General features: G+C 56.0%; 115 protein-coding genes (1 of these 115 cut by a window edge). 72 read left to right on the top strand and 43 right to left on the bottom strand.

Annotated features, from left to right (window positions below; translation table 11 throughout):
• Window positions 1-207 (top strand): CTP-dependent riboflavin kinase (locus tag MOV14_RS03375; RefSeq protein ID WP_318537827.1); only part of this gene is annotated, 207 nt, incomplete at its 5' end.
• On the opposite strand, the gene MOV14_RS03370 is transcribed toward MOV14_RS03375, so the two are convergent.
• From MOV14_RS03370 to MOV14_RS03360, 3 genes are read right to left on the bottom strand one after another with little or no spacing between them, the layout of a single operon-like run.
• On the bottom strand, window positions 208-603 hold the full coding sequence (locus MOV14_RS03370) for a hypothetical protein (protein WP_318537826.1): 396 nt from the start codon (window positions 601-603) through the stop codon (window positions 208-210).
• 41 nt (window positions 604-644) lie between these two features.
• Window positions 645-881 carry a MoaD/ThiS family protein gene (locus tag MOV14_RS03365; RefSeq protein WP_318537825.1) on the bottom strand — a complete coding sequence of 79 codons (237 nt, stop codon included), beginning with the start codon at window positions 879-881 and terminating at the stop codon, window positions 645-647.
• A gap of 6 nt (window positions 882-887) precedes the next feature.
• Entirely contained in the window at window positions 888-2,726 is a 1,839-nt protein-coding gene (locus MOV14_RS03360; protein WP_318537824.1) for an aldehyde ferredoxin oxidoreductase family protein, read from the bottom strand.
• A 99-nt stretch (window positions 2,727-2,825) separates the two neighbouring features.
• Here MOV14_RS03360 and MOV14_RS03355 point away from each other — a divergent pair, with 99 nt between their 5' ends.
• The 3 genes from MOV14_RS03355 to MOV14_RS03345 are packed head-to-tail and all read left to right on the top strand — an operon-like array spanning window position 2,826 to window position 6,282.
• Complete coding sequence (locus MOV14_RS03355; protein WP_318537823.1) at window positions 2,826-4,358, top strand: AMP phosphorylase; 1,533 nt, start codon at window positions 2,826-2,828, stop codon at window positions 4,356-4,358.
• 49 nt (window positions 4,359-4,407) lie between these two features.
• On the top strand, window positions 4,408-4,827 hold the full coding sequence (locus MOV14_RS03350; RefSeq protein ID WP_318537822.1) for a DUF2153 domain-containing protein: 420 nt from the start codon (window positions 4,408-4,410) through the stop codon (window positions 4,825-4,827).
• A 24-nt stretch (window positions 4,828-4,851) separates the two neighbouring features.
• The gene (locus MOV14_RS03345; protein WP_318537821.1) at window positions 4,852-6,282 is read left to right on the top strand and encodes a UbiD family decarboxylase; all 1,431 of its coding nucleotides are present in this window, start codon (window positions 4,852-4,854) and stop codon (window positions 6,280-6,282) included.
• Here the strand turns inward: MOV14_RS03345 and MOV14_RS10010 are convergent.
• The gene (locus MOV14_RS10010) at window positions 6,230-6,508 is read right to left on the bottom strand and encodes a transcriptional regulator (RefSeq protein ID WP_442786692.1); all 279 of its coding nucleotides are present in this window, start codon (window positions 6,506-6,508) and stop codon (window positions 6,230-6,232) included. The two genes, MOV14_RS03345 and MOV14_RS10010, sit on opposite strands and share 53 nt — an antisense overlap.
• Window positions 6,509-6,793: 285 nt before the next feature.
• Here MOV14_RS10010 and MOV14_RS03340 point away from each other — a divergent pair, with 285 nt between their 5' ends.
• From MOV14_RS03340 to MOV14_RS03325, 4 genes are all read left to right on the top strand, one after another.
• The gene (locus MOV14_RS03340) at window positions 6,794-6,958 is read left to right on the top strand and encodes a DUF5679 domain-containing protein (RefSeq protein ID WP_318537820.1); all 165 of its coding nucleotides are present in this window, start codon (window positions 6,794-6,796) and stop codon (window positions 6,956-6,958) included.
• A gap of 65 nt (window positions 6,959-7,023) precedes the next feature.
• On the top strand, window positions 7,024-7,521 hold the full coding sequence (locus MOV14_RS03335) for a hypothetical protein (protein ID WP_318537819.1): 498 nt from the start codon (window positions 7,024-7,026) through the stop codon (window positions 7,519-7,521).
• Between the two features lie 2 nt (window positions 7,522-7,523).
• Window positions 7,524-8,507, top strand: a complete 984-nt coding sequence (locus MOV14_RS03330) for an SPFH domain-containing protein (protein ID WP_318537818.1) — start codon at window positions 7,524-7,526, stop codon at window positions 8,505-8,507.
• Window positions 8,508-8,516: 9 nt separating this feature from the next.
• Entirely contained in the window at window positions 8,517-8,846 is a 330-nt protein-coding gene (locus MOV14_RS03325) for a hypothetical protein (protein WP_318537817.1), read from the top strand.
• A gap of 251 nt (window positions 8,847-9,097) precedes the next feature.
• On the opposite strand, the gene MOV14_RS03320 is transcribed toward MOV14_RS03325, so the two are convergent.
• Genes MOV14_RS03320 through glmS form a run of 4 tightly spaced genes read right to left on the bottom strand, consistent with a single transcriptional unit; the run spans window position 9,098 to window position 14,099 of the window.
• A complete protein-coding gene (locus tag MOV14_RS03320) occupies window positions 9,098-9,955 on the bottom strand; it encodes a nicotinamide mononucleotide deamidase-related protein (protein ID WP_318537816.1) in 858 nt (285 codons plus the stop codon).
• A 32-nt stretch (window positions 9,956-9,987) separates the two neighbouring features.
• Complete coding sequence (locus MOV14_RS03315) at window positions 9,988-11,097, bottom strand: glycosyltransferase (RefSeq protein ID WP_318537815.1); 1,110 nt, start codon at window positions 11,095-11,097, stop codon at window positions 9,988-9,990.
• A 2-nt stretch (window positions 11,098-11,099) separates the two neighbouring features.
• Entirely contained in the window at window positions 11,100-12,278 is a 1,179-nt protein-coding gene (locus MOV14_RS03310; protein ID WP_318537814.1) for an NDP-sugar synthase, read from the bottom strand.
• Window positions 12,279-12,281: 3 nt separating this feature from the next.
• Window positions 12,282-14,099, bottom strand: a complete 1,818-nt coding sequence (gene glmS, locus MOV14_RS03305) for a glutamine--fructose-6-phosphate transaminase (isomerizing) (protein ID WP_318537813.1) — start codon at window positions 14,097-14,099, stop codon at window positions 12,282-12,284.
• A 130-nt stretch (window positions 14,100-14,229) separates the two neighbouring features.
• Here glmS and MOV14_RS09950 point away from each other — a divergent pair, with 130 nt between their 5' ends.
• Together MOV14_RS09950 and MOV14_RS03300 are read left to right on the top strand one after the other, a co-directional pair.
• On the top strand, window positions 14,230-14,364 hold the full coding sequence (locus MOV14_RS09950) for a hypothetical protein (RefSeq protein WP_326403751.1): 135 nt from the start codon (window positions 14,230-14,232) through the stop codon (window positions 14,362-14,364).
• Between the two features lie 29 nt (window positions 14,365-14,393).
• A complete protein-coding gene (locus tag MOV14_RS03300; protein WP_318537812.1) occupies window positions 14,394-14,687 on the top strand; it encodes a hypothetical protein in 294 nt (97 codons plus the stop codon).
• Here MOV14_RS03300 and MOV14_RS03295 read toward each other — a convergent pair.
• A complete protein-coding gene (locus MOV14_RS03295) occupies window positions 14,684-15,169 on the bottom strand; it encodes a hypothetical protein (RefSeq protein ID WP_318537811.1) in 486 nt (161 codons plus the stop codon). The genes MOV14_RS03300 and MOV14_RS03295 overlap by 4 nt on opposite strands.
• 221 nt (window positions 15,170-15,390) lie before the next feature.
• Between MOV14_RS03295 and MOV14_RS03290 the strand changes: the two genes are divergently transcribed.
• The 5 genes from MOV14_RS03290 (at window position 15,391) to MOV14_RS03270 (ending at window position 19,845) form a co-directional block, all read left to right on the top strand.
• The gene (locus MOV14_RS03290) at window positions 15,391-16,503 is read left to right on the top strand and encodes a pyridoxal phosphate-dependent aminotransferase (protein ID WP_318537810.1); all 1,113 of its coding nucleotides are present in this window, start codon (window positions 15,391-15,393) and stop codon (window positions 16,501-16,503) included.
• 123 nt (window positions 16,504-16,626) lie between these two features.
• Window positions 16,627-17,130: a Rab family GTPase gene (locus MOV14_RS03285; protein ID WP_318538123.1), complete on the top strand. Its 504-nt coding sequence runs from the start codon at window positions 16,627-16,629 to the stop codon at window positions 17,128-17,130.
• Between the two features lie 4 nt (window positions 17,131-17,134).
• A complete protein-coding gene (locus MOV14_RS03280) occupies window positions 17,135-17,941 on the top strand; it encodes a hypothetical protein (RefSeq protein ID WP_318537809.1) in 807 nt (268 codons plus the stop codon).
• Entirely contained in the window at window positions 17,941-18,774 is an 834-nt protein-coding gene (locus MOV14_RS03275) for a hypothetical protein (protein ID WP_318537808.1), read from the top strand. Before MOV14_RS03280 ends, MOV14_RS03275 begins: the two co-directional genes overlap by 1 nt.
• Before the next feature lie 84 nt (window positions 18,775-18,858).
• A complete protein-coding gene (locus MOV14_RS03270; RefSeq protein ID WP_318537807.1) occupies window positions 18,859-19,845 on the top strand; it encodes a hypothetical protein in 987 nt (328 codons plus the stop codon).
• On the opposite strand, the gene MOV14_RS03265 is transcribed toward MOV14_RS03270, so the two are convergent.
• Window positions 19,837-20,709, bottom strand: coding sequence for an NAD(P)-dependent oxidoreductase (locus MOV14_RS03265; RefSeq protein WP_318537806.1), 873 nt, complete (start codon window positions 20,707-20,709; stop codon window positions 19,837-19,839). The two genes, MOV14_RS03270 and MOV14_RS03265, sit on opposite strands and share 9 nt — an antisense overlap.
• Window positions 20,710-20,776: 67 nt before the next feature.
• Between MOV14_RS03265 and MOV14_RS03260 the strand changes: the two genes are divergently transcribed.
• The 5 genes from MOV14_RS03260 to MOV14_RS03240 are packed head-to-tail and all read left to right on the top strand — an operon-like array spanning window position 20,777 to window position 25,313.
• Window positions 20,777-21,040 (top strand): hypothetical protein, encoded by a 264-nt coding sequence (locus MOV14_RS03260; RefSeq protein ID WP_318537805.1) that lies wholly within the window; start codon window positions 20,777-20,779, stop codon window positions 21,038-21,040.
• Between the two features lie 44 nt (window positions 21,041-21,084).
• On the top strand, window positions 21,085-21,819 hold the full coding sequence (locus tag MOV14_RS03255) for a hypothetical protein (protein WP_318537804.1): 735 nt from the start codon (window positions 21,085-21,087) through the stop codon (window positions 21,817-21,819).
• A 44-nt stretch (window positions 21,820-21,863) separates the two neighbouring features.
• Window positions 21,864-22,931 carry a TIGR04084 family radical SAM/SPASM domain-containing protein gene (locus MOV14_RS03250; RefSeq protein WP_318538122.1) on the top strand — a complete coding sequence of 356 codons (1,068 nt, stop codon included), beginning with the start codon at window positions 21,864-21,866 and terminating at the stop codon, window positions 22,929-22,931.
• Window positions 22,932-22,988: 57 nt separating this feature from the next.
• Entirely contained in the window at window positions 22,989-23,618 is a 630-nt protein-coding gene (locus tag MOV14_RS03245) for a LysE family translocator (RefSeq protein ID WP_318537803.1), read from the top strand.
• A 39-nt stretch (window positions 23,619-23,657) separates the two neighbouring features.
• Window positions 23,658-25,313, top strand: a complete 1,656-nt coding sequence (locus MOV14_RS03240; RefSeq protein WP_318537802.1) for a TIGR04190 family B12-binding domain/radical SAM domain protein — start codon at window positions 23,658-23,660, stop codon at window positions 25,311-25,313.
• A 2-nt stretch (window positions 25,314-25,315) separates the two neighbouring features.
• On the opposite strand, the gene MOV14_RS03235 is transcribed toward MOV14_RS03240, so the two are convergent.
• A complete protein-coding gene (locus MOV14_RS03235) occupies window positions 25,316-26,383 on the bottom strand; it encodes a TrmB family transcriptional regulator (protein WP_318537801.1) in 1,068 nt (355 codons plus the stop codon).
• 53 nt (window positions 26,384-26,436) lie between these two features.
• Window positions 26,437-27,393, bottom strand: a complete 957-nt coding sequence (locus MOV14_RS03230; RefSeq protein ID WP_318537800.1) for a thiamine-phosphate synthase family protein — start codon at window positions 27,391-27,393, stop codon at window positions 26,437-26,439.
• Window positions 27,394-27,577: 184 nt separating this feature from the next.
• Here MOV14_RS03230 and MOV14_RS03225 point away from each other — a divergent pair, with 184 nt between their 5' ends.
• The 3 genes from MOV14_RS03225 to MOV14_RS03215 are packed head-to-tail and all read left to right on the top strand — an operon-like array spanning window position 27,578 to window position 30,469.
• Window positions 27,578-28,159 carry an ECF transporter S component gene (locus MOV14_RS03225; protein ID WP_318537799.1) on the top strand — a complete coding sequence of 194 codons (582 nt, stop codon included), beginning with the start codon at window positions 27,578-27,580 and terminating at the stop codon, window positions 28,157-28,159.
• A complete protein-coding gene (locus MOV14_RS03220) occupies window positions 28,156-29,775 on the top strand; it encodes an ABC transporter ATP-binding protein (protein WP_318537798.1) in 1,620 nt (539 codons plus the stop codon). The genes MOV14_RS03225 and MOV14_RS03220 overlap by 4 nt, the downstream gene beginning before the upstream one ends.
• Window positions 29,741-30,469 (top strand): energy-coupling factor transporter transmembrane component T family protein, encoded by a 729-nt coding sequence (locus tag MOV14_RS03215; RefSeq protein ID WP_318537797.1) that lies wholly within the window; start codon window positions 29,741-29,743, stop codon window positions 30,467-30,469. Before MOV14_RS03220 ends, MOV14_RS03215 begins: the two co-directional genes overlap by 35 nt.
• Here the strand turns inward: MOV14_RS03215 and MOV14_RS03210 are convergent.
• Genes MOV14_RS03210 through MOV14_RS03180 form a run of 7 tightly spaced genes read right to left on the bottom strand, consistent with a single transcriptional unit; the run spans window position 30,461 to window position 35,818 of the window.
• Window positions 30,461-31,216, bottom strand: a complete 756-nt coding sequence (locus MOV14_RS03210; protein WP_318537796.1) for a PH domain-containing protein — start codon at window positions 31,214-31,216, stop codon at window positions 30,461-30,463. The genes MOV14_RS03215 and MOV14_RS03210 overlap by 9 nt on opposite strands.
• Before the next feature lie 25 nt (window positions 31,217-31,241).
• A complete protein-coding gene (locus MOV14_RS03205) occupies window positions 31,242-31,748 on the bottom strand; it encodes an ECF transporter S component (protein WP_318537795.1) in 507 nt (168 codons plus the stop codon).
• A 25-nt stretch (window positions 31,749-31,773) separates the two neighbouring features.
• Window positions 31,774-32,208 carry a hypothetical protein gene (locus tag MOV14_RS03200; RefSeq protein ID WP_318537794.1) on the bottom strand — a complete coding sequence of 145 codons (435 nt, stop codon included), beginning with the start codon at window positions 32,206-32,208 and terminating at the stop codon, window positions 31,774-31,776.
• 4 nt (window positions 32,209-32,212) lie between these two features.
• Window positions 32,213-32,923 carry a purine-nucleoside phosphorylase gene (locus MOV14_RS03195; protein WP_318537793.1) on the bottom strand — a complete coding sequence of 237 codons (711 nt, stop codon included), beginning with the start codon at window positions 32,921-32,923 and terminating at the stop codon, window positions 32,213-32,215.
• Between the two features lie 30 nt (window positions 32,924-32,953).
• Window positions 32,954-33,724 carry an FkbM family methyltransferase gene (locus tag MOV14_RS03190; protein ID WP_318537792.1) on the bottom strand — a complete coding sequence of 257 codons (771 nt, stop codon included), beginning with the start codon at window positions 33,722-33,724 and terminating at the stop codon, window positions 32,954-32,956.
• A 9-nt stretch (window positions 33,725-33,733) separates the two neighbouring features.
• Window positions 33,734-34,453: a purine-nucleoside phosphorylase gene (locus tag MOV14_RS03185; protein ID WP_318537791.1), complete on the bottom strand. Its 720-nt coding sequence runs from the start codon at window positions 34,451-34,453 to the stop codon at window positions 33,734-33,736.
• Between the two features lie 21 nt (window positions 34,454-34,474).
• Window positions 34,475-35,818 (bottom strand): amidohydrolase family protein, encoded by a 1,344-nt coding sequence (locus tag MOV14_RS03180; RefSeq protein WP_318537790.1) that lies wholly within the window; start codon window positions 35,816-35,818, stop codon window positions 34,475-34,477.
• Window positions 35,819-36,296: 478 nt separating this feature from the next.
• On the opposite strand from MOV14_RS03180, the gene MOV14_RS03175 reads away from it, so the two are divergent.
• Complete coding sequence (locus MOV14_RS03175; protein WP_318537789.1) at window positions 36,297-37,055, top strand: hypothetical protein; 759 nt, start codon at window positions 36,297-36,299, stop codon at window positions 37,053-37,055.
• Between the two features lie 114 nt (window positions 37,056-37,169).
• Here MOV14_RS03175 and MOV14_RS03170 read toward each other — a convergent pair whose 3' ends face one another.
• A complete protein-coding gene (locus MOV14_RS03170; protein ID WP_318537788.1) occupies window positions 37,170-37,622 on the bottom strand; it encodes a hypothetical protein in 453 nt (150 codons plus the stop codon).
• 464 nt (window positions 37,623-38,086) lie between these two features.
• Here MOV14_RS03170 and MOV14_RS03165 point away from each other — a divergent pair, with 464 nt between their 5' ends.
• The 3 genes from MOV14_RS03165 to MOV14_RS03155 are packed head-to-tail and all read left to right on the top strand — an operon-like array spanning window position 38,087 to window position 39,757.
• The gene (locus MOV14_RS03165) at window positions 38,087-38,485 is read left to right on the top strand and encodes a hypothetical protein (RefSeq protein ID WP_318537787.1); all 399 of its coding nucleotides are present in this window, start codon (window positions 38,087-38,089) and stop codon (window positions 38,483-38,485) included.
• 35 nt (window positions 38,486-38,520) lie between these two features.
• Window positions 38,521-38,862 (top strand): ArsR/SmtB family transcription factor, encoded by a 342-nt coding sequence (locus MOV14_RS03160; RefSeq protein ID WP_318537786.1) that lies wholly within the window; start codon window positions 38,521-38,523, stop codon window positions 38,860-38,862.
• A 52-nt stretch (window positions 38,863-38,914) separates the two neighbouring features.
• Window positions 38,915-39,757 carry a CPBP family intramembrane glutamic endopeptidase gene (locus MOV14_RS03155; RefSeq protein WP_318537785.1) on the top strand — a complete coding sequence of 281 codons (843 nt, stop codon included), beginning with the start codon at window positions 38,915-38,917 and terminating at the stop codon, window positions 39,755-39,757.
• Here MOV14_RS03155 and MOV14_RS03150 read toward each other — a convergent pair.
• On the bottom strand, window positions 39,750-40,223 hold the full coding sequence (locus tag MOV14_RS03150; protein ID WP_318537784.1) for a hypothetical protein: 474 nt from the start codon (window positions 40,221-40,223) through the stop codon (window positions 39,750-39,752). The two genes, MOV14_RS03155 and MOV14_RS03150, sit on opposite strands and share 8 nt — an antisense overlap.
• A 32-nt stretch (window positions 40,224-40,255) precedes the next feature.
• On the bottom strand, window positions 40,256-41,524 hold the full coding sequence (locus tag MOV14_RS03145) for a Glu/Leu/Phe/Val family dehydrogenase (RefSeq protein ID WP_318537783.1): 1,269 nt from the start codon (window positions 41,522-41,524) through the stop codon (window positions 40,256-40,258).
• 174 nt (window positions 41,525-41,698) lie between these two features.
• On the opposite strand from MOV14_RS03145, the gene MOV14_RS03140 reads away from it, so the two are divergent.
• From MOV14_RS03140 to MOV14_RS03115, 6 genes are all read left to right on the top strand, one after another.
• A complete protein-coding gene (locus MOV14_RS03140; RefSeq protein WP_318537782.1) occupies window positions 41,699-42,049 on the top strand; it encodes a hypothetical protein in 351 nt (116 codons plus the stop codon).
• A gap of 40 nt (window positions 42,050-42,089) precedes the next feature.
• Complete coding sequence (locus MOV14_RS03135; protein WP_318537781.1) at window positions 42,090-43,037, top strand: aldo/keto reductase; 948 nt, start codon at window positions 42,090-42,092, stop codon at window positions 43,035-43,037.
• Between the two features lie 39 nt (window positions 43,038-43,076).
• Complete coding sequence (locus tag MOV14_RS03130) at window positions 43,077-43,391, top strand: hypothetical protein (protein WP_318537780.1); 315 nt, start codon at window positions 43,077-43,079, stop codon at window positions 43,389-43,391.
• Window positions 43,392-43,477: 86 nt separating this feature from the next.
• Window positions 43,478-44,818, top strand: a complete 1,341-nt coding sequence (locus tag MOV14_RS03125; RefSeq protein ID WP_318537779.1) for an APC family permease — start codon at window positions 43,478-43,480, stop codon at window positions 44,816-44,818.
• A gap of 162 nt (window positions 44,819-44,980) precedes the next feature.
• Window positions 44,981-45,337 carry a hypothetical protein gene (locus tag MOV14_RS03120; RefSeq protein ID WP_318537778.1) on the top strand — a complete coding sequence of 119 codons (357 nt, stop codon included), beginning with the start codon at window positions 44,981-44,983 and terminating at the stop codon, window positions 45,335-45,337.
• 14 nt (window positions 45,338-45,351) lie between these two features.
• Entirely contained in the window at window positions 45,352-45,918 is a 567-nt protein-coding gene (locus tag MOV14_RS03115; protein WP_318537777.1) for a hypothetical protein, read from the top strand.
• On the opposite strand, the gene upp is transcribed toward MOV14_RS03115, so the two are convergent.
• Together upp and MOV14_RS03105 are read right to left on the bottom strand one after the other, a co-directional pair.
• A complete protein-coding gene (gene upp / locus MOV14_RS03110) occupies window positions 45,856-46,608 on the bottom strand; it encodes a uracil phosphoribosyltransferase (RefSeq protein WP_318537776.1) in 753 nt (250 codons plus the stop codon). The genes MOV14_RS03115 and upp overlap by 63 nt on opposite strands.
• On the bottom strand, window positions 46,547-47,200 hold the full coding sequence (locus MOV14_RS03105; RefSeq protein ID WP_318537775.1) for a class II aldolase/adducin family protein: 654 nt from the start codon (window positions 47,198-47,200) through the stop codon (window positions 46,547-46,549). Before MOV14_RS03105 ends, upp begins: the two co-directional genes overlap by 62 nt.
• A gap of 127 nt (window positions 47,201-47,327) precedes the next feature.
• On the opposite strand from MOV14_RS03105, the gene MOV14_RS03100 reads away from it, so the two are divergent.
• Entirely contained in the window at window positions 47,328-48,221 is an 894-nt protein-coding gene (locus tag MOV14_RS03100) for a damage-control phosphatase ARMT1 family protein (protein ID WP_318537774.1), read from the top strand.
• A 68-nt stretch (window positions 48,222-48,289) separates the two neighbouring features.
• The gene (locus MOV14_RS03095) at window positions 48,290-49,135 is read left to right on the top strand and encodes a formate dehydrogenase accessory protein FdhE (protein ID WP_318537773.1); all 846 of its coding nucleotides are present in this window, start codon (window positions 48,290-48,292) and stop codon (window positions 49,133-49,135) included.
• A gap of 3 nt (window positions 49,136-49,138) precedes the next feature.
• Here the strand turns inward: MOV14_RS03095 and MOV14_RS03090 are convergent, their stop codons facing one another.
• Window positions 49,139-50,464, bottom strand: coding sequence for a TldD/PmbA family protein (locus MOV14_RS03090; protein ID WP_318538121.1), 1,326 nt, complete (start codon window positions 50,462-50,464; stop codon window positions 49,139-49,141).
• A complete protein-coding gene (locus tag MOV14_RS03085) occupies window positions 50,464-51,855 on the bottom strand; it encodes a TldD/PmbA family protein (protein WP_318537772.1) in 1,392 nt (463 codons plus the stop codon). The genes MOV14_RS03090 and MOV14_RS03085 overlap by 1 nt, the downstream gene beginning before the upstream one ends.
• Window positions 51,856-51,906: 51 nt before the next feature.
• Between MOV14_RS03085 and MOV14_RS03080 the strand changes: the two genes are divergently transcribed.
• Window positions 51,907-52,764 (top strand): protein-tyrosine phosphatase family protein, encoded by an 858-nt coding sequence (locus tag MOV14_RS03080; RefSeq protein WP_318537771.1) that lies wholly within the window; start codon window positions 51,907-51,909, stop codon window positions 52,762-52,764.
• Between the two features lie 194 nt (window positions 52,765-52,958).
• On the top strand, window positions 52,959-54,044 hold the full coding sequence (amrS, locus tag MOV14_RS03075) for an AmmeMemoRadiSam system radical SAM enzyme (protein WP_318537770.1): 1,086 nt from the start codon (window positions 52,959-52,961) through the stop codon (window positions 54,042-54,044).
• Here the strand turns inward: amrS and MOV14_RS03070 are convergent.
• Complete coding sequence (locus MOV14_RS03070) at window positions 54,041-55,045, bottom strand: NAD(P)/FAD-dependent oxidoreductase (protein ID WP_318537769.1); 1,005 nt, start codon at window positions 55,043-55,045, stop codon at window positions 54,041-54,043. The two genes, amrS and MOV14_RS03070, sit on opposite strands and share 4 nt — an antisense overlap.
• Before the next feature lie 81 nt (window positions 55,046-55,126).
• Between MOV14_RS03070 and MOV14_RS03065 the strand changes: the two genes are divergently transcribed.
• Both MOV14_RS03065 and MOV14_RS03060 read left to right on the top strand, forming a co-directional pair.
• Window positions 55,127-56,026 carry an MBL fold metallo-hydrolase gene (locus MOV14_RS03065; RefSeq protein WP_318537768.1) on the top strand — a complete coding sequence of 300 codons (900 nt, stop codon included), beginning with the start codon at window positions 55,127-55,129 and terminating at the stop codon, window positions 56,024-56,026.
• A gap of 12 nt (window positions 56,027-56,038) precedes the next feature.
• Complete coding sequence (locus tag MOV14_RS03060) at window positions 56,039-56,473, top strand: hypothetical protein (RefSeq protein ID WP_318537767.1); 435 nt, start codon at window positions 56,039-56,041, stop codon at window positions 56,471-56,473.
• Here the strand turns inward: MOV14_RS03060 and cyaB are convergent.
• From cyaB to MOV14_RS03045, 3 genes are read right to left on the bottom strand one after another with little or no spacing between them, the layout of a single operon-like run.
• Window positions 56,466-57,020 (bottom strand): class IV adenylate cyclase, encoded by a 555-nt coding sequence (cyaB, locus tag MOV14_RS03055; RefSeq protein WP_318537766.1) that lies wholly within the window; start codon window positions 57,018-57,020, stop codon window positions 56,466-56,468. The two genes, MOV14_RS03060 and cyaB, sit on opposite strands and share 8 nt — an antisense overlap.
• On the bottom strand, window positions 57,017-57,442 hold the full coding sequence (locus tag MOV14_RS03050; RefSeq protein WP_318537765.1) for a hypothetical protein: 426 nt from the start codon (window positions 57,440-57,442) through the stop codon (window positions 57,017-57,019). The genes cyaB and MOV14_RS03050 overlap by 4 nt, the downstream gene beginning before the upstream one ends.
• A complete protein-coding gene (locus tag MOV14_RS03045; RefSeq protein WP_318537764.1) occupies window positions 57,433-57,723 on the bottom strand; it encodes a hypothetical protein in 291 nt (96 codons plus the stop codon). Before MOV14_RS03045 ends, MOV14_RS03050 begins: the two co-directional genes overlap by 10 nt.
• Window positions 57,724-57,863: 140 nt before the next feature.
• On the opposite strand from MOV14_RS03045, the gene MOV14_RS03040 reads away from it, so the two are divergent.
• Entirely contained in the window at window positions 57,864-58,916 is a 1,053-nt protein-coding gene (locus MOV14_RS03040) for a hypothetical protein (protein WP_318537763.1), read from the top strand.
• Between the two features lie 41 nt (window positions 58,917-58,957).
• Window positions 58,958-59,380 (top strand): hypothetical protein, encoded by a 423-nt coding sequence (locus tag MOV14_RS03035; protein WP_318537762.1) that lies wholly within the window; start codon window positions 58,958-58,960, stop codon window positions 59,378-59,380.
• Here the strand turns inward: MOV14_RS03035 and MOV14_RS03030 are convergent.
• Together MOV14_RS03030 and MOV14_RS03025 are read right to left on the bottom strand one after the other, a co-directional pair.
• Entirely contained in the window at window positions 59,370-59,756 is a 387-nt protein-coding gene (locus tag MOV14_RS03030) for a putative metallopeptidase (protein ID WP_318537761.1), read from the bottom strand. The two genes, MOV14_RS03035 and MOV14_RS03030, sit on opposite strands and share 11 nt — an antisense overlap.
• Before the next feature lie 230 nt (window positions 59,757-59,986).
• On the bottom strand, window positions 59,987-60,367 hold the full coding sequence (locus MOV14_RS03025) for a hypothetical protein (RefSeq protein WP_318537760.1): 381 nt from the start codon (window positions 60,365-60,367) through the stop codon (window positions 59,987-59,989).
• A 92-nt stretch (window positions 60,368-60,459) separates the two neighbouring features.
• On the opposite strand from MOV14_RS03025, the gene MOV14_RS03020 reads away from it, so the two are divergent.
• Together MOV14_RS03020 and MOV14_RS03015 are read left to right on the top strand one after the other, a co-directional pair.
• Complete coding sequence (locus MOV14_RS03020) at window positions 60,460-60,714, top strand: hypothetical protein (RefSeq protein WP_318537759.1); 255 nt, start codon at window positions 60,460-60,462, stop codon at window positions 60,712-60,714.
• Window positions 60,702-61,121, top strand: a complete 420-nt coding sequence (locus MOV14_RS03015) for a PIN domain-containing protein (RefSeq protein ID WP_318537758.1) — start codon at window positions 60,702-60,704, stop codon at window positions 61,119-61,121. Before MOV14_RS03020 ends, MOV14_RS03015 begins: the two co-directional genes overlap by 13 nt.
• A gap of 168 nt (window positions 61,122-61,289) precedes the next feature.
• Here the strand turns inward: MOV14_RS03015 and MOV14_RS03010 are convergent, their stop codons facing one another.
• Entirely contained in the window at window positions 61,290-62,498 is a 1,209-nt protein-coding gene (locus MOV14_RS03010) for an aminotransferase class I/II-fold pyridoxal phosphate-dependent enzyme (protein ID WP_318537757.1), read from the bottom strand.
• 114 nt (window positions 62,499-62,612) lie between these two features.
• On the opposite strand from MOV14_RS03010, the gene MOV14_RS03005 reads away from it, so the two are divergent.
• The 4 genes from MOV14_RS03005 (at window position 62,613) to MOV14_RS02990 (ending at window position 65,804) form a co-directional block, all read left to right on the top strand.
• A complete protein-coding gene (locus MOV14_RS03005) occupies window positions 62,613-63,914 on the top strand; it encodes a DsbA family protein (protein WP_318537756.1) in 1,302 nt (433 codons plus the stop codon).
• A gap of 276 nt (window positions 63,915-64,190) precedes the next feature.
• On the top strand, window positions 64,191-64,712 hold the full coding sequence (locus tag MOV14_RS03000; RefSeq protein WP_318537755.1) for an ECF transporter S component: 522 nt from the start codon (window positions 64,191-64,193) through the stop codon (window positions 64,710-64,712).
• A 26-nt stretch (window positions 64,713-64,738) separates the two neighbouring features.
• Window positions 64,739-65,197 carry a DUF4430 domain-containing protein gene (locus MOV14_RS02995; RefSeq protein WP_318537754.1) on the top strand — a complete coding sequence of 153 codons (459 nt, stop codon included), beginning with the start codon at window positions 64,739-64,741 and terminating at the stop codon, window positions 65,195-65,197.
• The gene (locus MOV14_RS02990) at window positions 65,178-65,804 is read left to right on the top strand and encodes a DUF4443 domain-containing protein (protein WP_318537753.1); all 627 of its coding nucleotides are present in this window, start codon (window positions 65,178-65,180) and stop codon (window positions 65,802-65,804) included. The genes MOV14_RS02995 and MOV14_RS02990 overlap by 20 nt, the downstream gene beginning before the upstream one ends.
• Here the strand turns inward: MOV14_RS02990 and MOV14_RS02985 are convergent.
• Window positions 65,744-66,448 (bottom strand): HAD family hydrolase, encoded by a 705-nt coding sequence (locus MOV14_RS02985; RefSeq protein ID WP_318537752.1) that lies wholly within the window; start codon window positions 66,446-66,448, stop codon window positions 65,744-65,746. The genes MOV14_RS02990 and MOV14_RS02985 overlap by 61 nt on opposite strands.
• Window positions 66,449-66,750: 302 nt before the next feature.
• Here MOV14_RS02985 and MOV14_RS02980 point away from each other — a divergent pair, with 302 nt between their 5' ends.
• The 5 genes from MOV14_RS02980 (at window position 66,751) to MOV14_RS02960 (ending at window position 69,586) form a co-directional block, all read left to right on the top strand.
• Window positions 66,751-67,407: a hypothetical protein gene (locus tag MOV14_RS02980; protein WP_318537751.1), complete on the top strand. Its 657-nt coding sequence runs from the start codon at window positions 66,751-66,753 to the stop codon at window positions 67,405-67,407.
• A 79-nt stretch (window positions 67,408-67,486) separates the two neighbouring features.
• Complete coding sequence (locus MOV14_RS02975) at window positions 67,487-67,993, top strand: Lrp/AsnC family transcriptional regulator (RefSeq protein WP_318537750.1); 507 nt, start codon at window positions 67,487-67,489, stop codon at window positions 67,991-67,993.
• A complete protein-coding gene (locus MOV14_RS02970) occupies window positions 67,963-68,382 on the top strand; it encodes a nucleoside 2-deoxyribosyltransferase (protein ID WP_318537749.1) in 420 nt (139 codons plus the stop codon). Before MOV14_RS02975 ends, MOV14_RS02970 begins: the two co-directional genes overlap by 31 nt.
• Window positions 68,383-68,394: 12 nt before the next feature.
• Window positions 68,395-69,168 (top strand): hypothetical protein, encoded by a 774-nt coding sequence (locus tag MOV14_RS02965; protein ID WP_318537748.1) that lies wholly within the window; start codon window positions 68,395-68,397, stop codon window positions 69,166-69,168.
• A gap of 40 nt (window positions 69,169-69,208) precedes the next feature.
• A complete protein-coding gene (locus tag MOV14_RS02960; RefSeq protein ID WP_318537747.1) occupies window positions 69,209-69,586 on the top strand; it encodes a cupin domain-containing protein in 378 nt (125 codons plus the stop codon).
• A 181-nt stretch (window positions 69,587-69,767) separates the two neighbouring features.
• On the opposite strand, the gene MOV14_RS02955 is transcribed toward MOV14_RS02960, so the two are convergent.
• Both MOV14_RS02955 and MOV14_RS02950 read right to left on the bottom strand, forming a co-directional pair.
• The gene (locus tag MOV14_RS02955; protein WP_318537746.1) at window positions 69,768-70,526 is read right to left on the bottom strand and encodes an ABC transporter ATP-binding protein; all 759 of its coding nucleotides are present in this window, start codon (window positions 70,524-70,526) and stop codon (window positions 69,768-69,770) included.
• A 4-nt stretch (window positions 70,527-70,530) separates the two neighbouring features.
• Window positions 70,531-72,042: an ABC transporter permease subunit gene (locus MOV14_RS02950; RefSeq protein WP_318537745.1), complete on the bottom strand. Its 1,512-nt coding sequence runs from the start codon at window positions 72,040-72,042 to the stop codon at window positions 70,531-70,533.
• A gap of 91 nt (window positions 72,043-72,133) precedes the next feature.
• On the opposite strand from MOV14_RS02950, the gene MOV14_RS02945 reads away from it, so the two are divergent.
• Window positions 72,134-72,628, top strand: a complete 495-nt coding sequence (locus MOV14_RS02945) for an AAA-associated domain-containing protein (protein WP_318537744.1) — start codon at window positions 72,134-72,136, stop codon at window positions 72,626-72,628.
• 70 nt (window positions 72,629-72,698) lie between these two features.
• On the opposite strand, the gene MOV14_RS02940 is transcribed toward MOV14_RS02945, so the two are convergent.
• Both MOV14_RS02940 and MOV14_RS02935 read right to left on the bottom strand, forming a co-directional pair.
• The gene (locus MOV14_RS02940; RefSeq protein ID WP_318538120.1) at window positions 72,699-73,202 is read right to left on the bottom strand and encodes a hypothetical protein; all 504 of its coding nucleotides are present in this window, start codon (window positions 73,200-73,202) and stop codon (window positions 72,699-72,701) included.
• Between the two features lie 27 nt (window positions 73,203-73,229).
• Window positions 73,230-73,874, bottom strand: coding sequence for an adenylate kinase family protein (locus tag MOV14_RS02935; protein WP_326403759.1), 645 nt, complete (start codon window positions 73,872-73,874; stop codon window positions 73,230-73,232).
• 126 nt (window positions 73,875-74,000) lie between these two features.
• Between MOV14_RS02935 and MOV14_RS02930 the strand changes: the two genes are divergently transcribed.
• On the top strand, window positions 74,001-75,422 hold the full coding sequence (locus MOV14_RS02930; RefSeq protein WP_318537742.1) for a transglutaminase-like domain-containing protein: 1,422 nt from the start codon (window positions 74,001-74,003) through the stop codon (window positions 75,420-75,422).
• On the opposite strand, the gene MOV14_RS02925 is transcribed toward MOV14_RS02930, so the two are convergent.
• On the bottom strand, window positions 75,406-76,683 hold the full coding sequence (locus MOV14_RS02925; protein WP_318537741.1) for an MFS transporter: 1,278 nt from the start codon (window positions 76,681-76,683) through the stop codon (window positions 75,406-75,408). The two genes, MOV14_RS02930 and MOV14_RS02925, sit on opposite strands and share 17 nt — an antisense overlap.
• On the bottom strand, window positions 76,680-77,579 hold the full coding sequence (locus MOV14_RS02920; RefSeq protein WP_318537740.1) for an alpha/beta hydrolase: 900 nt from the start codon (window positions 77,577-77,579) through the stop codon (window positions 76,680-76,682). Before MOV14_RS02920 ends, MOV14_RS02925 begins: the two co-directional genes overlap by 4 nt.
• Before the next feature lie 171 nt (window positions 77,580-77,750).
• Between MOV14_RS02920 and MOV14_RS02915 the strand changes: the two genes are divergently transcribed.
• The 9 genes from MOV14_RS02915 to MOV14_RS02875 all read left to right on the top strand — a co-directional run bounded on the left by MOV14_RS02915 (window position 77,751) and on the right by MOV14_RS02875 (window position 86,875).
• Window positions 77,751-78,848: a M42 family metallopeptidase gene (locus tag MOV14_RS02915; protein ID WP_318537739.1), complete on the top strand. Its 1,098-nt coding sequence runs from the start codon at window positions 77,751-77,753 to the stop codon at window positions 78,846-78,848.
• A 45-nt stretch (window positions 78,849-78,893) separates the two neighbouring features.
• Complete coding sequence (locus MOV14_RS02910; RefSeq protein ID WP_318537738.1) at window positions 78,894-79,355, top strand: hypothetical protein; 462 nt, start codon at window positions 78,894-78,896, stop codon at window positions 79,353-79,355.
• Window positions 79,356-79,410: 55 nt separating this feature from the next.
• On the top strand, window positions 79,411-80,253 hold the full coding sequence (gene proC / locus MOV14_RS02905) for a pyrroline-5-carboxylate reductase (RefSeq protein ID WP_318537737.1): 843 nt from the start codon (window positions 79,411-79,413) through the stop codon (window positions 80,251-80,253).
• 36 nt (window positions 80,254-80,289) lie between these two features.
• The gene (locus tag MOV14_RS02900) at window positions 80,290-81,138 is read left to right on the top strand and encodes a phosphatase PAP2 family protein (protein ID WP_318537736.1); all 849 of its coding nucleotides are present in this window, start codon (window positions 80,290-80,292) and stop codon (window positions 81,136-81,138) included.
• Window positions 81,139-81,254: 116 nt separating this feature from the next.
• Entirely contained in the window at window positions 81,255-81,581 is a 327-nt protein-coding gene (locus MOV14_RS02895) for a hypothetical protein (RefSeq protein WP_318537735.1), read from the top strand.
• A gap of 33 nt (window positions 81,582-81,614) precedes the next feature.
• Window positions 81,615-82,481 carry a winged helix-turn-helix transcriptional regulator gene (locus MOV14_RS02890; RefSeq protein ID WP_318537734.1) on the top strand — a complete coding sequence of 289 codons (867 nt, stop codon included), beginning with the start codon at window positions 81,615-81,617 and terminating at the stop codon, window positions 82,479-82,481.
• A 39-nt stretch (window positions 82,482-82,520) separates the two neighbouring features.
• On the top strand, window positions 82,521-83,117 hold the full coding sequence (locus MOV14_RS02885; RefSeq protein ID WP_318537733.1) for a hypothetical protein: 597 nt from the start codon (window positions 82,521-82,523) through the stop codon (window positions 83,115-83,117).
• Window positions 83,118-83,174: 57 nt separating this feature from the next.
• Window positions 83,175-84,617, top strand: coding sequence for a hypothetical protein (locus MOV14_RS02880; protein WP_318537732.1), 1,443 nt, complete (start codon window positions 83,175-83,177; stop codon window positions 84,615-84,617).
• A 104-nt stretch (window positions 84,618-84,721) separates the two neighbouring features.
• Window positions 84,722-86,875, top strand: coding sequence for a hypothetical protein (locus MOV14_RS02875; protein WP_318537731.1), 2,154 nt, complete (start codon window positions 84,722-84,724; stop codon window positions 86,873-86,875).
• A 9-nt stretch (window positions 86,876-86,884) separates the two neighbouring features.
• Here MOV14_RS02875 and MOV14_RS02870 read toward each other — a convergent pair whose 3' ends face one another.
• Window positions 86,885-87,958: a mandelate racemase/muconate lactonizing enzyme family protein gene (locus MOV14_RS02870; RefSeq protein WP_318537730.1), complete on the bottom strand. Its 1,074-nt coding sequence runs from the start codon at window positions 87,956-87,958 to the stop codon at window positions 86,885-86,887.
• Window positions 87,959-88,114: 156 nt separating this feature from the next.
• Between MOV14_RS02870 and MOV14_RS02865 the strand changes: the two genes are divergently transcribed.
• The 6 genes from MOV14_RS02865 to MOV14_RS02840 all read left to right on the top strand — a co-directional run bounded on the left by MOV14_RS02865 (window position 88,115) and on the right by MOV14_RS02840 (window position 91,922).
• On the top strand, window positions 88,115-88,342 hold the full coding sequence (locus tag MOV14_RS02865) for a hypothetical protein (RefSeq protein WP_318537729.1): 228 nt from the start codon (window positions 88,115-88,117) through the stop codon (window positions 88,340-88,342).
• A gap of 35 nt (window positions 88,343-88,377) precedes the next feature.
• The gene (locus MOV14_RS02860; RefSeq protein ID WP_318537728.1) at window positions 88,378-88,749 is read left to right on the top strand and encodes a type II toxin-antitoxin system VapC family toxin; all 372 of its coding nucleotides are present in this window, start codon (window positions 88,378-88,380) and stop codon (window positions 88,747-88,749) included.
• A gap of 127 nt (window positions 88,750-88,876) precedes the next feature.
• Window positions 88,877-89,830 carry a hypothetical protein gene (locus MOV14_RS02855; protein WP_318537727.1) on the top strand — a complete coding sequence of 318 codons (954 nt, stop codon included), beginning with the start codon at window positions 88,877-88,879 and terminating at the stop codon, window positions 89,828-89,830.
• A gap of 35 nt (window positions 89,831-89,865) precedes the next feature.
• On the top strand, window positions 89,866-90,612 hold the full coding sequence (locus tag MOV14_RS02850; RefSeq protein WP_318537726.1) for a cyclophilin-like family protein: 747 nt from the start codon (window positions 89,866-89,868) through the stop codon (window positions 90,610-90,612).
• A complete protein-coding gene (locus tag MOV14_RS02845; RefSeq protein WP_318537725.1) occupies window positions 90,609-91,031 on the top strand; it encodes a hypothetical protein in 423 nt (140 codons plus the stop codon). Before MOV14_RS02850 ends, MOV14_RS02845 begins: the two co-directional genes overlap by 4 nt.
• Window positions 91,032-91,037: 6 nt before the next feature.
• Entirely contained in the window at window positions 91,038-91,922 is an 885-nt protein-coding gene (locus MOV14_RS02840) for a hypothetical protein (protein ID WP_318537724.1), read from the top strand.
• Window positions 91,923-91,940: 18 nt separating this feature from the next.
• On the opposite strand, the gene MOV14_RS02835 is transcribed toward MOV14_RS02840, so the two are convergent.
• Window positions 91,941-93,503, bottom strand: a complete 1,563-nt coding sequence (locus tag MOV14_RS02835; RefSeq protein ID WP_318537723.1) for a transposase — start codon at window positions 93,501-93,503, stop codon at window positions 91,941-91,943.
• Window positions 93,504-93,653: 150 nt separating this feature from the next.
• Window positions 93,654-93,818 carry a hypothetical protein gene (locus MOV14_RS02830; RefSeq protein ID WP_318537722.1) on the bottom strand — a complete coding sequence of 55 codons (165 nt, stop codon included), beginning with the start codon at window positions 93,816-93,818 and terminating at the stop codon, window positions 93,654-93,656.
• 374 nt (window positions 93,819-94,192) lie between these two features.
• Here MOV14_RS02830 and MOV14_RS02825 point away from each other — a divergent pair, with 374 nt between their 5' ends.
• The 3 genes from MOV14_RS02825 to MOV14_RS02815 all read left to right on the top strand — a co-directional run.
• Window positions 94,193-94,405, top strand: coding sequence for a hypothetical protein (locus MOV14_RS02825; protein WP_318537721.1), 213 nt, complete (start codon window positions 94,193-94,195; stop codon window positions 94,403-94,405).
• A 152-nt stretch (window positions 94,406-94,557) separates the two neighbouring features.
• Window positions 94,558-95,451 carry a UTP--glucose-1-phosphate uridylyltransferase gene (locus MOV14_RS02820; RefSeq protein WP_318537720.1) on the top strand — a complete coding sequence of 298 codons (894 nt, stop codon included), beginning with the start codon at window positions 94,558-94,560 and terminating at the stop codon, window positions 95,449-95,451.
• A 43-nt stretch (window positions 95,452-95,494) separates the two neighbouring features.
• Window positions 95,495-96,338, top strand: partial view of a hypothetical protein gene (locus MOV14_RS02815; protein ID WP_318537719.1) — the 5' portion only. Its footprint extends 491 nt past the window's final position; the window shows 844 of its 1,335 coding nt (coding positions 1-844); the start codon lies at window positions 95,495-95,497; its stop codon lies off the right edge, out of view.

The following is a 96,338-nucleotide window of genomic DNA, read 5'->3' as shown; positions in this document are numbered from 1 at the left end:
TTACAGGTTGACGGCCGCGATTTCTGTAGCGTGAGGGTTTACAGGGCTACTATAGTCGGCAACAGCATAAGTGTTTACGGCGGCGCCCTGGATATCGAGAAAACGAAGCATGGACCTGAGATTCTGGAGCTCATCGCACCCATTAGATTGCGGGATGAGCTGAGGCTCCGCGACGGCGATGCGGTCGAAGTAGAGATAATGGTCTAGCTAAGCTTTCACCGGCTTTAGTCTGAACACGCAGAGGTTATTTTCCTCGTGCACAACCTGCCCATTCTCCCACACAGGGTAGACCTTCGCTCCTGAAAGGATACGCGTGCCTGACGCAACGTAGAAAGGCAAGGGGCACAGCTTTTTTAGGGGACAGCTCTTCTCTCCCAGCACTTTCACATCGTAGACTTCATCTCTCACCTCAACTTCTCCCTGGAGGCCAATGCTCGCTAAAACAGCGTTTATCGACTCGGTTACTGAGGCGGATTTTTTGCCTTGGAATTTCTCTCGTGCTAACAGCTCTGCGGCAACCGCCACCTGTCCGCTCGTCAAGCTGAGCTTCTCACTGAGCTTCAGGACCACAAGGGCTAAGAGGCCCGAGCAACTCTCTCTCATTACGTTGAAGGGTGATGAGCTGTGTCCTTATTAAGCATATCTCAGCCTCCTCCGATGTGTGGCAGAAGCTTAACAGTGTCGCCGGGCTTTAACCAATAGTCAGGGTTTACCGAAATGTCGTTCACTAAGATTACCAGCCTATCTAGCAGAGGTTTCACTTCATCACAAACTACGTCTCGTAGCCTCACTTTATCAGCGCTAGGAAGTTCGACCTCCTCGAACTCTTTCCCCGACAGCTCCGTCAGAAATCCAAAGTAGTAAACCTTAACCTTACCCATACCTGATCATTGAGTCAGGTCGACCCATTTCCCAAGCTTGTCTCTCACGTCGCTCAAACCCAGCCTCTCGAGCGTCGAAGCCCTTGGAATCCCACGGTGGTCCCAGCCAATGAGGTTGTAATAAGCACCAAGCATCTCATCGTACCGTTGAGCGTCGAGCCTGGCGCCCTTAAATGGTCCTTTAGTCAGGGGCCTGGTGAACCACTTGCTCGGTGGGTAGTCTAGCGCTCTACTCCACCGTTTACCCTCGGCTACGTACTCGCGCACCCAGAAGGCTCTAATAAGGTTGAGTACACGCTCGGAAACGACCATGAAATCCTCGAGCCTCCACTTAAGGCCAGTGGCGGCGTTGAACAGATTGATGTACCAGTCGAGCTCAAGCCCGACCTCAACCCACGGCAACCTGCAGGACACGAGTACCTCGAACAACCCCCCTCTAATCCTCTGAAGCTCGAAAACTCTCTCTGCCTTTGCTCGCGTATACTCGAAGCGCCCGTGAGACACTTCCCACGAGATTACCCAAGCATCCTTGTGGTGCGCGCCTATAGAGCTAACGCCGTACGATAACGCCATAGCCGGTGCTGTGTGGCAGTCGTACGCGGAAACGCTGAGCCCCTTAACGTGAACAGCCAGGTCCTCTCCTCCGATAGTGCGGGAGGCGTGCTCAACGCCCTCAGCGAGGACCTCACCAAGGCCGGGGCGCCTATACACAATGTCCTCGGAGAGGCTCACGAACCGGTCAAAGTCACCCCACTCGACGTTCTCCTTGATCAGCTTCTTCTCGCTCGCTTCGGCGGCGAAGGCAAGGACAGACCCTAGGCCGATTGTGTCGATACCCCACATATCCGCAAGCCTGTTAAGCCGTGCGACCCTCCTGAGGTCTCCCAGCCCGATGTTGGACCCGAGCATCGCCACGTTCTCGTAGTCGAGCTCCGAGACCTCACCTTTGTCGTCGTAAATGTAGTTTCCACACGTCATGTTGCAGTTAGGACAGCCCCTCTGACCAACTTTCATCCTCTCCATAGCGTTGCCGTCTATTTTCTCACTCTCATCGAAAACCCCCTCGTTGAAGTTGTATGTGGGTAAAACGCTGTTCGCCTGAGACCACTGAACAGTCATCATGGTGCCTTGCCTCATCCAAAACGAATATGCCGGTTTCTCCTTAATTTCCGCGTAAGCCCTAGCGGCCAGTCTCCTATACTTGTCCTCGTCGTAGAGCTCTGGAGCTCTTTCGCCTGTAAACACCACTGCCTTCAGGTTCTTACTCCCCATTACAGCGCCGATGCCTGGTCTGCCCCCGCTTCTTCCCTCTTGGGATATTATCGTCGCGAGTTTAACGAGGTTCTCCCCCGCAGGGCCAATAACGAGTATACCTGAGTTTCTCCCATGCCTTTTGACGAGCGAGCGCTCACTAGTGAAAGTGTCTTTCCCCCAAAGGTCGTCCGCAGCGAGGAACTCAACTTTTCCATCAGAGACATGAACGTACGTTGGCTTCTCCGCTTTCCCGGTGATCGCTACAGCGTCGTAACCAGAGTATCTCAGGTAAACGGCGGCCTTGCTACCTATGTTCCCGTCACCGTACCCGTGGGTGAGCGGGCTTTTTGCCGCCACGACAAGCTTACCCGTACTGGGACCGGGTAAGCCGGTCAACGGCCCTGTAGCTATAACAAGGATGTTGTCTGGAGAAAGGGGATCGGTTCCGGGCGCTAGGTGGTCCCAGAGTAGCCTAACAGCGAAGCCCCTTCCACCAATGTACGTCTTAGCAAAGTCTCCATCATACTCTTGGATCTTCACACTCTTTGAAGTGAGGTCAATCCACAGAATCTTACCATTCCACCCCTTCATCTTTACCTCGAAGAAATCGTTACGGTACTTAAAGTTAAAAATTACTCAGAAAAGCTTATATAGAGATAAGGCGAAGGGATAACCCCCCGGTGGTTTTTCGTGGATCTTAAAGTCGTTATCCTCCCTTACGAGAGCGCACACTACACCATTGTCCTAGACCAGTCTGTAGCAAAGAAGCTCGACTTAAGGCCTAACGACAGAGTTCGAGTTGTCTCCAGGTCGCACGAAGTGATAGCTACAGTGACGATCGCTAAGGAGTTCCCCTCAGATTCCATCGGGATATACTTGAACGTCTCCCGGATTCTTCAGGTAAACGAGGGAGAGATCGTGCAGGTTGAGCCCACGGAGCCCCCCAGGTCACTGAATGTCATTCGTAAGAAGCTTGCAAGAGGTAAGATAACTTTCGAGGAGGCCAAGCAGCTGATGCAGGACATAGTTGGCGGCGTTCTCAGTGAGGTTGAGATAGCAGCCTTGGTTACGGCGATACACTTTCAGGGCATGTCGATTGATGAGGCGTACAACCTGACTGTGGCGATGGTTGAGACGGGCCGGCGCCTCTCGCTCAACAGGCCCACGATCCTCGACAAGCACAGCCTAGGCGGAGTTCCAGGTGACAAGACAAGCCTCCTAGTGGTGCCCATAATAGCCTCCCTGGGCTTCACCATCCCGAAAACCTCTTCAAGAGCGATAACCTCGCCTGCTGGAACCGCAGACCGGATGGAGGCTATAGCCCCTGTAAACCTTTCAATAGAGGAGATGACCCGGGTGATAGAGAAGACTAACGGGTGCATTGTTTGGGGCGGAGCCCTCAACCTCGCTCCCGCCGACGACATCATAATCAGAGTGGAGTACCCTCTAGGAATCGACCCGTTCTTCGTACCCTCGATACTGGCGAAAAAGCTGGCTGTAGGGTCGACGCACGTTGTTCTTGATGTCCCAACGGGTAGGGGCACGAAGGCACGGACGCTAGAAGAAGCGCGCAGGATATCCTACGACTTCATCGAGCTCGGCTCCATGCTGGGCATAAAGATTCAGGCTGTTTCAACGTACGCTGAGGAGCCCGTGGGCTACGCTGTGGGGCCTGCTCTGGAGGCCAGAGAAGCGCTACAGGCTTTAAGCTCACTCAAGCCCTTAGACCTTGTGGATAAAGCTGTCAGTCTGGCTGGAACCCTCCTTGAAATGGTTGGAATACAGAACGGCTACGAAATAGCTTTCGAGGCACTTAGGACTGGAAAAGCCGAGAAGAAGTTCAGGCAAATTATAGAGGCGCAGGGAGGGAACCCCGAGGTGAAGCCTGAGGATATACCGCTCGGAGACAAAACTCTTACAATCTACTCGGAGGAGGATGGCTTCGTCTACTTCATTGACAACCCCACTATAGCCCTGGTGGGCAAGATGGCCGGCGCACCGATAGACAAGGGAGCAGGCGTCTTGCTTCACGTGAAAATAGGGGATAGAGTCAAGCCTGGGGATCCTCTGTTCACAGTTTACTCGTACAGCTCTGCGAAGCTCCAAGCCGTTGAAAGACTCCTTGAGACCTCAAAGGCTGTAGGCATAGGTAAGATAGCGGGCAGGAAGATGCTGCTCGAGAAAGTGAGCTTTACACCATCGAGGCCCCTGCTGGAGCGGTGACCTAAGGCACAGCAAGTTTTTATGCCTCAAACCCACCTTAAACGCTAGAGTGGTAAACGTGAGTGACTTCATAAAGCTGTTCGCCAACAATCTCACAAGCTGGGTTGAGGCTCAGAAAACGTTCCTAGATTCAGCGAAGTCGATCGAGCGGGAGCTTGAAAACGCTGACAGACTGGAGCTGATACTTGCAACCCGCGCCGCGTTCGCCCACATGATTAAAACCATAGAAGCTTTTGACAAATGGCTTCAGGATCCATTCATAATTGGACACATGCCGAGGGAGATGCTTCTAGATATCCAGAGGAAAACTTGGGAGATCCTTAAAAGCCTGCTGGAACTCGACATTAAGCACACCTCCGAGTTTCGTGACATGCTTCTCAGTCTGGCCGAGAGTGGCAAGCTGAACCCAATACTCTATGCTCCTAGAGAGGAGTCGAGACGCGAAGACAGGTTCCACATAAGCTACTAGCTAAGCTACTCACGGGTGCAGCTCTTGAGCTTTCCGGATACCGTCAAAGCTCTTAAGGCAGAAGGGTTGCTGGCTGAGGTAGACGCGCCTCTTTCGCCAGACTACGAGATACCGTGGCTTGCCTCAAGGTTGGCAGAGAGTACCGTTAAAGCACTGCTCTTCAGCAATGTACAGGAGAAAAGCTTCCACCTTATAACCAACGTTTACTACGGTAAGGCACAACTAGTGTTTAAAGAGGACGTCGACGGCCTTCGCGAAAGGTTTAGGCGTTGGCTGACCCTATTCGCTCAATTCCCGGCGGACCATGCTTCGAAACTTAGCAAGCTGGCTTCACTGGCGTGGCTAGCAGATGTCCTACCTAGGATACGGGACTCAGCTAAAGGCTTCCTGCAGTCAACCTCCTTTGACCTGGATCTAACAGAGCTCCCTGCGTTGCGGCATCACGTGGGTGAGGAGTTCCCGGTTATAAAGAACCCTGTGGTCGTTTTTCAAGATAGGGAAGCGGGAACCCTAGAGGTGTTCTCGCAGCCAGTCCAGGTTGTGGATGAAAAAACTCTGCTCATTCATATCCCTCACCGTACTAGGGCTTATAGGCTAATCGAGGATGTAGCACGACGTGGGGGCACGCTAAACGTATCGGTGGTTGTAGGTGCACCACCATACCTGCAGCTCGCCGCTGGGATCAACTGGATTCCATGGGTAGACAAGTACATGCTCGCAGGTGAGCTTTCGGGATTACCGCTAGAGCTGATGAGGCTGGACAACGGCATGTACGTGCCCGCTGAGGCGGAAATGATAATCACCGGTGAGCTCGTCCCAGGGGACGTTAGACCGGAGGGGAAAATGCTCTACGAGGATCTGCGACTGTATGGGGGCTCTCCCATGCCCGTCGTGCGCGCTAAGACGTTGCTGTACAAGCCCTCTGCACTTTTCTACACTTCAATAACAAACCCCCTGCTAAGCGATGTGGCGTCGCTCAAGGAAATCGAGGAGAAGCTTCTCCTAGAGTTCATCCAGCAGCACATCCCGAGCGTTATCGGGGTGAAGTATATCGCAAGCGATGCGTACAGGACAATGATCGTCGCCCTGGATGGATCACAGTCAGTTTCCGCGCTCGAGGTTGGCGGCCTTCTCTTCTCAATCAACGTGAACCCCTACCTCGACACAGTCGTGGTTTTGAAGTGCGGAACACGATGCTTAGAAAGCATGAAGGATGACAGCAGAGTGCTAACCTACCTGATCTCGAGTTTACAACACGGAAGCATCCTAGCCGCAAGCGCCACGCCTCTAGATGATGTTCTAAGAAGTGAGAGAAAAACTAGGATCATAGTAGATGCTACGAGCGCAACACTCGAGAACAGCATTAACGACTACATCGAGGGGGTTAAAGATGTTGCTAAGCTCACCGAGTTATACGCGAGACTTTCTCAAGAACTTCGGGATGCGCAGTCCTGATATATTTGCAAATTTCGCACAGAACATCTTCTTTCTTTACCTTACTCTCTAGCAGTAGTTGGGCTATCTCCCTAACCTTGTCTTCGAGCTCTGGGATGCTCGCCGTGGACCAAGCCCCGCGTTGCCGGTTAATGTACCGGCTAATGCTCGATTGGCTAACTCCCAAAGCGCGGGCTATTTGAAGCTGAGTCAAGCCGACCTCCTCATACATGTACTTGACTATCATCCCTCTTACGCTGGGAAGCAGCTTCCTGCTTATGCTTTCACAGGGGGCTTGCACGCCTAACACCTATGTACTGATTGTATGACACCGGCAATAAAAGGATTGTTACAGGGAAAAGGCTTTTGCCACAATAAATTCTCTGTTCAAAATAAGCTACCGACATCTATTGGATAAAGAAATCTCTTTTTACAAATAACGCTGCATTCTGAACCATAAAATAAAATAAGAGATTTTGACCGCGTAAAGAATATATACCTCCCTTTAGACACTACACATGGTGAAAAACCAATGTCACACCAGAAAATAATGGCCTACTGCGTTAAGTGCCGCAAGCAGGTTGAAATGAAGAACCCTCAGCAGGTCACGCTTAAGAACGGCAGGCTTGCCTACAAGGGCACCTGCCCCTACTGCGGCACCACTGTCTACAGGTTTGTAGGCAGAGTTAAGCAGTAAGGAGACGTAGGGATACCATCAAAAATATAACGTAATTTTTTCTCATCTACCCCGTGATGGTTTAGATGAGCAAGGACTTGGCACTCCTCGAGAAGCTTGAGATGCTGATCCCGGGCTTCCGCGGTTACAAGCAGAAAGAGCTTCTTCGAGAGGATGATGCTCTCGTTCGGAGAAAGGTCGCCTCCATCTTGGATGATGCGCGCGTAAAGGTAGAGAGGTTAATTACCGTTATGAGGAAGAAGAACATATCGATAGCTCTGAGGCTCGACGATTTAAGGCTCGAGCTGATGAAAGCCTCTCAGATGGTGAAGCACGCAACGTACGGTTACTCAGGCCTATTTGATCGAGTGAAGATAGGTGAGACGGAGCTTCAGCGCTTACTAGAGTACGACTACAAGCTCGTGTCAGGGGCTTCGAGGATAATGGAGCGCATCCTCGAACTGTCAACGTTGACCGACCCGCAGGAATTCATGGAGAAGCTTAACTCGACAATAGACTTGGTCAGGCAACTGGAAGACGACATCAAAGCACGGGAGGACGTACTCAGGGGTGGGGTGGCTTAGCGGTGTCGAAGGGCTCTCTGCAGGTAATCAGGTGGGTTAACCCTTCTCCAGACGACATAGTATGGAGGTACCCGAACGACGACATCCAGCTAGGGTCAGTAGTCATAGTTGAAGAGCACCAGGTTGCTGTGTTCTTCAGGGATGGGAAAGCCTACGATGTTCTCGGACCCGGGAGGCACGTTCTCTCCACACTTAACATACCGCTACTCTCGAAGGCTTACAACATCATATACCCTGAGACACCCTTCAAGGCGACAGTCATCTTCATCAGCATGAAGCAGTTTCAGGGGAAGTTCGGCGGGCAAACGCAAACTCAAGATCTCGCCCCCCTCAAGTTTTACGGTAGTTTTTGGTTCAGAGTTTCAGACCCGCAACTCTTTGTCGTCGAAGTTGTCGGAGGCCAGAGAGCGTTCGACACGGAGTCCGTCAATAAGTTCCTGAGAGGGTACTTCCTAGAGAACGCTATGGCGTCGCTCAGTAAGTACAAGCTAGCTGAAGTGTTCTCAAATGTGGACAAAGTTACAGCCGAGCTGAAGCTCGACCTCCTCGAGCCTTTCAGGCGCATAGGGCTTGAGCTGATAGACGTGAAAATGGAGGGTTTAGACACCACGCCCGAGTACCGTGACAGGATCTTCTGGATTACACAAACCGGCACTCCAGCGGAGGTTCTGAGGATGGATACTGTAAAAAGTGTTGCGCAGGAGCTTGGGAAATCACCAGGAGCCTCAATTGGGACAGGGATGGTGATAATACCCCCGCTTCTATCCACGCCTACGCCAGCACAAGCTCCAGCAGCTCCAGCTGCACAGGCTCAACCACCCAGCTTTCAAGGCATGCAGTGCCCTAAGTGCGGAACCCTGAACCCGCCGGGAGCGAGGTTCTGCTACAACTGTGGCACTCCACTAACTAAAAAGTGCCCGAAGTGCGGCAACGACGTCCCGCTCAACGCCAGGTTCTGCCCATACTGCGGATACCAGTTCACCTAGGTGTAGCGCGTGCGCCTTCCGCTCCTACTCTCTATAATTCTCTGGGGAGCACTCTTAATAGCGGTGGGGATAGGTGCGATCAGCGGCTACAGCATTTTCTCGTGCATCCTCATAGTGCTAGGGCTATCGATAGCACTCAACGCGTTCACCGCATGGTGCCCCCATTCCAAGTGCCCCAGGAGAGGGTTCCTGCTTCTCTGGGGATTATTTTTCTCCGAGTTAGGTTTAATCTCTGAGGCGTCGAGGCACTACAGCTCCCTGCCTTTCTGGGCAGGCATCTTTATAATTACTCTCGCACTATCAGCGTACGCTATAGACAAAAAGTACTCAATCTTCTAGGCTGTCCACGCCTAGCACACCCATTCCATCACCGCATCCACTGAGGCCTTTTTCACAAGCTCCTACAGCGTGCCGTGTTTGCTACCTCGGCACCTCACCACCTCTTCACGCTGTGCAAAGGGCTCAGCACGCTGCTCTATCCGCGCCAGGAGCTCCGCTATTGTTTGTTAGCTAGATTTTTTCTCCTACTTGCTGAGGAAAAGCGAAAAACGTTGAGGATGCAGGAGTCGGCTTCAGGAGATAAAAGCCTTCTAGGCTGGAGGTGCGATATTTACCTTCACACTACCTCCGAGCCTTTTAGCTTCGGAAACTAGAAAGTTGAAGCACTCTGCTAAATCCCGCTTAGAGGATGCCCCAAACGACGTGAGGTGTATTTCCAAGATAGGCGCGCCTAGCTCCACTCCCTTAGGATGGCTTTTAACGTAAACCCTAGGGTAGCTCCTTACAGCTCTTTTAACAACGGGGGCGAACTCCGACTCGGGTATTCCTTGAACCGTGAACAATGCCTCGAGAAACTCTTCGGCCTTGAATATTCGTTGCAAGATCGGTTTAACGCCGCTCTCAAAGACAGCCTCAACCTCTTTAGGAGGACCCGGTAAGACAAAGATGTGCGTTCCACGAACTCTAACATACACACCTGGAGCCGTCCCCGCAGGGTTTGCGAGAGGGAGAGCCCCAAGTGGTAGGTAAGCCATCTTAACTCTTTCAGGCGTTAGCGGCATCCCCTTCGCCGCGTACTTCTCCTTGATCATCTTCAAGGCTTGCTCGTTGAGGACCAAAGGCCGGTTTAGCGCCCTGGCAAGCCCCTCTACGGTCATGTCGTCGAAGGTGGGTCCCAAGCCACCCGTGGATATAGCCACATGAACCGGCTTGAAGAGGGCGTAACGAAATGCCTCCGCGATGCTCAAAACGTTGTCTCTCACGGTAAGTGCTGTATCGACAACAAAACCCAGCTTTGTCAGTTCCTCAGAAATCCTCTGGGCATTAGTGTTCAGAACTTTTCCGATGAGCAGCTCGTTGCCGATGCTGATGATCAGCGCTCTGTTCTGCTTGTCCAGGGGCTCAGCCTCTAGTCTATTCGTCATCAAGTCAGCCGTCTCCTCCGTCATCACGCTCGTGAAACAAGAGAGAAAGCACCTCATTAAATTTTCCAGCCCTTAACGTCACCTCGCCTTAAGACAAACACTCTTATAAATGCAGCAATCATCATGGACAGCCACAAGGGAGAGTAGAGGAAGAAGTAGAGGGTAAGCCAGCGCAGCTTAACTTCATAGCCTATTTTCCTAGAAAGCGACCACACCGCTAAGCTGTAGACGAGAAAGTACGGTAGCGTGAAAAACACCTGAGGGGGTAGAAAAGCCGCTAAAGTTTCAACAATGTAAACGAATGGGAGCAGAGAAGCAAGCAGGCTGAAAGCAAAATGCCATAGTGTGAGAGATAAAGCGAGGATCCACGGAACATGTGAAAGCAAAATGGCTGGGAGGATCAAAACCCAGGGAAACATGACGAGAACCGCCGCAGCGGACTCAAGAGAGTACTTGGTGCTAGCTTTGGGTAGCACGTGCAAGTATTCTTTAACCCACAGCCAGGCCCCCACAGACCACCTAAGCCTCTGATTAACCCAATCGCGAACGCCAGTGGGAGTTTCCACCATTACAGCTGACTGGTGAAAGTACCTGTAACGCAGACCTAAGAAAAAGCTCCTGAAGCCAATGTCCATGTCCTCTAGAACGGTGTTCTTGAAGCCTCCCAGCTCCTTCAGTGCTGCGCGCCGGAAGGCGAATGCGGCTCCATTCAGCCCGGCGCAGAGCCCCACTCGCCGGTCGAAAATATAGCTGGCCACCCCGAAGGCCAGGTAATCGTAGTACGTTAGTTTCCCTATAAGAGAGTTCCCCCATGCGACCTTCTTAATCTCAACTACGTCGACATTATCCATGAATGATACTAGCTTCTCGAGAAAAAGGGGGTCGTTAATCCGCGTGTCACTGTCCAGAAACAGGACGATCTCCCCCGTTGAAATAGATAGGGCTTCGTTTAGAGCCCTCACCTTTCCTCTTCTAGCCTCGCTCACCAAAAACACGACTCGATCACGGTAAACATCGATGAGCCCGCGTAGATCTTCACCTGGTTCATCGATGCTGACGATGACCTCTTTTAGCAGGTGGTCCCTGTGTTTAGTGAAAAAGTCCAGAATCTCAGACAGGTTTTCTGGGTCCCGGTAAGCTGTGACTATGACGGCCACATCTCGCATCGCTAAATGCCCTCAATCTTGCCCTCCCTGTAGATCTTCACAGCGGGACCCACTACCGATCCAGCCTTGATACGTGCATGAGGGGCTACGAAGACACCTAGCTTCTTCTTTTTACCTATCAGCCCCTGGAGGGGTAGCTCCCGGCTCAGAGTGTAATCGTCGGGGAGCACGCTAAGGACCGTTGTCCGTGGCTCTGCAACGCTCCTGTACCCCATGACGCTGTCTGTGATCAGTGAAAAGCTCCCAACAGTCGCTTGCGGTTGAATGACACTGCGCTTGACCTCGGTGTGAGCGCCTACCACGGCGCGCTCCTCTATAGAGGTGTACTCGCGCACGAACGCCCCTTTTCCGACAAACGCCCCTCTACCCACGTACACGGGTCCTTTAAGAACCGCGTAATGGTCTATCGTGGCTCCCGCATCGACGATGACGCAGCCCTCTAGGATAGCTGTGTGGGATACCCTAGCCGTAGCCGCAATGGACAGGCCGCACTTCCTTTTCGTTAGGCTGTAGAACGCGTTTATGAGGTCCCACGGGTAGTCTACTGCAACCCACTCACCGGTCCAGTAAGCTGCGTAGACTCCGATCTTCTCAATCAGGTAGTTAAGAGCCTCAAAAAACTTTAAACCCCTCTCCAGGAGCGCGAAAAACTCCGATGGAAGAATGAACGCACCGCCAACGACGTAGCTCGTCTCCTTGCCTGACACGCTTTCAACGACCCTCGTGACGAGATTTTCCCTTACGAAAGCCGCTCCGAAAGCTTGAACATCAGGTCTCGGGACAAGAAGAACGCTCGGCCTCTCCTCGCCTCTATGGACCTCGAGGATTCTTCTAAATGCATCCTCCTCAACTATTACGTCACCGTACACCAGCATGAACCATTCATCCCCCTCCAAAGCCTCGGCGGCCGCCAAAAGCGCCCCCTCAATTCCGGGTAATTGCTGAACTCTAACCGAGACGCTGGCGGCGTAGCCGCTCTCATTAACGCTTCTGACTATTTCGCCCATCGGGACATCCTCCGAAGTCACAACAATAGCCTTGTCGCCTGTTGCCCGTAGCGCGCTGGTCAAGGGATACATGAAGAGGGGCTTGCCCATGATGCTCAGAAGCGCCCTTGGATAACCGTCGGTCAGAGGAAGCATGCGGTTAGTCCTTCCACCGGTTAAAACAACCGTCTTCATACCCTACTCCACCGTCACGGTCTTAGCGAGGTTCCGTGGCTTGTCTGGATCAGCCCCCCTCTCGACAGCCGTGTAGTACGCTAGGAGCTGAAGCGGAATAACCGATAAAACAGGCAGGAGGAGCTCATCCCGCGATGGAATAATAACTCTGTCCTCTACTCTCTCAGCGAGCTCGGAGCCTTCCGGCAGAATTCCCACAGTGAAAGCCCCCCTGGCCTTCATTTCCTCCACGTTACCGAGAAGCTTCTTCTCGAGATAACTCTCGATCGACACAAATATCACCGGAAACCCCGGCTCGACTAAAGCTATTGGGCCGTGCTTGCTTTCACCAGCAGGGTATCCCTCGGCGTGCACATAAGCCACCTCTTTCAACTTCAGCGCCCCCTCTAGGGCTATCGGGAGCCCCAGACCCCTGCTCAAATAATATGCGCTACTCTTGACCGACATAAACCTGCCCATCTGCTTAGCCCAACCCTCGTTCTTCATAATCACCTCTGAGGCCAGATCTGGGAGCGCCCTTAAACGCTCGCGAATGCTCCTAATGTCTCCCTCATCGAGCCTACCGCTCCTGCGTGCTACTAGCGATGCCAGCCAAGTGAGGGCTGTAAGCTGCGTAGTGAAGGTTTTTGTGGCTGCAACACCAATTTCCGGTCCAGCCTTCATGTAGACCGCTTGGTCACTTTCTCGTGAAATAACACTCCCGACCACGTTCGTCAGGGAAACAACCCGGCAGCCCCGGGCCTTAAAGGCCCTGAGAGCCATCAGCGTGTCTATAGTCTCCCCGCTTTGAGAAACCGCTAGAAGGACATCTCCTCTGCCGGCTATGTGCGCGTAGGATTCGTACTCGCTGGATATAAAGGGAATTACCCTTCTCCCAGCTAGTTTGGCCGTGAGAAGAGAGAAGAACAAGGAGGCGTGGTAGCTTGTTCCGGCTGCTGTGATGAAGATCGTGTCGCTCCCGTGAAGCAGATCGGCCCCCTTCTCGTAGTCCTCTCCGAACCCAGTCACCGTGTCGTTGATTACGCGTGGTTGCTCGTGGATCTCCTTAAGCATGAAGTGGGGGTAGCCCTCCCGGCGAGCAGACTCAGGGGTCCAGTCGACGGTGAAGACTCTACTGCTAGGGTCCACAACCTCCCCGTTAAGCCGCTCGATGTATACGGTATCCCTTGATATGTAGCCGAGCTCACCGTCAAGAAGTGTGATTACTCTCCTGGTGTACTCTAGGAATGCCGGTATGTCCGAAGCCAGGAAGACTCTCCCGTCACCGATCCCAATCACCAGGGGTGAGTGCTTCCGAGCAAAGTATATCCGGTCGGGTGTGTCTTGGATTAAGACCGCCAGAGCGTAACTGCCCTTGAGCCTCGAGACCGACCTCTTGAAAGCCGAGAAAGGCTCGTAGCCTTGTGAAACGTTTTCCTCTATCAAGTGGGCTACTACCTCGGTGTCCGTCTGGCTCCGGAATACGTGGCCTTTCCTTTCCAGTTCGCTCTTCAGCTCCACGTAGTTCTCGATGATGCCGTTGTGGACCACAGCAATACGACCCTTGCAGTCGACGTGGGGGTGCGCGTTTTCGTCGGTCGGGGGTCCGTGCGTGGCCCACCTCGTGTGGCCTATACCCACACCCCCTTCAAGACACGAGAAGCAGAGCCTAGCGTCAACCTCGTCGATTTTCCCAGCGCCTTTAACCACCCTTATTTTCCCCTCGGATATTGTGGCTACCCCTACGCTGTCGTAACCCCTGTACTCAAGCCTCCGCAGACACTCGCCTAGGACCCGTCCGGCCCTAATCCCGTCGCCGACGATCCCGACGATCCCGCACACAGGTCTCTTCCTAGAAGCGGGTTAATAAGCTGTACGTATAGCAATCTGCATACGGTTGAAGCCCAGCTTATTTTACGGCAAAACATATTGAAGCTCCCTGGATAAGAGTACAAGTGGTGGGTTGGGTCACATGGAGGAAATAACGATGGAGGAGTTCCTGAGCAGGGTTGCAGGGAAGAGGATCCGCGTGAGGCGCGTTGTTGCACCCCCTCCCGGGATTGTGATTGAATCTATGGGAAGCGTTTACCTAGTAAAGGTAAAATAGTCTTTTTTCTGACTTTTTCAATGTTAGTGATGTTTGGTAGAGATGTTAAGGCTCTTGCTAGGAAGCTAATCGTCCACAGGTACGATTACTTCTCCGGGGACAGGCTCAACAGTGAAGGTAGGAAGGTTTTCGAGGAAATGGCGAGAATGCTCGTCTTCGAGCACCCTTACTACAAGAAGCGAGTTAAGGAAGTTAGACGCAGAGGAGACTTTGAGTCCTTCATTAAGCTGGCTGAGCTGATTCTCGGGGAAGCAGAAACGAAGAGCCTGGTCTCAACTACTCTGAACTCTCCGTACGAAGAGCGAGGAGCTTCTGGTGCTTAGCTTGTCATCAAGTCTACTTTGATGATACCTTCGAGGTCGAAGTAGAGGATCCTCGCATCCTTAAAGGAGATGTACTTCGACTGGCCGTCGCTTGCAACCTCGTATGTCAAGAGGATCTTGCACGGGGCCTCAGTGATGCCTCTTCTCTCGATCTCTTCTATGAGCTTTCTAGCTACTCTCCGCCACTCCTCAAGGCTCTTACTGCGGTCAACTCCTTGCTCCTTTACCAGCCTGGACAGCGTCGCGTAGAAGGCTTTCCTGAGGTTGAACATAGCTCCCCTTGAACTGGGGCTAATAGGGGACTGGATCGTGTTTGCAAGCGCACTAACCTCCACCACGTCTAGAAACTGCCTCAGGTTCCGGCCAAGCTGCTCTATATAGGTTCGCATGGCCTCGGGGAATTTTCTCTCCTTAATACCGTCTTCTATGAGCTTAAGCACTAGGTTAACATTACTTACAAGGTCCTCCATGTCAACATCCAATTTAAATCATCACTGCAAAGTTTTTAAACTTTTACTTATTAAATCAGCCCAAAAACGTATGCTTTGTTACGTGGCTAGCGTAAAAGGGCTAAAAAGTGAGACATACAAGAAATAAATTGTAGAAAGCTCAGTCTGTAAATGTGTCGAGCCCAATCCTGCGAGTAAGCTCTTCTGCCAGCCGACTAGGCGCCGAGGAAGCTTTCGTTTACCTGGCGCGTAGTATGGAGCTAAGGCGCAAAGGCGTAGATGTAGTGTCCTTCGGAATCGGGCAGCCAGATTTCCAACCCCCGCCGAACGTTATAGCGTATGCCAAGGAGGCCATGGACGCCGGGTACAACGGCTACGGTCCGAGTCTCGGTATGCCTGAGCTCAGGGAATGTATTGCGGATTTCCTGAACGAGAAGTACGGGTTGGACGTTAAGCCAGACGAGGTTGCAGTTACGGCCGGGGCGAAAGCGGCTGTCTTCATCGGCATGCTGGCCCTTTTGGAGCCGGGCGACGAAGTAATTCTCCCCGATCCCTCGTACCCGCTGTACGAGTCGGTAGCTAACTTTGTTGGCGCAAAAACCAGGTTCGTGAGACTGCACAGCGGGAACAACTACAAAATCCGTTTCGAGGACGTGGAAAAACTGGTATCAAGTAAGACTAGGATGATAGTCATAAACTACCCTGAAAACCCCGTGGGCTCCACGATGGACAGGAAGGATGTCGAGGCGCTGGTGGAGCTTGCCTATGAGAAGAGGTTCGTCGTACTATCGGATGAAATATACGACCACTTTGTCTACGAGGGCTCTCACTACTCGACACTGCAGACCGACCACTGGCGGGAAGTCGTCTACTACGTCAACGGCTTCTCGAAGACTTTCGGGATGACGGGCTGGAGGCTCGGGTACGTCGTTTCAAACAGGGAGCTCATATCTAAGCTCTCCGTTATCGCCAACAACATGTACTCTTGCCCTGTAACCTTCGCCCAGATAGCCGCGGCAAAGGCTCTAAGGGACGGCCTCGAGTGGTTCAAGCCCATACTGGATCAGTACAGGCGTAGGCGCGACCTTATATACAGCAGGCTCCTCTCGATAAGAGGTGTGAAGGTCATAAAACCCGAAGGAGCATTCTACATCTTCCCAGATTTCTCAGAAGTTATACGAGCGAAAGGCGTCAAGAATGAGAGGGAGCTTGCAGACAGGCTGTTAGAGGAAAAGGGAGTCGTAGTACTGCCGGGAACAGCTTTCCCCAAGGAGGCGGGTGTTAACCATCTGAGGTTCTCCTTCGCGGTTAGAGAGGAGGATATAGAGAAGGGCATTGAGAGGATAAAAGCCTGGGTTGCAGAGTGAGCGAAACTTTTCCGAATAACTCGAGAACGAATTTTTATTTTGGTAGCGAAACTTTTCCAAATAATCCAAGAATAAATTTTTATCCCTGGTATTGATTGTTTTCGCAGATGGGGTTTGAACGCCGTGATTAAGATCTCGCTCTGTGGCCCTGGTGGCGTCGGCAAGACAAGCTTGGCTAGGGTCTTCACCGGCAACCCGTTTAACGCGAGCGAGAGGATAACCGTAGGTATACAGCACTTCTTTAGAAAGCTGAGCTTCGACAGCATCGGTGAGGTAAGCGTAGCGATCTGGGATCTTGGGGGAGAGCACCGCTTCCGCTTCCTCGCCCCCGCTTTCCTGAGGGGTGCCAGGGGCGTGGTTTACGTCTACGATATAACTCGGGAGGAGACATTCGCGGAAATAGAAAACTGGCGCAAGATAGCCGAGCAGGTGCTGGGCCCCGTTCCCGCAGTGTTAGTCGGCAACAAGAAGGATCTGGAGGAGTACAGGATAGTTCCGAGGGAATTGGCTGAAGACTACGCGCGAAAACACAACTTCATAGGCTACTACGAGGTATCGGCTAAGCAGCAACTGGGCGTCGAGAAACCGTTCCTAGAGCTCGTTAAGGCCGCTTTAGCAAAGAGGTGAATACATGAGCGAGGTCAGCGCTGTGAGAACAGTCAAAACAAGGTGTCCCAAGTGCGGCGAGGTCTTTCCAGTGACGCTCACCAGCGAGCTGCTCGAGGAGGCGAAGAGCAACCCTCTTGGCCTGGTCGGCGTAGCTGTACCGCACTCGGATCACGTGCTTGTGGCATACTTCGATAGCAACGGGGCTGAGAGGGGTACGAGGGTTTTCGCCGCTCTTCAAGCGCCGGAAAAGGGTCTATACGAGGTCCGCATACCTCTTAGAGACGTCAAAGGGCTACGCAACATCGCAGGCTTCGTGATAGAGTCGAGGAAGCTTAACCTCAGGCTAGTGTACTCGACGCGAAGCATCAGCACTTCCATCAAGGTCTCTGCCCCTGATACCAGCCTCGAAGTGGACTTTCAGCGGGACGTGAGCTACAGCCACGTGCGGGCTTGGCTCGAGCTCTTGGTAGATGTTCTGGAGAACTCCTACTCCACCCTACCGCTAGACTACATAAACACTCTGCGCATCTTCGACGTAATGGTGGAGGAGCAGCCCTTTACCTACGCAAAGCAAGTTTTTTGGCTTGTGGCCAACGCCTCCACGATCACAATAAAGCCTAGGTTGCCCGAGTCTCTCCTGGTGAAGAAGTACAGGCCCACAATCCTCTACGAGAAATACAACGGCAATTTCGTGTCACGCGTGATAGAATCCGGCGGGTTAAAGGTGAGCGACATCCTAGGGTCCGAGGCCCCCCAGGTGCTCTTCTCGTACGCTGAGACTGTTCTATCATTATACAGGCGGGGCGTGATCGACCTGGTGATCGAGTGATGTCTTCAGACGAAGCCGTTTACGACGCTTTAACGCTAATCCTGCCGGAGGCTATCCGCGCCCTCCAGGAAGTCAACCACCCGAAGCTCGAGACCCTTGAAGTTTTAAAGGTGGATCTCCCCTTCTTGGTGGCTACTGCGAATGAAAGGCTGAAAACCACCCCGCTAACCCTAGAGGACCAGCAGCTTCAAGAGCTCTTCAGATACACCGTTACTGCTCTAGTGAAGTCGCACAGGGACGGCGACTGGCGTCCCTACGTTTTTATGAACGAGCTATTCTACGAGGCACTTCCTGTGAAGAGAATAGTCGACTGGATACTTAACACCGCCTCTATTCCCCCCTCACCCGCTGTCGGTGAAGTCAGCAACGTAACACCTCTGGTGCTGGGGAAGACGGCTGACAGGCTTGGCGGGAAGCAGTTTCTCCTGTTAGAAAAGGCAAGTTTCGAAAACTCCCTATTTCGGGAAATAATAGACGAGTACGTCCGTCGCTACTCCATGAACCTGGATATCGTCAACCTCGAGAACGTTCAGGAGGTGAGTAAGCTTAAAGAATCCCTTGACATGCTCTTCGTAGGCCCTATAGGAGGCTGGAAGCTGGGGTGGAGGGGCATGCTGACACTAGCATCCCTTGCTCTGAAGAGGAGAGGGGTGTTCGCAGCCGTCATACCTTTGAACGCGCGCGAGGGGATGAAAACACTCCTAAGTTTGATGGACGTCCCGCCATACCCTGATGTCAAACAGCTCGTCGATGACTTGCAGAGGTGGCGGTTCGCAGGAGTCAGGCTTAGCAAGGATAAGGGTTTCGCAGGGATTGTGGCGGTAAAGAGGTAAGGTTTCATGAATATCCTTTACGTGCCCGAGCCCTTGAGGTCACCTGCCGCTCCCCTTTTCGTGTCCGATGGGGGTTCACCAGCCGTGGCTTTGCTGGACGATGAGCTAAGACCAGTAAAGTGTTACGACTCTGATGGAGCGCAGATTAGGTGCCCTGAGGGCTTCAGCCTAAAATCCGAGGAGGTCATCGTCGTGGGAGGCGCTGCTGGCGAGGTCGCGGCTTCCTACCTTAACGCCCAGTACGTCGACGAGAGAAGAGTAAAACTGAGTAAAGCATACCTTCCCGGAAGGATTAAGACTCTCATCGAAGCTGTTCGAGAAGCTGCAGCGAACTCTGACAAGGAACCGGTAATCCCCGGGTCGATACTTGCTGTCTTACCCGGAAGCTTTCTCCGCAAGCGAAGCTGGGGCGCGGCCCTCATAGCAAAAACCGAGGACTCAAAAACGAGCATAGTGGCCGAGCTTCTCTTCGATCAGAATCTGAGAGTCATAGATGAAAAATCGGTTGACCTTGAGGAGCTTGAGCGCTTCGACTACTGGTGGCAACCCCCCTGGGAGAACCTCTTCGCGCACGGGAAGAACATGCGAAGGTTACTAGAGATTCTCTCCGAGCGCCCCGTTGAGAAGATCCCTCAGCAGGTGCTCTCCGATGGGCATCACTCGCCGCAGTCCCTGATTGAGAGCCTGGCATCGTATATTTCAGGGCGCAAGCTCGAGGTCGTTGGCAGAAGGAGCTTGAAGAAAGTCGTAGTTTACATAGACGAGAGGATTGTAAAACCGTCACAGGGGTACGTGGGAGTAGTCTTGATTAAGAACTCTCAGAGGAGAGTGCACGCCAGGTGGTACTTCGATGAGAAGTTCCGTCTGACAGGCTTCGACAACGTGCCGCCTGAAGCCGTGTCCGGTATAGACGCTGAGATAGCCATCGGTAGGGTTCCTCGCGAAGTGCAGGCACGCCTGCCCGAGGCTCTAGCCGCCTTTCTCGTAAGGATTGCTCTGCTCACACCTGTGAGGATAGTCGATTACTTGGCGGTAAAGGCGCACAGGTGGTACGAGATCGCCCTACTTTGAGGCCAGCTTATATCCCCTCAGGAACTTATAGATTCGAGTGTAATCCTCCTCCCCTAACCCCCCGCTGTTAGAGGCGAGTAAAAGCGCTTGAGCCATGGCGGCTATGTGAGGTAGCGCGAACCCTTTTTCGGCTCCAGATTGAACCGCGTAGTTCATGTCTTTAGCCGCGAGGCTCATCTTAAAGCTCACGGGGTATGTCTCCGACAAGAGCCTACTCCCGTACCTTTCCACTATAGGCTTAATCCACAAGTCCCCAGCTATTTCGAAGAGCTTTTGAGGGTGAACTCTCCAAGCCTCGGCCAGAACCAGTGCCTCAGCTACCCCTATCATCGCGGAGAAATAGATGCTGTTAAGTGCGAGCTTAACAGCCGTCGCCTCCTCTACACCTCCCACATAGTGTAAACTCTTAAACAAGGCCTCCCGGTAAGCTTTAATCTCCTCAAGCTTCTCCAAATCACCCCCAGCTATGCCGACGAGCTCGCCGCGCGCCGCATCAGCAGGACCCCCCATCACGGGAATTGCAACGTAGAAAAGTCCTCTTCTCCGCGCCTCCTGGAACATTTTCCCCGAGTGCATTGGGGTAACTGTCGAGTGATTCACCACTAACGCCCCTTTAGGTGCACTGGCGAAAACCTGCTCAAGGACCGACTCGGAGGCTTCGTCATCGGATACCATTATCGCTATAATTCCGGCTTCCTCAACAGCGCCCCGTATATCCGCCGCAACCCTAACTCCGTGAGACGCGAGGGGCATTGCTTTCTCCAAGGTTCTATTCCAAGCCGTTACGCTGAACCCGCTTTCGGCGAGGCGCCTAGCCATATTGTAGCCCATCAGCCCCGTTCCGAGAAAAGCCACTTTCTGCATAGCAAAAGGAGGATTAGGAGGGTAATTATATAAGTTTCACTATAATCAAGTTAGCGAGGTGGCTTGAATGGAGCCGGTGAAAGCCCTAGAGATCATTGAGAAGAGCCTACAGGAGAAAGGCTACTCGACCAGGCGCACTGTAGAAGAAGGGGAGTACGTGCTAGAAGTATCTTCAAGCTACAGGAAAGCTAAGATACGTTTCCACCAGGAAGGGGGTAAGCTCGTAGAGCTTAGATTAAAGTACGAAGACACCCCAGGCCTCACAGTGCTAAAGTGCGAGAAGTACGAGCGCTTCGTTTCGTGCATAGAGGACCTTATCTCTAGGTTTTAGCAGGTAAGGGTTTTTAATCAAAAAATCAGGATAACTTAACTGCGATGAAGCTAAAACATATCCTCCTATCCCTCTTCTTTATACTTGTACTATATGAGGTGGTCGAGCTCTACGTAATATTCTCTGTGCAACCAGCTTACATCGAGATTTCTAGAGTTAACAAGACGGGTCCCAGTAACTACTCAATCGAAGTTACCTTATACTTCCCTAATGACTACTTCCTCCCCGTTAGGCTGGGCGGGCTCGCTTTAACAGCCCTCTGCCCTAATGGAAGCAGTTTTCGCGCAACCCTATCCAACGTGACGCTCATGCCCAGGATTGTTAATATACTACGTTTTAGGGCTCATACAGACATGCTCCCTAGCGGGGGAGGTTGCAAGGTCGTCTGTAGCTGGGCTCCGGATCCCCTCCCAGCCCATCTACTTGGAATTCACGTGCTGAACTTCACGCGGGAGGACGAGATTCAAACGGGGTTTGAGAAAATGCCCTTCGTGTGGGCAGGGTGGAGAAGTTTCGAGGTAAAGTCGGGGAACTGCACGTCCTTTGAAGTATACACTTACCCTCCATCGGCGTACGAGGCGAGAGTGGTTGCAGACTATCTCTCGATGCCAGGGACACCCGTATACTCCGTAACAGGTTTTGGCCACGGCATCCACGAGTTCTGCCCGCGAGAACCCTCATCGTTCAGGTTAAAAGGTTACTACATTCTCGTGTTATCCGAGGGAAAATCGTGGCAGCAGGCTGATAGCTACCCGCCGAGGCTCAGCGTATCCCCCTAACACTTCCCGGTTAAGTTTTAAAACAGCCGAGAAGTTTGGCTCTCGTGCTCTACATCGTGTTCACGACGGGAAGATGCAATCTTAAGTGTGACTACTGCGGTGGAAGTTTTCCGCCTAGGAAGGTGCCTTGGAGCATCTCCTATAACCCTGAAAGTCTCAAAAAGTTAGTTGAGAGGGACCCCGACGCAACCGTGGCATTCTACGGCGGGGAACCCCTCCTCAACTCCCGCTTCATAAAGTGGGTTATGGACAACGTCCGCGCGAAGCACTTCGTCATACAGACTAACGGCACACTCTACAAACTTCTCCCAGATGACTACTGGTTGAGGTTCGACACCGTTCTTCTATCGATCGATGGTAGGCCCAGCACCACGGACAGGCATAGAGGGCAAGGTGTTTACCAGAGGGTCATTGAAGCCGCCAAGCACCTCCGAGAAATCGGCTTTCAAGGCGACCTTGTGGCGCGCATGACGGTTACGGAGGACACAGACATATACGAGGACGTCAAGCACTTGCTTGAGCTGAACCTCTTCAGCCACGTCCACTGGCAGCTTGATGTTGTTTGGAGCGACCGGTGGAATAGCTTCGAGAGGTGGAGGGATGAGAGCTACCTCCCAGGATTGAGGAAGCTGATGAGGGCGTGGATTCTGGAGATCAGAAAGGGCAGGGTTCTGGGAATAGCGCCCTTCAAGGCAATAGCCTCACAGGTCATCTTTGGGAACGTGTACCCAGCCCCGCCCTGTGGGTCCGGCGTGAACTCGGTCTCAGTTCTAACAGATGGGAGAATAACCGCCTGTCCGATAGCGGTTGAGGAGCGGTGGGCGGAGTTGGGAAGGCTGGAGAGGGGTTTCATGCTTAAGAATGCTTGGATACAGGAGCCTTGCATACGGTGCCCTTATTTCAGGTTTTGCGGTGGGCGATGTCTCTACGCGTACATCGAGAGATACTGGGGGGACGAGGGCTTCCAGGCTGTGTGCAAGGCTACAAAGGAGCTCGTGAACATAGTGCTAGCATCGATACCCCTGTTGCTCTCAGCGCTTGACAGGGGCCTCATTAAAAGCGGCGACCTCCTGTACCCCCCTTTCAACAACACAGTGGAAGTCATACCCTGAAAAGTATCCAGTTTTCGGGGCGCAAGCTTAAAAAACAGTGCCCGCGGGTCAAGGGTAATGTTCACCCTCTCCGCAGCCATCGAGGTGGTTTCCCTTACGGCGAGCGGTGCCCTGTCGCCGGGTCCCTTAACCTTCGCGGCCCTGCTGGGAGGAAGGCAGGGCGGGTGGAAATACGGCTTTCTCGCGGCACTGGGGCACATGCTTTTCGAGCTCCCCCTATACCTCCTGCTGAGCCTAGGGGCTTACCATCTGCTTCAGGCAAAAGAGGTAAAGAAGATCGTTTCAGGCGTTGGAGGCCTCGTGATCCTCTACTTCGTGTACCTGGGTCTGCGCGACTTATCCAAAGGCAGCTCGGATAGTAAGGTGAGCGGAGTGAAATTCTCGGGTGCGGGACCCATAGCCGTCGGCTTCACATTCACAGCGCTTAACCCCTACTTCTTAGCTTGGTGGGCCACCATTGGGGTGAAAATGATATCCGACGTTATGGACTCCTCGTTCGGCCTGATAAGCGCGATTTCCTACTACCCGGTTCACGTGTGGATGGACTTCGCGTGGCTGTCTTTTGTAGCCCTCGCGGCGCAAAAGGGGCTCTCTACCTTGCGCACCCTCTCCAGGGCCATCCAACTGCTGTTACTGCTGCTAATGGTGCTTTATGCCTTTGTTTTTCTATCAGAGGCTCTTACATAAATTAGATATAGTTTTTCCAGGTAGATTACGCGCTTGAGTATGCCTCGCGTCGAAGATGTAGCCCTAATTCACGCCCCGAGCGTGTACGACTTCAGACAACTGAAATACGTCCACTATGGACCCATAAGCGACGTTATACCCTCAAAACCAGTGTTCGATATGTACCCCGCCGGCTTCTTCTACCTGGCCTCGTACCTCGAGAAGAGGGGGGTTAAAACGGGGATCTACAACGTTGCGGCTAGAATGGTGAACGAGCCGTCGCTCGACGTGCCTCGCCTCCTCAAAGCGATAAAAGCCAAGGTTTACGGACTGGACCTGCACTGGCTCGTCCACGCCCACGGTACGATAGAGCTTGCGAGAATGCTGAAAGAGATCCACGGCGCCCCAATAGTGGTGGGTGGCCTTTCCGCGACCTACTACTGGCGGGAAATACTCGAAAAGTACAGCTTTATAGACTTCGTCGTCCTCGGGGACACGACGGAGCCGGTATTCTACGAGCTCGTGGAGGCTCTCGAGAAAGGCGACGCGGCAAGGCTCAGGGAAGTACCTAACTTAGCGTTCCGCGAGAACGGCAGAATACGTTACACGGGTATTAGGTACGTGCCCCTAGAGCTCGACGACATTAAGCCCGACTACAGCGTAGTCCTAAGGGTGATGGTGCGTAGCGGCCTGAGGAACTCTCTCCCGTGGAGCTCGTTCCTCAAGCATCCTGTTACAGCAGTGATCACGTACAAAGGATGCCCGTTTAACTGCCTGGGGTGCGGCGGAAGTAATTTCACGTACAGGGTGCTGTTCCACCGGAAAGGGCTCGGCGTGAAGAGTCCAAAAACGCTGGTCGACGAGTTCCGTGAAATAACCGAGAGGCTGAAAGCCCCTATCTTCTTCGTTAACGATCTTCAGCCCCTAGGCAGGAAGTACATAGAGGAGCTCACGTTGCTCCTAAGCCAGGAGAAGAGCGACGTAGAGATCTTCTTCGAGTTCTTCACGCCTCCAACCCGCGATGTGCTAGAGCTCTACCGCCGAGCCGGCGACAAGGTGTACCTCCAGATCTCCCCTGAGTCGCACGACGAGAGAGTCAGAAGAAATTACGGGAGGCCTTACGGAAACGACGCTATCAAGAAGCTCGTGAAGAACGTTAGAGAGCTGGGGTTCGAGCGCCTAGACACCTACTTCATGGTGGGCCTTCCCTTGCAGACACCTGAGAACGTGAAAGGCCTGGGGAACTTCTACCTGGAACTGCACGAGATCGGGAAGGAAACGCTCGATGCTTTCGTCGCGCCGCTCGCACCCTTTGTGGACCCCGGTAGCCCGGCATTTCACTCGCCTCAGAAGTACGGGTACAGGATCCTAGCGCACACCCTTGAGCAGCACCGCCAGCTGCTCTTGGCAGAAAAGTGGTACGGGATGCTGAACTACGAGACGGAGTGTATGACGAGGAGAGACATAGCGGAAGCTACCTACAATGCCGTTGAAGCTCTCACGAGGGCTAAGTTCACCGCGGGAATCATCGACGAGGAGTACTATAACAGTGTGGTGGAGTCGATTAGCAACGCTAGAAAGGGAACGCCTAAGTACGGATTAGATTCTAAGGAGACATTGAAGGAGGAGGAGCTCTATCCGGCAAAGCGCCTGGCGATCAGCTATCTTACAGCAAGGTCCATAGCCGAAATTCTGAAGTGCAAGATCGGTCTCTAGCCTCAAGTCTTCTCCTCGTGAATCTCAAAGTACTCTCCGGCTACTTCCTCGACGATCGCATCCAAACCTCCAACCCTCAAAACCCCGCTCCCCGTATCCACTTTAAAGTGAGCGTAGCCGGCCGGAAGATCTAAAACAGCGTCTACTATTCTGCCCTCCACCTCCACTCTCGCACCCGTATCCACTTCATACCCTCTGGCTTTCAGCCTGAGCTTCTTATCCTCCAAGAGCATGCGTCTCGTCTCGTACAAAGCCATCCTGTGGAAGGTGAACTTCAGGGGAAAATCCCACTTCTCATCGACGACAACCCTCGCGCTGACCCACCTGTTCACGAAGTCATGGGAGAGGTAGTCGACGAGCGTTCTCTCTTCAATGAGGAACCCATGCCTCATGGGTAGAGTGGGCCTAGCCTTTAACACGCCGCCCAAGCCCGAGTCGACAACAACGACAATATCTCCGGAAATCGCCACCCTCAGCTTCCTCAGGAAGGGCATGTCCTCCACTATAAACTTGGCTCCCCTCTCACCCAGGGCGTACGAGAGAACGTAAACGCTCACCCCCCTCTTAATCGCGTCTTCTATCTTGTCGCTCAAGAGGTGTATGAACTTAATGTCCCCCATTACCAGCGCGTCGATCTTCGCCTCGTCCAGCATCTCAGCCATCCTGTTCTTTGCAACCTCGGGCTCTCGGATAATCCAGACACCGAACCTTTCCTCGGGTGTAGGCCTCGAAATGCTCTTCATGTACTCGAGAGCTCTCTTCGCCAACCCGTCAAACTCCTTCATGAACATGCTCAGCAGGATCTCAGGCTTCACCGCACGGTACTTCTTGGGCCTCCCCCCAAGCTCCTCTATATAACCCTTAGAGGAAAGCCTCGTAAGCGCCACGTGAATCTGAGGCCTATGCCTGACAAGGTAGTCCGAGATTTCCGGAGCGCTGAGCGGCCCTTTCTCGAGAAGTATAAGGTACAGCTCGGCCTCTAGCCCGGTGAGCCCGAGCATTTTCAATAGTTGAATAGCACTGTCTCTGGGGGAACCCGGGGTGGGTCCCTCAACAGCTCCCTCGGTCATCCTTATCTCGCCGAAAAGAATCCCCAGTACAGATATTAATACTTATTCATAAGTTATTTATCAAAGCTATCGAAACCATATTTTCTCGCTAGAACATCGTAGAGCTCGGCTATTGCTATCACCGTGTTAGCGACCTCGACTGCCCGACTACCGAAGATGTAGACGTTAGGTTCCACGTGGTCTGCACCCACGTCTATTAGGACGTTGCAGTCGGGACACTCATCTAAAAGCACGGGAGCTGCGGCAGCAACAGGGTTTGCTGACGGGTACTCCTGACTGCTGAACTCCTTGAACTTCAAATCCATGGTTACGAGAGCCTCCTCGATTAGCTTATCATGCTTGATGTTGATAACTGCCCTGTATTTGCCTCCAATCGATAGTAGGATTCCTCCCAGATGCTTACTTGCCCCGAACTCGGGCTTCCTGTACAGTATTCCTCCCTTTTTATCGGGCGAGATTCTTCCCGGAACAGCTGCTATATCGTGGAGGCTTTTAGCACCGGGGACCGCTACCGCTAAGTTCGTGAGAACTTCAGGGATGAGTTTCGGGAAGTGTTTCGATGATGAAAGCACGAGCAGCGCTCTCTCCATGTCTGCCATCACAAGCCCACGACTGACGTCGAGATCCGGGTAAACAACCTTGGTACATATGTAGCACTCGCTTTTCCTCCAACCGTACCTCTCATGCGCCCTGCAAGCATCTCCACTGGCAAGGACTAACCACCAGTACCTGTTCGCCAGAGTTCCGGCCTCATTGATATCTCCTTTGGCTATAAGTTCGGCCACCTTACTCGCTACTGCCTCAATCTCCTTAACTTGAACGTTAATATCCTCCAAGTCCTTCGTTAGAGTGCTCTTCGGGCTTCTGAGGATTTTGCTGACGGCAGCCTGTGTGACTCCGAGAGAGCGAGCTATATCTGTCTGAGAGAACCCCCTTTTACGGAGCTCATGGGCAAGAACCCTCCTGAAAGCTGGGATAAACAGGTTGAAGGCAACTCCTTCTGGGAACATCCTACCTATGTGTCACTCGCAAAAAACGCAGTAATAAATCTTCTTGTTAGAGAACAATTGATGAAAGTATAACTGGTTAATGCACGGCGTTTTCCTCATAACTAGGTTATTAATAATACGGGAAAATTCTACAGATTTTCCAGTAAAGTTTATAAATAGGTTATTGAAAAAAGTTATGAGAATAATGGGGAAGAAGGTAAACGTAATAGAGCTGGTTCTCACTGCGTCCCTCTCTGCAGTCATCGGAGCTATTTTCCTAGTCTGGTCAAACATCGTTTGGGACCTTACAAAGCTTCTGCTGGGCTTGCTATTCGTGCCAATAATCTACGGCATGTGGTTTATAGGCGCAACAGTGCCGGCCTACATTATAAGGAAGCCGGGGGTAGCCTTACTCGGAGAGTTCCTAGCTTCAGTTCTAGAGCTTGCGTACGGCTCCCAGTTCGCGTCGACCGTGCTCCTCTATGGCTTCATGCAGGGCTTAATGTCGGAGCTGGTATTTATGCTCACGAAGTATAAGAGGTGGGGCTGGTTGACAATGGCTTTAGCCGGAGCGGCACCCGCGCTATGGGCAGCGCCAGCTGACACCATTCTCTACGGGATAACCGCACCTTTAACCCCGGAGCAGTGCATCCTCTTCTGGTCTCTCTACTTCGTGAGCGGAGCAACGATAGCTGGCGTGCTTGTAAAAGCAGTAATAGATGCCGTGGTGAAGAATACCTCGATACTTGACGCATTTGAGGTCGCGAAGTCGGTGAAAAATGTTTGAACCTAGTTTCAGTGAAGTCGTTAAGCGTAGCGGTAGGCTTTAAAAACTTCCCCGTACTGAAAGACATTTCTTTCACGCTCGAAAAAGGCGAGGCCCTACTAGTTGTCGGACCAACTGGCGCGGGGAAATCAACCCTCCTATTAACCCTAAGCGGTGTTATACCAGAGCTCGTTCACGGTAAAGTTGAAGGAGAAGTAAGAGTAGCCGGCCACAACCCTACGGAAGAGGGGTTAAAGGGTTTAGCAGGAGACGTTGGCATCGTATTCCAGGACCCGGAAGCCCAGGTCGTTATGGAAACAGTTTTCGACGAAGTCGCGTTCCCCCTAGAGAACCTTCGTTATAGCAAGGATGAGATAACTAGGCGAGTGGAAGATGCCCTGCTCAAAGCGGGTCTCGCAGAGTACTCATCCGAGGAGACAGACCCGCTGTCAACCGGCCTGAAGCAGAGGCTCGCTCTGGCCAGCGCCTTATCCTACGAGCCGAAAGTCCTTCTCCTGGACGAGCCTACGTCGCACATCGACCCTGCTTCTTCAAAGAGAATATACGAGGTGCTGAAGTCGTACAAGGAGAGAGGCGGGGCGCTCATCATGGTGGAGCACAGGCTAGAGTACGTCGAGGGCATTATTGACAAAATTCTCTTCATCGACGCCGGGAAAGGCGTGCTTTGCAGAAATTTCGAGGAGCTCGTAGCCAAGGTCGGCCTAGAAGGCCTCACCGAGGCGGGGATATGGCTCCCCACTCCACTGCTTGGGCGATTTTTCACGAATGCTCCCACGGTTCCAGCCGATCGGCTAATTCCAGGAGCAAATACCGTTGTGAAGACCGTGAACCTAAGTGTAAGAGCCAACGGGAAGCGCATACTAAACAGCATTTCACTTGAAGTGCGGGAAGGCGAGATAGTGGCGATTATAGGTCCCAACGGAAGCGGGAAGACCACCCTTTTAAAAACCTTGGCTGGCTTCACTAGGAGGTATACCGGAGAAGTTAGCGTTCTCGGCGGCCCCCCAGACTACAGTAAGGTCGCCTACACCACGCAGGTACCCGAGCTACAATTCACTGAGCGCACAGTCGCTGAAGAGGTGGCGTCCTCTCTGCTTGTTAGGGGCTTTTCGAAGCAGGAAGCTTTGAAGGTTGCCAGGCGGGAGCTTGAAGCGCGGGGGCTCGCTCACCTGTCCGATAGGCTACTCTATGAGATAAGCCAAGGTGAGAAAAGGCTTATCTCGCTCCTGGAGACAGAGCTGCTTGACAGGAAGCTCTACCTCCTCGACGAGCCGACCTTCGGCCTAGATTTCAAGAATACTCTAAGCGTTTTAAGTTGGGTGAGACGGCTCGCCTCAAAGGGTAAAACTGTGCTGTTCGTCACACACGACTCGTGGGTTCTCCCCTTACTACCTCTTACAGCGGTTGTTGGCTTGTCAGAGGGAACCGTGGTATTCAGAGGAACACTCCAAGAGCTTCTCGTCCGAAAGAACGTGTGGGACCGGCTAGCTTTCCTGCCGCCTGCGGAGTTGGCTGAAGAGTCTAGCGTGAGTGGAGCTGCTAGGGCCATTGAGAATTACAGGAAGAAGGTGGTAGGCGTATATGAGTTCTCTAAGAAGGCTCAACCCCACAGTTAAGCTCATCTCGGTAACGTTGGCGATATTCCACGTAGCTCTCCTGCAAAATGCGTACGTTACACTATCTCACGTAGCCTTCTCTCTCCTCCTCGTCTTCGCGTCAAGGCCGCGGATTAACAGAGCAGTAGTCTTCGGCATTGCATCTACGATTGTAGGGTACACGTGGGTTACCTACACGCTCTACGTGCTCAACTTGAAGCTAGACCCGCATACGGCTCTGGCCAAGACTCTGTTGCTCTCCTCTAGGATAGCCGTCATAGTGCTCTACTCGGTCTTCTTCGCGACGACCACGAAGCCCAGGGACCTAGCCACCTCGCTAACCATGCAGCTGAGGGTTCCCTACGAGTACGCGTTCATGACCTTCGTCACTCTCAGGATGTTTCCGCTGATTAAACGCGACCTAGAGAACGTGCTCGCGTTCAGAAAGGTTAAAGGCTATGTAAGGCTCAGTAAACCCTGGACAGCCATCTTCTCTGTAATAACTCCTCTACTCTTCACCGTGGTTAGGCGAGCCGTACTGATGGGGATCTCCATGGAGGCGAGAGGCTTCGGAAAATTCCCAGAGAGGACCTTCGTAAGCGAGACGCGGGTAGCCCCTCGAGACGTGCTCTTCCTACTGCTTTTCCTCCTTCTCGTAACGTGCACGACCATCCTCTCCTACACCATCGGGGCCCCCGTAGGGTTCTCACTTTAAGATAGCCTCTTTAGCCTTGCGGAAGTCTCTCACACCGTAGATGCAGTTCCAGGGCCTAGCCTCCACCTCCTTTATGTGCTTCCCCCCACCCACCAACACCCCCACGCTCTTCTTCTCGGCAATCACCGCGCCGAGGCTGTACGTGCCACCCATCCCAAGCTGGCTCTGAGTAATCGGCACAATGTGGGCAAAGCCAAACAGGTATCCGAGAAGCGGTCTAACCACCACGATATCGCTCACGGCGTCCTTTCTGACCACCCTCTCCCACTTTCTGAGAAAACCACCTTTAATAACGGCCGACCTTGCCGTGATTCTGTAGACGAAACTCCTCCTGTAGCTGTCCACTCCGAAAGTCCCAGCAACAGACGCCAGACCCAGCACAAAAAGCCTAGTCGCGTACCCTACTTGCCCGGGGTAAAGGAACCTCAGCAGCTCCGTTAGCGCGTAGCTCGTGAGGTTGAAGATGAGAGGTTTGATGTCCACTCGAGCTAGCCAGTTAAGAACGCCGATCAGAGTCGCTATCAATGCCCCAGCCGTGTAGACAAAGCTGTAAGGCTCGCTTAGGCCTGTAGCCCAGTTTAGCACTGGAGCGAGGGGGGACAATGCTGACCTTGCACCCTCAGGCATTGAAACGTAAAGGACGAAGGAGATAATCTGGCTTAGCAGAGGTAGGAAGTAGAGGAGGTACAGTCCCAGGAATGACGCGGGATGAGGCTTACCGCTCCACAGAACCTCCTCGGATTCCATGTGAACAAAAACAACCGTAGAGTTTTTAAACTAACTGCGAGGTTTTTCTCACAACCTCGTTTCTCTCCAACGGTTTTACGAGAAGAGCGGCGAGAAGCACGGAGACGAGCGTCTGCCCGAATATGTCCCTGATGAGGGAGGCGAGAGCCGGGGCAAAACCCTTTATGTACACGTTGACGACGAAGTACGTAAAGCTCATCACGAGGCCCGCCGTGATCATAACCACAACTTGAGTTCGGAGGCTCTTACCCTTCCCCATACCGGCTATAAAGCCCTGGAGCCCGTGAGCCACCAGCGTAACATACCACCTCGGGTAACCAACCACGATGTCAGCTATAGTCGGTCCAAGCAACCCCACTGCGAGGCCCACGTTGCTCCCGAACAGGAGCCCTGCCAGGTAGATTACAGTGTCTCCAACGTGCGTGAAGCCGCCGGTCGGGCTCGGGACCGCTGAAACAGAAGTCAGCGCCGCGGTTAAGGCAGAGAAGATGGCCACTATTGCAAGGAAGACGCTCCACTTTTTCTGGCTCACAAGAGGGTTACTCTCTGAGTGAGACTTAAACTTTACCCTTTAGGAGCTGTTGCACCTTGGAAAGATACCTTGCGACTTTAACGGCCTGGCCGCTAACCTCCACAACTTCGCCCCCCTCTACCACAAAGTGCTTGACCGTTGTACTCCTGCCCGTGACCTTTAAAGCCTCCTCCACCGCGTGGTGCAGGCCCACGCAGTGCGGGGAACCGTCCACGGTCAGCACGGCAACCTCCTCCAGCTCCACCCTGGCGAACATGGAGGCAAGCTTAAGCGCCACCACGTTGAAGTGCTCCGCCTCCAGGCAGACAGCCAGTGGAACTCTACCAGCTCTAAACTTCTCGAAGACCTCAGGATACTCGTCTCTAACACAGGATCCGTACACCAGGACTCTCCTCACATCCCTTATGAGCCTAGAAGCAACATTGGTTTCGGTGAGCCTTCTGTAGGCGAACTCGCTCAAGGCTTCACACCTTTACGCTTGTGAGGCTGTCGAACACGATCTCCCCGCCCAGCTTAATCCTCTCCAGAAGCTCCTCCTCGGAAACCATCCTCTTATCGGGCTCGAGGAGGTGACCGTTCACCAGCAGAAGAGCCGCGGCCTTGACCCTCCTGAGCATCGCGATTGAGAAAAGCGCTGCACACTCCATCTCGACAGTTAAAGCACCAACGCCAGCCCACTTTTCTGCGACACTCCTGTCCTCCGCGTAGAAAGCGTCGCTACTGACGACAGGGCCAGCGTGCACTCTCAACCCCCTCTGGAGCCCCTTAGTGTAAAGCCTCCAAGCCAGTGAAAGGCACGGAGCGGCCGAGACCGTTAAGTCGCCGAAGTACTGTCTAAAGAGCCCCCCGTGAATGTAGTGAGCGGCTGTGGGGACAACGAAGTCCCCGATACTAACTTCCTTACTAATCCCCCCTGTAGTCCCGAGTCTGACAATCGCCCTAGCTCCAGCCTGTATAAGCTCCTCGAATACTATCGCAGCGCCAGGGCCCCCCATACCGTGCGTGGCGACGGTTATCTCCAGACCCCTCCAAGTCCCGTTGTAGACAAGTAGCCCTCTGTTCTCGCTCACAAGCTCAGGTCTGATGAGCATGCTTGAGAGAAGCCTAGCCCTTCCGGGGTCGCCAACCACAACAACGCGGGGTGCCACGCGCATAGCTTTAATGTGAAAAGGCATAATTTTACTTTGCAGACTTAAATTTTATTATTATCGCCTCCTAACCGCGAAGAGAAAACTTTGGTTAGGAGCGCTTTCATCAACCACAATGTACGTCGTGTACTCAGCCCCCAGGGCTTCGCTAAGTTTCTTAGCGGTCGAAAAGCCCTCATGCACCTCGACGACTATTCTCTGGACGTCGTAGTGCTCAAGAGCGGCCTTCGACGCGGATAAGACGCGGTACTCGACCCCCTCGACGTCAACTTTAAGGAGGTCGATTCTTTCAAACCCTGACAGCCGGAAAACATCCTCGAGGGTGATCTTCGGAACCCATCGTTCACCGATGACGCTCGTGTACTCCTCAACGTACCCGCGGAGCAGGGAAGAGTTTACCATGCTTTCCCCCACGTAGAGTTTACCCAAACCTCTTTCACTGTCCACAGCCGAGCACACGACCCTAGCCCTCCCGCTGAGCCCGTGCAGTGCGATATTCCAGTGAGCGTACACACAGGAAAGCGGGTTGGCCTCAACAGCCACGGCCCTGGAACCCCTTGAGAGAAGCAACGACCTAACGGTGAAGAAGCCGAGGTAAGCACCTAAATCCACAATTCGTGACGCTGTTTCAGGCGAGAACTCCGCAAGCCTCTCATAATCCCTGTAGACGAATATGTGCTCCAAGCTACGCCTAGCCTCTCTGACCTCGCCCACGGGGACAACGAACGCGTACGGTGGTAGCAGAACTACGGTGCTGCGGGCTCCGAGCAGCTTCGGAATAGTTGAGATCCGCTCGAGAAAGCCTAGGGAATAAGACAGGGCTTCCATTAAACCTGCCTACAGCCTGACGGAGACTGCGGCGTCAAGGACTGCGCGAGAGGCCCTGTCGACAGCGTCGCGGAGCTCCTCCGCTGTAGCCATCTTCGCATACGCCTCTCCTATAACATCGCTGATGACGAAGGCCGCTCCTGCTTTCACCCCTCGGATCCTCGACAAAACCATTAGCGAGGCGGCCTCCATGTCCACGGCTATCATACCCCGCTTCACCCACTCATTGAGGAAGTCTATACCGGCGTAAAAGTTGTCGCTGCTGATTACCGGTCCCAGGAAGTAGCGCAAGCTATACTCCTCAGCTTTCTCCACCAGTCTATGCAGAACCTCGTAGTCAGGCACAGCGGCCATGCAGTCCCCCCGGGTGTATGTGCTAAGTGTGCCGCCCGGAATGTAAGAAGCCCCAGTAGCGATCACGAAATCGCCGACGCGCATGTCCCTCAGGAACCCCCCACATGTCCCAAACCTGATAATGAGCCTTGCACCGAGCATTATGAGCTCCTCAAATACGATGGAAGCCGAAGGGGCACCGATGCCGTGCGTCGCGACGGTCACGTCAACACCTTTCCACCTGCCAGTGTAGACAAGGAACCCTCTGTTCTCGTTTACCAGCCTCGCCCCCTCCAAAAGGCTTGAGAGTTGCCTTACGCGTGCAGGGTCCCCCGAAGCTATTACTCGAGGAGCGATATCTTCGGGTCGAGCTAGTATGTGTAACGGCTTAGCCATTGCTACAACCGCGCGTTGCTCCTATATTTCCTTTACTCTTATCCTCTTTTCAAGATCGGGATTCTCGTCTAGGGCTCTCCTGAGGACGCTTGTGGCCGCCGCCTCAGCCTGGTGGATGACTCTCTCCTCGTCGAGGCTCACATGCCTCCCCCCACGCACAACAACCTTGCCCTTCACGATGACTGTGTCAACGTCCCCGGCTGTGGCCGAGTACACGACTAGGGAGTAGGGGTTGAACAGTGGCCTAAGATGGGGTTTCTTGGCATCAATCAAGACAATGTCGGCGTCAAAGCTCCTCTTAATGATTCCAGTTCTCAGACCAAGAGACCTGGCAGCACCCCTCGTAGTCATCTCGAGGACATCGTAGGCGCTCCACAGGTTGGGTTTTTCCAGCATCATCCTCTGGCCGTAGACGAGCATACGCATCTCCTCAAAGATGTCTATGTTGTCGTTGTAGCACGGGGCGTCCGTTCCAATCGTCACGCTGCCACCAAGTTGCCAGTAGTCGTAGGCGTGGAAGCGGACACCGGATAGAAAGTATGTGGAAGGGCACTGCACAATAGCGCTGCCGCTGTGCGCCAGGAGAGCCCTCTCCTGCGGGTCAGCGTAGTTCGCGTGAGCAACGATGGTTTTAGCACCTAGTAGCCCCAGCCTCAGAGCGTACCTCACGGGTGTATCCCCCGTCCTCTCGCGAACAACTCTGAGCTCTCTTTCAGTCTGCGCTAAGTGCATGTGAATGAACAGCCCATCTTCCCTCGCTTTCTCAGCCATGAACACGAGGTTCTCCCGGTTCACGGTATCAGTAGCATGGGGGGCGAGAGCGGGCGTCACGAGGCTGTGGCCGCGCCACCTCTTGATGAAGTCAATAGCCTTTGCAAGCTCCACAGGCCCGCTGAAGGGGCCGTCAACGTCCATGTACGTGTGGCCCAGCAGGCCACGGACACCCACCTCCACGACTGCGCGGGCAATCTCATCCATGAAAAAGTAGTGATCAGCCAAGAGTGTGACTCCACTCTTCACAGCTTCAAGCGCGCCAAGTAGGCCAAGCTTGTAGGCTGTCGAACCATCTAAGCTCTTCTCGAGAGGCCAGAAAACGCTGTAAATAACGTCGCTAACGTCCGACGCAAGCCCCCTAAAACCCGCCATCGCGACGTGTGTATGCATGTCAATGAGCCCCGGCAAAGCGATTTTTTCTCGACCATCTATCACCTCGTCAGGCTGTCCGTATGCCGACACTATGCTCGAGTAGTCGCCAATAGCCTCTATTACTCCATCCTTAATAAGCAACGACTGCCTTCTGAGTACACTGCCATACCCATCCATCGTGATTACTAGCTCGGGATTCTTGATTATTATCGAGCTCACGTGGGTATTCTCCTGCACCCTCACTTATGCTTTTGCCAAAACCGAAATCTTCGCACCTTAAGGGCGGGAGCGGTGAGATGACGCTATACCAGGGTATTATCACTGAATTATTATCATAAAACATAGAATTATCCGATAATAAAAACGTAACTTATAAAATAACTTGCTCTAATTTCTACATAAAAGTTACATTAAAATAGAATCAGCTCAACTCACTATTCATGAAAAGTGGTGTGAGGCCAATAAATGTAGAAATAATGGTGAAAGTTAGCAATGCATCATGTGAACTACGAAGCCTGAGCAACGTTTTTCATAATCTATATTCCAAGATATGATTAACGTATTACGTATTCCGTATTACAGAAATCACTGTATAAAATAGATAAATTCTGGGAAAATTTCCAGCTAGGTATTTATCCGGCTCAGCCTTAACTGGAGTAGAAAGAGATAACTTTCAGTTCGCTGTTGCAGTTAGACGATGCTGAAAATATACATGCATCCCCGTTGTGGCGATTCATGGCACGTTTACCAGCTATTGGAGCGAAATTCTCTCCTCAACTTGGTGAAATTGACTAACACCGAAGAGCACCCGTTTCCTGCTTTATCCAAAGGGGTTTTCTCGGTTCCAGCCTTCGAGCTGAAAGATCGGGTTGTCCTCCAGGGATACTTCACTGAAGAAGACGTCATTTTGCTCGCTAAAGATGGCCGCATGCGTATAAAATCGACTAGCGAGGCGTTAGATAGGCTGATGAAAAGCATATTCTCATCATTCCTTGTCGCCGCGGCTGTGTACCTATCAGGAACCTTCAAGGTTCTACTAGACGCCCGAGATTACTTACTGTCAGCGAGCGGAGTGTTCTTTCTTCCGGAACAAGAAACATTCCTTCAAGCGGCCCGGGAGAAACTGGCCCAGGCGTTAATCGACGATTCCAACAGAAAGAGCTTTCACAGAATAATCGCCGGAAACTATGTGCGTGACATCTACTGGTTGACCGGCACGCCTCCGAGGAGAGAGACTATAGAGAAACTCGGTCTCAACTTCTTCCGCGACTGGCTTCTCCTGCGAGCCTCTATCGGTAGGGTTTTCGTACCTCAATCCAGCCTCCCAGCTGGCTTAGACGTAAGAGTGCGTGAAGCGTGGGAGTACACGCTGGAGAAGGCGGACGCCATAGCCGGAAAGGTATTGGAGGAGCAGTCGAAAATACCTAGAGACTGGCTGAGAGCCCAAACCACTTAACACACGCACTTGATCAAGCTTTTGCGCATTTTTCGTCGAGATTTCCACAGGAGGCCTGTTATTTTAAGAGTTTGATGCAGTTTTGCGTTCACAAAACAGCGTATTACCCTTGTACTACGCCTCTGCGCTGTTTTGCAATGACTCTAGGTTTAGATTTATTACGCAAGTCTGCCAGTCTCTTTGAAAACTCGAGCCTTTTAGATTAGCACCTAAGTAACCGCTTAGCAGACCGGGCAAAGGACATAAGGGCTCTGTTAGCTCCGTGCCACCGATGATTCTCGGGCACATTTTACAGGTCGCGCGATCCACAGTAACTTTGACTACAGCACCTTCCCGAATGACCTCAAGCCTTCCCGTGAAGCCCAGAAGTCCATTCAGGAACTCAATTGCCTTAACTGGATCACTCGGGCCTCCGTAGGCTTCTCGAAGACCTTTACCCACTCTATACATGGCGCTCCTCACAATTGCGTACTTCAAAATACCTTCCTCGCAGAATGACATAATTGTCCTGGCTATGAAGTAGTGATGAGGCTGGATACCTCTTTTGAGAACGCTCTCTGCGACCACAATCTCACCTTATTTCGCTCTCCAGGACTTCCGCTGGAACGATGTTTGCCACTCTTAATCCTCTCATATGACCGTTAGCGTCAATATATATCAAAAGGACATGGTCACTGTGGGGAACGGCGACTGCAGTTAGTCCTGAAGGTGAGTTTTTAGCGTCAAGCATAACCTCCGGCCTTATTTCTGTCAGAATTTGACCGTTACACTTTGGGCACCTCACGCGAAGCACTCTTAATCCAATCATTTTTCACTCCCGTGCGGAGGCGCAGAACTCATGTTTATAAAGGATTTAGTTCAAAGCTTCCCATAATTCTCCCAGTGTTCATCACCTTTTCAGGCGCGACCGGCATCCTCACTTCTGCGGATAACCATGCATTCGTGAAGACTGGTTAAGTACTTTACCTTATGGATGCTCTCTCAGTTTTGAACTAAATCCTTTATAAAGCCTGCACTCCCAGCTCTGATCGGTGATAGATGTGCGGGGCTCCTACGTGAACGTAAGGCTGAACATCAACGGGGAGGAGCTGCTAGTGCCCGTGGTGGGCGAGAGCAGCGTCGCCGTCGAGAACCGAGAGCCGCGACCAGCCAAACTGAGGCTGGAGCTCGTCGGAGCAGAGTGGTCCCCAGCGCCCCTTGTGCTCAAAGTCGAGGCTAACGGCAAAGTGGTTTACATCGGGAGGAGCACGAGGAGCGGTGAGTCGTGGAGCTTCCAGGTGCCGCCTAAGGGGAAGGTCACGCTAAGATTCACGGTTGTGGCTCCCCCGCGCTTAGCTATGGCCAGCGCTTCCTCCGTTTCGCTTAGGGTGTCCTTCGAGCAGGCAGCGCCGATCGAGCAGGCGGCGCCGAGGCCCCTTCTACGCGGATAGAAACATATTTGTATATATCTCCCTTTCTTTCAAATGTGAGTGGCACAGAGGAGGTACCGGAGGAGAGGCTCTTTGAGCTGCAAGCCCGGCTGTGCAAGTTCATGAGCCATCCGCTGAGACTACGGCTGCTCGAACTCCTCGAGAGCCAGGAGCGGAACGTCTCAGAGCTTGTCGAGCTTACGGGCGAGCCTCAGCCCGTGGTCTCGAGGCACCTCGCCTACATGCAGCAGCTCGGCATAGTGACGTCCGAGAGGAGGGGCACAAAGGTGTACTACAAGCTCAGGTACCCCGAGCTCAGGGAGGCGTGCAAGATCCTCCGCGGCGTGCTCGTGAAGATACTTAAGGAGGGCAGAAGCCTCGCCCTGATCAGCGAATAGCAGCCACAAGCGTTGTAACAAAGGCGTTGGAAAGGCCTCTAGGGTGCCGAGTGTGGAGAACTGGGTGAAGGGGATCTTAGCCTACACAGCACTGAGCTTTGCCCTCGCTTCATCTATCGACTACGCTTTCGCCTTAACCGCGGACGCTGCTCCCTGGGCGGCTTTAGCGTGGGGCTTCCTGAGGATGTACACGCCTGCCTTAAGCGCGCTGCCCGTTGTACTGCTCGTCGACAGGAGCGGGAGCGTGCTGGAGGCCCTCGGCTTGAGAATGGTGGGAGGGAGGGTTGTCGTCTGGTACTTGCTTGCCCCGTTCCTCGTGCTTCCCCCGCTTGCCCTTTGCCTGCTCTTCGAGGCGCTCCTCGGGAAGCTCGACCTCGCTGGGTTGTCTGCGAGCCTGGGACCTGTCAGGCTGGACCCGCTGGTGGTCCTCTTCCTTACGGTTCTCTCGGGGTACTTCGCTGCAGTCACCGTTAACGCTCTCTTTGCGCTTGGTGAAGAGGTGGGCTGGAGAGGCTACCTGTACCACGCACTGCTCCCGCGTCTCGGGTACTACAAAACCGTTCTAGCGGTCGGCCTAATCTGGGGTTTCTGGCACGCTACTGCTATACTCTGGCTCGGCCATAACTACCCTGTGCACCGCGTGGAGGGAGCGCTCCTGTTCCCCCTCTTCACGGTCCTCCTAACACTCCCCATGTTCTACCTACGGGAGATCTCGGGGAGCGTGCTGCCCGCGGCCAGCTTCCACGGGGCTGTGAACGCGTGGTGGGCGCTCACGGTGCTCGCCGCTCCAACGCTGGGCGACCTTGGGGGAGGAGTAGGGGCGGTCGGCATACTGTCTTGGGCGCTCTACGCCCTCATCTACGCCCTCAGAAAGAGAAAAAAGCCCTTTAAGTAGAAAACGAGACCTTCACTCCGAAGTAGTCTTTGACGTGCGGCTTGAAGAAGTAGTAAAGGATGAGTGCGTTTACCAGTAGTCCTATGACCCCTCTTGGGAGGTCCACTAGCGACGACAAGAGGCCCAGCGCACTGAATATTACTTCGAGCCACCACGCCCATCCTTGGCCGGTCCACAGCCCCCAGCTTATTACGAGCTCGATCCCGCCGAGCACAAGCAGGAAAACGCCTAGGCCTCCCGCTATTAACGCAAGGAAGGGATGGGACATACTTTCTCTCACTATGCTTAGGATTAGCGGTCCTAGAGCTACAAGGGCTAGCCCGGCGAAGATGAATAAGGCTGCTCCAATGAAGCCGAGTATCGCTAGAATCGTTACTCCAGTCGGCCTCACCCTTGGGGGTGGAGGCGGAGGAGGAAGAGTTTGCACTGACATCAGGATCATGTACACGCCCTCCTTAATAAACATTTATCAAGAAAAAGCAAAGGAAAAAAAGTTTTTTAGATCCAACCTCTGAGCTTCATAGCGGTGTAAACTCGCTCAACCGCTAAGACGAAGGCCGCGTCTCGCATCGTGACCTGTCTACCGCTCTTCTCCGCTTTTAGCTTCTCCCACCTGTCAGCGGTTCTCTTGAAGTTCCTCTCCATGATGGAGGCGAGCTTCTGGCGCGTCTCCTCCTCGTCCCAGAACCACCACTGCAGGTTCTCAACCCACTCAAGGTAGGACATTATAACGCCACCGGCGTTCGCCAGGATGTCTGGCACGACCGCGATGAAGTCCTTCCTAGAGTAGAGGATCCTCTCAGCCTCCGGGGTCGTGGGGCCGTTAGCCGCCTCGGCGATCAGCCGTGCTTTGACCTTCCCGGCGTTCCTCTCGGTGATGGTGTTCTCGATGGCCGCAGGGATGAGGATGTCCGCATCGACGTACAGTGAAGCCTCAGGGTCGCTCAGCTTGTTCCCCCTCGGGTAGTTGATGACTTTCCCCGTCTCGTTCTTCACCTTTATTGCTAGCTCAGGGTCGATCCCGTTGGGGTCGTAGACGGTGCCGGAGGTGTCGCTTACTGCCACGACTTTGGCGCCTAGCCTAGTGGCCCAGAGGGCCGCGTACTGCCCAGCGTTGCCGAATCCGTGTATTGTTATTGTCCGTCCCTCAAAGCCGCCCATCCACCTCTCGGCCGCTGCCTTGGCTGCGATGACGGTTCCGTAGCCGGTCGAGTAGAGCCTCACAGGGTTGCCCCAGAGCTCAGGGGGTTTGGCTGTGAAGACGGCGGGTACGTTGTAGCCCTTGAGCTTGCTGTACTCGTCCACCATCCAGGCCATTATCTGCGGGTTAGTGTTCACGTCGGGTGCGGGGATGTCCTGCTCAGGGCCTATGATGGAGGCGATGGCCCTCGCGTAACCCCGGCTCAGCTGCTCCAGCTCGCGCACGCTCATCTTCTTCGGGTCGCACCTGACCGCGCCCTTACCGCCGCCGTAAGGTATGCCAGCCAGCGAGTTCTTCAGCGTCATCCCCATGGCGAGCGCCATGTCGGTCTCGAGGGTGACTTCAGGGTGGAACCTGATGCCTCCCTTGTAGGGCCCGAGGGCGTTGTTGTGCTGGACACGGTAGCCCTCGAAAACTACCAGCTTACCGTTATCCATCCTCACGGGGATTTTGACCATCAGCACCCTGTCGGGCTTGCTGAGGTAGTCGTAGACCTCCTCTGGGAGTCCGGCTAGCTCGATGGATTCCCTGAGCACTTTCAGCATCCAATCGAGGTATGAAGACATTTTAGGTCGTGTTTTACATACATCAAACCTTAATATATATTTTTCTAAAAAAACCTTAAATGAATTACCGCAAGCTTATCCGGAAAGCTACAGGTATTGAAGCGGGCTAGGCTCGGCGATCAGCCGTGTCTACGGCAGATAAATTAAAAATAACCGTTCCGGCAACTAGGTTGCGTGGAGCTTGTAGAGACCCTTGTCATAGTAGGCGTCGTGGTGGCGATGGCACTAGCATTAGCGTTCTTCGCGTCCAGCATGGTCTCCCAGAAGACTGGCGTCGAGCAGTTGGACATACAGTACGCGTTCAACGGTAGCAGCAAGCTCACGATCCATATCAGGAACCGCGGCACTCAGCCGACCTCGGTGACCCTGGTCAGGGTCGATGGACGCGCATACCCGCAGAGCGTGTACATACAGCCCGGCGGGACGGCTACGGTGACTGTGGAGGTGGAGGGCTCTCTACCTGTACACGAAGTGGTTGTCGTAACCTCTTCGGGCACGGAGTACCCGAGGTACGTCAAGCCTTAAACCAAAAGGATTTAAACTGCGAACACGTGGTTTGCCCTCGATGGAGTACACGTTTCTCGGAAATACAGGTGAGAAGATCTCCAGGATCGGGCTCGGCGCGTGGCAGTTCAGCGAGAGCTGGGGCTTGACGGAGTACGAGGCGGCAAAGAGGGTTATTCAGGAAGCCCACGCACAGGGGATAAACCTCATCGACACGGCGGAGGTTTACGGCAGAGGGATGAGCGAGGAGTTCGTGGGGAGAGCGCTAATGGAGCTTGGGCTGAGAGACAGCTTCCTCGTAGCCTCCAAAATCCCTGGTGACTTCCTGGCTGAGCACGACGTGTACAAGGCTGTTGAGAGGAGCCTGAAGAGGCTTCAGGTAGAGGAAATCGACCTGATGCAGGTTCACTGGCCCCCATGCTGGCACAACATCCCGACGTGCGAGTACATGCGTGCGCTCGAGAAGCTTGTCCACATGGGTAAGCTGAGGTACATAGGTCTGAGCAACTTCCCTCCGGTTCTTATAGATGAGGCGAGGTACTGCCTCTCCACCGAAGACGTGGTATCCATACAGGTTAGGTACAACCTAGCTGAAAGGGACGCTGAGAAGGAGATTCTGCCTTACGCTGAGCGAGAGGGGCTCACGCTCCTAGCCTGGAGCCCGCTGGCGAAGGGCGCGTTGACCGGGAAGTACACTCCAGACAACCTCCCCAGGTTCCAGGATGTGAGGAGCGGAGAGGCGGTTTTTCACCCAGAAAACTTCGCCCAAGTGTATAAGCTCGTGGAAGTTCTAGCAGAGGTTGGGAGCAAGTACGGCAAGAGCCCATCGCAGGTTGCCCTTAACTGGCTTGTGTCGTCAAGCCCCGTCGTCGTTCCCATCCCCGGCGCTAAGAGCGAGGAGCAGGTCAGGAGCAACGCGGGAGGCGCGGGCTGGAGGATGAGCTACGAGGACTGGCTCAGGATAGAGGAGGCTAGTAGCAGGGTTAGAATCACACGGGTTCTCTGGTAACCATTATCTATATTTAGACCACTAATACTTTATTGCTTGATGAGTGAAACAATCGAAATCGAAGTTATAAGGCCTGTCAACCCGGCAGGTGTCAGCTTTATAAAGTACCTTTGGGGAGCTATAGGCGCGAGAAACCGAACCGTCCTGCAAGAGTATAGACGGGAGCTTACCAGGCTGATCCAACGGCTCGGCTTCACCCTGGAAGAGAAAATAGGCTCAAACAAGCTCATCACAGGGACGGTTGTTCTAGAGCTCAACAACGGCAAACCCGTTAAGATAACCGCCAAGGACTTAAGAATCTGGCAGGAAACGGGAAGCTTCCCTGAAGCGATTACAGTAGAGCTGAAGGAGTAAACTAAACCTTGTTTCTGACTCGTCTTTCAAGGCATTTTATTCTTTCTCAGAAAATGCTATAAGCAGACGTGAGCTGTTTTTCACGTATGGGAGAGCTAAAAAGGGAGCTGGGGTTAGGCTACGCCACCCTGTTCGGCGTGGGCCTCATCCTTGGGGCCGGTATATACGTTCTTGTCGGCCGCGCTGCCGGGTTAGTTGGAGACGCCGTATGGCTCAGTGTCGCTTTTGCCGGCTTGATAGCCCTCTCCACAGCTTTCTCCTACGCCGAGCTATCGTCGATGTTCCCCACGGCGGCCAGCACCCACACGTACATTGAGAAGGCTTTCCCCAACCTCAGGGTATTGGCGTTCGTGTCGGCTTGGCTGATATTCTTCGGAGGAGTAGCCGGAGCTGCAACGGCGGCTCTAGGCTTCGCAAGCTATTTCGTAAGCGTTGCAGGCTTGGGTTCCAACGCCATAGTGCCTGTGACGATCACTCTCCTAGCGCTACTCTCGCTCCTAAACTGGTGGGGTATAAAGGAGTCGGCCTCCCTCTCAGCGGTTTTCACGCTGATAGAGGCCTCAGGACTCCTCTTCGTGGCTGCTCTGGGCTTTTTATTCCCGCAACGGCAGCCCGACTACCTCTCCTTCAATCCCAACGTCGACCCGGTGCTTGCAGTTATGGTCGGTGCGGCTATATTCTACTTCGCTTACACGGGCTTCGAGTACCAGCCAACCTTGAGCGAGGAAACAAAGAACCCCGAGAGAGTCGTCCCGAAGGCCATAGTCCTAGCCATACTCGTGACCACCCTCATCTACATCCTCGTCGCGATGGCTGTGGTCAGGCTGATAGGCTGGGAGGATCTAGCACACAGCAAAGCCCCCCTAGCTGAAGCAGCTTCGAGGGTGTGGAAGCCCTCGTACGCCCTTCTTTCATTCATCGCGCTTTTCGCTACAACGAACACTGTTCTAGGCTTCCTCGTTTCAGCCTCGAGGCTTGCCTACGGCCTCGCGGAGGAGGGCGTCGTCCACCGCGGGCTCGGCAAGGTGGACAAGTGGCGCAGAACCCCCTATGTCTCCGTTGCCTTTGCCGGTGTACTGTCGATATTGCTAGTCCTGCTCACGGATTACCTGCCTAAGGTGACGGGCTGGAGACTGGCTTTCGGGCAGTACCAGTACGAGCTGATAGACCTTGTCGGGAAAACCGCGAGCCTCTCGGTTCTCTTGGCGTTCCTGCTGGTTAACCTCTCGGTGGTCGTCTTGAGGAGGACCGAGGCCGAACGCCAAAGGTTCTTCAGGATACCCCTCAGCATCAGAAATATCCCTGTGCTACCTCTGGTGGCAGACGCACTCATTGTGGTCTTTGTTGCGCTGAGCTTCAGTGACTGGATTGTGTGGCTGAGCACAGGCCTGGTTGCGCTGATAGGGCTCCTCCTCTACAAGAGATGAGCTTTTTAAGGCTTACACTGCTTCGCGCAACTCATATTAGAGCCTCAAGCGTCAACGCTCTTGGATGATGAGGGTTTCTGGTTCCGATCGGTAGTGAGGAAAGCTTGATTGCCTGACAACCTTTATAGCCCTTCTCGACTTACCTGAGGCTAGACCCTGACGATGTCCGGAGGAGTCGTTGAGAAGGTGAAGTCGGAGGTTGAAAAATTCCTGGAAGATAGAACGCAGTACAGAGGCGCGGTAATCATAGCTGACGGAGAGTACGTCGCGGTCGGCGAGGCTACAGCTGAAATTGGGCGTTCAGTATTAGATACCATTAATTTCATAGACGCGGTTTTCCGCAAGCTGGCAGCGGGTCCGCCGAGGTATTTCGTCGCAGAAGGTAATGACTTCGGTGTCTCATACGGGAAATTCGGCTTCGGAAAAGCCGTTGTACTCATCTACTCGGGGTTACCTATCGGAGCCGCAATGTACGACATCAAAAGTCTCTGCAGGAGGTTAAGCGCCTTTTTGCCCTGAAGGGGGTGGTTGCGGTGAAAATCATAGGTGTAGCATGCCTGGGCACAGAGCCCCCTGAGAGCCTCAAGGAGAAAGCCCGTCTTTTCGTGAGGAGAGTTAGGGAGTTTTGCGGCGCGAACACCTTCATAGCGCTTGGCGGCTACTGGGGTTTGATGAGAGTAGTTGCCGACGAAGCCTTGGCAAGCGGGCTGGGTGTTATCATTTTTCCTCCCTTGGAGCGTGAAGCCGAGCACTTCCCTGATGCAACCATTGTTGTTCGAACGGGCATGGGATTCAGGCTCAGGAGCGTCGTACTGGCTAGGACCGCGGACGTCCTCGTCGCGCTGGGCGGTGAGGCTGGAACAATGCAAGAGGTGTTCACGGCATACCTCGAGGGAAAGCCCGTCTTGGTCCTTGGCGGCACGGGCCTCTCTACAGACAAGCTTACCGCATTTACCCCCTACATAGACTCGAGGGCCTTAGCGACTGTGAAAATTGTTGAGGATCCGGTTGCTCTAGCCGAGGAGGCGTGCAGAGTGCTAGCCGAAGGCCCTGTCGCCCGCGTCGCCAAGCCCGGGAACTATGAAGGCCCTGGAGTTTAGCTGGGGATCCACCGCGAAAGCGTACACCGTTATACCCCCGTGCTCGCTGAGAATTCTCTTTACGCCTACTTCGGTTGCTATGAGCGCTGAAACAATAATCTTCTCGGCTTCGACCCGCTCCTTGATCTTGCGAAGAACGGCCGATAGAGTGGAACCCGTCGCCAGCATCGGGTCTACGACGATAATAACTCCCGAGCGCTCGGGAACCGACATGTAGCTCAGCTCCACTTCCAGACTGAACTCCCTCCTTTCCACGTCGTCCACTTCCGCTCTTTTTGCTGAGACGAAGCCAACCTTAGCGTCCTCGAACACCTCTAGCATACCCCATGCCATCGGGAGTGCGGCCCTGAGAACAGCTAGAACGGTCACGTCGCAGCCATACTCGTAGCCTTTAGCCCTCACGCCCAGCGGGGTCGCGACTGTCATCTCGGCCAGCGGTACCTCGTTGGAGATCTCGTAGGCGGATACGATCCCTGCCTTGTAAAGCAAGCGCCGGAACTCCGATCTAGGTGTCTTACTGTCACGTAGTCGAGACAGGATGACCTGAGCCGCAGGTTTATCTATCAGCCTTAACCGGCTCAGCGTGAAACCACTCTCCCTGACGGCACCCCCATTTAAAAAGTTGGCGTCACACCGCGTTGGGCTTGACTCGCGTGAGGTAGATTTCTCTCTCCAGCCTATACGCCTCATCTGGGAGCGGGTGCGGCTTACCAGCCAGGCGCGCCAAGAGGTACACCTTGGCGGCTCTCTCCACGTAAACGGCGGTGTCAACGGCTTCGTCCAGAGTCCTACCCACGGTTAAAATCCCGTGATTTGCCAGAATAACCGCGCTCCGGTCGCCCAGGGCTTTGACGACGTTCTCACCCAGCTGTGGTGATCCGGTTGGGGCGTAGTCGGCCACCTGCACCTCCCCACCGACGTAAATGACCGTTTCCTCAAGCACAGGCGGGATGCCTTCACGCAGGACTGCGAACACAGACGCGTAAACGGGGTGGACGTGAACGATGGCGTTGACGTCCCTTCTAGCTTTGTAAATGGCTATGTGCGTTGGTAGCTCGACGCTAGGCCGGCCGAAGCCCTCTATGGCTCTTCCACTGAGGTCCACCACTAGCAAGTCCTCAGGAGCTAGGTCGCTTTTTCTCCGACCGCTTGGGGATATGAAGATCCTGTCGTTACCGGTCCTCACGCTGATGTTGCCGCTGTAGCCGAAGTTTACCCCCAAGGATTCGAGGTACTGGAAGGCTCGGACGATCTTCCGGCGAAGCTCTATCTCGCTCTCCACATGCCGATAGACAGGTTGCCTCCAATTAAGCTTATGTTAGTTGTCGCCTGAGGCCGGGCCTTTAAGCTTGTTCCACGAGGATGTGGGAAGCTTAATTTTTAATAGGCTAGGCTTGCTTGACAGAGTTATGCGCTTGTCGCCGGAGTGCGTGCCCTGCATACTCAACGTTCGCATGAGGGAAATCCTTGGCTCGGAGCTCAGCGATGAGATGAAGATGCGAGCCGTGAAGGAGCTGGTAAAATCCTACGGCGAGATGCTTGAGGGCAGCGATACGACTACGATGCTCGCTTGGAGGGCTTACAGGAAATCGAAAGAGCTTTTAGGTAAGGATGATCCTTACGCCGCGTTCAAGAAAAGGTCCCACGAGGTGGCGTTGCAGCTGTCCCAAGCCGTTTTAAGCGAGCTTGAATCCAAGGTAGGTTTTGAGCGATTCCACTACGCGGTCAGAGCCAGCCTCGCGGCAAATTTCATCGATCCGGGCTCGCCGATGGGAACCGGCCCGGAGGACTTTCACCACAGGCTGAGTGAGCTAAGGTTCGGGGTGGATGAGTCTGAGAAGCTTTACCTCACGTTGCTCCAGAGTAGCAGGGTGACGTACATTCTAGACAATTGCGGTGAAGCGGTGTTCGACATGATTCTCTTGAAGGAGATCTCAGCCATGGGCTCCGATATTAAAATCGTGGTCAAGGGCGAGCCATACCAGAACGACGTCACGGTCAGGGAGGCCAAGGAGTACGGGCTAGACGAGCTTGGCGAAGTCGTAAGCACCGGTAGCGACTTCCCGGGAGTGGTTCCCGGGTATGCGTCTGAGGAGTCGTTAAACGCGCTGAAGTGGGCTGACGTTGTGATCTCGAAGGGCATGGCGAACTACGAGGCATTCCTCGCGTACCCTCCCGAGAGGCCTGTTTTTGTAATGCTTGTTGCGAAGTGCGACCCCATTGCGCGCTCAATAGGAATAAGGAGAGGTGAGGCGGCTGCGTTCTTCCTGAGGGGGGCTCCGAACCTCTTGAAGTTCCAGTGATTCTCCCTGAACCGCTAAGTATTTTTCTAGGTCACGCGGCTTTATCACGCCAAAGGCGATGGTTTTAAATGGGAGAAAACCTTGTTGAGAAAGCAAAGGAGATATACAAAGATATCCCAATAGACGCTTCTTCCCTCGAAACGTACGTCAAGCTGATGCAGCTTCAGAAAGAGCTGCAGGCGATCTTCGAGGAGAAGTACTCCCACGTTGATGTTGAAAAGGCTAACTCTGTCTTAAGGGAGGGGAAACCGGCCTTCCTGGGAGTGGACTTGGGCCTTAACGAGGAGGAGTTGGGTCAGGCGATGCTCCAGATAACGGGGCTACTGAAATCCGAGCTGCCTGACGCGTCCCAGTCTCTGGAGCGGCTAGAGGAGGCGTGGAAAAGCGGCCAGCTGAGCCTGGTCAATCTGGGTGAGAGCCTCTTGACGGGTGACGTCGACTACGCTCACGCCAAAGCCGAGGAGCTACGGGTTGATCACGAGGTCCTTGAAGCTGTTACCGCCTGGGTCATGCAAGTCTTATTCCAGGCGTTGGCCTCGCGGCTGAGCGGTAAAATAGACATCTCGACATGGACCCTAGGAAGGTGCCCTGTCTGCGGCGGGTCTACGAGGCTCGAGATCATAGATTCTGAAGGCTCAGCCCACCTGAAGTGCCAGTTCTGCGGCACCGAGTGGGGCTTCCAGGAGAACAAGTGCCCCTACTGCGGGAACGAGAACGCGGAGGAGATCACATCGATTCCGGCAGACAAAGAAGGAAGGTTTACCCTGAATATCTGCCACGTTTGTGGGAGGTACTGGAAGGTGGTGGACGAGAGGAGGACCGGGCAAGCAGTGCCGAGAAAGCTCTACGACCTCTGGACGTTCAAACTGGACCTCATTGCAAGTGGTGGAAAAACGATCACTCCGGAGCAGTAGCTACTACCCTGAAACCGTGACGCCTTTAAACAGCACGTCTGGTGTGTATATACCTGTGTACGTGTTTCTCACGTGAACAGCCGGCTCAAGCGACGAAGCTATCGAGTATATGTTACCCGAGACTGTGACGGGTCGTAGAGGAACCAGCTCACCGCTCTTAACGAGGTAGGGGTTCGAGGCAACGACGCTGAAGTTTCCGGTGATGTAGTTAACGGTGTGAACGCTAAGAAGCGATCCATCAATCACGACGTTCGCATCCTCAAGGAGTGCGTCCGTTGTGTGGAGTCCTCCTTTTACGATGAGATTGGATGAGGATATCCCTATCGCGCCTCTGCCTCTAATGGCGTTACCGGTAGAGGGGACTTTCATTCTCCTGGCAGTGTACGTGTTGTGCAGGTAGGATTTCACCACCCCTTTCTCCACGAGGACTGTTCTCCTCCTCGGAACCCCCTCAGCGTCGTAAAGGGTCGTCGCGAGGCCACCAGGCATACAGCCATCATCTATCAGCGTGAGCTCGCCCAGAACCTTCTCTCCCAATTTATCGCGGAGCGGGCTGAAACCCTCAAGAACGTTCATTGCGCTGAAAGCGGGCAGTATGAGGTACTCGATGAGGCTCGCTAAGGGCTCGGCCATAAACAGAGCGTTGCCTGTCAGCGGCTGTCCCAGCTTCTCAGCACTCAGGCTGTCCAGAGCTAGCTTCTTCGCCTTCTCGATCATCTGGGCCGTATCGTAGATCAGCCCTCTTGCCTCAACGGAGGCCCCACCCGTGCCCTCCCGGGAGCCATCCGATGACTTCAGCCAGAGGAACAGCCCCATTGATGTTCCTCGGTCCTCTGCTCTCACGCCTCTCGTGTTGTACGTCAGGCTCCTAAACACCGTGGAGGATCCCCCTGCAGCCGCGACCTTTAGCCTTGGGTCAAGAACCTGCGCTTCACCTATTAGATCCCTCACAATGCTCGCGAGCTGCTCAACCTCGAGCGAAGCAACACCCTCGTCGTAACCGATCCAGCTGTGGACGGGCGGCTCCGGGTCAGGGAGAGCCTCCCAGTAAGGATCCTCCTCGGCTTTCTTAGCCATCTCCACCGCACTACTGATGGTTCTCTCCACGACGTTCCAATCAGACGAAGTTGCCGTCGCGATAGCTACCCTTTTCCCAACGGCCACTCTAACCCAAACGTCTGACGTGTACCTCGTGATGGGCTTTGGGTATGTCCCCTCGGACTTTACGCTTATAGTGCCTGTGTAGGTGACGCCGATCTCAGCCTCGCTCGCCCCGAGCTCGAGCGCGCGCTTCAAACCCTTATCCAGGATGTAGGCTGACTCCACCATCACCTTTCACCTCCCACGAGAAGCCGGGTAGCTCTCAGGGAAGGCCCCCCGTCGCCGACGTGCACCATTTGGCCATACTTCCCACACCCTCCGAAGGGGCTCGTCGAGATCTCCACGTTGTTGGCCACGGCGTCGATGTACTTGAGCATCTCGAGTATATTTCCTGCTAGAACGACGTCCCTTACGGGCTCCTTGAGCTCTCCGTTCTCAACAATAAAGCCTATCCTAGAGTTGAAAGTGAAGGTGCCATCCTCTTCGACCTGACCCCCCGCCGGTTTGTCGAGCAGGAGCCCGTGCCGCGTCTCCCTGATTATCTCCTCCTCCTTCCAGTCACCCCCCTCGAAGAAAGTGTTTCTCATCCTCACGATAACGTCGTGGGCAAAGCTCTGAGCTCTCCCATTCCCCGTCGGCCTCATGCCGAGTAGCGCTGCACTTTCACGGCTGTGCAGGTAGCCGACCAGCACTCCACGCTCGACGAGCACTGTGCGCTGGGTAGGCGTACCCTCGTCGTCGACGGGCAGGACGTAGCCGCCCCGCGGGTCAAAGCCGGAATCCACTATCGTCACAAGCTCGCTGGCTATTTGTTCGCCCAGACGACCGGTCAGGGGGCTCGTCTTCGTGAAAATGCTGTCGGCTTCCGTAAGGTGGCCGAAGCTTTCGTGGGCGAAGACGCCCGTGAGCTCAGGCCTTGTTATCACGACGTGCTCACCGGCAGGAGGGCGCCTGGCCTTCAGGGAGAGGCGTGCCATCTCCACCGCCCTCTCAGCAGCCCTCTCGGGTGCCTTATCTCCCGTGAAGTACTCTAGCCCCTGAGACGCCCCGAAAGTTTCGAAGCCATCCCCCGTCTTCCCGTTCTCGCGGAGGACCACAGACGCGGAGATCCCTGTTACAAGCCTCTCCGAAAGGACGCGCACGCCGTCCAGAGAGTAGACCTCCACGAAGCCGTAGTAAGCCCCGTAGCGCGATGTGGCCGACGACGCCCCGCTATTCTTCGCGACGCTGTAAGCCCTCTTAACCAGGTCTATCTTCTCGTCCACCGCTACCCTCGATGGGTGCTTTCTCACCGAGCCGAAAGTGTACCTGCCCTCCTTGACGCCCAGCTCCGCGACAGATTTGTCTCCCTTGCCAAGCGCTCGAGCGGCTTTCACAGCGCTGATCAGCGCTCTTTCAAGCCCCTCCCTCGTTAACTCGGTGGTAGACGAGAAGCCGATACTGCCCTCCCTAATAACTCGAACCGCCACGCCCCGAGAGGCCGAGACACTGAGCGTGACGATTCGCCCGTTCACAAGCTGTATGTACTCGCGGGTCGTATCCTCAAACCTCACGTCGGCAAAGCTGACACCCTCCTCTGAGGCCCTCCGGAGGAGAAACTCTGCTAGGTCTTCAAACACACCGTAATACCCAGGCGAACGAATATATGTTTTCCTATACGATTAGCTCCCGTGTCGAGGTTCAGGGTACTTAGGCCTCAAGTGTACTGGTCCTCGTGTCCATCATCCGAAGAGCTAAGGGTTCTGCGGGACCAGGGACTCAGCCTCGTGGTGGACCTAACGGAGAATGAGTGTAGCTACGATGTTCCTCAAGGGGTTGAGAGGCTGGTGTTCCCGATTCCCGATTTTTCGTTCAGGTCCCCAGAGGTTGTCTTCTACAAGGTGGTGGAGCCCGCGAAAAGGGAGGTTGAGAGCGGGGGAACGGTGCTTGTGCACTGCATGGGTGGTATCGGCAGGAGCGGGACCGTGGCAGCGATGCTCTTAGTCATCCTCGACCGAATGACTCTGGATGGAGCGTTGAGCAGGGTCAGGAGGCTCGGTGGAGGCCCCCAGGTTCCTGCCCAAGCCACTGCCCTCCGGTGGTTTGAGAGGAACGTGAGCACAATAGGCTACAGCAAATACCTCAGCTTCTCAGAGCGTATCACGTCGCTTGGTGAGCGAAAGGCAGACCACATATCGTCTAGAATCAACCTTGCTCTGGATATCCTAAGTGAGCTAGGTCTGAGCGGCTTCCAACTCGAACAGTTCTTCGAATGCATGATCGACGCTTTAGTAGCGGGAACGCAAACTGCATGCCTGCCGTCCAGCTTGGGCGAGGCCGCGGGCGACGTTCTCGAATTAGCGGAGATTGTGGGAAACGTGTTTTACGGGGAAGGACTCTACGTGGGTCTAGAGAAGAGAGACGGCAAGCTGTACCTGCTCTTGAACGGCTTCGCAGCAGCTGGAGAGCTAGCCTCGCGCCTAAGGAGCTTCATAAGGGAGAGTCGCTTTCTCAGAGATTTAATGGACGTTGAGGAAGTGTTCGAGTGAACGCACTCGGAGCGGCGTCGCTTCCTGACCTCTTTTTCGATGAGCGGAGAAAGCTCCTCCCTCATCTCGCTCAGTGGTCCCGGGGTCGGGGCATTGAGCAATACTGCTTTCCCGCGCAGAGCTCGTACTGACGCAAGGGCATAGTTGAGGCTCGGCGGAAGGTTTAAAGAAGCCCTCCGCGAATCAAACACGTAATGGACTCTAAGTCTAGACCTAACGTGAGGGAGGCGTTGTTCTGGGAGAGGGTTGAGGGGAAGCCTGGGTATGTGCGATGCAACCTCTGCCACCGCCGTTGCGTAATAGCGCCCGGGCGCTTCGGGGTATGCGGTGTGAGGAAAAACATTGACGGAAGACTCTACACCTACGTTTACGGGCTGCTCACCGCAGCCAACCTTGATCCCATCGAGAAGAAGCCGCTCTCACACTTCAACCCCGGTAGCGCAGTTTTCTCCATCTCCACGCCCGGTTGTAACTTCTTCTGCCAGTTCTGCCAGAACTGGGAGATCAGTCAGAGCAGGCTGGAAAAAGGCCTCTACGGGATGCAGTACACGCCTGAACGGGTCGTGAGCGAGGCTCTCCGTTTGGGGGCCGACGGCATATCCTACACCTACAACGAGCCAACGATCTTCTACGAGTTCATGCTGGACACCGCGAAGCTCGCTAAGCGCAGCGGTTTGTTCAACACCATGGTTACGAACGGTTACATGACGCAGGAGGCTTTGCAAGAGCTGAGCAAGTACATGGACGCCGCCACGGTTGACTTCAAGGGAGGCGGCAACCCGGACTTCTACAGGAAGTTCATGGGCGTTCCGGACCCCAGCCCCATCTACGACACCCTACTGACTATGAAGGAAAAAGGAATGCACGTTGAGATTACTAACCTCGTAGTCCCCCTCGTCGGGGACAATGAGGACGACTTAAAGAAGCTTGCGCGCTGGATAGCGGACAACCTGGGCGTCGAGACCCCATTCCACCTCCTGCGCTTCTACCCCCACTACAAGATGATAGACTACCCGCCTACAGATGTCCAGAAACTGGACCAGCTGGCTTCGATCGCAAGGGGGGAGGGCTTGAAGCACGTGTACGTGGGGAACGTGTGGGGCCACCCTCTCGAGCACACATACTGTCCGAGATGCGGCTACAAGGTAATCGAGAGGAGAGGCTTCTTCATCACCAAGTGGAACTTGACAGACGACAACCGTTGCCCAAGGTGCGGCTACAAGCTGAATATAAGGGGGTCTTATAGAAAGAGGAACTGGGAGTTCGAGTACTTCTTCTAAGAGATCTTCAGCACTAGCCCTTTGCTCTCCTTCTTCCCTGGGATTTCTAGGTGCCTCCAATCAGACGTGCTCGAAACCTTCTTCCCACGCTTGCTCATTATATAGGCGTAGGCGCTGAGGGCCGCGCAGGCCCCCATTCCAGCCGCGATGACTGCCTGCTTGTGGGGCATGCCTGCAACATCTCCGGCCGCGAACACCCCCGGCCTGCTGGTTTTGCACTCTTTATCGATGATGATCTCGCCGTTCTCGTTTAGCTCGACAAAACCCTTTAGGAACTCCGTCCTCGTAACGTAGCCCATCTCTACAAACACGCCGTCAACCTGCAGAGTCTTGACTTCCCCCGTTCTCCTGTCTTTCACCAGGAGAGCCTCAACCTTCTTAGACCCCCTTACCTCCACGGGAGCAGAGTTTGAAACCAGCTCAACGTTTCCTTTGCTGAGGGCCTCCTTTAGTAGCTCCTCGTCGTCCAGCGGTTTCTCGCCCGGGAAAACCCAGTAAACCTTGCTCGCGTAGTCGCGGAGCCTTATAACGTTCTCGTAGTTGTGTAGCCCCCAACCCACCAGGGCAACGGTTTTGCCACGGTAAAGCGGCGCGTCGCAGATGACACAGTAGGACACGCCCCTTCCCTTGAACTCCTTCTCCCCTGGGACGCCCATCTCTTTAGGCGACTTCCCGAAAGCGAGAACCACGGCGTCAGCTTGAAAAACATTCCCAGTAGCTGTCTTGATGAGGAAGACGCCGTCTCTCTCCTCTATACCCGTCACCTCATCGAAGACGATCTGTGCGCCGTAAGCGCGCGCCTGCTCCTCTACCTTCTTTATAAGCTCCAGTCCGCTGATGCTCATAAACCCGGGGAAGTTCTGTATCTCTGAAGTTAGGAGAAGCTGGCCGCCTAGGTCAGCGCTAACGACGAGCGTCGAAAGCCTCTGCCTCGCAGCGTACAGGGCTGCGGTCAGGCCTGCTATACCGGCACCAACGATTACGATATCGTACTTTTGCATACGCACTCGTAAACCAGGAAACACGTTGCCTTATAAAGATAAGGTTAAATCAGGGAAAAGCGAAGACTGGGAGAAAACATTATGCACATTACGCTGGTCGACCTGGACTCAGAGCACCCGGGTCTCCTTGCGAGCTACATCGTTGAGACCGAGAGGAGCCTCCTGGTGTTCGACCCAGGCCCGGCTTCGACCATTGCCTCTCTGTTGAAGCAGCTAGCCGGCAGAGAAGAAAAGAAGGTATACGTATTCGTAACTCACGTTCACCTCGACCACGCGGGCGGTCTAGGGCATCTGCTTGAGCACGTCAAAGTAGAGAGAGTGTACGTGCACGAGAGAGGAGTTAAGCACCTACTAGACCCCTCAAGGCTCTGGGAGTCTAGCCTCTCCGTTCTCGGCGAGAGGGCTCTCATCTGGGGTAAGCCGAAACCCGTTGATCCTGAGGTCGTCGAAGAGGTAAGAGGTGATAGCCGAGTCGAGCTTGACAGCCTCACCGTGGAGGTCGTGAACTGCGAGGGTCACGCAAGCCACCAGGTGTGCTACTACCTTCAGGACGGGACGATTTTCCCAGGCGATGCCCTCGGAGAGGTCTACGACGGAAACGTCCTCTTACTGACGCCTCCTCCCTTCCTTGGGAGCGAAGCTCTAGCCACCATTGATCGTATACTCAGGCTCAACCCCGAGCGGCTCGCGCTCCCCCACTACGGAATATATACCCGCGAACACCGGCTCTGCAACCGCTATAAGGCGAAGCTTCTGGAAGCCTTGTGCCTAGCTGCTCTCCACCAGGGTGACGTTAGCAAGCTCCACGAGCACCTAGCTAGGGACGAGGAGTACAGGAGGGGGCTGGAGGTTCTTGAGTCTCGAGACAGGGACCTGGCTAAGGGTTTCCTCGAGAGAAACATCACCGGTCTTGTAGAGTACGTCTCCAGTTACGGGTGGTACTGCCCCGGCAAAGATTTTAACGCTGTGAGAAAGGGTTAGGTGTGCGTGGTTATGACCAACGTTAAGAGTGCTAAGGGGCTTGCATTGGAGGGGCTGACCGCTCTCGCCATTCTAGCAGCTCTTCTCTTCCTCTTCTCAACAGGACTTTGGATATCCATTCCTCAGTCGTCAAGGCTCCAGGTGGGCGATGCCGTGGTCGTGACCCTAGTTGCCCTCTTTATCTACAAGTCCGAGAAACTGGTCCCCCCGCTTGCGGCTGTGGTGTCGCTAGGCCTGCAAATCGACGTTCAAAAGGTTTCGATCGCTCTGCAGGGTTTTATGAGGTTTATCTATCTAGCGGTTGCCTACTTCGCGCTCCGGAGGACAAGTTTGAGTCTGTTAACTATGGCTTTAGACTCTGCGAATGCAGGTGTGGTGTACGATGCGGTCTTCACAGTGCTCATACTCTTTAACGTCTATGATACGGTGAGGAGAGCCGTTAGGTAGGGGCTCTGGCCCCCATCTTCTTCAAATACAGCTCCAAATACGTCTCCCGGACAAGATCCCGGAGACCGAGCCTCTCAGCAACTCTCCTTAAGCCCTCGTCTCCAGCTCCCCGGTCTTCAAGCTCAACAAACTCTCCCAGCCCCTCGACCATGTCCAGCGACACCTCGACATTATCTATCTCGAAGAACTCCCTGTGTTTTGCTAGGCGGGCAACTTCCCGGAAGCCTAGGCTTTCGAAGACCTGAAGCGTTCTTTGGAAGTTGTCTGCCTTTACGACCAGCTCTACTCTGGCTTTAGCCCAGCCTTGCGAGCGGGGCCCCTTATACGTGATCTCTACGTTTTCACCCTGAGACTGGGAAGAGCGTATGAGCCGTACTCGCAGGGCCTCATCCCTCTCAGCGAAGTTCCAGCATGGGTGCTGGAGGTAAACGTCCACCATTTCGACGCTGTCGATCGGCTTCGCGCCCATATCTAAGAGCTTTTTCCTCAGCTCGTTGAGATCCTTACACCTGAACTTAACCTCCAACTCGACGCTGCTGGTGCTCATTCCTCTGGGCCTACCACAACTATGTTCTTAAGGTTTTCCGCGAGGTTGTTGATAGTGTAGGACAGCTTGAGCAGAGCGGCGGCTGAGCTCATGGCTTTGCACGAGTCTCGCTCCTTGATGGCATCCGACATTTCCTTTAACGCTTGGGAGATTTCATCCTTCATTTCCTCGAGGACTTTCTCTGTTCTGCCACGGTACTCGAGGGAGAGAGGCATTGAGGAAACTCTCATGAAGGAGCTCATCGCATCGGCGAGAGTGTACAGAGCATTGCTCAGCACGTAAAAGTAGCTCTGATCCGTCAAAATGCCCATAGACAGAAGAACCATCCCCAGGTTCCGCATCTGCTGGGGGTCGATCACGTTGTTTTTAACGTCCCTCGAGGCCTCAGAAAGAATCCTCTCAACGCCTCTCTCTACCTCCATTTAACCACCCTCGTCCGCTTAGCCTCAGACACGAAAACCCTATATGCTCTATAAATCATCTTCTTGGCCCTATCTATCTCCTCGAGAAACGACTCGACATCCTCCCGCACCCCCTCCTCAGCGCTAACCTCCAAAAGACCCCTGAGGTGTACCTCGCTGACCACGATCTCGAGGGCAACCGCCTGTAGCTCTTCGAGCCTAGCCCCCCTAGCTATAATATCAGCTACTTTGTTGACGAAGTAGCCTTGGGGGCAGGTTCTCCTGGAAGCTCTCTGGCTCATCTCCCGCTAACTGGATCTTTCTCGTATTCCGATATATACTTTACCTGGGGTGGCTGGTAGCTTTACATTTTGTCTATACACGAAATAAAAAGGATATTTTTATTAAACGCTTTTACGACGTGACTCGCAGGGACGCATGAATGTATGCAAGCGAGGCTTCCCTCGGAGCAATAGCGAGAAGCGGTCTCTCCCTGAAGCTGAACCCTAATGAGTGGAAAGTTGTCTCAGCCGCGGCGAGGGCGCTCACCGTCTCGAAGATCTCGGAGCTGGCCCCGCTGCCCTACAGCACGGTGATCGATGTTGTGAAAAGGCTCAGCAGGCTAAACATAGGCATATCTTTCGTGCCGCACTTCGACATGATGGGCTTCCAATCGGTCTTTGTGATACTCGAGCAGCGGGAGCTGAAGCAAGTTCCCCTCTACACGCAGGCCGTGTACAAGCTACTCGGGAAGAAGCAGCTCATAGGAGTTAAGGCGCTGGTCCCGGAGAAGTACGTGTATGACTACGTATCAGCTTTCAGGAGCGAGCCGGTCTACGTTCTGAAAACCTATGAGGTGAAGTACTGGTTGCCTAGCGGTAAGCTCACGAGGTATGTGCCAGGTATCAACGTGGTGGTGCCAACGGCAGAAAAACTGTCTGAGGTTATCGCTGAGTCCAGGGTTCCGGAGAAACCGAAGGAGAGAAAGTGGGTCGACTGGGTGGACCTTACAGTGCTCTACTTCAAGATGAAGTACGCCTACACGAAGCTGAGTGAGATGTCGAACTTAATCAAGGAGAGCTTCAAGATAGAGCCCCCCAGCAGGCAGCTGATGAGCTACCACTACCGTACACACGTGATCAACCTATGGTCTCACAACAGAGTGATTTTCAGGCTAAACCCAGAGCTCGTACCTTTAAAACTCTACGTTTTCAGCGGTAAAGAGGGGGAGTCCACGGCCAGAACCATGATACAGGCTCCCTACATGTACGAGGCGCTCGTAGGGGAATCCAGCGCTGTGGTTCTTGGTCAGCCGCCCAGCTACCTCGAACGACTAGTATACGAGATAATATACTTGACGAATCCCGAAATGCCTTTCGGAGCCCTGCTGGTGACCGACGAGCGCGAGTACCCGTGGCTGTCGACGCGAGTAATCGAGCGCTACAGAACGAGGGGGGAGTTCCCGGACCCCGAGGAAGAGTTCTTCCCCGGTTAGTCCAGAAAAACGTTTATTAATAACTTTGTGTATTAAACTTTGTGTCAAGCTGTCAGCCCGAGGAGGTTGTGCAGAAGCTTAGTAGGGAGCTTGAAGGAATAGGGTACTTCAACATCATCTCAGAGGATGCTAAGACAATAATACTGCTCTGGTGCGGTGGTCGGTGCTCACCCATACTAATGAGGGTAGATGAAGGAAGCCTGCGCGTAGTGATCCCGGTTGTACTGAGAGATGCAGACCCCCACCAGCTGGCCGGGAAGATTTCCTCAATGATCTCCGAGCCCGCGTCGGTTGACGTTATAAGATTGGATGAGGGTGTGTTAGGGCTGGAGGTGAGCTATGCTTTCCGCGAGTGCCTGGACTTGAGCTATATTGAGAGGGTGATTCGCGAAGCTCAAAGTTTTCTCGAGGCGGTAACCAGCGAGTACAAAGGTACGCCTATTGAAGCAGACATCATCGCCTAGCTAACTTTGAGAGGTATTTCTCTGTAAGGCGGCGGACGACTCTATCGTTAACAGCCTTGCCGTGAGGTCGGAGGCCTCCTGAGAAACTGCTGGGAATATGAAGTAGCTCGTGTACTAAAACTTCCACTTGCTTCTCGGCTGGGAGCACGTCGAACTTCTCGGAGATCACTTCGATGACGTAAAGCGGGGGGAGGTTAAACGCGACCTGAAACGACTTCGGGAGCCCGTAAATCCTCGCGGTAGCCGAGCTCTTTGATCCCATACTCCTTACGAACCTGACATGCTCTAATCTAATCCACCTCATATCCAGCTTCTCGACGATGTCTTTAGCCATGGCTTCCACGTCGCATGCAGGCGCGTAGCGAAGTTTCGGCACGATTTCCACCCAAAGGGTAGGATTGATCCTGCTTATTTAAGGCCCATCACTAAAGGTCTTCACTTTCTGCACGTTAACTTCTTTTTTAGTGAAAGTAAACGCCAAATTTAGTTTTATCCCTTCTAATGCCGCGTGAATCGAAGGCTGAAACTTTCACCGAATCATGGTACGCACAGGCTTCTTTACTCGCTTGTAAAGACCGGCGCCCTCCCGGGAATATAAGGTACAGGCTACCTCGAAGAGCTCAGAATGGATGAGAGTACTCCCCTAAACTTGTTCACGCGGTTCACTATGGCTAACGCAGTAGTCCTGCCCTGAAACGTGTAATCAGCTAGGAAGCGCAGTTTTACCTTTCCAGGCTCCGCCTCAACCTCAATGTCTTGATCCGCAGGTACCTGCTCGGGAATCTTCTCGGTATTGACCTCAGCGTATAAAGCTACTCTTACCACGTTGCCCATCGACACGATCTCAGCAGTCATGTACTCGTCTACCGCGAGCACATCCCACCTTTCACCGACTGGTTGCGCAGCCAGCACTCTGTAAAGGTCCTTGAAACCCTCTAGGAGCGTAAACTTTACACCGTCAAGCTCGAAAGTCCTTGCCTCCGACATCCGCGTAAACCTAGTTTAGCATGTAGCACGTCTCATTAAAACGTTATCTCGTCCGGCTAAGGTATAAAAGCCGCGAATGCTATGAGCCTCTTGTGCCTGCGCGTAAACGCTACATAGTTAGGTTAGGCGAAGACGGCACCTTAAAGATCCCGGCACCCCTTCTAAACGAGCTAGGGGTAGCGCCCGGCTCGTACGTAACCATAACCCGTGAGGGCTCAAACCTGGTTCTCAGGTTTCGGAGCAAGAGAGCACCACTTAAACTAGGGCGGCAGGTAACAACAGAGGAGATGGAGAGGTTAATAAAGGAAGCCCTCGATGAGCTGGTGGTGGCCAGATGGGAGACGTAACCAGGCTTGTCGTAGACACAGACATTCTGCTCCACGACACCTTCGAGGACAGCGAGAAACACGCTGAAGCGTCCGAGCTTCTAGATGATGCAGACAGAGTGTACATGGCATCCATTGTCCTCCACGAGTACTTGTGGTTGCTCCTGACGAAGTTTAAGATAGACCTAGACGTCGTCAGGGAGAAGCTCGAGGAATACTTCGGGGATACGCGCTTCATCTACATCAGCGAGAACAGTGAGGTTTTTCTAAAGGCTCTTGAGTGGATGAAAGAGGACAGCGCAGACCCAACTATGATAAACGACTACATAATCCTAGTCCTCGCCCAGCGCCTCGGCGCGGTCCTAGCCACGTACGATGCCGACCTTAAAGAAATAGCCAAGAGAAGGGGCATACAGGTCACGCCTTGAGCCGCTACTCCTTAATCCTTCGCGGGAAACCCCTCCGGATCTAAACAGCCCACGGGAAACCAGTTCACCGGGATGCTCTGCGGGTAGATCCCACCGACCTAGCAAGAGTAAGGGCTTTAATATGATCGTTGTCTCCTTAGGGGTGAGGGCGCGCTCACGGGAGTGAGGCTAAGATGTGCGCTGAATTCTTCTCATGAACCTTTCGATCCTGTTGAAGGCCTCCTCTAGCACCTCAAGCGGCGGCAGGAACACAAGCCTTACGTGGCCTGCACCAACGGGCCCGAAGCCGGAGCCATAGACCACGAAGACTTTCTCCTCCAGCAGTAGCCGCCTGGCAAACTCCTCGTCACTCATGTTAGCCTCTACACGGGGGAAAGCGTAGAAAGCGCCTGCCGGGGCTACGGGGAGCCGGAAGCCCGGGATCTCGTTGAGGCGCTTAAAGGTGAACCTCCTCCTTTCATCCATCTTCCTCCTAACCTCCTCGAGGAACAGTGGCTTCCTCCTGGCGAACCTAGCCAGCGCGACCTGCAACGGCGTGACCGCGGAAAGCCTAGTCATCAGAAAAGCCAGAATAGCTGAGCGGATCTGCGAAACCTTCTCCTCAGGCCCCTTGAGGTACACGTAGCCGAGCCTCCACCCCGTGGCGAGGAAGGTCTTCGAGAAGCCGTTCAGTCCTATCACAACGTTGTCCTTGCTTGCAACCCTAGCGGTACTCACAAACTCGCCTTCAAAAGTCAACGCGTCGTAGATCTCATCGCTGACGACAGGGATGTCCCACTCCGCGGCTATGTCGAGGATCTCTTTGATCGTCTTCACGGGGTACACAGCGCCAGTGGGGTTGTGCGGGTTGTTCACCACTATGAACTTAACGTTATTATCTACAAGCCTCCGAAGCCTGTCCGTGTCAGGTACCCATCCCTCCTCTTCTACCAGCGGGTAAAACACCTTGTTCGCGTTGTAGAAGTCTGCGAAGTTTATGTAAAGGGGGTAGCTGGGATCAGGTATCAGAACCTTCTCGCCATCGTCCACAAGCGCGGCGAACAGGGCGTTTATACCCTCCGACACGCCGCTCGTCACGAGAACATTCCTGCTCTCAACTTCGACGCCGTTCCACACCTTCTCCTTGTACGCGATCGCCTCCTGTAGCTCGCGGACACCTTCCGATGAAGCGTAGTAGTTGTGGTTTTCGAGCATCGCGCGGTAGGCCTCCTCGATGAGCTCTCTCGGTGTTTGGAAGTCGTACTTCAGCGGGTCACCTATGTTGAGATAAATGACCTTCTCACCCTTCTCCTCGAGGCTCCTCGCAAGCGCGTTGTACTTCCTTATAGGGTAGTCCAGCCTGCTTATCCTCTTGGAGAGGCCTAGGACTTTACTCACGTAAAAAAATTGCTGAAAATGATTTATATATCTTCTCTCTGCTGAGGCGGTTAGGCTGGCAGACAGGTTTATTTCACAGGCTACGCTCTTACAGCTCCGAGGACTGAAAGCTCGATGAAAAAAGAGCACGTGCTGTTGATAGTAGCTACCGCGCTGGTAGCCATCGGCTTACTCGCGTTCTTCACGCTTAAGGGCCTAATACCGCTCCCATCTACGCAGCCTCAGGCGCCGGGTTGTCCCTCACCCTCGCTGGTCTACGTGTACGAGAACGAGCAGCAGAAGAACGCGATGGACTCTATCACCTCGGCGTTCAAGTCTATCCTGCAGAGCTACTACGGGATAAACATCATCAACACGCCGGTATGTCCCGTGCCAGCCTCGTCACTGTCCCAGAGGCTGCGAGTATACCCTGCGTTGCTCTACAAAGGGGACCTCCCGGCTCTGGCCCAGTTCACCTCTGGGAGCGTAGGCGAGTACAAAGTGATTTCCCCCTCGATATCCGCCGTCCTAGCCTACTACCAGGGTGTCAGCCCTAGCTTCGGAGCCACCGCTGAAGCTGTGATCGTCGAGAGCTCAGCGCCTTTCGCGAAAATCAACATCAGCGAGCAGCAGCTCAGGGACCTGCTCACCCAGGTAGCGCTGGCCAACATATCGAAGATCTCGACGTCAAGGCCAGAAGAGTTGGGGGTGCCACTGCAGACTCTGCCTGCAGTCGTCTTCAGATCGGACTTCAACCTCTCCGAGGGGGTGCCGTACCTCGTGAAGCTCCGAGACAACATATATGGTCTTTCAAACAACACTCAGAGCTCCTTGATGGAGTACCTGAACATAGGGGTTTACGAAACTCATAGCCCACCGCCGAGCCTTCTCGAGAACGGCGTAGCATACGGGGAGGATGCCCCCATTACGCTGTACATCTTGGAGGACTACCACTGCCCCTTCTGCGCAGACCTCATCACGAACATGGGTAGCTACCTGCAGTCCCTGGTCAAGGAAAACAGGATTCGCCTGGTCTTCGTAGACCTCATAGTACACCCAGAGGTCACAGACATGCACGCGTTTACGAGGTGCGTTTACAACTACTCAAGAGACCCGTCAGCGTACTTCAACATCACCCATGACCTCTACGCGAGCGGTGTATCGACAACCCTGAGCGACGCCAGGAAAATAGCGTTGAGATACTTGCAGGATACGATCGTGGAGAAAGCCCTCGCTTGCACTAACAGCACGGTCGCTGAGGTCCAGCAGAACGCCCAGCAACTGCTAAACATCGGATACACAGGTACTCCTACGCTATTCTTCTGGAACAAAGATAGCAGAAAAGGCCTCGTCATAACTGGATGCCTGCAGCTGAAGCCCTGCATCACGCAGGAGCAGTTTGCGTCCATACTCTCCTGGCTCGAGTCACAGGGATAGAACCTTGAGGCTTCCCGCTGAAATCCTGCTCATCCTCCTCTTCTTTGCCTTTACGCTTATGCTTGTGATCAGCATAGTTAACATAGCTGCGGCTTTGACAGGCTTCAACAGTCCAGTCCTTCTGGAAGTCTACGCTAGATCCTACTATGCTCTCACCGCTCTTATCATCATTCTACTCTTTTTGCTTCTACTGTCTCTAACTGTGTACTGTCTAGGGAAGCGGTGCACAGAATTCGTCGAAAAACTTATAAAATGGATGTTTATCCATTTTCGCGGATGAAACCTAAAGAGATAGCCCTTACGGCTACTTTTACTTCACTCAGCGTCGCGTTCCGGGTTTCAAAGAATGCTGTAACCGCTGTACAATTCATAAATATCCCTCTAGCTTTTGCCTTCGTCTCTTCAGTTCTCTTTGGAGCACGGGTCGGCTTCCTGGTGGGTTTTCTGTCGTATGCGCTTTCAGACCTCATTATTTTCCCCGGAGCTTGGACGCTCGTGAACGCTACTCTTGCAGGACTTTTCGCCTCTTTCTACAGGTGGGTTTACCACCCAGGAGCTGGGAAAACCTTCAACTTTGTTGCAACATATATACTCGTTTTCTCGTTTGACATCCTTACTTCAGCTATCCTCTACGTACTCTTCGGGGTTGGTCCACTTGAAGCATTTCTTACAGGCCTCATTGGGGAGTTTCTCCCTGTGATGGGGGGCTACCTTGTGGGGGTAGGCCCACTCACCGAAGGCTCCACGTCGCTTTTAGCAATCCTGCTGATAGAGGAGTTATCGAAGAGAAAAGTATAAATAATGGATAATCAACCAATGCTCTTGTGTCGCAGAAAAAGCTGAACATTTTGCTCTTAGTGTTGCTGATCTGGGCGATTGCTGCAACAAGCGTGGCCAGCTATCTCTACCTGGAGAACAGCTATCTCAGACGCGAAGTCGGATCGCTGGGGGGCAAGGCGATTCTCGTCAACATAGGAATTGACTACGGAAACGGGACGTTAGTGTGGTTTAACAACACCCCGTTGCCTCAGGGGTCCACGGCACTCACAGCTCTCGTGAGCGTCGCTCAGGTGGAGTACAAGCTGTCGTCCATGGGGGCGTACGTCACGTCTGTAAACTCTGTTCAAGAGAAGATAGTGTCCCAGAGCGAAGGGTACTCGTGGATGTGGTACAGGTTCGATGAAGGCAAGAGGGCTCTCGTGGCGGGTGAGGTCGCCGCTGATAGGTATAAATTGGTGAGCGGGGAGACGATAGTCTGGAGGTATGAGCACTGGAAGTTCTAAAGAGCATGTACTGGTACTGCTTTTTCTCTACTTCTCAAAGTCGTTTATCGGAAGAGCGCAGCTCTCCGAGGAGCTGGGAATAGGAGAGGGCAGGGTTAGGAGGATCCTCCTGGAGCTCTCTCAGGCAGGTTTCGTTGAAAAGAGGAGAGCCGGGGTCAGGATCTCCCCCAAGGGTAGGGAGGCTGTTGAACGCACCTTGCTGAGCAGAGGCGTGTCGTCTTTTTTTCTCAGCGACGCGCAGGAGCTTAACGCGAACGTAGCCGTTGTAGCTATAGCTAGAGCCCCACGTACTGCGCCGCTGAACGTCCTTGGAATGCGGGATGATGCAGTTAGGGGCGGCGCGCAGGGCGCTGTGATCTCGGTGTACCGAAACGGGTCCCTAGAGCTCCCCCCAACGGATATCAACCTCTGCGTTTACGCGAGTAACCTCTGCCGCGAGATCACGAGGAGGAAATCCCTCAGCGAGAACTCCTTGATTATCGCAGTCTTCGCCTACAGACTCGCAGATGCTCTGTCCGGGCTTCTGAGCCTTCTCTACGGAAAGCATTACTCCGAGCTGAGCCAGGACCTCACCACCGATGGAACCTCCGAAACAGAGTTGACGTAAGCGTCGGCGTCATCCGACCTGTACTTCGCAACCCTCAGGACCTGAATTGCCCTCATTCCAACCTTCTTCGCCCCCAGAACGTCGGCAACAGGGTCATCGCCGACGTGCACGCACGTCGAGGGCTCTTGACCTGCTAGCCAGCAGGCGACCCTGAAGATCTCCTCGGAAGGTTTTCTCCAGCCAAAAGCCTGCGATGCTACCAGGACGTCAACGTAGTCTAGAAGCCCGACTTCAGCAAGTCTACGAGACACTATCTCATAGCTACCAACGTTCGTTATCACCCCAAGCAGTAAACCCATCTCCTTCAGTCTCGAAAAGACCTCTTCAGCGCAAGGTTCGAGCCTGAACCCCTCTACATACGACTTGAGGACCCTAGCGTAAAGCTCTTCAGCCAGAGTCGGCCTAGGAGTCGCACCGAGCTCACGCAAAAAGAGCATCGCCCTTGCCAGGTCCCAAAGCTCAACGTCGCGCCACGAGTCGCCGGCCCCGTTCCACAGGCTTAAAACCTTTTCCCGCTCCACCCGAAGCCCGAGTTTCTTCTCCACAAAGCTCGCTAAGTTCCTCGAGAGAGCCTCCTCGAAGCCCACGTCGTAGACCAGCGTGCCACCCATATCGAAGAAGACGGCCTTTACCACTTTAGCCATTGCAGTCTCCACTTCCTGCGCACGCTGGAATATATAGCTTCATCTCTTATCCTTTCTGCCTCCGCCGTTTCCCTTGACTCGACGTTACCTCCCCCTCGGACTCGCAGCCGTTCCATGGGTTCTGCAAGGCCCGATCTGTGTAGTCCCGGGGAGACAGAGGTACACAATGCTGCCGACTACAGCCTCACCGACCAGGCGGGCTTGCATAATCTCTCCCTACCCCCTCGCTATGCGCCAGGCGCGGCCTTAACGGTAAGCCTTAATATGACCTTTTAGCCCATAAAGGAAGGCTTGAAACAGTTATGGACAAGTTTCGCGAGTCCCCCTCGAAGCTCGTGGCCAGCGGGAAGATAAAGGCCCTCTTCTCCGAGGAGGGCGACGTGCTTTACCTTGATATCGACGGAAGCGTGTACGAGGGGGTAGGCGACACCGTTCCCGTCCCTCTCTGGAGGCTGAGAAGGCTGAGGCTCAAGGAGATCCCTCCTGGTGTCTACATAGAGCCTGTTGAGAGAATGCAGGAGAACATAGTCTACACGCTGAGGTACTCCTCAAGGCTTTTCTTCGATGTAAAGATTGGGAAAGGCCACGCGCGCGTCGAGCTAAACGAGTGGCCTCAAACGTGGGAGAGCTACATCGGCTTCTACGCCTACATGGAGGCTCTGTCCACAGTACTGGAGGAGGCAGAAGACGCTGGCTACATCAGCGAGCTCTACGTGGACTTCGCCGAGGACTCGCTCTACGTCTCGTTTAACATAGACCTGCCCGAGGAGGCAACCATACTCAGAGCGATCGAGGTTGTCAGGAAAGTGCTGCTTCAGATAGAGCGCGAGGCGGAGTACCAGGCTGCGCTCCTAGCACTGAGGGAAGCGAAGAGGATTCTGAGGAGGAGTAGGCGCTCCCGAGGGGTAACGGGTATCCTAGAACGCCTCGAGGACATCTACGGCAAATACAACCTTTAAAAATTCTCTGAAAAAGTTTTCTAAAACCTAGAGAATCGAAACATATATTTTACACAGCCCCTCCTACAAGCCGAAAAAGATGCTCGACGACAAGGACATCGCGATCCTGGAAGCTCTTCAGGAAAACGCCAGGCTCACGATAAAGGAGCTGAGCAAGAAGATAGGATCCCCTATAACCACCGTACACGCCCGGCTGAAGAGGCTCGAGAAAGAGGGTTACATAAAAGCCTACCGGGCTGTCTTAGACCCGAAGAAGCTCGGCTTCCCGACTGTCGCCTTCATATTCGTAAGCTTCGCTAGGACGCAGGGGATCGACCAGAGGAAGGTTGCGGAGGTGATTTCAAGGTTTCCCGAGGTGCAGGAAGTTCACATAATCACGGGTGAGTGGGACATACTTGTGAAAGTCAGGGTTGAAAGCGTGGACGAGCTGGGGGACTTCGTTGTGAGTAAGCTGAGAAATGTGGAGGGCGTGGAAAAGACATATACCTCTGTTGTCCTTGAGAGCGTGAAGGAGACCACAAAGCTCCCTGTGAGCTACAAGTGGGGTGCCGGGGAATGGCAAAAATCTACTTCGCAGCTCCCATGAGAGGAGTGAGGGGGGCGCTGAAGGAGGTTCGGGAGCTTATCGAGCTCCTGGAAGCTAGAGGGCACACCGTCCTGACTAAACACGTCGCAGATGAGATGCTCGACACGGACAAGGGGCTCACGCACGAGGAGGTTTTCAAGAGGGACGTGAAGCTGCTTGACGACTCGGATCTCTTAATCGCGGAGGTCTCTTATCCCAGCCTAGGCGTTGGGTTCGAGATAGCTTACGCGCTGCTAAAGGGGAAGAAGACTGTTGCGCTTGTGAAGCGCGAGAGGGCGGATAGCCTGTCGTCTCTTATACGTGGCATCACGTGGGAGAACTTCCGCCTCTTGGAGTACGAGCACCCCCGGGAAGCCTTAGAGAGGCTGGTAGCTGAAGGCATTGCGTAGAGGTGCTGAGCCTTGAAGGTGGGTCTAGTGCTTCTGGAGAACGTTTCAAACCCCGCTTCAGCCCTGAGGTGGCTTACGGGCTACCTGAAAGCTATAGGTGTGGAGGTCAGCCACTACGTGTTGAAGAGTGGGGAGCTGGGAAGAATCCGTGCCTTTTTAAGCGAGAACGACGCGCTACTAGTCGTCGGAGGAGCGGGTTACCGGGAAGTCGTCGAGAAAATAGCGGAGGCGCTGGGGTTAGGCGTCGAGGTGAACAGCGAAGCGCTTGAGAGGGTCAGAATGTACTACTCGGACAGCGTGAACGTCCCGGGGGATCTCGAGGAAAAGGCCACAGTCCCGGAGTTCAGCTACATAGTCCCCAACGAGAGGGGGCCGGTACCGGGCTTCGTGGCGTTCAGCCTGATGGATGACAAGTTCATCGCAGCCACTCCGCCTAGGTTCGAGGAGGCCGTTGAGTGCTTTGAGATGGGTATACAGGACTTCTTCCGGGAGAAAACGGGCAAAAAGTACTCCCTGACCTTCACCCTCAGCTTCGACGGGGCGATAGAGGAGGCTGAAAAGCTAGTTCAGGAGCTTTCAAGCCAGGCGGAGGGCGCGTTCATCAGGCTCGACGCTAGGTTCATGGGGCGTAAAGGCGTCCCCGTAGTCTTCACCCTCTACGCCACCACGCCGGAGGAGCTCTCAGACAGGATGACCGCTCTCGAGAGCAAAGCCGCTGAGATCGCCGGGAAGCTGGGCAGATCTTTTGTTGAAAAAGCCCCAGAGGTCGGCGGCGAGGAGCTTTAGCCGCAAAGCTTTACAAAGGTATACGCCTCTTATTGAAGCGATGAAAGTCATAGATACACGCGAGTACCAAAGCCGATGGAGCATTGTGTTCACCGATGACGAGTGCTGGAGAGCGGGGATATACGTTCCAGAAAACGCCTCCCTGGAAGAGGTCGTCGTCCTCGAAAAGCACGACCGACCAGAGCTCTTCATACTTCTCGACGGGGAGATAAACTTGGTTCTCTCAGAAGATGGCCTCGAAGTGAAGGAGGTGCGGATGGAACAGGGTAAGGTTTACGTCGTCGAGGAGTGGCACAACGCCTACAGGCCCGGAAACAGGCCGGGAAGAGCTCTCGTAATCGAGGCCGCGAACATCCAAACAGAGTACCTCTCGATCGAGCCTCTCTCCCCCTGCCGGGAAACGGGAGATGGCTTTTGAGAACGTTTCTCTACCCAGGTTTTTTTAAAAACGTCTCGCCTTGCCCGACAAAGATACACGAGAAGCCGGCGAGTGAGGTGGTCCCACATCCCGGTTTTTCGTGCGTGAGTAGAACGGGCTTTAAGGGAGGTATAGGAAGGTGGTTTACAGCTGAAAGCATCGCCTTTTAAGGCGGGGGATGTCAGGCGCTTATGAGCTCGTAGACCTTGTCCTCAAGCTTCTGGAACTCTTGCGACCGGCGATCGCGAGGCCTTGGAATATCAACGCTGACTATCCCGGCCACCCTAGCAGGTCTAGCTGTAAGGACGACGATCCTGTCCGCCATGAATATCGCCTCATCTACGCTGTGGGTCACCATGATGATCGTTCTGACTGTCGTGACGCCCCACGTCCAGAGGTCGAGGATCTCCGAGCGGAGGGTCTCGGCGGTGAGCGGGTCCAGCGCTGAGAACGGTTCGTCCATAAGCAGGATCGTAGGCTCGATCGCCAGTGCTCTAGCAACATTCACCCTCTGCTTCATCCCGCCGCTCAGCTCCCTCGGGTAAAAGTCCTCGAAGGATTGCAGGCCGACCAGCGTGAGGTATTTTCTGGCCTTTTCCTTAGCCTCGCTCCACGAAAGCCCGTTAACGTGCAGTGGAAGCGCCACGTTCTCGAGAACGGTCATCCACGGCAGCAAGGTGGGGAACTGGAAGATAAATCCTATCCTCGCGCCTGCAGGCTGAACTTCCACAACCCCGGAGTCAGGCTTCTCCAACCCCGCGATGATCCTCAGGAGAGTTGTTTTACCGCAACCCGATGGTCCCAGGATTGCGACAAACTCCTCGCCGATCTCCAGGGAGATGCCATCGAGCACTTTTAGCTTCTTCGAGTCCTCGGCGAAGGTTTTCTCGATATTCCTCAGCGCCAGGATGCCTCCCTTGTGAGTAGCTGTAACGCTCATGATCTCACTCACCCGCGTACCTGCCCTCTATGTAGTTGAAGAACCTAGACCAAAGGGTCTTATTAACCGCTACGATGACCAGTGAAAGCATAAGCGCTGAGAGCGTCAAACCCAGCGTGTCGCCGGAGACCGTGAGCCGGTTGAGCAGCGCGCCCACTCCACCCAGGTCTATCGTCCTGCCCGCCACCTCCACGTACTCGGCTACCACGCTAGCATTCCACGCGCCACCCCAGGCGCTTAACGCCCCTGCGGCAACAGAGGGTAGCAGGGAGGGGACGAAGATGTATCTGAAGAAGTGCCGCGCGCCGAAGCGGTACACTTTGGCAAGCTCCTCGAAATCCTTCCTGATGCTACCCAGCCCGTAAACCAGGATGTTGAAGTAGAGGTACCAGAACGACCCCTGGAGGAAAACGATGAAGGAGACAGCGTACGATCCCAATCTGCTTCCAAGGGCTATTCCCGCGAGGAGAGGCCACCACACGATAGCGGGGATCGACGCGAGGAGCTCTCCCCCAAGGGTCATTGCCGCGCTGAAGACGCGTGAGCGGTACGAGAAGTAGGCCACTAGGAGTGACGTGGCGAAGGAGAACACCACAACGAGAGCCACGCGAGCCAGGCTTAAGGGGAGCTCAACAAGAACAGAGACTACTTTCGCGAAGACGCTTCCTGAGAGCAGCCCCCAAGCCGCGAGCAGGGCTTGGACAAGCACGCATGCCACGGCGAGCAGCGCGAGCCACTTCGCGGAGGCTAAAAGAATCCTACTCTCCAGAAACCTCTTCTCAATACGTATCGTAGCCTCGGTTAGACGGCTCCACAGTGAAGCGACCAATAAGTGAATGGCCTCGTAGGAGCGAACTACTCCCGGGAGGCTTCTGCCCAGAACGATCGAAGCCGCCGGGTTCCACACCAGGATGTACGTGGCTACGATGACTGTTAAAAGCGCGGCAACGCCGAGGTAGAACCCGATAAGGTTACCGGCGTTGAAGTTATCCAGTATGAAGCTCCCCAACCCCCTCAGCCGGTACTCTGCGCTTCCGAGGGAAATGACCTCGGCGGACGTTAGGAAGAACCAGCCCCCAGCCCACGAGACGAGGCTGTTCGCCACTAGGGAGTTCCTAGAGGCCGGAGTGTATATGTAGAAGAAGCGGGCGGCGTGCCCGAAGCCGTAAACCTTGGCCATGTCTTCGAACTGAGGGTCCAAGGATTTAACAGAGGAGTAGACACCGAAGATCATGTTCCACACGAGGCTGGTAACTATTAAGAAGACTGAGGCCGCCTCCACTCCAATCCCACCCGGAAGGTATGTTACGAAGAACACGAGGGCAGCCGGGAAGAAGCCCAGGATGGGGATCGACTGCAGGACGTCGAGGACGGGTAGGAGGATTCTCTCAACAGTCCTGTTCTTGGCCATCAAGCTTCCAACGGTTAGGGCTAGTATGACGGAGACCACGTAAGCGGCAATCATCCTGCTCAGGCTTGCCGCAACCGAGGCTAGCAGGTCTACCCATATGGGCACGCCACCCACCCTTCTTTACCTTGGGTTTTAGAGATAGAAAACTTAAAAAATGTAGCTCATAATAAATCGTAATAGCGGGTGACTCAGGTAGGTGTCCGAGGATCCTAGCCGTAGCAGGCAGGAGAAAATCCTGCTGCCTGTCGACGTGACCCCTGACCACATCCTCGGGCTCGTCGAGGTGCTGAACAGCCTAGGAGGTAGCGTAGACTCCATGTACGTGGGCGACGCGGTCTTCGAGAACGTGGAGATCCTGCCTAAAGCGATAGACGTTGCCGAGGCCTTAGGGCTTGTCAAATCCGATAAGGGGAACCTTTCGCTGACCGATCTGGGTAAAAAGGTTGCCAAAAGCGACCCGAAGAGCCTGAAGTACCTTTTAAAAAACGCTGTATCGAAAATCGAGCCACTACACGAGCTCGTCTCCATCTTGAAGACCAAGAAGAAAATCAGCGTTGAGGAGTTCAAGAGCATCGTGGAGAAGTACTACCCGGGTAGATCCGAGGAAGCGGAAAAGAACCTGCTCATCTGGGGGGCGTTCCTCAACCTCTTCAAAATGGATGAGGACGACGAGGAAATACATTTAATCTAGCGTCTACCCATAAAAGTGGAGGATGAGGTTCGCTAGAGCCGAGCGGTGAGGCTTACGGCGGAGTCTGAGCCTAGAAGAGCGTTGTCTGCCCCCCTCCTTTCTTCAAGCTAATGTTTGGGAATGAGTCCCGAACAGGCAAGTAAACCTTCTCGTAGAACTCCCTCTGCGAGAGGAGAACCCTCCTGTCAAAGCTCGAGACGTAGTCCAGTGCAAGCTTCCACGCCTCCTCGAAAGGCATGACAGCCTCTATCCTCCTGGCAACCTCCCTCTCGAAGTCCTCAGGCCTCTGCTCCTCACCGCCCATCGTGAACCACCCGTTGTCGCTGACGAAGGCCTGCTCGTCCCCCACGTAGACGACCCCCCTACCTCCTTCGCGTGTTACCTCGGCACCCCTGGAGACCCTCTCGCGTGAAGCGGCCACCGGCACGCCCCGCCGCTTAGCCCACGCGTAGAATATAGCCCTGTTGAGGCCGAACGAGAACGCCTTCTCCCTGTCCCCGGTTAGCAGGAAGTACCTGGCAGCCTGGAGCAGAGCCATAACTTGGAACCTGCCCAGCCTCGCCTCGCCACCCATCACTACTGCTAGTAGGCGAAGACGGCCTTAAAGCTTTACCACCTCCTTCCCCCGGAGCAACTCCTCGATCTTCTCGACCAAGCGCGGGCAGAGAACCCGGGCATCCCCGCTTGCATCAAAGACGAAGAGCTTCCCCCTTCTCTCGTAGAACTCCGCTAGAGCCTTCGAAGAGGAAAGGTACTCGCTGTACCTCCGCGCAACCACCTCTGGAGCGTCATCAGCCCTCTTGATGAGCGCGTGCCCGCACTTGTCGCAAACCCCCGGCCTGGCGGGAGGCCTCCACTTCTCATGGTACACCTCCCCGCAAGCCGGGCAGTAGAGCCTCCCAGCCAGACGCTCGACGACGACCTCCAGGGGCGCCGTAAGGAGGATGGCCAGGTCTAGGGGGAACGTAGCCTCCAGGGCCTCTGCCTGGCTCAGCGTGCGCGGGTAACCGTCGAGGACAAAGCCGCGCCGGCAGTCCGGCTTAGAAAGCCTCTCGAACAAGACCCTGTTCACGAGGCTGTCTGGGACGAGCTCACCCTGAGCCATGTACTTGGACACCAGTCTTCCTAAGTCGGTGCCGCTTGCTACCTCCCTTCGGAGTAGCTCACCGCTGGAAACATGTGGTATCCCAAAAGCCTGCGAGAGCATTGCCGCGTAGGTTCCTTTACCGACTCCGGGCGGGCCCAGAAGGGCTAGCCGGATTTTTCCACCCTTTACTTACTCAACCTGAAACTAGTAGATATAAGTTGCGATTCGGTAGGCTGGATGCCTTTCAGGGCTAGATTAAAAAGCAAGAGCTCTACATCTAGAGACGTGGAGGACCTGCAGGGAGGGAGCAACGTCCTCTACTTCATGAGGGTGAGGCTGCCAGAGCACGTTCACTCTCTCTTGGAATCAGGCAACGTGGCTCGAGCGGTTGAGGAGATCAAGAGCCTGCTACAGGAGAAGAGGAGGGAGGAGCGGCTCAGGCTCTTATTCGAATTGGAGCGGCTCAGGAGGCTCGCGCGGGAGTACCCGTACTCCGTTAAGGAGGCCTTCGAGCTCGCCTCGAAAGAACTCCCCTCGCTCGCGCTCGAGGAATTCCAGTCCCTCATCGCGAAGGGTTGCGTTGACAGCCTCACCCTCAACGGCGAAGTCAAGGTCTTCCGGCGCTTCATCCCAAACATGTTCTGGCTTTGCCCCGAGCTTGAGGGGAGAAGGAGACGTAGGGTAAGCGAGCTAGAGGAGATCGCTAGAGAGTCCCTTAGAAGGAGGGCGATGAGGGTCTCGGAGGCCCTCGCGGGGGGCAGGGCAGGCCACCTCCTTCCCCTCAAGTACACGGTCAGGTTCACGCTGAGGGTTGCGCCCCGTGAGCCGTGCAGCGGGAAGGTAAGGGTCTGGGTCCCGATCCCCAGGGAGGAGGGGATTAACAGGGGCTTCAGGATCCTCCAATCGCACCCTGAGCCGAAGGCTCTCGCTCCCCCAGACCACCCCCAGCGGACGGCGTACTTCGAGCTCGAGGGCGAGGGAAGCGTCTCATTAACGTACGAGTACGTCTCCTACGGTTTCGGCGCTAGGCTGGACTCGAGCGAGGCTTGGGTCGACGAGTCAAGCGACGTGTTTAAGAAATACACGGCGGAGACGCCCCCGCACATCGCCTTCACGGACTACCTTGTGCGCTTAACTGAGAGGGTCGTGGGCGGCGAGAAGAACCCGCTTCTGAGGGCGAAGAGGATATGGGAGTGGATAACGAGCAACGTCAGGTACACCTTCGCACAGGACTACGCCCTCTACGACAACATAAGCGAGTACGTGGCCAGGAACCTGCGCGGCGACTGCGGGATGCAGGCCCTTCTCTTCATAACGATGGCTAGGATCGCCGGAGTCCCGGCCCGCTGGCAGTCGGGGTGGTACATGAACCCCGTCAGGCACGGCATGCACGACTGGGCACAGATGTTCCTCGAGCCCTACGGGTGGGTCTACGTGGATCCCAGCTTCGGGAACAAGAGGAGGGGGGAGGAGTGGCGCACCGAGTTCTACTTCGGCTCGACCGAGGGCTTCAGGCTCGCGGCTAACTCAGACATCTCGACGCAGTTCTACCCTCCGAAGAAGCACTTCAGGTCTGACCCCGTGGACAACCAGCAGGGGGAGGTGGAGTGCGATGACAGAAACCTCTACTACGACGAGTGGGAGAGCAGGCTGGAAATACTGGAGGTAGAAAGGGTAGAGGAGGGAGAAACTACACTCTCTCCTTAGGGTAGGACCTGTGTATCAGCACCCACAGAGCCAGCGCCAGTAACCACAGTGAGACAGTGACGGAGGCGGCGAGCGTCATTGAGGTGACGACGTCTCTACTCCTAAAGACCGATCCCATGAGCAGCGGGTAGAAGGTAGGTCCCAGCGTCCAGCCCAGGTTGTTCAGAATGCTGTAGACGGCGAAGACAGTGCCCCTGTGCTCCGGGACCACGACTTCGCTGAGGATGGTGTTTATGTTCGGGTAGGCGAAGGTCGTGAACATCATCCCAAAGACCGCTAGGCTCGCCGGCAGGAGGAGAGTGGACAGGCTCGCCTCGCCCCGCGGGTAGGGGTAGAGGAGCATTGAAAGCATTGCAAGGTAGCCGACTGCGATGCCCAGGATGGAGACCTTCGTCCTGCCGCCCACGTCGCCCTTCCTCACAAGCCTGTCGCTCAGGGTTCCTCCTATTATGTGCCCAAGCGCTATCGAAAGCGTCGCCAGCGCTATCACGAGGGACGCCGTCTCCTTGGTGACACCCCACTTGGTCACAATGTAGTCTATGGACCACACGCTGAGCATCCCCCACGGGATCGTCCAGGGCACGATCATGAGGAGGACCAAGAGGACTGTTCGCTTCCGGATGCTCGGCAAAGCCTCTCTAAACCTGTAGGCCCCTACCTTCCTCTTGGCCTCCGAGAACCCCACCGTGATCCCTCTCGAAGAGAAGTAGAGGACCACGGCAGTCAGGAGCACCACCGCGCCTGAGATCGTGTAAGCAACCCTCCAGGGCAGCAGGACCCCCGCGACGACGATAGCCAGGATCATGGCCAGAACGCTGGACACGTAGTAAACGGCGTAGCCCCTCCCTCTGCTCTCCGGCGGGACAGCGTCCGAGATGAAAGCGTATATAGCCGGCCCCACCCCAACGTAGCCCACCCCGAAGAGGAGGAAGTACGCGAGGAGCTGGCTGTAGCTAGTAGCCGTAGGCACCAGGAGCATCCCCAGGCCCATCACGAGGCCGAGGAGGAATATCACCTGCCTTCGACCGTACTTGTCCGCTAAAACACCCCACGCGAAGGAGAGGACAAGCCCCACGCCCTGCAGCAGGGTGGCTACTAGGCCTCCGTAGTACCTCCACTCCTCCTCGGTGGCACCAGGGATAAGCCCCTCCTCGTGCAGAGTGCGCATGATCGGGTTAAGCATGTAGTAGCCCATGAAGTAGGACAGCACTAGGAGGGAAAGGGACGCTAGGATCAAGGTTACGCTACGCCTACCGCTCACGCCAACCACCTGCTGAAGAACCCCACAACCCTCTCCTCGTACTCCCGCGGGCTATCAAGTATCGACGCAACGTGCCTCGAGGGGGTAACCCAGAGCTCAGCTCTCTCGTTGACCCTCCTCACCTCCTCGTAGAGCCTCTTCACCTCATCCAGCGCCACGAGGTCGTCCTTTTCGCCAGCTATTAGCAGGAGCGGGATCTTTATCTTGCTGGCGTACTCGTACATCACGAGCCTCTCAGTCTTGATCCGGGCCCTCGCAGCAGTGAACCGGACGATGAGGGGGTAGGATGCGCGGAGCAGCAGGCCCATCAACCCCTTCACCCTGCCGACCCACCTCCTCCCAGAGCTCCTGATGTCCACGTAGGGGCTGTCGGCCACCGCTGCCTTCACGCGGGGGTCCATGGAGGAGACCATCAGTGTGATAGCCCCACCCATCGAGTACCCTATGATGCCGAGCTTAGAAGCAAGCCCCCTCTCCTCCAGCCAGTCGATTATGCGCATGACGTCTTCGCTCTCCCTGTAACCGAGCGTCGTGTAGTCGCCGCTGCTCTCGCCGTGAGCGCGCATGTCGAATACCGCTACGTTGAAGTCGTTCCTCGCCAGGATCTCGAGGATCTGCTTCATGTAGCCCTCATCCCACTTGCTCGACGTGTACCCGTGTATGGCCACCACGGTTCTGTCCGTCTTGCCCTTCACGAGCCATCCTCTGAGGATCACACCGTCTGGAGTTCTGACCTCTGCTTGCTCGTAGTTGAATCCGAGGTCCCTAGGCGTCCAGGACCCGGTTCTCCGTGGAGGCTTCAGCATTTTCCCGGAGGCGATGAAGGCAAGGGACACTATAACGGCCAGCACGGCGAGCACAACGGCAACCAGAAACAGTAGTATTTCCTCTATCACGAAAATAAGAATAGTGAGAAAGCTACTTATATTTTACTACACGTAGAAACTAATATACCCTACTACACCCAGCACCCCGAAGCCGCAAGCCCTGTGAAGCCCCGCAGCTCGGACGCGGTCAGGGAAGGCCGAGGATAAAGGTTAAAAAGGAGCTTTGCGGCGGAATAGGCTGTGACCGAGTACAAAATAGATGAAAGGGCTCTCTCCTTCCTGAAGGAAGCCACCGAGGCCATTGGCCCCTCGGGCTTCGAGGAACCCGTCCTCGCGCTCTTCAAAAACCACTACTCCGCATACGCCGACGAGGTGAGGAGGGACAACCTCGGCTCGCTCGTGCTGGTGAAGAGGGGCTCCAGCGAGGCGCCCCGCGTCATCGTAGCCGGCCACGTGGACGAGGTGGGTTTCCTCGTCACCGGCATAACCAGCGAGGGGTTCGTTAACTTCACGCCCCTCGGAGGCTGGTTCGAGCAAGTCCTCCTGGCCCAGCGCGTGGTCATAAAGACCAGGAGCGGCCTTGTCCCCGGAGTCATCGCCAGCAAGCCCCCGCACCTCCTCACCCCAGAGGAGAGGCAGAAGGTAGTCCAGATCAGCCAGATGTTCATCGACGTCGGGGCCACGAGCAAGGAGGAAGCCGAGAAGCTCGGCATCAGAGTGGGAGACCCCGTCGCACCCTGGTCCCCCTTCACCAAGACGGCCTTCGACGACAGGATAATGGCGAAGGCGCTCGACGACAGGATAGGAGCCTTCATCGCCATGGAGGCCCTGAGAGTACTAAGGGAGCACAACGTAGACCACCCCAACACCTACTACGCCGCCGCCACGGTCCAGGAGGAGGTGGGCCTCAGGGGCGCCGAGACCGTCGGGTGGGTCGTGGACCACGACGTAGCGATCGTCACGGAGGTGGACATCGCCGGCGACGTCCCCGGCATAAAGCCGCACGAGGCCCAGGCCAAGCTGGGCAAGGGCCCCTCCATCGTCACGTACGACAGGTCCATGATACCGAACCAGAAGCTCAAGGAGTTCGTGATACAGGTGGCGGAGGAGTGCAAGATCCCCTACCAGCTCTCAGCCGTCTCAGGAGGCACAGACGCCGGCAGGCTCCACCTGTACCGCGGAGGCCGGCCGAGCATAGTGATAGGCGTTCCGACCAGGCACATACACAGCCACGTGAGCGTGGCCAGCCTAGCCGACGTCGAGAACGCCGTCAAGCTCGTGGTGGAGCTCATCAAGAGGCTTGACAGGGAGACGGTAAACTCCTTCAAGAGTGTTTGAAGAAAATTACTATTAAAGCATTAATTTATATAACCGGATAGCTGAATGTTCTCGGCGGTCGCCCTGAGCCTCGAGGAGCGCAAAGTTACCCCCCTCCACGCCTTCGTGGCATCGGCGCTGGCCGCGTTCAGAGAGGAAGGTGTGCTGAACTACGCGATAGTCACGTCCTCGATGCAGAAAGTGGGGGAGAGGCTGTCCCAGATCTACGGGAGGCCCGCAGACCCCCTCGAGGCCCTGAGGAGAGCCACGGACCTCCTCCAGCTCGCGGGCTCCGTGGAGGTCGAGGACCGCGACGACCACTACTACATCAAGGTCGTGACGAGAACGTGCAGGATATGCCCCAAGGCTGTCGGAGGCCTCGAGCTCTCCGGGAGGCTCTGCCCCCTTCCCGGGCTCCTCGCCGGCTTCGCGGGCCTCAAGCCCGACCTCGAGGGGACGAGGAGGGACGGGGCGCACTGCGTGATAGCGATTCAAAAGAATTCAGGGCATAAGGGGACCGAGCTGTAGGATTTACACACCCCTCTCGGTAAAGCTTTTAAAGACCCTCAGGAATGCGGCATGCATGCTCGAATCCTGCAGAGTCTCGGTCCTCGGCGCGGGGAAGATTGGCGGAGCCCTCGTTAAAGCCTTGGTCGGCAGGCTGGGCGGCTCGCGGGTTACGGCGACTGGTAGGAGCGCCGAGACCCTTAGGCGTGTAGAGGAGCTCGGGGCGCGCGCAACCCGGGACAACAGGAAGGCGGTCGAGCAGTCGGACCTGGTCGTGATCAGCGTCAAGCCTCACCACTTCCCCCAGCTCCTCAGGGAGACGGGCTTCGACGTTTGGGAGGGCAAAACCGTCGTCTCGGTGATGGCGGGCGTCAGGCTTGCCACCCTGCAGGGCGTTCTCGAGGGCGCTGAGGTGTACCGCGCCATGCCGAACCTCAACGCCCACGTCGGCAAATCCGCGACGGCGATTGCCGAGAACGGCGCCGGAGCCAAAAGTGGCCTAGTGGAGGAGCTCTTCAGCCTCGTCGGCCAGACCTACTGGGTGCCCGAGGAGTACCTCGACGTCTGGACCGGCCTGGCAGGCAGCGGGCCAGCCTTCCTGGCCGAGATCATAGACGCCCTCGCGATGGGCGCCGTCGCCTCCGGGATGAGCCGCGAGCTAGCCTACAGGGCCGTGCTCGACGTCATGGAGGGCACCGCCCTGCTCCTCAAGGCCCGCGCCGGCGTCCACCCGGCGCAGCTGCGAGACGAGGTCGCGACCCCCGCTGGGACGACGATCAGGGGGCTAACGGTCCTGGAGTCAGAGGGGGTGAAGGCGGCTCTGATGAAGGTCGTGGAGGAGGCCTCCAGGAGGTCGAGGGAGATCGGCGCGGAGGTCGACGAGCGGGTCAGGAGGGAGCTGGCGCAGATATGGCGCTGACCAAAAGCAAATAAGGTTGCTGCGAGGGTAGATGCTGTGCAGCGTGAGAGCCTTGTAGACAGGCTAGCACTAGCGGCCACAGCCCTTCTCTTGGTGTCGCCCGCTCTCGCCTACCTAACCGGGCTCTGGGTGCCGTACTGGAGGCTTGTGACGATGCTCGGCTACGAGGAGGCTTACGTCGCCCTCGCCGTAATCGTGTACGTCGCCCTCTCGCCGCAGCTAGGCTACTACATGCTCCTATCCCTCCTCACCTCGGCTTGGGTCAACGCCTATCTCAAGAACACCCTAGCCCTCCCCAGGCCGCCGCCCGAGCAGTGGAAAGTGCAGGAGACGGGCTACGGCTTCCCCAGCGGCCACGCCCAGGTCTCCACCTCGTTCTGGTCCACCGCCTCCCTGAAGCTCCGGCGCGCCTCCCTCGCCGTGCTCAGCGCCACCCTCGTGGCCCTCATCTCCATCTCCAGGCTGGAGCTGGGCGTCCACTACCCCCGCGACGTGGCCGGCGGGGTGCTCATAGGCCTCGCCGTGGCCCTAGCGTCCTACTACCTGGCAGGCTGGCTGCTGAGGGCGGACAAGAGGGCAGCTTTCACCGCTACGCTCCTGTACTCCCTGCTCGTGGCTACGCTATACCTGATCCAGCCGGACGCCACTATACTGAAGGCGGCCGGTGTCCTGGCCGGCGCCTCGCTCTACCCCCTGGTGAAGGACAAGGTGAAGCCCTCGCCCAGCGTGGCCCGGCGCACCGCCCTGACAGCGCTGGCCCTCGCCGTCGCGCTGGCCCTCACGCAGCTTGCGAAGACTGCGAGCCCCCCAGCGCAGCTCGCAACCTACCTGGCCATCTCGCTGGTCATCATCGCAACCCCCCTAGCGCACAGCAAGCAAAGGTAGCTGCCTTTCTTTGAACTTCGTAACGCAGTTTCGAGTGTTTTTATTTCATTTTTCACTTACAGTAAACACCGGAAAAATTAAAAAAAGTAAGGCCCAATACTAACATCAGATGCGATATGGCGCCCACACTCTCTTCGAAGCTCGATTTCGTCGACAGCCCTCTGGCTCTGCAGGTGAGCATCGTCCTTAGAAACCGCATGAAAGAGCTCCTGGCGGAGGCCGAGAAGCTACCCCCTGCTGCACTCGCCGAGAGGATCTACGAGTTGCTCAGGAGGAGCGATGTGAACGTCGAGGTGACGCTGGAGCCCATCGCCACGCCGCCCTACCTGCTCGTACATCGCAACCCCCTCCGCCTCATCCTCGTGCTGCGCGGCAAGGCGTACCAGGTGTGGCCCGAGCTAGCCCCTCTGCGCCCACCGGGATTCGAACTAATAAGAATATAAATCCCCAAGCAAAGATGCTTGTAGAGCGCCGGCATGACGCCCAGAGACCCCCGAGCCCTCCTCGCCGTACTCGCAACCCTAGCTCTGGGCGTATCCCTCGTTCTACGCCAGCCAGCCGTGCTGCAGGCTAGCCCCGCGCTCCTCGTACTGGACCCGCGCGCCTCGGCGCTGGGCGTGCCGAACTCGACGAGCTTCACGGTGACGCTAACCCTCCCGCCCTACACGCTCCTCGACGACGCGCGCGTAGCCTGCGTCGCGAACGCCTCCAGCGTCGAAGCCTCCTCCAGCGCAGCCCAAGTAAGGGTGGCTCGCGAGGGGTCGCTCCACTGCATCTACGCAACGGCCTCCAACCCAACCCCCCAGTTCACCCGGCTCGAGCTCCAGGTCCGGGCGCAGCCCCTAGAGGAGCAGCCCGCGCAGTTGCCCGTAGGCCTACTAGCGGCGGCCGCGGCGGTGGGGGCGGCCTCGTACCTCTCCCTGACGGAGAGGGGCAGGGACCTGGCCTTCAAGGCCCTCTCCATCCCCGTCGCCTACGCGCTCGTCAGCAGGGAGAACGTCCTCGAGAACGCCAGGAGGAGGCTCATCTACGAGTACATCAGGAAGAACCCCGGAGCCGGCCCCCGGGCGATCAGCAGGGACCTCGGGATCAGCTTCGGCGAGGTCCAGTGGCACCTCTCAGTCCTCGAGCGCGTGGGCCTAGTGGCGAGGGCGAGCCTCGCGAGGAAAGCCCTCTACTACCCAGCGGAGATGCAGCTCCACGAGTGGCTACCCGCCTTCGCCCAGCGGGAGCTCGGGGTCAGGGTGGGGCCGGAGCACGTCAGGAGGAACGAGTACAGGATACGCGCCATGCTGGCCAAGGGCTGCAGGCCCTCAGAGCTCAAGGCGGTTTTGACGGCTTAGTCCTCCCCTGATTCTGAACTAAAAAGTTTATAAGCAGGGGTGTGGACCCCTAACCGACAGGTGGAAGCCATGGAAACAGCGAGGCGCACAACAATCGCCACACTGCTGCTCGCACTGGCCATAGTAGCCTTCGCCACCGCAACAGTCACCCTCGTCAACATAACCGAGTGGACCGTCATGGCGCAGGGATCCCCGGTCGTCAAGGTCGCCGGCAGTGATGTAGGCAATAAGCCCGGCAGCTACGTCAACGTGACCAGCTCCACTGCATCGGACGGCACGAACAGGACCAGGATAAGCGTCGTCGGCTTCAAGGGAGACCCGACCACCTACACGAGCGTGCTCAAGATATGCAACAAGAACTACACCAAGTCGGTGAGCGTAACGCTGAAGTACAATGGGACGATTAGCGGCGACTGGACATACATCGAGTACATCGATCTGCTCTACCCCGGCTCCAGTCCCTCACAAACGTTGCACATCACCAGCACGACACCCCGCGGGACATCGATCCCGCTCGGCACGATAGACCCCGGTCATTGCAGCGATGACATCGGCGTTAAGGTGCTCGTCACCCCCGACGCGCCGACGAACCAGGAGCTCATAACGTTCGAGGTAGACGTCGTGTCAACCGGCTAAGCGCTGAACTAAAAAACTTAAATATTTTTTCTCTTCCCCTTTTCTCAGGTGTCCGTGTTGGATCGTAGGCTTAAGCTCGGAGTACTCGTCGGCGTCGCGCTCGCGGTCTTCCTCGTGCTTATTTTCATGTACCCCCTGGGCCTGCAGGCCCTGCTCGCCGGGGGCGTCCGGGACGTCGAGCTGCTGTGGCAGGGCAGCCCGGCGTCGGCGGTGACGCTGGCGTCGGGCAACTACACCGCCTTCTGCTACCCGAACGCGCTGACGGTGCGCAACCTGGGCAGGGCGGGCGTCGCGTACACGCTGGCCTTCGAGCTGGCGGGCTTCGACGGCTACCTGGAGGTGCGGGGCCTCAACGAGACGGTCCTCCTGGCGTCGGGCAACCGCACCGCTTCGAGGGGCTTCTCGCTCCCTCCGGGCTCCTCCGCGTCGTTCACCGTGTGCCTCAGAGCGGCCAGGCCCCAGACCGCCAGGCTCATCGTCGCGGACAGGTCCTCCCCCGAGGTCGAGAGGGCGACTAGGAGCGAGCTGCTGCTCAGCGTCAGGCTCACGGACTGGTACGACAACTCCTACCCCAGGCGGCTCGAGCTGTCGCTGGCGGTGCAGCGCGAGGGCTACGCGGTCTTCGAGGTGGCGGGCAGCGGGGAGGTCTACGTGAACGGCCAGCAGGTCGGCCTGATCCCCTCGCTGTACGGCACCGATGTCTCATCCCTGCTCGTGGTCGAGAGGATCGGGGGGCTGGACTACCCGCTCGCCTTCCAGGCGGAGTCTTGGCGGGTGGAGGAGGCCACCGGGGTCCTGAAGCCCGTCAGGCTGCTGGGCCCCGGCGAGCTTCTCGGCGCGGGGGACAGGCTGGTCTTCGTGGCCTACGTCTCGAACAGCACGCGGATACACATCTACGTGGGCGGCAGAGGCAAGCTCAACTTCACCGGCGCTGTCAGGGAGAGCGGGTCATCCGTCGACACTGGGGCGCTGAGGCTCAGCCTCGAGCAGTGGGGCTTCAGGGGAGGTGGGCTCGAGGTGAACCTCTCGGGCTCGATCGCCTGGCCCTACCAGTACGCGAAGACGTACTACAGCGACCCGGGCTCCTGGAGCACCGTGCTCGTGGGCCCCGTCAGGGGCATCTGGGAGTACAGGACCAGCGGCGCCTCGGGCTACGTCTCGAGGGCTTTCCTCACCGCCTACTCCGCCTCAAACATCACGCTCACCTACCTCTGGGCCGGGACCGTGAGGGGCGGCATCGCGCTCGAGTGGTACCTGCCCAGCTGGTCCAGCAACGGGATCTACACCGTAAGCCTCACCTGCGCCACTCTCTGCAGGCAGCTTCCAGTCAGGCTTCTAGGCAACGCCACGCACGCGGTGGTCGAGCTGTGCAGGAACTACTACCTCCCCGGGGGCACACCCGCCACCCCCGCCTACTACGGCTACCTCGTGCTGACGACCGGCTCGCCGCTCGCGCAGGTCAAAGGCGTCAGCCTGACTGTGAGGAGCTTCTCCGTTTAACTCGGGGCAACTCAGCCCCACCTTTAAGAACGCGCTCAGGCTTCGACCCCCGCTGAACTAAAAGCTTTATATTCGCCAGCGGGCAACTCTTCTCGTGGCTTTACATGCGGGACAGCGAGCGCCTCCCCTTTAAATCAGCTCCTCGCCCCCGAGCCCTGCTCGCTTTACTTCTGGCGCTCACCTCAGCCGGCGGGCTCGCGGCGGTAATCATCATAAACGCGTCGCTCTGGGGGGTGTGGGCCAGGGAGAGCCCCCTCGTGAAGCTCGGGAACTCCTCCATACTACCGGTTTCCTCCGCGTCATGGGCCCCTAAGGATGGCCTCAACGTGACGACGTACAGCCTGCGCTTCGTCCCAGGCTGGGTCGAGGAGTACACCGTCGGCTCGCTCGCGCCCCGCCTTCCCGGCCTGCAGGCGAGTCTGCACCGCGAGGCGTCCTGGGGGAGCGGTAGCTACTGGATCTACCTCGGCGGCTCGCTCCAGCTCTCCACCACGCAGAGCAGCGGCCCCCCGGCCCCCACCCCCGCGAGCATCGTGTGGAGGAGCCAGGCGAGCAGCACCTACTGGGTTCTCACCACCGCCAGGTACACCGTCTCGACGGCGCAGGTCGCGCAGTACATCAACTTCAGCGCGCAGCCCATGAGCCTCCTCAGTAGCGCGAGCTACTCCTGCTCAGCCTACACCCGGAGCGACGACTTCGCCAACGCCTGCACAGCGACCCAGTACACCTTCGACGCACTCCCGCCTAACAGCATGAATTACACTTCGGGTAAAAGCCAGGTGTACTTGGCTTCCTCGATTGGTAAGCCCGAGCCCAGCCTCTACACAGAGTCTCAGCAAGGCTACGCCGCTTTCTTCCTGGACTACTCGGCTCAGCCGTTCAGCGCCTCGGCGCCGTTCTCACTCCAGTACTACTTCAAGGCTTCGCTCCAGGACAAAGACTACATCCAGCTCCACTTCTTCCTGGACACGAACGGCGACGGAAGCCCAGACCTCGAGGTCATATACTACGGCTCCGGTGGGGGCACAAGCCCCCTCCCCCTCGCTCCCGTCATCTACGGGAGAAACCTGCCCCCCGTCAATCTGTCAATGCCTGGTTTCGCAAACAAGGCTAACGTGTGGATCAACGTGAGTATAAGCCAGGTGTACAGCACGAGCGCCGTAGTGGGGCTGGCCCTTGCCGCGTGGTCTCAGACTGGAGTGGTGAAGGCCTGGTGGGACAACGTGTCCTTTCAGAGGTGCGCTAATCCCAGCTACATCGGCGCCTACACGCGCGGCTACGAGTACACGATGGTGTACGTCGACGACACGCGGAGCCCCTCCACACCCCCGAGCGTCGCAACCGAGGTGGATGCCTACGCGTCCACGGGCAACCCCGTGAGCGATTACGGCGTCTCCGCCGCGGTGTACGACGTGGCCTCGAGGTGGGGTAACGTCCCCGCCGCGAACTTCTCTTTCACAGTCAAGGGTCTCTTCGCGAAGTCCGGCTCCGCCGATGCGAATAACGACGTGGCTTACGTGGCAGCGGGGGTGGACACGAACGGCGACGGCGTGGCGGATGTCGAGTACATCTTTTACCGCTACCTGGTCTCCAGCCCTTACTCTGGGGCTATAGTCTCGGTGCTCGCAAGCCCTGGCACCGTTGTATGCACTGTTGGCAGCGACGGATCCTGCGTCCCTTCAAACCCTAGCTTCAAGGTATTTAGCTTGGGCGCTTTAAGCAACAACACCGCTTTCACCTGGAGCGGTAGCCTGCCCCTCAACCAGAGCGGGAGCGTCGTGGCCTTAGCGCTCTCGGTTACTGACGCGTCCGGCAATGCTCCAGGCACCGCAGACGACTTGTGGGTCTGGTGGGACGACTTAACAATAACATACAGGGTGTGCACCCCCCTGCCTGGGGGGTGGAGTGTCAGCGACGGCACGTTCTACAGGCCCCTCGTTCCCGGAGCCGTGGTATACGCGGGTAGCTTCACCGGGGACGGCGGCTTCTACCTGCTCGACTCCAGCCTCCAGCCCCTCCTCGGCGCTAGGAGGAGCGGCTCGGACTACTACGCCAGGTGCGGGGCTTCCGAGTTGTACATCGGCTCTTTCCCCGGCGCGTACTGGGTCGACGTGAGGCCGCTAGCCGGGCTCTGGGAGGTGATCCTGAGGGACTCGGGCGGCGGTATCCTAGCCAGGTACGGCTGCGCTCCAGCCGGCTCGCCGAGCTACGTGGGCTTCATGGGCGTGGAGGGCTTCGAGTTCAGGGCTTGGGGCTAGGTCGGGTGCCTAGAGGACTTTCGTGAGCTTGCTCCATACCGGCTTCAGGTCCCCGAGGCCGGGCTTCTCGCCTGCGCGCCTGACTCCCTTCTCCACGCCTGCCCCGCCGGTGAAGGCCTGCTCCGCGGTGAGGAGGTCGCAGTCTGTGTCGTAGTAGAGGATGTTCCTCAGGGCCTGCGCGGCGTGCACGTGGGCGGTTATGCCGAGCCTCGTCTCGCCGTAGCAGCCGATCATGTTCTTCACGCCTGCGGCCTCGCTGACGTGGGCTACCCTGACCGCGCCCGTGAGCCCCCTGGTCTTCATGAGCTTGATGTTGATGATGTCGGCGGCCTCCATCTGGATCGCCTTGAGCGCGTCTGCGGGCGTCTTCACGCTCTCGTCGAGGGCCACGGGCACCGGGCTCTCGCGCCTGACCCTCCTCAACCCCTCCCAGTCGTCCCACCTCACGGGCTGCTCCACGAGCTCCACGTCGTAGCCCGCGATGCGGTCGATCACCCTGATGGCGTCCTCGACGCTCCAGCCCTGGTTCGCGTCGACCCGTATCCTCACGCCCTCGCCCACCGCGTCCCTGACCCTCCTCACCCTCTCGACGTCCTTCTCGGGCTCGAGGCCCAGCTTCAGCTTGAGCACCCTGAAGCCCTCCTCCACGAACCTCAGGGCCCTCTTCGCCTGCTCCTCGGGCTCCATCAGGCCTATCGTCACGTCAGTCTCGATGCTGTCCCTGTAGCCTCCCAGGAGCCGCCAGACGGGCCTGCCCACAGCCTTCCCGTAGAGGTCGAGTAGCGCCATGTCCAGGGCTGCGGCCAGCGAGCTGGGAGCCCTCAGGCTCCACGTGTACTCGTGCACGGCCTCCAGGCTCGTGTAGTCAACGCTCACCGCGCCGAGCCCCCGTGCGGCCTCGACGACCATCTCGAGTGTCTCGCCCAGCACTGTTCTCGAGGGGCACGCCTCCCCCCAGCCCTCCAGGCCGTCGGGGGCGGTGAGCCTGACGATGAGGCTTCTTGTTTTCTCGGAGACCCCCGTTGAGATGCGGAAGGGCTCTTGAAGCCGGAGCTCGGCAACCCAAGCCTCGAGCCTGAGCATCAACTGTACTTGGCGGCGGGGCTTATTTCCTTGACGCTGGAGTGGCGCGCGGCGATAATTGTGTAGGGTTCATCACCGGTTTGGCGAAGCAAAGCGGGAGTTGCAGATGTAGCGCTCAGAGTAAACTTTTAATAAGTCTACTGAAATAAGGTTTACGTGGAGTACGTTACTGTTTCGGCAAAGATCCCCAAGGAGCTGAAGGAGCTTATGAGTAAGTATGGGATTAAGCCGGGCCCTATAATAAGGGAAGCTATAGAGAGGGAGGTCAGGAGGAGGATCTTGGAGGAGGCGGAGGAGAAGTTGAGGAAGCTTAGCGAGAAGCTGAAAAACATAGGAGATGAGGAGATAGCGGAGCTAATTAGAGAAGAGAGGGATTTGAAGTGACTAAGTATATTTTTGATGCAAGCGCGGTAGTCAACTTGGCAAAGAGGGGTAGGCTCGCGGCCTTCCTCGAAGGTGAAACCCTGGACCTGGCTCGCTATGAGGCGCTAAATGCTATTTGGAAAGAGACGGCACTGCTCAGGAGGCTGGATTACGGTGAAGCGCTCGAGTTTGCTGATGCTCTTAATACTTTGTTTAGGGCGCTCAAGGTCAATAGTATTGCGGGCGGGGAGATAGGCGTTCTTGAGCTCGCTACAAATGAGGGCCTCACGATTTACGATGCTTCCTACCTTTACCTAGCTGTAAAACGCAACCTCACCCTAGTAACTGACGACAAGGGGCTGAGGAATAAAGCCTCGAGGCATGTTAAAGTCCTCTCAGTAAGAGAGCTACTCGAGGAGGACTTCTAGATTCATTGAGAACCAAGGCTCTGTTAAGCGAATACAGTCCGTATGGTTGTCTTACCGTGGAGCTACCTCCGTAGCGTCGGGTATTGCACATTATCACTGATAAATGCTCAGCCCGGGGGAACTCCACTTGATGCTGAACCTGTTTGAGGTTGTTGACCCCGAGGAGGTATCGACGCTCCCTGCAAGGTACAGGGACTACGCCTACGCCTCGCTGGCTCGGGCCTCGGGGAGGCTCGGCTTGGATTACAGAGCGCTCGTAGGCAGGGTGAGGAGCCCGTACCTCAGGGCGTATGTTCTCGCGGAGATGCCCCTATACGACCCCTCCTCGCTCGACAGCACGGTCAGGGAGGTGCTCGCGCTGGTCCCATCCCTGAGGTACGAGGAGAAGGTCTACGCGCTGTCCAGGCTGGCTGAGACGGTCTACGCGCTCGGGGCCGGCGGCCACGAAGAATTCCTTTCGATGGCCGCTAGCTACGCGCCGCCCGTGGGCTACTCCGGGAAGGCCAGGCTCGCGCTGGCCTTTTCGAGGTGCGGCGAGGTGGAGAGGGCTGTGCGCGTCGCGGAGGGCTTCAGGGGCTCGAGGAGGGCTTCGATCTACGTGGAGGTCGCTCTGTCGAGGCCCGAGTCGCTCGAGCTTCTAGTTAGGGTCGTCAGGCTCGTCGAGAAGCTGAGGGACAGCAGGAAGAAGATTGTCCTTTTCTCCAGGCTCGCTAAGCACCCCCGCTACGAGGAGGGGGTTGGCACCCCCGTGGAGAGCATCGCCATGAAGGTGCCCCTCGGCGGCTCCCTCGAGGACGTGTACCTCTCGCTCCTAGTCGCCAGGAACCTGGCGGAGGCGGGGTACGCCGGCGCCGCGAGGCGGGGCTTCGAGGAGGTGGCCTCCAAGCTCCCCCCGGTGGACGTTCTGCCCCTCGACTTCGCCGAGCTTGTCCTCGAGGCCTTCTACCACTACAGGGGCCTTCAGGCCGCGCTGAGGGTAGCCGAGGGCTCCAGCCTGGCGCCGCTCTACTACGCCCACCTGATGGACTACGTGTCGATGCTGTCGTTCGAGAACTCCCTAGCGAGGGTGGCGGGCAGATGAAAAGTCTTATTTGGTTGGGGTAAGCTCTAATCACAATGTACCTGAAGGTTGTCTTCGGTGAGGGCTTCGAGGCACCCGTCGTCGTGACGAGCAAGGAGTTCTACGAGAAGGTGAGGGGCCAGCTACCCATAGCGTCTAAGCTCCTCGTGTGGAAGGAGGAGGTGTACTTCGAGACGAACATCGACTTCACCGGGGAGCTCGTGACGCGCGTCCCCAGCGGGTCGCTGGCGTACTGGCCACCCGGGAAGGCTATCTGCATCTTCTCGTGGGCGAGCCAGCCGTACGGCCCTGTCGTGCAGGTGGGCTGGCTCCTGGGCCCCAAGCACTACATACTCGGGGTCATAGAGGACGCGGAGTACTCCGAGGAGCAGGAGGTCAGGGTGGAGGCGATCGAGCCGGGCGCGTACTCGGAGCGGGCTAGCGGGGCCTCCGATCTGCTCAACAGGGCCGGCTTCTACGCCACGCCGAGGGTTTGGGGCGGGTACGAGGGCGTTGCGGGCGCGTTCGCTAGGCACAACTTCAGGGTGGGGTTCGAGGTCTTCGCGGAGAGCTACGGCTACGTGGTGGAGTCGGACCCGGTGTACCTTAGGGACTACTCGACGCTTGACGAGGCTGTCCAGTACAGGATGAAGAGGATCGTCAGGAGCAGGGTGGACGTGAACGAGGAGGGCTACGTCATCCTCTCGGAGTTCACCCAGCGCGAAGAGACCCTTCCGGACGTGGTGAGGCAGGTCGTGAACGACTACTTGAAGGTTGTAGACGTCCTGGCGCTATCGGGGTGAGCGCGATCAGGATCGTGGCCTGGGCCCTGGACTTCACGCCCAACAAGTACATTCGAGACCTACTCGCGTCCCAGCTGGGGGAGGACGTCGTGCTCGTCGGCGTCGGGCCCCTCTCCAAGGCCGACGAGGTGCTTGAAGCGATGAGGGACGTGAAGGCGGAGGAGGTCGTTACGGCGATCGAGGATCCCTGCGAGATGAACAGGCTCCTGGAGGCCGGTGTGCAGCCACTCGTCGCGGTAACGGAGGAGGTGTGCACCGCGAGGAGCCTCCAGGAGTGCGGTGGCGTGGACGAGGCTAGGGACGTCGTGCTCGAGAGGCCGGACGGCATCACCGTGGTTAGAGTGAAGGAGTTCGCCAGGGTGGTCGACATAATGTTCCAGCTCGTAGAGCCCTCGGAGAGGCACCACCACGAAGAGTAAACCGCTATGGCCGCGAAAGCCGTGCTCGACAGCAGGGGGATCGACCTCTCGCTCACGCTCTACCCCTCCTTCTCCCTATCCCTGCTGAAGCCGGAGGGGGAGGACAGCTACGTTAAGGTAGCGGGGCGGGAGAGGGGCTGCGCGCTCAGACAGGTCGGCGGCGTGATCGAGTCGACCTGCAGCGAGGAGCCGACAAGCTACATCAGCGGGTTGTGGTACAGGGAGGTATTCGAGAGGGCGACGGTGAAAAGGAGCCTCAGCTACCTGGTCGAGACCCTCCGCCTCGTGTACGCGCCCCTAAGCCTCTCCGTCGACCCCCTCGACCCCCTACACATATTCGTGGCGGTTTTCCTCAGCCAGAACACGAGCTACCACAGCAACGTCCTCTCGTGGACGAGCAACCTGTGGTCCCAGACGAACAACCCGCATGAAGCCGCCACTATAGCCTCCAAGGCTATCCCGAGCTTCCAGGCGAAGAGGCTGCCTCAAGCGCTGGAAAGCCTCCCCGAGGCGTTCAACGGGGACAGGTTCGAGCTGAGGAGGCGCCTCGTCAGCAGCCCCTACGTCGGCCCGAAGACCGCTGACGCCTTTATCCTATACGCCCTCGCAGACCCCACCTCTCCCCCAATCGACAGGCACTTCGTGGCGATGAGCTCGAGGCTCGGAATATTCGCAGGGTTGCGGCCGCCAGCCAAAGAGTACTGCGCTAAGCACAGGTGCGACGAGTGCCCCATCCGGGACAGGTGCCTGAGGTGGAGGGCCTCCAGGGATCTGGGCGAGCTGGCGGGCTGGGTTCAGACGGTGTTCTACGTTCACAGCAAGACCTACTGCTCGAGGAGGCTCTGCGATCGCTGCCCGCTCAGAGGCGAGTGCACGGAAGCTTACCCGTAGGAAAGGCCGCGCCTGGCCTCATCTGCCCCCTTCACTGGTCTGAGGGCCCCCCTTGCGGGGTGTCATGGGTGCCCCTTGCGGGGTGGCCGCCCTGGCTGGGCGGCCTTCTGCCCGCGTTGCCGCGGGCACATCCCCTCCTCGCGCCGCGCGCGGCACCCCCGGACCGCCCCTGCTCGGGGAGCCGGGGGAACTGGGGCCGGGGCCTGCCGGCGTTAGGGCTGTCTTGTGGCTCTGGAGCCACTGGCTCAAGGCTTCGAGGTGCCTCTCCGCTCTGCAAACCCTCAGGAAGAGCTTTGCGGCGTTGAAGGCTGCTGTCCAGTCCCTGCCGTAAACTAGGTTGCACTTAGGGCACTTGTAGTACCTTCTCTGCACCTCCACCCCCTCTTTCCCGCAGATGGGGCACCGCTTGCCCGAGATGTTATTGTCAGGCTTGAACCACCTCGCCCCCTCGTACCAGGCCATGTTCTCCAGCCTCCTCGCCGCTCTGAGTAGCGTTCTCTGTAGCTTTGTTCCCCTCAGGGACTCGGCTTGCGGCACGTCCACGACGATGACGACAGTGTAACCCTGATCCCTCAGCTTTCTTATCAACGCTCTCAGCTCCTTGAGCACGCCTCTGACCCAGTCCTCGTTAAGCTTCCTCACCTTCCTCGACGCCTGCCCAGCTATGTGCTCTGCTCTCTCAGAGGTCAGGTTTATCTTCGCCCTCAGCCTCTCCGCGAGCCTCAAGGCCCCCTCCACCGCGGAGCCCCTCCCCTCTCTCTGTAGACTCCTGACGTCCCTCCTCTGCCTGAACCTCTTGACGGCCTCACTCCAGCACTTAACCTCGGAGTAGCTGGTCATAATTGCTGCTAGTAGCCTCAGCAACGTGGTGTTCGGCGGCTTAAACACGCGCTGCGCAACCAGCCTCACATTGCTGTCGAAGGTGAAGGCCATTAAGTACAAACCGTGAGAGCTGTTCACGTCCAATGCTATGACGGCCAGCCTGCCCTCGCCGCCCCACCTTACCTGCTTGACAACGCGGTGCGCAATAAGCCTCAGCCTACCTTTAGCCGTTAGCTGCAAGGTCAGCTTAACGTCGCCAAACCTCTGTACGTCCTCCAGCACCGCTTTGACCAGCGATGGCCTCAGCCTCACCGCGACACCTGCGCTCGGAATGCGTAGCTCATTCCTGGATGCTTCAAGCACCGCTACGGCGCTACCGTTGCCGTGTAGCCTATCGCCGTTGCCGACCACCTTGACTAGCAGCGGCACCGGAGGCGGAGTGAACCCGCTACGCCTCTTAGACTTCCCCTTGGCCTCCGCGACCATCCTGCGCCACTCCACGGCGTACCAGAACAGGCCCTTCGGCAGCCCAGCCGTCTTCGAGGCCTCCCCGATTAACTCTTCGCTGAACTTCTTTGGATCTTCTCTGAAATCCTTGCCGAGCCTCTCTTCGAGGGCCTTGCAGGCCTGCCTGACTGCGCTCGACAGCCTGAGGTAGAGTCGCTGCATCCTCTGCCTCTCCTCCCTGTTAGCCTTTATCTCCCACACCCTGTAGGCGTCGGCGAGCCCCTCGCCGTTTCCCCAGCTTTCCCAGCCCACGCTCCCACCTCAAGGGAGCCTGGCATGCGCTGCGGTCCCGAGCCCTTTCTGCGCTTCAGCCCCACGTTACACTGTGCTTTGTGGCCTTATATCCCTGCGCCGAAAATGAACACCGAAAGTGAAAACACAACTAAAGGGGCAACCGCTGGCTCAGGGTAGCTGAGCTGGGCGACTACCCGAAGCTGTTAGACTACGTTTCCTGAGAAGGAGCCCGCACCCCGCCTCCTCGAGGCTGTAGCCGAGCAAGGCGAGGAGGCCGCAGGCCCTCTCCGTCAGGTAGACGTAGCGCGCGTCGCCGACCACCGCCTCTTTCACGAATCCGGCTGAGCGGAGCCTATCGAGGGCGCTGGCTGTGTACCTCGAATTCCTCGTGCCGAAGGCCCTGCGGAGCGGCTTAGGCTCGCGGAGGCGCCAGAGCGTCTTCGTGAGGCGGGTCAGCTCGAGCCACCCCGCAACGCCCTCCAGACCTCCCCGTCAACCTCGACCATCACAGCTAAACGCGAGAGAAGGGTTATAAGCATTCACACGGGCTGTGCTCGCCTAGTCTTCCGAGGCGAGCGGTCACGAGCCCGCACCCGAACACCCACCAGCAACCCCCACCAAGCACTCGAGGGGGAGGGAAAGCGCGGGTCGAACACGGGAGGAAACCAGGGAAAGACTAAAAAGTACCATTGCTACGGTCTACTTGGATGCACGAGGATCCGAGTGCCGCGGGGGAGCACGCCGAGAAGGACAAGCTCATCGAGGCCGTGCTCAGGGTTCTAAGGCTCGACTGCAGGTTCTCGAAGATGGACGAGAAGAATGTCAAGAAGATCCTGAGGAAGCTTGACAAGAGCGACCTCACGTACCTTGCCAATGTTTTCGACTCGCTCTACGAGGCTCTGGAGGAGCGTCCCACTTAAGGGTAGGGGTGCGTAGCGGATACCCTCGTGACGCCCAAGGCTGCTTCCCGGCGCTGGTTTAGCCGACCGAGCCCTCTACCTATGATCGATGTGCCGGCGTTGCGTTAGTTTTATTGATAAAAGGCTCGCGTCTCTAAGTGCGGGTGTGGGCTTTGACGGGCATCAGGAAGGGGGTGTTGCTCGCCGCGGGCCTGGGAACGAGGCTCGTGCCGTACAGCAAGGAGATGCCGAAGGAGATGCTGCCGCTCTTCGAGGGAGCTGATGGCAAGGTGTTCCTCAAGCCGGTGATACAGATGATCTTCGAGCAGCTGTACGACGCCGGGCTCCGGGAGTTCTGCTTCGTCGTCGGAAGGGGTAAAAGGGCGATCGAAGACCACTTCACCCCCGACTGGGGGTTCGTAGACTACCTGGAGGAGAGTGGGAAGGAGGAGTACGCCGCGATGTTGCGCGAGTTCTACAGCAAGGTGGAGTCCTCTTTCATAACCTGGGTCAACCAGCCCAAGCCGAAGGGCACGGGGCACGCGGTGCTGATGGCGAGGACCTTCGTGGGCGATGACTACTTCGTAGCGGCGGCGGCAGACAACGTCTTCCTGGGCGAGAACGTGGCCCTCAGCCTGGTCTCGCTCTTCGAGAAGCTCGGAGCCCCCCTCCTCGCCGTGAAGCGCGTCAGCGACCCCAGAAGGTACGGGGTCGTGGTGGGCAGGAGCGTCGGGGAAAAGCTCTACGAGGTTGAGGGGATCGTCGAGAAGCCCTCGAAGCCCGTCTCATACCTCGCCAACACGAGCCTCTACGTCTTCCCCCCGGAGATATTCAAAGCCATCGACGAGACAAAGCCGAGCCCGCGGGGGGAGGTCGAGATCACCGACTCGATACAGATACTGCTGCATAGGGGTGTGAAGTTCTACGCGTACGAGTCGGCGGCCGACTGGGTCGACGTGGGAACGTGGGAGACCTTCTTCAAGGCGATACTGCTCTCGCTGAGGCACAGCGGGGGCTACAACCTCGTCTCGGACTTCCTGAACGCCGTGAGGAACGGGTCAGTGTAAAAAATTTTTAACATGGTTGCGCGCGTGACTTCACGGCAACTTTATGGAGAGGTCTAACCAGAGGACGCTGGCGAAGATCCTCCTGGTCGCGGAGGCATTCTTCGGAGGCTTCTACGTCAGCATAACGAGGGGCCTCTTCGTGCCGATGATGGCCTACAGCGGCTACAGGCTCGACGCGCTCTCAGCCGTGCTCGCGCCCACCGGGCTGGGGGGAATACTCCTGGCGCACGAGCTCTACAGGAACCCTAGGAGAGTCACGGGAAGGTTTCGCGCCCTGCTCCTCACAGCCCACGTGGCTGAACGCGTGCTCTGGCTCCTACCTCCTCTCCTCCTCTCAAACCCGTACCTGCTCTCCGCCGACTACCTGGCTGGGAACATCGTCTCCGTTCTCGTGAGCATGTCTCTCGGCATACTGATCTACACACTGTTCCCCACCAGGGAGGTCATCGAGGTCTCAGTCCACAGGTCGGCGGCAGGCGCCGCGGCCAGCATCCTCGGCTCCCTCTACATGACCTTCATCACCGCTGTCCAGCAGGCGCCTACATCATACTTAATCTCCTACCTCACGGCATTCCTAGCAGGTCTCGTCAGCTCCATCACTCTCCTACTCACCCCAAACGTCCCTGCGAGCATCCAGGAAGCCGTCGAGGCCGCGCCACCCCACGAGGAAGCGAAGATCAAGGGAAGCGTCGTGTTCATAGTCCTCATCGCGCTTTTCGCCGGGAGCAACCTCGTCGGCATAGCCTGGAGCCCCCTCCTGAAGCAGATGGGCGCTCCAGTGTACGTCCCGCTGGCTCTGTCGGTTGCAGGCAACCTGGGAGGCCTGGTGGGAGCGTACTTCTGGAAGTCCTACAGGGGGTACCTCGTGGCTATAGCCATCAACGCCT

This window comes from Infirmifilum sp. NZ, assembly GCF_022693705.1.
In the GTDB taxonomy this organism is placed as follows: domain Archaea; phylum Thermoproteota; class Thermoprotei; order Thermofilales; family Thermofilaceae; genus Thermofilum.
This window is presented reverse-complemented; position numbering and strand designations above follow the sequence as displayed.

Bases quoted from the DNA above. Each gene is read 5' to 3' on its own strand.
- MOV14_RS03310 (WP_318537814.1), bottom strand. From the start codon at position 12,278: ATGAAGACGGTTGTTTTAACCGGTGGAAGGACTAACCGCATGCTTCCT.
- MOV14_RS03215 (WP_318537797.1), top strand. From the start codon at position 29,741: ATGAGTTCTCTAAGAAGGCTCAACCCCACAGTTAAGCTCATCTCGGTA.
- MOV14_RS03335 (WP_318537819.1), top strand. From the start codon at position 7,024: ATGAGCAAGGACTTGGCACTCCTCGAGAAGCTTGAGATGCTGATCCCG.
- MOV14_RS03315 (WP_318537815.1), bottom strand. From the start codon at position 11,097: ATGCGAGATGTGGCCGTCATAGTCACAGCTTACCGGGACCCAGAAAAC.
- MOV14_RS03225 (WP_318537799.1), top strand. From the start codon at position 27,578: ATGGGGAAGAAGGTAAACGTAATAGAGCTGGTTCTCACTGCGTCCCTC.
- MOV14_RS03210 (WP_318537796.1), bottom strand. From the start codon at position 31,216: ATGGAATCCGAGGAGGTTCTGTGGAGCGGTAAGCCTCATCCCGCGTCA.
- MOV14_RS03185 (WP_318537791.1), bottom strand. From the start codon at position 34,453: ATGGCTAAGCCGTTACACATACTAGCTCGACCCGAAGATATCGCTCCT.
- MOV14_RS02890 (WP_318537734.1), top strand. From the start codon at position 81,615: ATGACGCCCAGAGACCCCCGAGCCCTCCTCGCCGTACTCGCAACCCTA.
- MOV14_RS03145 (WP_318537783.1), bottom strand. From the start codon at position 41,524: ATGTCTTCATACCTCGATTGGATGCTGAAAGTGCTCAGGGAATCCATC.
- MOV14_RS02940 (WP_318538120.1), bottom strand. From the start codon at position 73,202: ATGGGTGGCGAGGCGAGGCTGGGCAGGTTCCAAGTTATGGCTCTGCTC.
- MOV14_RS02960 (WP_318537747.1), top strand. From the start codon at position 69,209: ATGAAAGTCATAGATACACGCGAGTACCAAAGCCGATGGAGCATTGTG.
- MOV14_RS02840 (WP_318537724.1), top strand. From the start codon at position 91,038: ATGGCCGCGAAAGCCGTGCTCGACAGCAGGGGGATCGACCTCTCGCTC.
- MOV14_RS03255 (WP_318537804.1), top strand. From the start codon at position 21,085: ATGAAGCTAAAACATATCCTCCTATCCCTCTTCTTTATACTTGTACTA.
- MOV14_RS03230 (WP_318537800.1), bottom strand. From the start codon at position 27,393: ATGTTCCCAGAAGGAGTTGCCTTCAACCTGTTTATCCCAGCTTTCAGG.
- MOV14_RS03130 (WP_318537780.1), top strand. From the start codon at position 43,077: ATGAGTGAAACAATCGAAATCGAAGTTATAAGGCCTGTCAACCCGGCA.
- MOV14_RS03245 (WP_318537803.1), top strand. From the start codon at position 22,989: ATGTTCACCCTCTCCGCAGCCATCGAGGTGGTTTCCCTTACGGCGAGC.
- MOV14_RS03025 (WP_318537760.1), bottom strand. From the start codon at position 60,367: ATGTCGGAGGCAAGGACTTTCGAGCTTGACGGTGTAAAGTTTACGCTC.
- MOV14_RS03320 (WP_318537816.1), bottom strand. From the start codon at position 9,955: ATGACGGAGGAGACGGCTGACTTGATGACGAATAGACTAGAGGCTGAG.
- MOV14_RS03090 (WP_318538121.1), bottom strand. From the start codon at position 50,464: ATGGTGGAGTCAGCCTACATCCTGGATAAGGGTTTGAAGCGCGCGCTC.
- MOV14_RS03300 (WP_318537812.1), top strand. From the start codon at position 14,394: ATGTTTGGTAGAGATGTTAAGGCTCTTGCTAGGAAGCTAATCGTCCAC.
- MOV14_RS02895 (WP_318537735.1), top strand. From the start codon at position 81,255: ATGGCGCCCACACTCTCTTCGAAGCTCGATTTCGTCGACAGCCCTCTG.
- MOV14_RS03135 (WP_318537781.1), top strand. From the start codon at position 42,090: ATGGAGTACACGTTTCTCGGAAATACAGGTGAGAAGATCTCCAGGATC.
- MOV14_RS03265 (WP_318537806.1), bottom strand. From the start codon at position 20,709: ATGCAGAAAGTGGCTTTTCTCGGAACGGGGCTGATGGGCTACAATATG.
- MOV14_RS02990 (WP_318537753.1), top strand. From the start codon at position 65,178: ATGAGCACTGGAAGTTCTAAAGAGCATGTACTGGTACTGCTTTTTCTC.
- MOV14_RS09950 (WP_326403751.1), top strand. From the start codon at position 14,230: ATGGAGGAAATAACGATGGAGGAGTTCCTGAGCAGGGTTGCAGGGAAG.
- MOV14_RS03235 (WP_318537801.1), bottom strand. From the start codon at position 26,383: ATGACCGAGGGAGCTGTTGAGGGACCCACCCCGGGTTCCCCCAGAGAC.
- MOV14_RS03100 (WP_318537774.1), top strand. From the start codon at position 47,328: ATGCGCTTGTCGCCGGAGTGCGTGCCCTGCATACTCAACGTTCGCATG.
- MOV14_RS03045 (WP_318537764.1), bottom strand. From the start codon at position 57,723: ATGAGCCAGAGAGCTTCCAGGAGAACCTGCCCCCAAGGCTACTTCGTC.
- MOV14_RS02980 (WP_318537751.1), top strand. From the start codon at position 66,751: ATGGACAAGTTTCGCGAGTCCCCCTCGAAGCTCGTGGCCAGCGGGAAG.
- MOV14_RS02970 (WP_318537749.1), top strand. From the start codon at position 67,963: ATGGCAAAAATCTACTTCGCAGCTCCCATGAGAGGAGTGAGGGGGGCG.
- MOV14_RS02850 (WP_318537726.1), top strand. From the start codon at position 89,866: ATGTACCTGAAGGTTGTCTTCGGTGAGGGCTTCGAGGCACCCGTCGTC.
- MOV14_RS02875 (WP_318537731.1), top strand. From the start codon at position 84,722: ATGCGGGACAGCGAGCGCCTCCCCTTTAAATCAGCTCCTCGCCCCCGA.
- MOV14_RS10010 (WP_442786692.1), bottom strand. From the start codon at position 6,508: ATGATAGTCAAGTACATGTATGAGGAGGTCGGCTTGACTCAGCTTCAA.
- MOV14_RS03120 (WP_318537778.1), top strand. From the start codon at position 44,981: ATGTCCGGAGGAGTCGTTGAGAAGGTGAAGTCGGAGGTTGAAAAATTC.
- upp (WP_318537776.1), bottom strand. From the start codon at position 46,608: ATGAGGCGTATAGGCTGGAGAGAGAAATCTACCTCACGCGAGTCAAGC.
- MOV14_RS03195 (WP_318537793.1), bottom strand. From the start codon at position 32,923: ATGCCTTTTCACATTAAAGCTATGCGCGTGGCACCCCGCGTTGTTGTG.
- MOV14_RS03150 (WP_318537784.1), bottom strand. From the start codon at position 40,223: ATGTTTATTAAGGAGGGCGTGTACATGATCCTGATGTCAGTGCAAACT.
- MOV14_RS03060 (WP_318537767.1), top strand. From the start codon at position 56,039: ATGACCAACGTTAAGAGTGCTAAGGGGCTTGCATTGGAGGGGCTGACC.
- MOV14_RS02870 (WP_318537730.1), bottom strand. From the start codon at position 87,958: ATGCTCAGGCTCGAGGCTTGGGTTGCCGAGCTCCGGCTTCAAGAGCCC.
- MOV14_RS03175 (WP_318537789.1), top strand. From the start codon at position 36,297: ATGCTGAAAATATACATGCATCCCCGTTGTGGCGATTCATGGCACGTT.
- MOV14_RS03240 (WP_318537802.1), top strand. From the start codon at position 23,658: ATGCCTCGCGTCGAAGATGTAGCCCTAATTCACGCCCCGAGCGTGTAC.
- MOV14_RS02825 (WP_318537721.1), top strand. From the start codon at position 94,193: ATGCACGAGGATCCGAGTGCCGCGGGGGAGCACGCCGAGAAGGACAAG.
- MOV14_RS02955 (WP_318537746.1), bottom strand. From the start codon at position 70,526: ATGAGCGTTACAGCTACTCACAAGGGAGGCATCCTGGCGCTGAGGAAT.
- MOV14_RS03360 (WP_318537824.1), bottom strand. From the start codon at position 2,726: ATGAAGGGGTGGAATGGTAAGATTCTGTGGATTGACCTCACTTCAAAG.
- MOV14_RS03190 (WP_318537792.1), bottom strand. From the start codon at position 33,724: ATGGAAGCCCTGTCTTATTCCCTAGGCTTTCTCGAGCGGATCTCAACT.
- MOV14_RS03040 (WP_318537763.1), top strand. From the start codon at position 57,864: ATGTATGCAAGCGAGGCTTCCCTCGGAGCAATAGCGAGAAGCGGTCTC.
- cyaB (WP_318537766.1), bottom strand. From the start codon at position 57,020: ATGAGCACCAGCAGCGTCGAGTTGGAGGTTAAGTTCAGGTGTAAGGAT.
- MOV14_RS03000 (WP_318537755.1), top strand. From the start codon at position 64,191: ATGAAACCTAAAGAGATAGCCCTTACGGCTACTTTTACTTCACTCAGC.
- MOV14_RS03070 (WP_318537769.1), bottom strand. From the start codon at position 55,045: ATGCAAAAGTACGATATCGTAATCGTTGGTGCCGGTATAGCAGGCCTG.
- MOV14_RS03015 (WP_318537758.1), top strand. From the start codon at position 60,702: ATGGGAGACGTAACCAGGCTTGTCGTAGACACAGACATTCTGCTCCAC.
- MOV14_RS03065 (WP_318537768.1), top strand. From the start codon at position 55,127: ATGCACATTACGCTGGTCGACCTGGACTCAGAGCACCCGGGTCTCCTT.
- MOV14_RS03005 (WP_318537756.1), top strand. From the start codon at position 62,613: ATGAAAAAAGAGCACGTGCTGTTGATAGTAGCTACCGCGCTGGTAGCC.
- MOV14_RS02985 (WP_318537752.1), bottom strand. From the start codon at position 66,448: ATGGCTAAAGTGGTAAAGGCCGTCTTCTTCGATATGGGTGGCACGCTG.
- MOV14_RS03095 (WP_318537773.1), top strand. From the start codon at position 48,290: ATGGGAGAAAACCTTGTTGAGAAAGCAAAGGAGATATACAAAGATATC.
- MOV14_RS03280 (WP_318537809.1), top strand. From the start codon at position 17,135: ATGAGCGAGGTCAGCGCTGTGAGAACAGTCAAAACAAGGTGTCCCAAG.
- amrS (WP_318537770.1), top strand. From the start codon at position 52,959: ATGGACTCTAAGTCTAGACCTAACGTGAGGGAGGCGTTGTTCTGGGAG.
- MOV14_RS03370 (WP_318537826.1), bottom strand. From the start codon at position 603: ATGAGAGAGAGTTGCTCGGGCCTCTTAGCCCTTGTGGTCCTGAAGCTC.
- MOV14_RS02975 (WP_318537750.1), top strand. From the start codon at position 67,487: ATGCTCGACGACAAGGACATCGCGATCCTGGAAGCTCTTCAGGAAAAC.
- MOV14_RS03125 (WP_318537779.1), top strand. From the start codon at position 43,478: ATGGGAGAGCTAAAAAGGGAGCTGGGGTTAGGCTACGCCACCCTGTTC.
- MOV14_RS02910 (WP_318537738.1), top strand. From the start codon at position 78,894: ATGTTCTCGGCGGTCGCCCTGAGCCTCGAGGAGCGCAAAGTTACCCCC.
- MOV14_RS03050 (WP_318537765.1), bottom strand. From the start codon at position 57,442: ATGGAGGTAGAGAGAGGCGTTGAGAGGATTCTTTCTGAGGCCTCGAGG.
- MOV14_RS03260 (WP_318537805.1), top strand. From the start codon at position 20,777: ATGGAGCCGGTGAAAGCCCTAGAGATCATTGAGAAGAGCCTACAGGAG.
- proC (WP_318537737.1), top strand. From the start codon at position 79,411: ATGCTCGAATCCTGCAGAGTCTCGGTCCTCGGCGCGGGGAAGATTGGC.
- MOV14_RS03275 (WP_318537808.1), top strand. From the start codon at position 17,941: ATGTCTTCAGACGAAGCCGTTTACGACGCTTTAACGCTAATCCTGCCG.
- MOV14_RS03340 (WP_318537820.1), top strand. From the start codon at position 6,794: ATGTCACACCAGAAAATAATGGCCTACTGCGTTAAGTGCCGCAAGCAG.
- MOV14_RS03365 (WP_318537825.1), bottom strand. From the start codon at position 881: ATGGGTAAGGTTAAGGTTTACTACTTTGGATTTCTGACGGAGCTGTCG.
- MOV14_RS03290 (WP_318537810.1), top strand. From the start codon at position 15,391: ATGGAGCTAAGGCGCAAAGGCGTAGATGTAGTGTCCTTCGGAATCGGG.